Annotated in this window: 102 protein-coding genes and 3 pseudogenes (2 of these 105 running past the window's edge); 70 read left to right on the top strand and 35 right to left on the bottom strand. The window is 63.0% G+C overall.

The features are described 5' to 3' along the window. The 16 genes from mraZ to lpxC form a co-directional block, all read left to right on the top strand. A protein-coding gene (gene mraZ, locus REH59_RS24065) for a division/cell wall cluster transcriptional repressor MraZ (protein WP_004575120.1) crosses the window boundary here: on the top strand, positions 1-405 show its 3' portion. Its footprint begins 51 nt before the window's first position; 405 of the gene's 456 nt are visible here — the last part of the coding sequence; the start codon falls outside the window, past its left edge; its stop codon occupies positions 403-405. Beyond that, on the top strand, positions 402-1,349 hold the full coding sequence (rsmH, locus tag REH59_RS24060; RefSeq protein WP_003251843.1) for a 16S rRNA (cytosine(1402)-N(4))-methyltransferase RsmH: 948 nt from the start codon (positions 402-404) through the stop codon (positions 1,347-1,349). The genes mraZ and rsmH overlap by 4 nt, the downstream gene beginning before the upstream one ends. Continuing rightward, entirely contained in the window at positions 1,346-1,639 is a 294-nt protein-coding gene (gene ftsL / locus REH59_RS24055) for a cell division protein FtsL (RefSeq protein WP_003251845.1), read from the top strand. The genes rsmH and ftsL overlap by 4 nt, the downstream gene beginning before the upstream one ends. Further along, positions 1,639-3,384 carry a peptidoglycan D,D-transpeptidase FtsI family protein gene (locus REH59_RS24050; RefSeq protein ID WP_161775025.1) on the top strand — a complete coding sequence of 582 codons (1,746 nt, stop codon included), beginning with the start codon at positions 1,639-1,641 and terminating at the stop codon, positions 3,382-3,384. The genes ftsL and REH59_RS24050 overlap by 1 nt, the downstream gene beginning before the upstream one ends. Continuing rightward, a complete protein-coding gene (locus tag REH59_RS24045) occupies positions 3,384-4,871 on the top strand; it encodes a UDP-N-acetylmuramoyl-L-alanyl-D-glutamate--2,6-diaminopimelate ligase (protein ID WP_041167361.1) in 1,488 nt (495 codons plus the stop codon). Before REH59_RS24050 ends, REH59_RS24045 begins: the two co-directional genes overlap by 1 nt. Then, positions 4,864-6,231: a UDP-N-acetylmuramoyl-tripeptide--D-alanyl-D-alanine ligase gene (locus tag REH59_RS24040; protein ID WP_003251850.1), complete on the top strand. Its 1,368-nt coding sequence runs from the start codon at positions 4,864-4,866 to the stop codon at positions 6,229-6,231. Before REH59_RS24045 ends, REH59_RS24040 begins: the two co-directional genes overlap by 8 nt. Further along, entirely contained in the window at positions 6,231-7,313 is a 1,083-nt protein-coding gene (gene mraY / locus REH59_RS24035; protein WP_003251852.1) for a phospho-N-acetylmuramoyl-pentapeptide-transferase, read from the top strand. The genes REH59_RS24040 and mraY overlap by 1 nt, the downstream gene beginning before the upstream one ends. A gap of 6 nt (positions 7,314-7,319) precedes the next feature. Next, positions 7,320-8,666, top strand: a complete 1,347-nt coding sequence (murD, locus tag REH59_RS24030; protein WP_003251854.1) for a UDP-N-acetylmuramoyl-L-alanine--D-glutamate ligase — start codon at positions 7,320-7,322, stop codon at positions 8,664-8,666. After that, a complete protein-coding gene (gene ftsW / locus REH59_RS24025; RefSeq protein WP_003251856.1) occupies positions 8,663-9,877 on the top strand; it encodes a putative lipid II flippase FtsW in 1,215 nt (404 codons plus the stop codon). The genes murD and ftsW overlap by 4 nt, the downstream gene beginning before the upstream one ends. Next, on the top strand, positions 9,867-10,946 hold the full coding sequence (gene murG / locus REH59_RS24020; protein WP_014861333.1) for an undecaprenyldiphospho-muramoylpentapeptide beta-N-acetylglucosaminyltransferase: 1,080 nt from the start codon (positions 9,867-9,869) through the stop codon (positions 10,944-10,946). Before ftsW ends, murG begins: the two co-directional genes overlap by 11 nt. After that, positions 10,939-12,387, top strand: coding sequence for a UDP-N-acetylmuramate--L-alanine ligase (gene murC, locus REH59_RS24015; RefSeq protein ID WP_003251860.1), 1,449 nt, complete (start codon positions 10,939-10,941; stop codon positions 12,385-12,387). Before murG ends, murC begins: the two co-directional genes overlap by 8 nt. Then, on the top strand, positions 12,384-13,340 hold the full coding sequence (locus tag REH59_RS24010; RefSeq protein WP_003251863.1) for a D-alanine--D-alanine ligase: 957 nt from the start codon (positions 12,384-12,386) through the stop codon (positions 13,338-13,340). Before murC ends, REH59_RS24010 begins: the two co-directional genes overlap by 4 nt. A 5-nt stretch (positions 13,341-13,345) precedes the next feature. Then, positions 13,346-14,215 carry a cell division protein FtsQ/DivIB gene (locus REH59_RS24005; RefSeq protein ID WP_003251865.1) on the top strand — a complete coding sequence of 290 codons (870 nt, stop codon included), beginning with the start codon at positions 13,346-13,348 and terminating at the stop codon, positions 14,213-14,215. A 14-nt stretch (positions 14,216-14,229) separates the two neighbouring features. Then, entirely contained in the window at positions 14,230-15,492 is a 1,263-nt protein-coding gene (ftsA, locus tag REH59_RS24000; RefSeq protein ID WP_003251867.1) for a cell division protein FtsA, read from the top strand. A gap of 55 nt (positions 15,493-15,547) precedes the next feature. Next, positions 15,548-16,744: a cell division protein FtsZ gene (ftsZ, locus tag REH59_RS23995; RefSeq protein ID WP_003251871.1), complete on the top strand. Its 1,197-nt coding sequence runs from the start codon at positions 15,548-15,550 to the stop codon at positions 16,742-16,744. 112 nt (positions 16,745-16,856) lie between these two features. Further along, positions 16,857-17,768, top strand: a complete 912-nt coding sequence (gene lpxC / locus REH59_RS23990) for a UDP-3-O-acyl-N-acetylglucosamine deacetylase (RefSeq protein ID WP_003251873.1) — start codon at positions 16,857-16,859, stop codon at positions 17,766-17,768. A 47-nt stretch (positions 17,769-17,815) separates the two neighbouring features. On the opposite strand, the gene REH59_RS23985 is transcribed toward lpxC, so the two are convergent. Further along, entirely contained in the window at positions 17,816-18,271 is a 456-nt protein-coding gene (locus tag REH59_RS23985; RefSeq protein WP_003251875.1) for a DUF721 domain-containing protein, read from the bottom strand. Between the two features lie 372 nt (positions 18,272-18,643). Between REH59_RS23985 and secA the strand changes: the two genes are divergently transcribed. From secA to REH59_RS23965, 4 genes are all read left to right on the top strand, one after another. Continuing rightward, positions 18,644-21,379, top strand: coding sequence for a preprotein translocase subunit SecA (secA, locus tag REH59_RS23980; RefSeq protein ID WP_003251877.1), 2,736 nt, complete (start codon positions 18,644-18,646; stop codon positions 21,377-21,379). Positions 21,380-21,561: 182 nt separating this feature from the next. Next, positions 21,562-22,779, top strand: a complete 1,218-nt coding sequence (gene argJ / locus REH59_RS23975; RefSeq protein ID WP_003251879.1) for a bifunctional glutamate N-acetyltransferase/amino-acid acetyltransferase ArgJ — start codon at positions 21,562-21,564, stop codon at positions 22,777-22,779. 155 nt (positions 22,780-22,934) lie between these two features. Further along, complete coding sequence (locus tag REH59_RS23970) at positions 22,935-23,567, top strand: glutathione S-transferase family protein (RefSeq protein WP_003251882.1); 633 nt, start codon at positions 22,935-22,937, stop codon at positions 23,565-23,567. Next, complete coding sequence (locus REH59_RS23965) at positions 23,564-24,508, top strand: Nudix family hydrolase (protein WP_003251883.1); 945 nt, start codon at positions 23,564-23,566, stop codon at positions 24,506-24,508. Before REH59_RS23970 ends, REH59_RS23965 begins: the two co-directional genes overlap by 4 nt. Before the next feature lie 139 nt (positions 24,509-24,647). Here REH59_RS23965 and REH59_RS23960 read toward each other — a convergent pair whose 3' ends face one another. From REH59_RS23960 to REH59_RS23950, 3 genes are read right to left on the bottom strand one after another with little or no spacing between them, the layout of a single operon-like run. After that, entirely contained in the window at positions 24,648-25,214 is a 567-nt protein-coding gene (locus tag REH59_RS23960) for a cob(I)yrinic acid a,c-diamide adenosyltransferase (RefSeq protein ID WP_004575125.1), read from the bottom strand. Position 25,215: 1 nt separating this feature from the next. Beyond that, on the bottom strand, positions 25,216-27,246 hold the full coding sequence (locus tag REH59_RS23955) for a sensor histidine kinase (RefSeq protein ID WP_012053647.1): 2,031 nt from the start codon (positions 27,244-27,246) through the stop codon (positions 25,216-25,218). Positions 27,247-27,283: 37 nt separating this feature from the next. Continuing rightward, a complete protein-coding gene (locus REH59_RS23950; protein ID WP_003251888.1) occupies positions 27,284-28,201 on the bottom strand; it encodes a putative 2-dehydropantoate 2-reductase in 918 nt (305 codons plus the stop codon). A 100-nt stretch (positions 28,202-28,301) separates the two neighbouring features. Between REH59_RS23950 and REH59_RS23945 the strand changes: the two genes are divergently transcribed. The 3 genes from REH59_RS23945 to REH59_RS23935 all read left to right on the top strand — a co-directional run bounded on the left by REH59_RS23945 (position 28,302) and on the right by REH59_RS23935 (position 31,198). Continuing rightward, positions 28,302-28,787, top strand: a complete 486-nt coding sequence (locus REH59_RS23945; protein ID WP_003251890.1) for a YajQ family cyclic di-GMP-binding protein — start codon at positions 28,302-28,304, stop codon at positions 28,785-28,787. A gap of 116 nt (positions 28,788-28,903) precedes the next feature. Then, positions 28,904-29,746: a mechanosensitive ion channel family protein gene (locus REH59_RS23940; RefSeq protein ID WP_003251892.1), complete on the top strand. Its 843-nt coding sequence runs from the start codon at positions 28,904-28,906 to the stop codon at positions 29,744-29,746. A 210-nt stretch (positions 29,747-29,956) separates the two neighbouring features. Beyond that, positions 29,957-31,198, top strand: a complete 1,242-nt coding sequence (locus tag REH59_RS23935; RefSeq protein WP_014861335.1) for an MFS transporter — start codon at positions 29,957-29,959, stop codon at positions 31,196-31,198. A 160-nt stretch (positions 31,199-31,358) separates the two neighbouring features. Here the strand turns inward: REH59_RS23935 and REH59_RS23930 are convergent, their stop codons facing one another. Together REH59_RS23930 and REH59_RS23925 are read right to left on the bottom strand one after the other, a co-directional pair. Further along, positions 31,359-32,906 (bottom strand): AmpG family muropeptide MFS transporter, encoded by a 1,548-nt coding sequence (locus REH59_RS23930; RefSeq protein WP_012053644.1) that lies wholly within the window; start codon positions 32,904-32,906, stop codon positions 31,359-31,361. 43 nt (positions 32,907-32,949) lie between these two features. After that, the gene (locus REH59_RS23925) at positions 32,950-33,303 is read right to left on the bottom strand and encodes an MGMT family protein (RefSeq protein WP_014861336.1); all 354 of its coding nucleotides are present in this window, start codon (positions 33,301-33,303) and stop codon (positions 32,950-32,952) included. Positions 33,304-33,467: 164 nt separating this feature from the next. Between REH59_RS23925 and REH59_RS23920 the strand changes: the two genes are divergently transcribed. From REH59_RS23920 to groL, 5 genes are all read left to right on the top strand, one after another. Beyond that, entirely contained in the window at positions 33,468-34,478 is a 1,011-nt protein-coding gene (locus REH59_RS23920; protein WP_012053643.1) for a DUF481 domain-containing protein, read from the top strand. Positions 34,479-34,560: 82 nt separating this feature from the next. After that, positions 34,561-35,292, top strand: coding sequence for a HugZ family protein (locus tag REH59_RS23915; RefSeq protein ID WP_014861337.1), 732 nt, complete (start codon positions 34,561-34,563; stop codon positions 35,290-35,292). 65 nt (positions 35,293-35,357) lie between these two features. Then, a complete protein-coding gene (locus REH59_RS23910; protein ID WP_003251903.1) occupies positions 35,358-35,819 on the top strand; it encodes an FxsA family protein in 462 nt (153 codons plus the stop codon). A 242-nt stretch (positions 35,820-36,061) separates the two neighbouring features. After that, the gene (locus REH59_RS23905; RefSeq protein ID WP_003251905.1) at positions 36,062-36,355 is read left to right on the top strand and encodes a co-chaperone GroES; all 294 of its coding nucleotides are present in this window, start codon (positions 36,062-36,064) and stop codon (positions 36,353-36,355) included. A 50-nt stretch (positions 36,356-36,405) separates the two neighbouring features. Continuing rightward, the gene (gene groL / locus REH59_RS23900) at positions 36,406-38,046 is read left to right on the top strand and encodes a chaperonin GroEL (protein WP_003251907.1); all 1,641 of its coding nucleotides are present in this window, start codon (positions 36,406-36,408) and stop codon (positions 38,044-38,046) included. A gap of 126 nt (positions 38,047-38,172) precedes the next feature. Here groL and pyk read toward each other — a convergent pair whose 3' ends face one another. After that, positions 38,173-39,627 (bottom strand): pyruvate kinase, encoded by a 1,455-nt coding sequence (gene pyk / locus REH59_RS23895; protein WP_003251912.1) that lies wholly within the window; start codon positions 39,625-39,627, stop codon positions 38,173-38,175. A gap of 180 nt (positions 39,628-39,807) precedes the next feature. Here pyk and REH59_RS23890 point away from each other — a divergent pair, with 180 nt between their 5' ends. The 3 genes from REH59_RS23890 to sbcB all read left to right on the top strand — a co-directional run bounded on the left by REH59_RS23890 (position 39,808) and on the right by sbcB (position 42,168). Beyond that, positions 39,808-40,194, top strand: coding sequence for a hypothetical protein (locus tag REH59_RS23890; protein ID WP_014859130.1), 387 nt, complete (start codon positions 39,808-39,810; stop codon positions 40,192-40,194). Positions 40,195-40,317: 123 nt separating this feature from the next. Next, the gene (locus tag REH59_RS23885; RefSeq protein WP_014859131.1) at positions 40,318-40,677 is read left to right on the top strand and encodes a PilZ domain-containing protein; all 360 of its coding nucleotides are present in this window, start codon (positions 40,318-40,320) and stop codon (positions 40,675-40,677) included. A 57-nt stretch (positions 40,678-40,734) separates the two neighbouring features. Next, positions 40,735-42,168 carry an exodeoxyribonuclease I gene (sbcB, locus tag REH59_RS23880; protein ID WP_014859132.1) on the top strand — a complete coding sequence of 478 codons (1,434 nt, stop codon included), beginning with the start codon at positions 40,735-40,737 and terminating at the stop codon, positions 42,166-42,168. A 72-nt stretch (positions 42,169-42,240) separates the two neighbouring features. Here sbcB and mvaT read toward each other — a convergent pair whose 3' ends face one another. Next, entirely contained in the window at positions 42,241-42,618 is a 378-nt protein-coding gene (mvaT, locus tag REH59_RS23875; protein WP_003251920.1) for a histone-like nucleoid-structuring protein MvaT, read from the bottom strand. 284 nt (positions 42,619-42,902) lie between these two features. On the opposite strand from mvaT, the gene purU reads away from it, so the two are divergent. After that, positions 42,903-43,754, top strand: a complete 852-nt coding sequence (gene purU, locus REH59_RS23870; protein ID WP_003251921.1) for a formyltetrahydrofolate deformylase — start codon at positions 42,903-42,905, stop codon at positions 43,752-43,754. A gap of 231 nt (positions 43,755-43,985) precedes the next feature. Here the strand turns inward: purU and REH59_RS23860 are convergent, their stop codons facing one another. The 5 genes and pseudogenes from REH59_RS23860 to REH59_RS28895 form a co-directional block, all read right to left on the bottom strand. After that, a complete protein-coding gene (locus tag REH59_RS23860) occupies positions 43,986-44,978 on the bottom strand; it encodes a lysylphosphatidylglycerol synthase transmembrane domain-containing protein (protein WP_014859133.1) in 993 nt (330 codons plus the stop codon). Then, a complete protein-coding gene (locus REH59_RS23855; protein ID WP_014754370.1) occupies positions 44,975-45,739 on the bottom strand; it encodes a DUF2334 domain-containing protein in 765 nt (254 codons plus the stop codon). The genes REH59_RS23860 and REH59_RS23855 overlap by 4 nt, the downstream gene beginning before the upstream one ends. Beyond that, complete coding sequence (locus tag REH59_RS23850) at positions 45,732-46,853, bottom strand: glycosyltransferase family 4 protein (RefSeq protein WP_003251928.1); 1,122 nt, start codon at positions 46,851-46,853, stop codon at positions 45,732-45,734. The genes REH59_RS23855 and REH59_RS23850 overlap by 8 nt, the downstream gene beginning before the upstream one ends. 165 nt (positions 46,854-47,018) lie before the next feature. Next, positions 47,019-47,615, bottom strand: a pseudogene (locus tag REH59_RS28900) (methyl-accepting chemotaxis protein); the annotation flags it as partial. A 309-nt stretch (positions 47,616-47,924) separates the two neighbouring features. Beyond that, positions 47,925-48,749: pseudogene (locus tag REH59_RS28895) on the bottom strand (cache domain-containing protein); the annotation flags it as partial. Between the two features lie 313 nt (positions 48,750-49,062). On the opposite strand from REH59_RS28895, the gene REH59_RS23840 reads away from it, so the two are divergent. Beyond that, positions 49,063-50,538 carry a helicase HerA-like domain-containing protein gene (locus tag REH59_RS23840; RefSeq protein WP_014859134.1) on the top strand — a complete coding sequence of 492 codons (1,476 nt, stop codon included), beginning with the start codon at positions 49,063-49,065 and terminating at the stop codon, positions 50,536-50,538. A gap of 105 nt (positions 50,539-50,643) precedes the next feature. Here the strand turns inward: REH59_RS23840 and REH59_RS23835 are convergent, their stop codons facing one another. Both REH59_RS23835 and REH59_RS23830 read right to left on the bottom strand, forming a co-directional pair. After that, the gene (locus tag REH59_RS23835) at positions 50,644-52,116 is read right to left on the bottom strand and encodes an inorganic phosphate transporter (RefSeq protein ID WP_003251935.1); all 1,473 of its coding nucleotides are present in this window, start codon (positions 52,114-52,116) and stop codon (positions 50,644-50,646) included. Between the two features lie 315 nt (positions 52,117-52,431). After that, positions 52,432-52,632 (bottom strand): hypothetical protein, encoded by a 201-nt coding sequence (locus REH59_RS23830; RefSeq protein WP_003251937.1) that lies wholly within the window; start codon positions 52,630-52,632, stop codon positions 52,432-52,434. Between the two features lie 478 nt (positions 52,633-53,110). Between REH59_RS23830 and pcaR the strand changes: the two genes are divergently transcribed. The 7 genes from pcaR (at position 53,111) to pcaC (ending at position 61,225) form a co-directional block, all read left to right on the top strand. Then, the gene (gene pcaR, locus REH59_RS23825) at positions 53,111-53,986 is read left to right on the top strand and encodes a pca regulon transcriptional regulator PcaR (protein WP_003251938.1); all 876 of its coding nucleotides are present in this window, start codon (positions 53,111-53,113) and stop codon (positions 53,984-53,986) included. Positions 53,987-54,306: 320 nt separating this feature from the next. After that, a complete protein-coding gene (locus REH59_RS23820; protein ID WP_003251942.1) occupies positions 54,307-55,653 on the top strand; it encodes an MFS transporter in 1,347 nt (448 codons plus the stop codon). Positions 55,654-55,974: 321 nt separating this feature from the next. Next, entirely contained in the window at positions 55,975-57,180 is a 1,206-nt protein-coding gene (gene pcaF, locus REH59_RS23810; protein ID WP_172830960.1) for a 3-oxoadipyl-CoA thiolase, read from the top strand. Between the two features lie 187 nt (positions 57,181-57,367). Then, positions 57,368-58,657 carry an MFS family transporter gene (locus REH59_RS23805; RefSeq protein WP_003251946.1) on the top strand — a complete coding sequence of 430 codons (1,290 nt, stop codon included), beginning with the start codon at positions 57,368-57,370 and terminating at the stop codon, positions 58,655-58,657. 9 nt (positions 58,658-58,666) lie between these two features. Next, a complete protein-coding gene (locus REH59_RS23800) occupies positions 58,667-60,019 on the top strand; it encodes a 3-carboxy-cis,cis-muconate cycloisomerase (protein WP_003251947.1) in 1,353 nt (450 codons plus the stop codon). An 11-nt stretch (positions 60,020-60,030) separates the two neighbouring features. Further along, a complete protein-coding gene (pcaD, locus tag REH59_RS23795) occupies positions 60,031-60,822 on the top strand; it encodes a 3-oxoadipate enol-lactonase (RefSeq protein ID WP_014754363.1) in 792 nt (263 codons plus the stop codon). Between the two features lie 10 nt (positions 60,823-60,832). Next, positions 60,833-61,225 carry a 4-carboxymuconolactone decarboxylase gene (gene pcaC / locus REH59_RS23790; RefSeq protein ID WP_003251949.1) on the top strand — a complete coding sequence of 131 codons (393 nt, stop codon included), beginning with the start codon at positions 60,833-60,835 and terminating at the stop codon, positions 61,223-61,225. A 53-nt stretch (positions 61,226-61,278) separates the two neighbouring features. Here the strand turns inward: pcaC and REH59_RS23785 are convergent, their stop codons facing one another. From REH59_RS23785 to ttgA, 5 genes are all read right to left on the bottom strand, one after another. Further along, positions 61,279-61,803 (bottom strand): DUF962 domain-containing protein, encoded by a 525-nt coding sequence (locus REH59_RS23785; protein WP_003251951.1) that lies wholly within the window; start codon positions 61,801-61,803, stop codon positions 61,279-61,281. A gap of 243 nt (positions 61,804-62,046) precedes the next feature. Next, complete coding sequence (locus REH59_RS23780) at positions 62,047-63,303, bottom strand: OprD family porin (RefSeq protein ID WP_014754361.1); 1,257 nt, start codon at positions 63,301-63,303, stop codon at positions 62,047-62,049. A 442-nt stretch (positions 63,304-63,745) separates the two neighbouring features. Beyond that, positions 63,746-65,200, bottom strand: coding sequence for an AdeC/AdeK/OprM family multidrug efflux complex outer membrane factor (locus tag REH59_RS23775; RefSeq protein WP_003251955.1), 1,455 nt, complete (start codon positions 65,198-65,200; stop codon positions 63,746-63,748). Then, on the bottom strand, positions 65,197-68,349 hold the full coding sequence (gene ttgB, locus REH59_RS23770; RefSeq protein ID WP_014754360.1) for a multidrug efflux RND transporter permease subunit TtgB: 3,153 nt from the start codon (positions 68,347-68,349) through the stop codon (positions 65,197-65,199). The genes REH59_RS23775 and ttgB overlap by 4 nt, the downstream gene beginning before the upstream one ends. 3 nt (positions 68,350-68,352) lie before the next feature. Then, complete coding sequence (gene ttgA / locus REH59_RS23765; protein ID WP_014592249.1) at positions 68,353-69,507, bottom strand: toluene efflux RND transporter periplasmic adaptor subunit TtgA; 1,155 nt, start codon at positions 69,505-69,507, stop codon at positions 68,353-68,355. Positions 69,508-69,764: 257 nt separating this feature from the next. Between ttgA and ttgR the strand changes: the two genes are divergently transcribed. Beyond that, the gene (gene ttgR, locus REH59_RS23760; protein ID WP_014859138.1) at positions 69,765-70,397 is read left to right on the top strand and encodes an efflux transport transcriptional regulator TtgR; all 633 of its coding nucleotides are present in this window, start codon (positions 69,765-69,767) and stop codon (positions 70,395-70,397) included. A 111-nt stretch (positions 70,398-70,508) separates the two neighbouring features. Here the strand turns inward: ttgR and REH59_RS23755 are convergent, their stop codons facing one another. Continuing rightward, positions 70,509-71,960, bottom strand: coding sequence for an MDR family MFS transporter (locus tag REH59_RS23755; protein ID WP_014859139.1), 1,452 nt, complete (start codon positions 71,958-71,960; stop codon positions 70,509-70,511). 381 nt (positions 71,961-72,341) lie between these two features. Here REH59_RS23755 and REH59_RS23750 point away from each other — a divergent pair, with 381 nt between their 5' ends. Continuing rightward, positions 72,342-73,211 carry an isocitrate lyase/PEP mutase family protein gene (locus tag REH59_RS23750; protein ID WP_003251963.1) on the top strand — a complete coding sequence of 290 codons (870 nt, stop codon included), beginning with the start codon at positions 72,342-72,344 and terminating at the stop codon, positions 73,209-73,211. Positions 73,212-73,443: 232 nt separating this feature from the next. Here the strand turns inward: REH59_RS23750 and REH59_RS23745 are convergent, their stop codons facing one another. Next, a complete protein-coding gene (locus tag REH59_RS23745) occupies positions 73,444-74,352 on the bottom strand; it encodes a LysR family transcriptional regulator (RefSeq protein ID WP_014859141.1) in 909 nt (302 codons plus the stop codon). Positions 74,353-74,535: 183 nt separating this feature from the next. Here REH59_RS23745 and REH59_RS23740 point away from each other — a divergent pair, with 183 nt between their 5' ends. After that, a complete protein-coding gene (locus REH59_RS23740) occupies positions 74,536-75,150 on the top strand; it encodes an NAD(P)-dependent oxidoreductase (RefSeq protein ID WP_003251968.1) in 615 nt (204 codons plus the stop codon). A gap of 97 nt (positions 75,151-75,247) precedes the next feature. Here REH59_RS23740 and REH59_RS23735 read toward each other — a convergent pair whose 3' ends face one another. Further along, positions 75,248-76,123: a LysR substrate-binding domain-containing protein gene (locus REH59_RS23735; protein WP_012053627.1), complete on the bottom strand. Its 876-nt coding sequence runs from the start codon at positions 76,121-76,123 to the stop codon at positions 75,248-75,250. Positions 76,124-76,237: 114 nt separating this feature from the next. Between REH59_RS23735 and REH59_RS23730 the strand changes: the two genes are divergently transcribed. Continuing rightward, positions 76,238-77,875, top strand: a complete 1,638-nt coding sequence (locus REH59_RS23730; RefSeq protein ID WP_014859142.1) for a 5-guanidino-2-oxopentanoate decarboxylase — start codon at positions 76,238-76,240, stop codon at positions 77,873-77,875. A 123-nt stretch (positions 77,876-77,998) separates the two neighbouring features. Here REH59_RS23730 and REH59_RS23725 read toward each other — a convergent pair whose 3' ends face one another. Next, positions 77,999-78,919: an AraC family transcriptional regulator gene (locus REH59_RS23725; protein WP_003251974.1), complete on the bottom strand. Its 921-nt coding sequence runs from the start codon at positions 78,917-78,919 to the stop codon at positions 77,999-78,001. A gap of 202 nt (positions 78,920-79,121) precedes the next feature. On the opposite strand from REH59_RS23725, the gene REH59_RS23720 reads away from it, so the two are divergent. Then, positions 79,122-79,415 carry a putative quinol monooxygenase gene (locus REH59_RS23720; RefSeq protein ID WP_003251976.1) on the top strand — a complete coding sequence of 98 codons (294 nt, stop codon included), beginning with the start codon at positions 79,122-79,124 and terminating at the stop codon, positions 79,413-79,415. Between the two features lie 16 nt (positions 79,416-79,431). Continuing rightward, a complete protein-coding gene (locus REH59_RS23715; RefSeq protein ID WP_014859143.1) occupies positions 79,432-79,698 on the top strand; it encodes a hypothetical protein in 267 nt (88 codons plus the stop codon). Here the strand turns inward: REH59_RS23715 and REH59_RS23710 are convergent, their stop codons facing one another. The 6 genes from REH59_RS23710 to bglX form a co-directional block, all read right to left on the bottom strand. Next, complete coding sequence (locus tag REH59_RS23710) at positions 79,699-80,304, bottom strand: flavin reductase family protein (RefSeq protein WP_004575149.1); 606 nt, start codon at positions 80,302-80,304, stop codon at positions 79,699-79,701. A 119-nt stretch (positions 80,305-80,423) separates the two neighbouring features. Beyond that, positions 80,424-80,711 (bottom strand): hypothetical protein, encoded by a 288-nt coding sequence (locus REH59_RS23705; protein ID WP_014859144.1) that lies wholly within the window; start codon positions 80,709-80,711, stop codon positions 80,424-80,426. 300 nt (positions 80,712-81,011) lie between these two features. Next, positions 81,012-82,331, bottom strand: coding sequence for an MFS transporter (locus REH59_RS23700; RefSeq protein WP_003251986.1), 1,320 nt, complete (start codon positions 82,329-82,331; stop codon positions 81,012-81,014). A 254-nt stretch (positions 82,332-82,585) separates the two neighbouring features. Next, positions 82,586-83,920 carry a sigma-54-dependent transcriptional regulator gene (locus REH59_RS23695; protein ID WP_003251989.1) on the bottom strand — a complete coding sequence of 445 codons (1,335 nt, stop codon included), beginning with the start codon at positions 83,918-83,920 and terminating at the stop codon, positions 82,586-82,588. Next, positions 83,914-85,671, bottom strand: a complete 1,758-nt coding sequence (locus tag REH59_RS23690) for an ATP-binding protein (RefSeq protein ID WP_014859146.1) — start codon at positions 85,669-85,671, stop codon at positions 83,914-83,916. The genes REH59_RS23695 and REH59_RS23690 overlap by 7 nt, the downstream gene beginning before the upstream one ends. A 131-nt stretch (positions 85,672-85,802) precedes the next feature. After that, positions 85,803-88,094, bottom strand: a complete 2,292-nt coding sequence (bglX, locus tag REH59_RS23685) for a beta-glucosidase BglX (RefSeq protein ID WP_014859147.1) — start codon at positions 88,092-88,094, stop codon at positions 85,803-85,805. Positions 88,095-88,280: 186 nt separating this feature from the next. Here bglX and REH59_RS23680 point away from each other — a divergent pair, with 186 nt between their 5' ends. Beyond that, positions 88,281-88,898, top strand: a complete 618-nt coding sequence (locus REH59_RS23680) for a TPM domain-containing protein (RefSeq protein WP_003251995.1) — start codon at positions 88,281-88,283, stop codon at positions 88,896-88,898. 165 nt (positions 88,899-89,063) lie between these two features. Beyond that, the gene (locus tag REH59_RS23675; protein WP_014859148.1) at positions 89,064-90,278 is read left to right on the top strand and encodes a class I SAM-dependent methyltransferase; all 1,215 of its coding nucleotides are present in this window, start codon (positions 89,064-89,066) and stop codon (positions 90,276-90,278) included. 33 nt (positions 90,279-90,311) lie between these two features. Here the strand turns inward: REH59_RS23675 and REH59_RS23670 are convergent, their stop codons facing one another. The 4 genes from REH59_RS23670 to REH59_RS23655 all read right to left on the bottom strand — a co-directional run bounded on the left by REH59_RS23670 (position 90,312) and on the right by REH59_RS23655 (position 95,093). Further along, positions 90,312-91,322 carry a DUF4917 family protein gene (locus REH59_RS23670; RefSeq protein ID WP_014859149.1) on the bottom strand — a complete coding sequence of 337 codons (1,011 nt, stop codon included), beginning with the start codon at positions 91,320-91,322 and terminating at the stop codon, positions 90,312-90,314. 204 nt (positions 91,323-91,526) lie between these two features. Beyond that, positions 91,527-93,233: a SulP family inorganic anion transporter gene (locus tag REH59_RS23665; RefSeq protein ID WP_014859150.1), complete on the bottom strand. Its 1,707-nt coding sequence runs from the start codon at positions 93,231-93,233 to the stop codon at positions 91,527-91,529. 472 nt (positions 93,234-93,705) lie between these two features. Further along, positions 93,706-94,602 (bottom strand): LysR family transcriptional regulator, encoded by an 897-nt coding sequence (locus tag REH59_RS23660; RefSeq protein WP_009401141.1) that lies wholly within the window; start codon positions 94,600-94,602, stop codon positions 93,706-93,708. 269 nt (positions 94,603-94,871) lie between these two features. Next, entirely contained in the window at positions 94,872-95,093 is a 222-nt protein-coding gene (locus REH59_RS23655; RefSeq protein ID WP_009401140.1) for an ExbD/TolR family protein, read from the bottom strand. A 217-nt stretch (positions 95,094-95,310) separates the two neighbouring features. Here REH59_RS23655 and REH59_RS23650 point away from each other — a divergent pair, with 217 nt between their 5' ends. The 8 genes and pseudogenes from REH59_RS23650 to REH59_RS23615 all read left to right on the top strand — a co-directional run bounded on the left by REH59_RS23650 (position 95,311) and on the right by REH59_RS23615 (position 102,429). Next, entirely contained in the window at positions 95,311-96,222 is a 912-nt protein-coding gene (locus REH59_RS23650; RefSeq protein ID WP_009401139.1) for a LysR family transcriptional regulator, read from the top strand. Between the two features lie 513 nt (positions 96,223-96,735). Beyond that, positions 96,736-97,497: a hypothetical protein gene (locus REH59_RS23645; protein ID WP_009401138.1), complete on the top strand. Its 762-nt coding sequence runs from the start codon at positions 96,736-96,738 to the stop codon at positions 97,495-97,497. A 116-nt stretch (positions 97,498-97,613) separates the two neighbouring features. Continuing rightward, positions 97,614-97,835, top strand: a complete 222-nt coding sequence (locus REH59_RS23640; RefSeq protein WP_064481747.1) for an AlpA family transcriptional regulator — start codon at positions 97,614-97,616, stop codon at positions 97,833-97,835. A gap of 40 nt (positions 97,836-97,875) precedes the next feature. After that, positions 97,876-98,742, top strand: a complete 867-nt coding sequence (locus REH59_RS23635) for a ParA family protein (RefSeq protein WP_064481748.1) — start codon at positions 97,876-97,878, stop codon at positions 98,740-98,742. Next, positions 98,726-98,983 (top strand): type II toxin-antitoxin system HicA family toxin, encoded by a 258-nt coding sequence (locus REH59_RS23630; RefSeq protein WP_064481749.1) that lies wholly within the window; start codon positions 98,726-98,728, stop codon positions 98,981-98,983. Before REH59_RS23635 ends, REH59_RS23630 begins: the two co-directional genes overlap by 17 nt. Then, positions 98,976-100,646, top strand: a complete 1,671-nt coding sequence (locus REH59_RS23625; protein ID WP_064481750.1) for a ParB family protein — start codon at positions 98,976-98,978, stop codon at positions 100,644-100,646. Before REH59_RS23630 ends, REH59_RS23625 begins: the two co-directional genes overlap by 8 nt. Before the next feature lie 17 nt (positions 100,647-100,663). Further along, on the top strand, positions 100,664-101,224 hold the full coding sequence (locus tag REH59_RS23620; RefSeq protein ID WP_043223311.1) for a DUF2857 domain-containing protein: 561 nt from the start codon (positions 100,664-100,666) through the stop codon (positions 101,222-101,224). A 2-nt stretch (positions 101,225-101,226) separates the two neighbouring features. Continuing rightward, positions 101,227-102,429 (top strand): annotated as a pseudogene (locus REH59_RS23615) (STY4528 family pathogenicity island replication protein). A 51-nt stretch (positions 102,430-102,480) separates the two neighbouring features. On the opposite strand, the gene REH59_RS23610 reads toward REH59_RS23615, so the two are convergent. Then, positions 102,481-103,698 (bottom strand): phospholipase D family protein, encoded by a 1,218-nt coding sequence (locus tag REH59_RS23610; protein ID WP_064481751.1) that lies wholly within the window; start codon positions 103,696-103,698, stop codon positions 102,481-102,483. A gap of 237 nt (positions 103,699-103,935) precedes the next feature. Here REH59_RS23610 and REH59_RS23605 point away from each other — a divergent pair, with 237 nt between their 5' ends. The 14 genes from REH59_RS23605 to REH59_RS23540 all read left to right on the top strand — a co-directional run. Then, positions 103,936-104,724, top strand: a complete 789-nt coding sequence (locus REH59_RS23605) for a PFL_4669 family integrating conjugative element protein (protein ID WP_064481752.1) — start codon at positions 103,936-103,938, stop codon at positions 104,722-104,724. Beyond that, positions 104,721-105,269: a DUF3158 family protein gene (locus tag REH59_RS23600; protein ID WP_064481753.1), complete on the top strand. Its 549-nt coding sequence runs from the start codon at positions 104,721-104,723 to the stop codon at positions 105,267-105,269. Before REH59_RS23605 ends, REH59_RS23600 begins: the two co-directional genes overlap by 4 nt. Then, on the top strand, positions 105,266-105,646 hold the full coding sequence (locus REH59_RS23595; RefSeq protein WP_064481754.1) for a single-stranded DNA-binding protein: 381 nt from the start codon (positions 105,266-105,268) through the stop codon (positions 105,644-105,646). Before REH59_RS23600 ends, REH59_RS23595 begins: the two co-directional genes overlap by 4 nt. A gap of 294 nt (positions 105,647-105,940) precedes the next feature. Beyond that, complete coding sequence (locus tag REH59_RS23590) at positions 105,941-107,962, top strand: DNA topoisomerase III (protein ID WP_064481755.1); 2,022 nt, start codon at positions 105,941-105,943, stop codon at positions 107,960-107,962. Positions 107,963-108,742: 780 nt separating this feature from the next. Next, the gene (locus REH59_RS23585) at positions 108,743-108,979 is read left to right on the top strand and encodes a hypothetical protein (protein ID WP_013982118.1); all 237 of its coding nucleotides are present in this window, start codon (positions 108,743-108,745) and stop codon (positions 108,977-108,979) included. Positions 108,980-109,004: 25 nt separating this feature from the next. Further along, on the top strand, positions 109,005-109,397 hold the full coding sequence (locus REH59_RS23580; protein WP_103455377.1) for a hypothetical protein: 393 nt from the start codon (positions 109,005-109,007) through the stop codon (positions 109,395-109,397). A gap of 250 nt (positions 109,398-109,647) precedes the next feature. Next, positions 109,648-110,361 (top strand): ABC transporter substrate-binding protein, encoded by a 714-nt coding sequence (locus REH59_RS23575; RefSeq protein WP_103455379.1) that lies wholly within the window; start codon positions 109,648-109,650, stop codon positions 110,359-110,361. Positions 110,362-110,650: 289 nt separating this feature from the next. Further along, positions 110,651-111,448, top strand: coding sequence for a hypothetical protein (locus REH59_RS23570; RefSeq protein ID WP_009401123.1), 798 nt, complete (start codon positions 110,651-110,653; stop codon positions 111,446-111,448). A gap of 65 nt (positions 111,449-111,513) precedes the next feature. After that, positions 111,514-111,879 carry a DUF3085 domain-containing protein gene (locus REH59_RS23565; protein ID WP_009401122.1) on the top strand — a complete coding sequence of 122 codons (366 nt, stop codon included), beginning with the start codon at positions 111,514-111,516 and terminating at the stop codon, positions 111,877-111,879. Positions 111,880-112,222: 343 nt separating this feature from the next. Beyond that, positions 112,223-112,774, top strand: a complete 552-nt coding sequence (locus tag REH59_RS23560) for an STY4534 family ICE replication protein (RefSeq protein ID WP_320450362.1) — start codon at positions 112,223-112,225, stop codon at positions 112,772-112,774. Between the two features lie 55 nt (positions 112,775-112,829). Continuing rightward, positions 112,830-113,441 carry a DUF3275 family protein gene (locus REH59_RS23555; protein ID WP_023083176.1) on the top strand — a complete coding sequence of 204 codons (612 nt, stop codon included), beginning with the start codon at positions 112,830-112,832 and terminating at the stop codon, positions 113,439-113,441. 89 nt (positions 113,442-113,530) lie between these two features. After that, complete coding sequence (locus REH59_RS23550) at positions 113,531-113,896, top strand: hypothetical protein (protein WP_320450361.1); 366 nt, start codon at positions 113,531-113,533, stop codon at positions 113,894-113,896. An 84-nt stretch (positions 113,897-113,980) separates the two neighbouring features. Beyond that, entirely contained in the window at positions 113,981-114,631 is a 651-nt protein-coding gene (locus tag REH59_RS23545) for a hypothetical protein (protein WP_003141029.1), read from the top strand. 65 nt (positions 114,632-114,696) lie between these two features. Beyond that, on the top strand, positions 114,697-114,835 hold the 5' portion of the coding sequence (locus REH59_RS23540; RefSeq protein ID WP_320450360.1) for a DUF6094 domain-containing protein. Its footprint extends 971 nt past the window's final position; only the first 139 of its 1,110 coding nucleotides appear in the window; the start codon lies at positions 114,697-114,699; the stop codon falls past the right edge of the window.

The raw sequence follows: 114,835 nt of genomic DNA, 5'->3' as shown, positions 1-114,835 counted from the left end.
ATGCCGAGCCGGTACCGTGACGAGCTCGACTCACGTTGCAATGGCCAACTGATCGTGACCATTGACGCCGTAGACCCCTGCTTGTGTGTTTATCCCCTCGATGAGTGGGAACAGATAGAAGCCAAGTTGCGTGCCTTGCCATCGTTGCGTGAGGAAAACCGCCGCCTGCAGCGTTTGCTGATCGGTAATGCGGTTGACCTGGAGCTCGATGGCAGCGGGCGTTTCCTGGTGCCGCCCCGCCTGCGTGAGTACGCCAAGCTCGACAAGAAGGCGATGCTGGTGGGGCAACTGAACAAATTCCAGCTGTGGGATGAAGATGCCTGGAACGCGGTTTCGGCAGCTGACCTTGCAGCTATTCAACAACCGGGCGCCATGCCCGACGAATTGCGTGACCTGATCCTGTGACCATAGATAGCGGCTTCAACCACATTACCGTCCTGCTCGACGAAGCTGTCGAGGCATTGGCCCTGCGCGCCGACGGTTGCTATCTGGACGGCACTTTCGGCCGTGGCGGACACAGCCGTCTGATTCTCAGCAAGCTTGGGCCGCAAGGGCGGCTTTTGGGCTTCGACAAAGATCCACAGGCGATTGCCACGGGGCAAGCGCTGGCGGCCGAAGACGGCCGCTTTGTCATTGTGCAGCGCAGTTTTGCCGAGCTGGGTGCGGAAGTCGCAGCGCGCGGCCTGCACGGCAAGGTCAGTGGTGTGTTGCTGGACCTGGGCGTGTCCTCGCCGCAGCTGGATGACCCAGAGCGTGGCTTCAGCTTCCTCAATGATGGCCCGCTGGACATGCGCATGAACCCGGACCAGGGCATCAGTGCCGCCGAGTTCATCGCCACTGCGCCCGTGGAAGAAATCGCCCGCGTCTTCAAGGAGTACGGCGAAGAACGCTTTGCCGGGCGCATGGCGCGTGCCGTGGTCGAGCGCCGTGAAAAACAGCCCTTCACCCGTACCGCCGACCTGGCGGAGGTGCTCAAAGTGGCCAACCCGGCATGGGAAAAGGGCAAGAACCCGGCTACCCGTGCCTTCCAGGGCCTTCGCATTCACGTCAACAACGAGCTGGGCGACCTGGAGGCTGGCCTTGAGGCTGCGCTCGATGCGCTCGAAGTCGGTGGTCGCCTGGCGGTCATCAGTTTCCACTCGCTGGAAGATCGTATCGTCAAACTGTTCATGCGCAAGCTGGTGAAGGGTGAGGCCGACAACCTGCCGCGCAACCTGCCGGTTCAGCACAAGGTCTTCGAGCCGAAAATCAAGCTCATCGGCAAGGCTCAGTTCGCCTCCGAGGCCGAGCTCAAGGCCAACCCGCGGTCGCGTAGCGCCGTGATGCGCGTGGCGGAGAAGCTGCGGTGAGCAGGCTACTTGCCAAACCCTTGCCAGGCGGAAGCTTCCTGATGCTTCTGCTGTTTGTCGGCGTGCTGGTTTCGGCCATTGCCGTGTCCTACAGTGCGCACTGGAACCGTCAACTGCTCAACACCCTGTACGGTGAATTGAACGAGCGCGACAAGGCTCAGGCCGAGTGGGGCCGGCTGATTCTTGAGCAGAGTACCTGGACTGCTGCCAGCCGCATCGAGAGCCTGGCCTCCGAGCAGTTGAAGATGCGCGTGCCATCAGCTGACGAAGTCCGGATGGTGGCGCCATGATGAAGCTCGAAGGCGCACTCTACCCGTGGCGCTTCCGCGTAGTGATCGGCTTGCTGGCGATCATGGTCGGCGCCATTTGCTGGCGCATCATCGACCTCCAGGTGGTTGACCGTGACTTCCTCAAGGGCCAGGGCGATGCACGCAGCCTGCGTCACATCCCCATCCCGGCGCACCGCGGCTTGATTACCGACCGCAACGGTGAGCCGTTGGCCGTGAGTACCCCGGTCACCACGTTGTGGGCCAACCCCAAAGAGATGCAGGCCTCTAAGGAGCGCTGGCCGCAATTGGCCGCTGCGCTGGGGCAAAACCCGCAGCAGTTGATCGAGCGCCTGACCCAGCAGGCCAACAAAGAGTTCATCTACCTGGTCCGGGGGCTGACCCCCGAGCAGGGCCAGCACGTGCTCGACCTCAAAGTGCCTGGTGTGTACGGCCTGGAAGAATTCCGCCGCTTCTATCCGGCCGGTGATGTGACTGCACACATGGTCGGCTTTACCGACCTCGACGACCACGGTCGTGAAGGGGTGGAGCTGGCCTATGACGAGTGGCTGGCCGGTGTGCCCGGCAAGCGCCAGGTGATCAAGGACCGGCGCGGCCGGCTGATCAAGGACATTCAGGTAACCAAGAACGCCAAGGCCGGGAAGACCTTGGCGTTGTCGATAGACCTGCGCCTGCAGTACCTGGCTACCCGCGAGCTGCGCAATGCCATTGCCGAACAGGACGCCAAGGCCGGCAGCCTGGTGATCATGGACGTCAAGACCGGTGAGGTCCTGGCCATGGTCAACCAGCCGACCTACAACCCCAACAACCGCCGTAGCATGTTCCCGGCGGCCATGCGTAACCGGGCGATCATCGACGTGTTCGAGCCAGGCTCCACGGTCAAGCCGATCTCCATGAGTGCGGCGTTGCAGAGCGGCCGCTGGAAGCCTACCGACAAGGTCGAGGTGTACCCTGGCAGCCTGCAGATCGGGCGCTACACCATCAAGGACGTGTCGCGCAGCGAGGGCCCGATTCTTGATTTGACCGGCATCCTGATCAACTCCAGTAACGTTGGCATGAGCAAGATCGCCTTCGACATCGGCGGCGAGGCCATCTACCGGGTCATGTCCCAGGTCGGCCTGGGCCAGTACACCGGTCTCGGCTTCCCGGGTGAGCGTGTCGGCAACCTACCCAACCACCGTGAGTGGCGCAAGGCCGAGACCGCAACCCTGTCCTATGGCTACGGCGTATCGGTGACTGCCCTGCAGCTGGTGCATGCCTACGCGGCGCTGGCCAACGACGGCAAGATGGTGCCGCTGTCGATCATCAAGGTCGACAAGGCGCCGGAAGCCGTGCAGGCCATTCCGAAGGATGTCGCCGAAACCGTTCAAGGCATGCTGCAGCAGGTGATCGAAGCGCCGCGCGGCGTCTTCCGTGCCCAGGTGCCGTTCTATCACGTGGCCGGCAAGTCCGGCACCGCGCGTAAGGCCACCGTGGGTGCCAAGGGGTACACCGAAAACGCCTACCGCTCGCTGTTCGCCGGCTTCGGGCCAATGAGCGACCCGCGCTACGCCATCGTTGTGGTCATCGACGAGCCGGGCAAGGGCGGCTACTTCGGTGGTCTGGTATCGGCGCCTGTATTCAGCAAGGTCATGTCCGGCACCCTGCGCCTGATGAACGTGCCGCCAGACAACCTGCCGCCACCTGCACCTGCACCCGCCGTGCAATCGCAAGTCAATGCAGCAGCCGCCAAGGGAGGGCGTGGATGATGACAATGCCACTAAGCAAACTTTTCGCCCACGCCAGCCGTGATCCATTGATTCGTGAGCTGACCCTGGACAGCCGTAATGTGCGCCCGGGTGACTTGTTCCTGGCGGTGCCGGGTGCCAAGGTCGATGGCCGCGAGCATATCGCCGATGCCCTGGCCCGTGGCGCTGCCGCCGTGGCCTACGAAGAGCAGGGTGCCAGCGTGCTGCCGCTGACCGATGCGCCGCTGATTCCGGTCAAAGGCCTGATCGCTCAGCTGTCAGACATCGCCGGGCGCTTCTACGGTGAACCGAGCCGCCAGTTGAATCTGGTCGGCGTGACCGGCACCAACGGCAAGACAAGCGTGACCCAACTGGTAGCCCAGGCACTCGACCTGCTTGGCCAGCGCTGCGGCCTGATTGGCACCCTGGGGACCGGTTTCTACGGCGAGTTGCAGAGCGGCCGTCTGACCACGCCCGACCCGATTGCCGTGCAATCGACCCTCAACGACCTCAAGAAAGGCGGCGCCAAGGCCGTGGCCATGGAAGTGTCTTCCCATGCCCTGGAGCAAGGCCGGGTTGCCGCACTGGAATTCGACATCGCGGTGATGACCAACCTGTCCCGCGACCACCTCGACTATCACGGCAGCATGGAAGCCTATGAGGCCGCCAAGGCCAAGCTGTTCGCCTGGCCGAGCCTGCGTTGCCAGGTGGTCAACCTGGATGACGACTTTGGTCGTCGTCTGGCGGCCGACTTTGCGCGTCGCCCGAGTGTCGACCATATCGAAACCCGGCTGCTGAGCTACAGCCTGGAAAACCCTGAAGCCTCGCTGTTCTGCCGCGAAGCCGTATTCAGTGACGATGGCGTGCGCGCCACCCTCGTCACCGCCCAAGGTGAGCGTATCTTGCGCAGCCAACTGCTGGGTCGCTTCAACCTGAGCAACATGCTGGCCGCTGTCGCGACCCTGCTGGCGCTGGACTATGCGCTGGACGAGATCCTCAAGGTCACGCCGCAACTGCAGGGGCCGGTAGGCCGCATGCAGCGCCTGGGTGGCGGCGACAAGCCGCTGGTGGTGGTCGACTATGCGCACACGCCGGATGCACTTGAAAAAGTACTCGAGGCCCTGCGCCCGCACGCTCATGGCAAACTGTTGTGCCTGTTCGGCTGCGGCGGTGACCGTGATCGCGGCAAGCGCCCGCTGATGGCCGAAGTGGCCGAGCGCCTGGCCGACCGCGTACTGGTCACCGACGACAACCCGCGCACTGAAGATCCGTCGCGCATCTTCGATGACATTCGCCCCGGTTTCACCAGGCCTGACGACGTCGAGTTCGTCGCCGGGCGTGGCGAAGCCATTGCGCACCTGATTGCCACCGCCGCTGCCAACGATGTGATCGTGCTGGCCGGCAAGGGGCACGAGGATTACCAGGAGATCAATGGCGAGCGCCATGATTTCTCCGATTTGACCGAAGCCGAAAAGGCACTTGCAGCCTGGGAGGCTCCACATGCTTAAGCCGTTGTCACTCAGCCAGCTGACCACAGCACTGAAGGGTCAACACATCGGTGGCGACGCCACGTTCACCGGCGTCAGCATCGATAGCCGCAGTGTCAGCGCCGGGCAGCTGTTCGTCGCCCTGGCCGGCCCGCGTTTCGATGGCCATGACTACCTGGCGGATGTGAAAGCCAAAGGCGCAGTGGCTGCCCTGGTCGAGCGTGAAGTGGCCGGTGTCGACCTGCCGCAGTTGCTGGTCAAGGATTGCCGGGTAGCACTGGGTCAGCTCGGCGCCCTGAACCGCGCGGCTTTCGACAAGCCTGTAGTGGCCATTACCGGTTCCAGCGGCAAGACCACGGTCAAGGAAATGCTCGCCAGCATCCTGCGTACCCGTGGCCTGGTGCACGCTACCCGCGGCAACTTGAACAATGACCTCGGTGCACCGCTGACACTGCTGGAGATCGCACCGGAGCACAGCGCAGCAGTGATCGAACTGGGCGCCTCGCGCATTGGCGAAATCCGCTACACCGTGGGCCTGACGCAACCGCAGGTGGTCATCATCAACAATGCCGGTACTGCCCACGTTGGCGAATTCGGCGGCCCGGACAAGATCGTCGAAGCCAAGGGCGAGATTCTCGAAGGCCTGGGCGAAGGCGGTATTGCCATTCTCAACCTGGACGACAAAGCCTTTGATATCTGGAAGGCGCGTGCCGGTGCGCACAAGGTTGTCAGTTTCGCACGCAGCAACCCGAAGGCCGATTTCCACGCGTCAGACATTGGTCGCGATGCCCGTGGCTGCCCGTCCTTCACCCTGCATGGCGCCGGTGAAACGGTAGCCGTGCAACTCAATGTGCTGGGTGAACACAACGTCAGCAATGCCTTGGCCGCCGCCGCCGCTGCACATGCCGTTGGTCTGAGCCTGAGCGGCATCGCCGCCGGCCTGGCGGCGGTGCAACCGGTCAAGGGGCGTACCGTGGCGCAGATCGCGCCGAACGGGGTACGGGTAATCGACGACAGTTACAACGCAAATCCCACCTCTATGTGCGCAGCCATTGATATACTCGCCGGCTTTTCCGGACGCACCGTTCTGGTGCTTGGGGATATCGGCGAATTGGGGCAATGGGCGGAAGAAGGCCACCGTCAGGTGGGTGACTACGCGCGTGGCAAGGTCGACGCCCTGTACGCAGTGGGTTCCAACATGACACATGCGGTCAAGGCGTTCGGCGCCAATGGCCGCCATTTCGCTACTCAAGCTGAGCTGATCGATGCGGTTAGCGCCGAGAATGCCAGTGACACCACTATCTTGATCAAGGGCTCGCGCAGCGCTGCGATGGAAAACGTCGTAGCGGCATTGTGCGGTGCCAGCGGGGAGAAACATTAATGCTGCTGCTGTTGGCCGAGTATCTGCAACAGTTCCACAAAGGCTTTGCGGTCTTTCAGTACCTGTCCCTGCGCGGGATTCTTGGCGTACTGACCGCATTGTCCCTGGCGCTGTGGCTGGGCCCCTGGATGATCCGTACCCTGCAAATTCGCCAGATCGGCCAGGCCGTGCGTAACGACGGCCCGCAATCGCACCTGTCCAAGTCCGGCACCCCGACCATGGGTGGTGCGCTGATCCTGTCGGCCATCGCCGTCAGCACCTTGCTGTGGGCCGACCTGAGCAACCGCTATGTTTGGGTTGTGCTGATCGTCACCCTGGCGTTCGGTGCCATTGGCTGGGTCGATGACTACCGCAAGGTGATCGAAAAGAACTCCCGTGGCCTTCCAAGCCGCTGGAAGTACTTCTGGCAGTCGGTGTTCGGCCTGGCTGCGGCGGTGTTCCTGTACAAGACGGCGCCAACCAGCGTCGAGACCACGCTGATCCTGCCGTTCATCAAGGATGTCACCATTCCGCTGGGCGTCGGCTTCGTCGTACTGACCTACTTCGTCATTGTCGGCTCAAGCAACGCGGTCAACCTCACCGATGGCCTTGACGGCCTGGCAATCATGCCGACGGTGATGGTCGGCGGCGCGCTGGGCATCTTCTGCTACCTGTCGGGTAACGTGAAGTTTGCCGAGTACCTGCTGATCCCCTACGTGCCGGGCTCGGGCGAGCTGATCGTGTTCTGCGGCGCGCTGATCGGTGCCGGCCTGGGCTTCCTGTGGTTCAACACATACCCGGCGCAAGTGTTCATGGGTGATGTCGGCGCGCTGGCGCTGGGCGCCGCGCTGGGCACCATCGCCGTCATCGTGCGCCAGGAAATCGTGCTGTTCATCATGGGCGGCATCTTCGTGGTGGAAACCCTGTCGGTGGTCATCCAGGTCGCTTCCTTCAAGCTGACCGGCAAGCGCGTGTTCCGCATGGCGCCGATCCACCACCACTTTGAACTCAAGGGCTGGCCAGAGCCCCGGGTGATCGTCCGATTCTGGATCATCACCGTGATCCTGGTGCTGATTGGCCTTGCAACCCTGAAACTGAGGTAGATGAGCGTGTCTTTGATCGCTTCCGACCAATTCCGCATCGTTGTCGGCCTCGGCAAGAGCGGCATGTCCCTGGTTCGCTTCCTGGCGAGCCGGGGCATTGCCTTTGCGGTCGCCGATACCCGCGAGCAACCGCCGGAACTGGAAACCCTGCGCCGTGATTACCCGCAGGTGGAAGTGCGCTGTGGTGAACTGGACGTGGACTTCCTGTGCCGCGCCAACGAGTTGTACGTGAGCCCCGGTCTGGCCTTGGCCACGCCGGCCTTGCAGCAGGCGGCCGCGCGTGGCGTGAAGCTGTCTGGCGACATAGAGCTGTTTGCTCGCCATGCCAAGGCGCCGATCATTGCCATCAGCGGTTCCAACGCCAAGAGCACCGTCACGACGCTGGTCGGTGAAATGGCCGCCAAGGCCGGCAAGCGAGTGGCCGTGGGCGGTAACCTCGGTACCCCGGCGCTCGACCTGCTGGCCGATGACATCGAGTTGTACGTGCTGGAGCTTTCCAGCTTCCAGCTGGAAACCACTGACCAGCTCAACGCCGAAGTGGCGACTGTTCTGAACATCAGCGAAGACCACATGGACCGCTATAGCGGCCTTCCGGCCTACCACCTGGCCAAGCACCGGATTTTCCGCGGTGCCCGCCAGGTGGTGGTCAACCGCCAGGACGCCCTGAGTCGGCCGCTGCCGGTGGAAGGCCGACCATGCTGGACCTTCGGCCTCAACTCGCCCGACTTCAAAGCGTTTGGCCTGCGTGAAGTGGACGGTGAAAAATACCTGGCGTTCGAGTTCCAGACGCTGATGCCGGCGCGTGAACTGAAGGTTCGCGGTGCTCACAACCAGAGCAACGCCCTGGCGGCGCTGGCCCTGGGGCATGCTGCCGGCCTGCCGTTCGAGCCCATGCTCGCGGCCCTGCGCGAGTTCGGTGGCCTGGCCCACCGGTGCCAGTGGGTACGCGAGCGTAATGGCGTGAACTGGTACGACGATTCCAAGGCCACCAACGTCGGTGCTGCCCTGGCCGCCATCGAAGGCCTGGGCGCCGATATCGAAGGCAAGTTGGTGCTGATCGCCGGTGGTGACGGCAAAGGTGCTGAATTCACTGCGCTGCGCGAGCCGGTCAAGCGTTTCTGCCGCGCCGTGGTATTGCTCGGCCGTGATGCCGAGCGCCTGGCCGAGGCCTTGGGCGATGCCGTGCCACTGGTTCGGGTCAAGACGCTTGACGATGCCGTACAGCAGTGTGCCGAACTGGCCCAGGCCGGCGATGCCGTGCTGCTGTCGCCAGCATGCGCCAGCCTCGACATGTTCAAGAACTTCGAGGAACGGGGGCGTCTGTTCGCCCAGGCAGCGGGAGGTCTTGCATGATCTTCGGCATCTTCAAACCCTACCCGTCGCCGCTGATCAGCGGCCGTGGCGTCGACCTGGACTTCCCGATGCTCGCCGGTTGCCTGGCCTTGCTGGGCCTGGGCCTGGTGATGATCACTTCGGCCTCCTCGGAAGTGGCTGCTGTACAGTCCGGCAACCCGCTGTATCACATGTTCCGCCACCTGGTGTACGTGTTCCTCGGCCTGGTGGCCTGTGGTGCAACCATGCTGGTGCCAATCGCCACCTGGCAGCGCATGGGCTTCATGATGCTGCTTGGCGCCTTCGGCCTGCTGGTCCTGGTCCTGGTGCCGGGTATCGGCCGTGAGGTTAACGGCTCCATGCGCTGGATCGGTTTCAGCTTCTTCAACGTGCAGCCTTCGGAAATCGCCAAGGTGTTCGTGGTCATCTACCTGGCCGGCTACCTGGTACGCCGACAGACCGAGGTACGCGAAACCTGGATGGGCTTCTTCAAGCCGTTCATCGTACTGCTGCCCATGGCCGCCTTGCTGCTGATGGAACCGGACTTTGGCGCCACCGTGGTGATGATGGGCGCGGCGGCGGCCATGTTGTTTCTGGGTGGGGTGGGGCTGTTCCGCTTCAGCCTGATGGTGGTGCTGGCGGTGCTGGCGGTATTTGTCCTGGTCCAGGCGCAGCCCTACCGGATGGCGCGCCTTATTACGTTCACCGACCCCTGGGCCGATCAGTTCGGCTCCGGCTACCAGCTGACCCAGGCACTGATCGCCTTCGGCCGTGGCGAGTGGCTGGGCGTTGGCCTGGGCAACAGCGTGCAGAAGCAGTTCTACCTGCCTGAAGCGCACACCGACTTCGTGTTCTCGGTCCTGGCGGAAGAACTGGGCGTGGTCGGCTCGCTGCTGACCGTCGCGCTGTTCGTGTTCGTCACCGTGCGCGCCCTGTACATCGGCCTGTGGGCCGAGAAGGCCAAACAGTTCTTTGCCGCCTACATGGCGTTCGGCCTGGCTTTCCTGTGGATTGGCCAGTTCCTGATCAACATCGGTGTGAACGTCGGCCTGCTGCCGACCAAGGGCCTGACCCTGCCGTTTCTCAGTTACGGGGGGAGCTCGCTGGTGATCTGCTGCGCCTGCGTAGGCCTGTTGCTGCGCATCGAGTGGGAGAGCCGCACGCATCTGGGCAGTGAGGAGCACGAATTCAGCGAAAGCGATTTTGCCGAGGAGACCAGTCATGGCCGCTGAAGGCAAAAATGTATTGATCATGGCCGGCGGCACCGGGGGGCACGTATTCCCGGCGCTGGCCTGCGCCCGTGAGTTCCAGACGCGCGGTTACAGCGTGCACTGGTTGGGCACCCCGCGTGGCATCGAGAACGAGTTGGTGCCACAGGCAGGCTTGCCATTGCACCTGATTCAGGTCAGCGGCTTGCGCGGCAAGGGCAAGCTGTCGTTGCTCAAGGCGCCTTTCACGTTGGTCAAGGCCGTGCTGCAGGCACGGCGCATCATTCGCCAGCTCAAGCCCGTATGTGTCTTGGGCTTTGGCGGCTATGTGACCGGCCCCGGCGGCGTGGCCGCGCGGCTGTGCGGCGTGCCACTGGTGATCCATGAGCAGAACGCCAGGGCCGGTACCGCCAATCGGTTGCTGGTGCCACTCTCGGCGCGGGTCTGCGAAGCTTTCCCGAACACCTTCGAGGCCAGCGACAAGCGTCGCACCACCGGCAACCCGGTGCGCCCGGAACTCTTCATGGACGCGCAACGCGTGCCCTTGGGCGAGCGCCGCGCACGCCTGTTGGTGCTCGGTGGCAGCCTGGGTGCGGAACCATTGAACAAATTGTTGCCTAAGGCCCTGTCTGAAGTGCCCGCGGCGCTGCGGCCAGAGGTGTTCCACCAGGCCGGCAAGCAGCACGCACCGATCACCGCCGAGCGTTATCACGAGGTGGGCGTCGAGGCTCAGGTAGAGCCCTTCATCAACGACATGGCTCAAGCCTATGGCTGGGCCGACCTGGTGGTGTGCCGAGCCGGTGCTCTGACTGTCAGCGAGCTGGCGGCAGCAGGCCTGCCTTCGATGCTGGTGCCTTTGCCCCACGCGATCGACGATCACCAGACCCACAACGCCCAATATCTGGCCCGCGAAGGCGCTGCCTTCCTGATGCCACAAGCGACAACTGGCGCAGCGCAACTCGCTGAACGCCTGAACGAGGTGCTGATGCAACCCGAGAAACTCAACGTCATGGCTGGCACCGCACGGCGCCTGGCCAAACCTGCTGCAACCAGCACCGTGGTCGATATCTGCCTGGAGGTGGCCCATGGTTGAGAGCCAGAAAGCCATGCCCCAGCCGAAGATGGGCCGTATTCGCCGCATTCACTTCGTCGGCATCGGCGGCGTGGGCATGTGCGGTATTGCCGAAGTGTTGCTGAACCTGGGCTATGAAGTGTCCGGTTCGGACCTTAAAGCCTCGCCGGTGACCGAGCGCCTGGAGTCCTTTGGCGCTGAGATCTTCGTCGGCCACCGCGCCGAGAACGCTGCCACCGCCGATGTGTTGGTGGTGTCCAGCGCCATCAACCCGGCCAACCCGGAAGTTGCCACCGCACTGGAGCGGCGCATTCCGGTGGTGCCGCGTGCCGAGATGCTCGCCGAGCTGATGCGTTACCGCCATGGCGTGGCCGTTGCCGGTACTCACGGCAAGACCACCACGACCAGCCTTCTGGCTTCAGTGTTCGCCGCCGGTGGCCTGGACCCAACCTTCGTTATCGGTGGCCGTCTTACCGCTGCCGGTACCAATGCGCAGCTGGGCACCAGCCGCTACCTGATCGCTGAAGCAGACGAAAGCGATGCCAGCTTCCTGCACCTGCAGCCGATGGTCGCGGTTGTCACCAACATCGACGCCGACCACATGGCGACCTACGAAGGTGACTTCAACAAGCTGAAGAAAACCTTCGTCGAGTTCCTGCACAACCTGCCGTTCTATGGGCTGGCGGTGATGTGCCTGGACGACCCGGTGGTTCGCGAGATCCTGCCGCAGGTCAAGCGTCCTACCGTGACCTACGGCTTCAGCGAAGAGGCCGACATCCGCGCCATCAATGTGCGTCAGCAGGGCATGCAGACCCACTTCACCGTGCTGCGCCGTGATCGCGAGCCGTTGGAGGTTTCGGTGAACATGCCCGGCAACCACAACGTGCTCAACGCCCTGGCGACCATCGCCATCGCCACTGACGAAGGCATTACTGACGAGGCCATCGTCCAGGGCCTGTCCGGCTTCCAGGGTGTCGGTCGTCGCTTCCAGGTATACGGCGAGCTGCCGGTCGAAGGCGGCAGTGTGATGCTGGTCGACGACTACGGTCATCACCCCACCGAAGTGGCGGCGGTGATCAAGGCTGTGCGCGGTGGCTGGCCAAGCCGCCGCCTGGTGATCGTCTACCAGCCGCACCGCTACAGCCGCACCCGCGACCTGTACGACGATTTCGTCCAGGTGCTGGGCGATGCCAACGTGCTGCTGCTGATGGAGGTCTACCCGGCCGGCGAAGAGCCGATCCCCGGTGCCGACAGCCGTCAGCTGTGCCACAGCATCCGCCAGCGCGGCAAGCTGGACCCGATCTACATCGAGCGCGGCGTCGAGCTGGCACCGCTGGTCAAGCCACTGCTGCGCGCTGGCGACATTTTGATCTGTCAGGGTGCCGGTGATGTCGGCGGCCTGGCCCCGCAGTTGATGAAAAGCCCGCTGTTCGCAGGCGCCAAGCAGGAGAAGTCGAAATGACCAGCGCCTACGACAAGCTGCAGTCGACCCTGGACGTCAAGGCGTTCGGCCGCGTCGCCGTGCTGTACGGTGGCAAGAGCGCCGAGCGTGAGGTGTCGCTGAAATCTGGCGCCGCAGTGATCGATGCGCTGAGCACTGCCGGCGTCGACGTGGTTGGCATCGACGTCGGTGACGACCTGCTCGCACGCCTGCAGAGCGAGAAGATTGACCGCGCCTTCATCATCCTCCACGGCCGTGGCGGTGAAGACGGGAGCATGCAAGGTTTGCTGGAGTGCCTGGGCATCCCCTACACCGGCAGCGGCATCCTGGCTTCTGCGCTGGCGATGGACAAGCTGCGCACCAAGCAGGTGTGGCAGAGCCTGGGCATTCCCACGCCACGCCACGCGGTGCTGGCGAGCGAAAGCGATTGTTTGCAGGCCAGTACGGAACTGGGCTTCCCGCTTATCGTCAAACCCGCCCATGAAGGCTCTAGCATCGGCATGGCCAAGGTGAACAGCGCCCAGGAACTGGTCGCCGCCTGGCAGGACGCCGCCAAATACGATTCCCAGGTACTGGTGGAGCAGTGGATCCACGGTCCGGAGTTCACCATCGCGGTACTGCGCGGCCAGGTGCTGCCGCCGATCGCCCTGGGTACGCCGCACGTGTTCTACGACTACGACGCCAAGTACATCGCCAACGATACCCAGTACCGCATCCCGTGCGGGCTGGATAGCGTCAAGGAACAGGAACTGATCGACCTGACCGCGCGCGCCTGCGATGCCATTGGCATCGAAGGCTGGGGGCGGTTGGACGTGATGCAGGACGAGCAGGGCCAGTTCTGGCTGCTCGAAGTCAACACCGCACCAGGCATGACAGATCATAGCCTGGTGCCCATGGCGGCCCGCGCGGCTGGCCTGGACTTCCAGCAACTGGTGCTGGCAATCCTGGCCGAAAGCGTGGCGACGCGAGGTTAATAACCATGCAAGGCGCGATGATACGTCAGCAGCAACCCGTTACCGGCCGTAGCAAGCCGGTGCCGCGTGGTGCCAGCCGGCTGGTGGCCGACGAGCCCGTATCGGCGCGCCTGCCCCGGCCAAGCCTGGGCGGCCTCAAGCGCTTGCTGTGGCCGGTGTTGCTGGTGGCGGCCGGCTTTGGTGCCTACGAGGGCGCCATTCGCCTGATGCCGTACGCCGACCGCCCGATCACCAAGATCGATGTGCAGGGCGACCTCAGCTACATCAGTCAGCAGTCGGTGCAGCAGCGTATCGCGCCCTACGTGGCGGCGAGCTTCTTCAGCGTCGACCTGCCGGCGATGCGGGCCGAGCTCGAGCAGATGCCGTGGATCGCCCACGCCGAAGTGCGCCGGGTGTGGCCCGACGAGGTGGTGATCCGCCTTGAAGAGCAGCTGCCGGTGGCACGCTGGGGGGACGCAGCCCTGCTCAACAACCAGGGTCAGGCTTTCACCCCGCGCGAGCTGGCCAACTATGAGCACCTGCCGCAGCTGGCCGGGCCGCAGCGTGCTCAGCAACAAGTCATGCAGCAGTATCAGGTATTGAGCCAGATGCTGCGCCCCTTGGGCTTTTCCATCGCTCGCCTGGAGCTGCGCGAGCGAGGCAGCTGGTTCCTGACCACCGGTGCGAGCAGTGCCGGGCCAGGCATCGAGTTGCTGCTGGGGCGCGATCATCTGGTGGAGAAGATGCGCCGTTTCATTGCCATTTACGACAAGACACTCAAAGACCAGATCACCACTATCGCCCGCATTGATCTGCGTTATTCCAACGGACTTGCCGTTGGTTGGCGGGAACCGATTGCACCGACGACGGCCCAACCCGCCGTTGCGAAGAATTAGAGAGAGGCAGGACCATGGCAAACGCGCATAGCGGCAAAATGATCGTCGGGCTGGACATTGGCACCTCCAAGGTGGTGGCGCTGGTGGGCGAAGTGGGCGAAGACGGCACCCTGGAAATCGTCGGGATCGGCACCCATCCGTCCCGTGGCCTGAAAAAAGGCGTGGTGGTGAACATCGAGTCCACCGTGCAGTCGATCCAGCGCGCCGTGGAAGAGGCGCAGCTGATGGCCGGCTGCCGTATCCACTCGGCGTTCGTCGGTGTGGCCGGTAATCACATCCGCAGCCTGAACTCCCACGGCATCGTTGCCATCCGTGACCGCGAGGTCAGCCTGGCCGACCTGGAGCGCGTACTCGACGCCGCCCAGGCCGTGGCGATTCCGGCCGACCAGCGCGTGCTGCACACCTTGCCGCAGGACTATGTGATCGACAACCAGGAAGGCGTGCGCGAGCCGCTGGGCATGTCTGGCGTGCGTCTGGAAGCCAAGGTTCACGTGGTCACTTGCGCCGTCAACGCCGCCCAGAACATCGAGAAGTGTGTGCGCCGCTGCGGCCTGGAAATCGACGACATCATCCTCGAACAGCTGGCTTCGGCCTACTCGGTGCTGACCGATGATGAAAAAGAACTGGGCGTGTGCCTGGTGGACATCGGTGGCGGCACCACCGACATCGCCATCTTCACCGAGGGCGCCATCCGCCACACGGCGGTCATCCCGATTGCCGGCGACCAGGTGACCAACGACATCGCCATGGCCCTGCGGACCCCGACCCAGTACGCCGAAGAAATCAAGATCCGCTACGCCTGTGCCTTGGCCAAACTGGCTGGCGCTGGCGAGACCATCAAGGTACCAAGCGTGGGCGATCGCCCACCGCGCGAGCTGTCGCGCCAGGCCCTGGCCGAGGTGGTGGAGCCACGTTACGACGAGCTCTTTACCCTGATCCAGGCCGAACTGCGCCGCAGCGGCTACGAAGACCTGGTGCCCGCCGGCATCGTCCTCACTGGCGGCACCGCGAAGATGGAAGGCGCCGTGGAACTGGCCGAGGAAATCTTCCACATGCCGGTACGCCTGGGCGTGCCGCACAGCGTTCGGGGGCTGAGCGACGTGGTGCGCAACCCGATCTATTCCACCGGTGTGGGCTTGCTCACCTACGGCCTGCTGAAGCAGTCCGAGGATTTGGCCCTGACCGGTAACAGCAACAGCAGCAGCAACAGCTATGGCGATGAACCGAAGGCCCCAGTGCTTGAACGCTTCAAGAAGTGGGTCCAGGGCAACTTCTAAGTTTCAAAGCAGTAGTGGTAGGCGCAACAACTAGAGAACTGTAAGGAGAGGGAAAATGTTCGAGCTCGTAGACAACGTCCCGCAAAGTCCGGTCATCAAAGTGATCGGCGTTGGTGGTGGTGGCGGCAACGCCGTCAATCACATGGTCAAGAGCAGCATCGAAGGCGTGGAATTCATCTGCGCCAACACCGATGCCCAGGCGCTGAAAAACATTGGCGCGCGCACCATCCTGCAATTGGGCACGGGTGTGACCAAGGGCCTGGGTGCCGGTGCCAATCCGGAAGTCGGCCGTCAGGCCGCGCTGGAAGACCGTGAGCGCATCGCTGAAGTGCTGCAGGGCACCAACATGGTGTTCATCACTACCGGCATGGGTGGCGGTACCGGTACCGGTGCAGCGCCAATCATTGCCGAAGTGGCCAAGGAAATGGGTATCCTCACCGTTGCAGTGGTGACCCGTCCGTTCCCGTTCGAAGGCCGCAAGCGCATGCAGATCGCCGATGAAGGCATCCGCATGCTGGCTGAAAGCGTCGACTCGTTGATCACCATCCCCAACGAGAAGCTGCTGACCATCCTGGGCAAGGATGCCAGCCTGCTGTCTGCCTTCGCCAAGGCTGACGATGTACTGGCCGGTGCCGTACGCGGTATCTCCGACATCATCAAGCGCCCAGGCATGATCAACGTCGACTTCGCCGACGTGCGCACCGTGATGGGTGAAATGGGCATGGCCATGATGGGTACTGGCTGCGCCAGCGGCCCGAACCGTGCACGTGAAGCCACCGAGGCAGCTATCCGTAACCCGCTGCTGGAAGACGTCAACCTGCAGGGCGCCCGCGGTATCCTGGTGAACATCACCGCAGGCCCGGACCTGTCGCTGGGTGAGTACTCCGACGTGGGTAGCATCATCGAAGCCTTCGCCTCCGACCACGCGATGGTCAAGGTCGGCACCGTGATTGACCCGGACATGCGTGACGAACTGCACGTGACCGTGGTGGCCACTGGTCTGGGCGCACGCATCGAGAAGCCTGTGAAGGTGGTCGACAATACCCTGCAGACTGCCCAGCAGGCGTACGAAGCGTCCAATCCTGCGCCGGTGCGCCAGGAGCAGCCAGCGGTCAACTACCGTGACCTGGAGCGCCCGACCGTCATGCGCAACCAGGCGCATGCAGGTGCTGCCGCAGCCGCTAAACTGAACCCTCAGGATGACCTGGACTACCTCGATATCCCGGCATTCCTGCGTCGTCAGGCTGATTAATGGAATTTATCAGGGGTATAAAGGTGATTGGTATTCATCAAAGGTTGGGTCTGTTATCATCCCCAGCCTTTGTTGATACCTGTTCGCAATTTGCGCTGAAGCGGCCAATGCCATGATTAAACAACGCACCCTGAAGAATACCATCCGTGCCACAGGTGTCGGTCTGCACTCCGGGGAGAAGGTTTACCTGACCCTCAAGCCTGCACCTGTTGACACCGGCATCGTCTTCCGCCGCGCCGACCTCGACCCTGTGGTCGAGATCCCTGCGCGTGCGGCCAACGTCGGCGAGACAACCATGTCGACGACGTTGGTCAACGGTGACGTCAAGGTCGATACGGTCGAGCACCTGCTTTCCGCCATGGCGGGCCTGGGCATCGATAACGCCTACGTCGAGCTCTCCGCCTCGGAAGTGCCGATCATGGATGGCAGCGCCGGTCCTTTTGTATTCCTGATTCAGTCTGCCGGCCTGGAAGAACAGGACGCAGCCAAGAAGTTCATCCGCATCCTGCGTGAGGTAACCGTGGAAGAGGGCGACAAGCGCGCCACGTTCCTGCCTTTCGAAGGTTTCAAGGTGAGCTTCGAGATCGATTTCGATCACCCGGTGCTTCGCAACCGGACCCAGAGCGCCAGCGTCGACTTTTCCAGCACGTCGTTCGTGAAGGAAGTCAGCCGCGCGCGTACTTTTGGCTTCATGCGTGACATCGAGTACCTGCGCAAGCACAACCTTGCGTTGGGTGGCAGTGTCGAGAACGCCATCGTGGTCGATGAGGACGGCGTGCTCAACGAAGACGGCCTTCGTTACGAAGACGAATTCGTCAAGCACAAGATCCTCGACGCCATCGGCGATCTGTACCTGCTGGGCAACAGCCTGATCGGCGAGTTCAAGGGCTTCAAGTCCGGCCACGCGCTGAACAACCAGCTGTTGCGCAAGCTGATTGCTGAAACCGATGCCTGGGAAGTGGTCACTTTCGAAGATGCCAGCACGGCACCGATCTCGTACATGCGCCCTGTTGCGGCCGTGTAAGTTCGAACACTCTCTAGTTCATTAAGGCCACCTTCGGGTGGCCTTTTTTATGGCTTGCCCTGGGCGTGGGCGGCCAACCGTTCCAGTGCGGCACGCAGTTTGGGGTCGGTAATGCCCTCGGCGGTGTCGCGCAGGCTCTCGGCCGCGCTGTTCGAAAGCTCGGCCGCATGCCCGCCACGCTTGGCCGGTACCAGCGGCGGCTGTACCTTGTACAGGATGCGCCTGAGGTTGCCGAATGCTTCCATGGCCTGCAGGGCCGCCAACAAGCGCTTCTGCTGGTAGCGCAGGCGGGTTGCCCAATGGCCGTCGGTAACCACCAGCAACAAAGTACCATCGCGCCAGGACGCCACATGGCAGTGCTCGCGGGCAGCCGGTTGCAACTGGCTTTCCAGCAGGCGCTGCAAGTGCTCCAGGCGCTCGGCCTGGTTCAGCAGCAGGCGCAGCGGGCGCACCTGGCGCAGCAGGGCGGAAGGTGGCTGGGCGGGGGAGGGTTTGTAGGCCATGGGGGTACGCGTGAGGTGACGTGGGCACAGTCTAACATCTCCGTTGCCTGTGCCGGCCTCTTCGCGGGTGAACCCGCTCCTGCCTGGGGTATCGGTATCTTGTAGGAGCGGGTTCACCCGCGAAGAGGCCGGCACAGGCAGCCAAAGACAAGACTGGTTCTCGATAGCTTTCATGTTGCCAAGCCTTGAACTCAGTGAAAATGCCCCTATCTAAAACAGGCCCCTGCCAAAACGCTGTATCAGCATCGTGGAAATCCACCACTTTCCTCACCATCGTTTCCGGGTAGAATGCTCGTTCGCATGCGGCCTATGGGCTGCACGGGCGACTCATGGGGCCGCCCTCCATCCCTACGTGTGGAAGATCCTGCCGATATGTTTGCGCCTTTGTTAAAAAAACTTTTTGGAAGCAAGAACGAGCGTGAAGTCAAACGCATGCTCAAGACGGTGAGTATCGTCAATGCCTTCGAAGAGAAGATGGTGGCCCTCTCCGACGAGCAACTGCGGGGCAAGACTGCAGAGTTCAAGGAACGCCTGGCCAAAGGCGAGACACTGGACCAATTGCTGCCCGAAGCCTTCGCCGTGGCCCGTGAGGCCGGCAAGCGTGTAATGGGCATGCGCCATTTCGATGTGCAGTTGATCGGCGGCATGACCCTGCACGAGGGTATGATCGCAGAAATGCGCACCGGTGAAGGCAAGACCTTGGTCGGTACCCTGGCCGTCTACCTCAACGCATTGTCCGGCAAGGGCGTGCATGTGGTCACCGTCAACGACTACCTGGCGCGCCGTGACGCCAACTGGATGCGCCCGCTGTACGAGTTCCTCGGTCTGTCGGTCGGTATCGTCTCGGCCTTCCAGCCGCCGGAAGAAAAGCGCGCCGCCTATGCAGCCGACATCACCTACGGCACCAACAACGAATTCGGGTTCGACTACCTGCGCGACAACATGGCGTTCAGCCAGGACGAGAAGTTCCAGCGTGAACTGAACTTCGCCGTGATCGACGAAGTCGACTCCATCCTCATCGACGAAGCGCGTACCCCGCTGATCATTTCCGGTCAGGCCGAGGACAGCTCCAAGCTGTACATCGAGATCAACCGCCTGATCCCGCGCCTCACCCAGCACATCGAAGAGGTCGAAGGCCAGGTCACCCAGGAAGGCCACTTCACCATCGACGAGAAGAGTCGCCAGGTGGAGCTGAATGAAGCCGGTCACCAGTTCATCGAAGAGATGCTGGCCCAGGCGGGCCTGCTGGCTGAGGGCGAGAGCCTGTACTCCGCGCACAACCTGGGCTTGCTGACACACGTCTACGCCGGTCTTCGTGCACACAAGCTGTTCCACCGCAACGTCGAGTACATCGTCCAGGACGGTCAGGTTCTGCTGATCGACGAACACACCGGCCGTACCATGCCGGGCCGTCGCCTGTCCGAGGGCCTGCACCAGGCCATCGAAGCCAAAGAGAACCTGAACATCCAGGCCGAGAGCCAGACCCTGGCTTCGACCACCTTCCAGAACTACTTCCGCCTGTACACCAAGCTGTCCGGCATGACCGGTACCGCCGACACCGAAGCATTCGAGTTCCAGTCGATCTACGGCCTGAACGTGATGGTCATTCCGCCGAACAAGCCACTGGCGCGTAAGGATTACAACGACCTGGTGTACCTGACCGCTGACGAGAAATACGCCGCGATCATCGCCGACATCAAGGAAAGCATGAAGCTGGGCCGGCCGGTGCTGGTAGGTACCGCGACCATTGAAACTTCCGAGCACATGTCCAACCTCCTGAAAAAGGAAGGGATCGACCACAAGGTGCTCAACGCCAAGTATCACGAGAAGGAAGCCGAGATCATCGCGCAAGCAGGCGCGCCAGGTGCACTGACCATCGCCACCAACATGGCTGGCCGTGGTACCGACATCCTGCTGGGCGGTAACTGGGAAGCCGAAGTGGCTGCCCTGGAAAACCCGACAGCCGAGCAGATTGCCCAGATCAAGGCCGACTGGCAGAAGCGTCACCAGCAAGTGATCGAGACGGGTGGCCTGCATGTAATCGCTTCCGAGCGTCACGAATCGCGCCGTATCGACAACCAGCTGCGTGGCCGCTCCGGTCGTCAGGGCGACCCGGGTTCCAGCCGCTTCTACCTGTCGCTGGAAGACAGCCTGATGCGCATCTTCGCCTCTGACCGGGTGAAGAACTTCATGAAGGCACTGGGCATGCAGTCGGGCGAGGCCATCGAGCACCGCATGGTCACCAACGCTATCGAGAAAGCCCAGCGCAAGGTCGAAGGCCGCAACTTCGACATTCGTAAGCAATTGCTCGAATATGACGACGTCGCCAACGAGCAGCGCAAGGTGATCTACCACATGCGCAACAGCCTGCTGGCCGCCGAGAACATTGGCGACACCATCGTCGAATTCCGCAAGGAAGTACTGGACGCTACCATCAGCCAGCACATTCCGCCGCAGTCGCTGCCAGAGCAGTGGGACGTAGCCGGCCTGGAGGCTTCGCTGGCCAGCGATTTCGCCATCAAGTTGCCGATTCAGCAATGGCTCGACGAGGATGATCACCTCTACGAAGAGACCTTGCGCGAGAAGCTGCTGAACGAGATCACCACTGCCTACACCGAGAAGGAAGACCAGGCCGGTCTCGACGCCCTGCGAACCTTCGAGAAGCAGATTCTGCTGCGCGTACTGGACGACCTGTGGAAAGACCACCTGTCGACCATGGACCACCTGCGTCACGGTATTCACCTGCGTGGTTATGCGCAGAAGAACCCGAAGCAGGAGTACAAGCGCGAGTCGTTCAGCCTGTTCCAGGAGCTGTTGGAGTCGATCAAGCGCGACACCATCCGCGTGCTGTCGCACGTACAGGTTCGCCGCGAAGACCCGGCCGAAGAAGAAGCCCGCCTGCGCCGCGAAGCCGAAGAGCTGGCGAGTCGCATGCAATTCCAGCACGCCGCTGCACCGGGCCTGGAAAGTGAGCAACTGAGCGAGGAGGGTGCCGAAGTAGCGGTAGCCTCGGCGCCAGTACGCAATGACCAGAAGCTGGGCCGCAACGAGCCGTGCTGGTGTGGTTCGGGCAAGAAGTTCAAGCATTGCCATGGTCAGATCGAGTGATCTGAACCTTACGTTGTACAAGCCTGGGGCCGCTTTGCGGCCCTTTCGCGACACAAGGCCGCTCCCACAGGTACCGCGCTCGTCCATGAACGGGCGCGATCCTTGTGGGGGCGGCCTTGTGTCGCGATGGGGCGCGAAGCGGCCCCTTTTTCGACATCATCGTTTTTTCTAGGAGCGCTCTAATGGCTGTTGGTCTTGGTCCTTTGCCCACCCTGCACCCGGTTCCGGGTTTTGAACTCGGTATCGCTTCTGCCGGTATCAAGCGCCCGGGGCGCAAGGATGTGGTGGTCATGCGCTGTGCCGAAGGCTCCAGCGTGGCTGGCGTGTTCACCCTCAACGCCTTCTGCGCAGCGCCGGTGATCCTGTCCAAGCAGCGTGTACAGGGCACCGTGCGCTACCTGCTGACCAACACGGGTAACGCCAATGCTGGCACCGGCGCGCCAGGCCTGGCCGCCGCCGAGCGCACCTGCGCCAAGCTGGCCGAACTGGCTGGCGTACCGGCAGAGTCGGTACTGCCGTTCTCCACCGGCGTGATTGGCGAGCCGCTGCCGGTCGAAAAGATCGAAGGCGCGCTGCAGGCCGCCCTCGACAACCTGTCGGAGAACAACTGGGCTGAGGCCGCTACCGGCATCATGACCACCGACACCCTGCCCAAAGGGGCCAGCCGCCAGTTCCAGCACGATGGCGTGACCGTTACCGTCACCGGTATCAGCAAGGGTGCAGGCATGATCCGCCCGAACATGGCGACCATGCTGGGCTACATCGCCACCGACGCCAAGGTGGCGCCAAGCGTCCTCAAGGACCTGATGCTGGACGGCGCCAACAAGTCGTTCAACCGCATCACGATCGATGGTGATACTTCGACCAACGATTGCTGCATGTTGATCGCTACCGGCAAGGCTGACCTGCCGGAAGTGACTGAAGCCAGCGGCGCGCTCTTCGAAGCGCTGAAAAAGGCCGTGTTCGAAGTGTGCATGGAAGTGGCCCAGGCCATCGTCCGTGACGGCGAAGGCGCGACCAAGTTCGTGACCGTGCAAGTCAACGGTGGTGGTAACCACCAGGAGTGTCTGGACGTCGGCTACGCCGTGGCCCACTCGCCGCTGATCAAGACCGCGCTGTTCGCTTCCGACCCGAACTGGGGCCGTATCCTCGCTGCCGTAGGCCGTGCCGGTGTACCGGAGCTGGATGTGAGCCTGATCGATGTTTACCTGGACAGCGTTTGCATTGCGAGCAAAGGCGGCCGCAGCCCGAGCTATACCGAAGCGCAGGGTTCGGCAGTGATGGCCCAGGAAGAGATCACCATCCGAATCGAACTGGGCCGTGGCCAGTGCAGCGAAACCATCTGGACGACCGACCTGTCCCACGAGTACGTGAAGATCAACGCCGAGTACCGTACCTGATCTACTGATCCGAAGGCCTCTTCGCGGGCACGCCCGCTCCCACAGGTGTTGCAATGCCTGCAGGAGCGGTGCGGTCCCTGTGGGAGCGGGCTTGCCCGCGAAAGGCCGCGCAGCGGCCTGCGGGTTTTGCAAGACAAACCTGATGGAGCCGAACCATGAGCTATCACCTGATCATCGGCGACAAGCTGTACTCCTCCTGGTCGCTGCGTGGCGCCCTGGCCCTCGAGCTGGCTGGCGTGCCCTACGAAGAAACCCTGATCAAGCTGAACCAGCCTGATACCCGCCAGCGCATCCTCGCTTTCTCCTCCACCGGCAAGGTGCCGCTGCTCAAGAGCGAGCACGGTGTGATCGCTGACTCGCTGGCCATTGCCGAATACCTCAACGAACGCCACCCCGAAGCCCAGCTGTGGCCTGCCGATGTGGCGGCGCGTGCCCAGGCCCGTTCGGCCTGTGCGCAGATGCATAGCGGCTTCTTTGCCCTGCGCGGCGCCATGCCGTTCGACTTGTCGCGCGACCAGGCGCTGGACAGCGTGCCGCTGGACGTGCAAATCGACATCGACCGTATCGTTGCGCTGTGGTCCGAATGCCGTCTGGTGGCCAAGGACAGCGGCCCGTTCCTGTTCGGCAAGGCAAGCCTGGCCGATGCCTTCTTTGCCCCGGTGGCCGTGCGCCTGCGCACCTACCGCGTAGAAGTCCCCGCCGAGGCGGCAGCCTACATCGAGACCATTTATCAATGGCCAGCCTTCCAGGCATGGCAACAGGCAGGCCTGGAGGAGCGTGAAGCGTGAAACGGATTCATGTAGTAGCTGCCGTGATTCGCGGCGCTGATGGCCGTATTCTGATCGCACGTCGTGCCGATACCCAGCACCAGGGCGGCTTGTGGGAGTTCCCCGGTGGCAAGGTGGAAGAAGGCGAAAGCGTCGAAGCGGCGCTTGCCCGCGAGTTGCGCGAGGAGCTGGGCATCGAGGTAAGCCATTCGCGTGCGCTGATCAAGGTCAGCCATGACTACCCGGACAAGCAGGTGCTGCTGGACGTGCGCGAGGTCGAAGCGTTCACTGGCGAACCCCATGGTGCCGAAGGCCAGCCGCTGGAGTGGGTTGCCCCGCGCGATTTGCCGCAGTACGAATTCCCCGAGGCCAACAAGCCGATCGTCGCCGCTGCGCGCCTGCCGGACCAGTACCTGATCACCCCGGACGGCCTGGAAGTGCCGCAAATGCTCAAGGGCATCCAGAAGGCGGTGGCCAATGGTATTCGCCTGATCCAGTTGCGTGCCCCGGACATGTACGACCCCAAGTACCGCGACGTGGCGGTGGATGCGGTCGGGCTGTGTGCGGGCAAGGCGCAGCTGATGCTTAAAGGGCCACTGGAGTGGCTGGGTGATTTCCCGGCGGCCGGTTGGCACCTGACGGCCGCGCAGCTGCGCAAGTACGCCGCCAGGGGCCGGCCGTTCCCCAAGGAGCGCTGGTTGGCGGCATCCTGCCACAGTGCCGAAGAGCTGGCGCTGGCTGAGCAGATGGGCGTGGACTTTGTCACCCTGTCGCCAGTGCAGGCGACCCAGACTCACCCAGAGGCGGTGCCGTTGGGATGGGATGAGGCGCAGCGGTTGATTGCCGGGTTCAACAAGCCGGTTTACCTGCTGGGTGGGGTAGGGCCGGGTGAGCGCGAGCAGGCCTGGGAAGCCGGGGCACAGGGTGTAGCCGGGATCCGGGCGTTCTGGCCCGAGGTTTGAGTCCCTTGTAACAGGGGCCGCTGCGGGGCCCATTCGCGGGCTTGCCCGCTCCCACAGGAAACTCACACGCTTCAAGCCTGCTCGAAACCTGTGGGAGCGGGCAAGCCCGCGAATGGGCTGCAAAGCAGCCCCAGAAGTATCAGCCTTTGGGTTTCTCGGCGGGCTGCCACAAAACCTCAGCCACCCCCTGGCGCCGCCCGATGATCCGCGCCGCCACGAACAATAGATCGGAAAGCCGGTTGATATACGCCAAACCAACGCCTTCCAGCGGCTCCATGGCATTCAACTGCTGGCACCGGCGCTCTGCACTGCGCGCGAGGCTGCGGCACACATGCGCCTGCGCCACCAGCGCCGAACCACTGGGCAGAATGAAGTTTTTCAGCGGCCCCAGCTCTTCGTTCCACACATCGATGGCCGCCTCCAGGCGTTCCACTTCCGCCAGGGTCAATGCCTGGTAACTGGGCATCGCCAGCTCGCCACCCAGGTCGAACAAGCGGTGCTGACACGGCGCCAGCACTGTGGTCACTTCATTCAGCCCGTGCTCGGCGAGCCCCGCCAGCAGCAACCCCAACTGGCTGTTCAGGCTGTCCACCTCGCCAATCGCTTCGATCCGCGGGTGGTCCTTGGGCACCCGACGGCCGTCGCCCAGGCCGGTTTCGCCTTTGTCGCCGGTGCGGGTATAGATCTTCGAAAGGCGGTAGCCCATGTCATTGCTCCGTTCTGGCCGGCACCGCCGCTGCCGGCTGGGTGAGGGGCAGGCGTAGGGTAAAGCAGGTGCCTTGGCCTGGCGTGGATTGCACTTCCATCTGCCCCTTGTGGTTGTTGGTGATGATGAAGTACGAGACCGACAGGCCCAGCCCGGTACCCTGGCCGATTTCCTTGGTGGTGAAAAACGGCTCGAAGGTGCGCTTGCGCACTGCCTCGGGCATGCCGACGCCGTTGTCCTCGACCTGGATTTCTGCCCATGGCGGGTTTAGCCGGGTGCGCAGTGTGATGCGTCCGGGCTCGCTGGGTTGCGGGCGTTGGTGGATGGCCTGGGCTGCATTCTTCAGCAAGTTGAGCAGTACTTGTTCCAGCTCGTTGGCGGTGCATGGGACCGGCCCCAGGTCGGGGTCGAACTGGCGCACGATGGCTTGCCCCTTGAAGTCGAAGCCAATGGCCAGATCGAAGTCATTGCCGGCAATTTCAAGCGCCTGATCGATCAGTGCCGGCAGCTCGCATGGCACCAGCTGGCGGTTGCTGCGGCGGCTGAAGCTGAGCATGTGGGTGACGATCTTCGCCGCCCGGGCACCGGCCTGCTGAATGCCGTCGAGCAGTTGCGGCACCTCGCGGCTGTCCAGGTAGCGGTTGATCGTGGCCAGATCGATGCCCAGCTCTTCGGCCTGTTCCTGGTTGCGCGGCAGGTCGGACGACAGGCGCCGGCGAATGTTCTGCACGTTGTGCAGGATAGCGCCCAGCGGGTTGTTGATTTCGTGCGCCATGCCGGCAGCCAGCCCCCCGACCGAGAGCATCTTTTCTGACTGCACCATCATCTCTTCCAATGACAGACGCTGGGTGATGTCGTCGATACGAATGACCACGCCGCGCCCGCCGCCGCCCGTCAGTGGGTAGAAGGTCAGGGCGTAGTGGCGCAGGTCGTCGCCCTTGGGCCAGGTTACCCGCTCGATCTTCGCCACTCGATGTTTTTCCACGGTTTCCTTCAGTTGCGGGAGGAACGGCTTCAGCGGCTCGAACGCAATGAACACCGGCTGGTTGAGCGCCTCGTCCAGTGGCGTGCCGGAAAGCACCGTGGCTTCGTGGTTCCATTGGGTCACGTAGAGCTGTTCGTCGAGGGCGATCAGTGCCGAGGGCATCGAGTCGATGATGCTGTTGAGGTAGTTCTGAAAACCGGTGAGCTTTTTCTCGATCTTGCTGCGTACCTGTACTTCCAGTTCCAGCTTGCGGTTGGTGTGGCGGGTTTCTTCGGCAAGGCCCTGAGCCTGGTCGTAGGCACTCTGGAACTCGTCGCGGGCGCTCTTGAGCTGCTGCTCGCGGGCCTCGATGCGCGACAGCATGGTGTTGAAGGCCTCGGCCAGGCTGCCGATTTCATCGTCATTGCCGCGCTGGGCACGCAAGGCGTAGCTCTCTTCGCGGGTAACCTGGCGGCTGAGCTCCTCAAGCTGGTTGATCGGCTGGGTGATCAGGCGTTTGATCTGCCGGGCGATGACGATCCATAGCAGGACACTGAACACCAGGATGCCCAGGCTGGCGCTGAGTGTGCCGGTGTAGAAGGCCGTGGGCAGTTCGCTGCTGGCTACCAGCAGCAAATGTGCCGGTGGGTTGGCATCGCGGGGGATGCGGATCAACTGAGTGCTGCGAAACTCCATCAGGCGCCAGCCGTCGATGTTGCGAAAACGCTTGGGCAGGGCCAGCGGCTCGCCATGTTGCAACTGCGCCAGCATTCGGCCATCGCCACCGTAGATGGCGGCGGCGCGAAGCGGTGTGTAACTGTCCAGTTCCTTGAGCAGGGCACGGGCCGTGTCCGGGGTGTCGCCGGCGCGGGCTGCAAGCTGTGGATTGGCCACCAGCCGGCCGATGGTGTGCATAGCCTGCGGCGCCATGCTTTCCTGGGTGATCCAGTAGGCGGCGCTGATGAAGGTGAGGTTGGCCATCAGCAAGATGGTCACCAGCAGTACCAGCAGGGCCGCCAGCAGCTTCTGCCCGACCGGGAGGTTTTCCAGGCGTTGGCGCAAGGTCATGGGCAAGGCAATGTCCGTATCCGGTGGAAGGGCCGCGTCAGTCGCAAGGCAAGCCACGCACGCGCAGGTTTTCGACCAAGCGCTGCAGCAGGTGTTCCAGCTGCGGCAGTTGCAGGCCATGACGGCCCGCAGCGCGGCAAGCATGGCCGAGCAGGTAGTGCAACTCGGTGCGCCGTCCTGCATGCACGTCCTGGTACATGGAAGAGTAGTTGGCTGCGGTGGCGAGGATTACCCGCTGAACTTCTTCGTCCAGCCCCTCGGCTGCTTGCGGCTGGCCGCAACGGCGCAGCAGTCGGGCCAGTTCGACGCACAGGGCCTGCACTTCACCCAGGTGCCCCAGCAGCCCGCCATTCTGGCAATCGTGAAGCACGGTCAGCGGGTTGATGGCGCAATTGAGCGCCAGCTTGCGCCACAGGCGGGTCAGTATGTCTACTGTCCACTCAGCGGGGATACCGGCCTCGTGCAGGTCATCGAACCAGGCGGGGAGCAGGGGGCTTCGTGGGTCGCCTAGCCAGTTGAAGCCATGGCCGGCAAAACGCACTTGCCAGTCCCCCTCGCGGAAGGCGCCTTCGGTGCTGGAGGCGAAGATGCAGCGAGCGTGCGGCACCAGGTCGGCGACTTCATCCTGGCTGCCCAGGCCATTCTGCAACAGCAGCACTTCGGCGCTCTCGGCCAGCCGAGGTGCTAGACCGGCAATCGCCGGGGCAGCGTCATAGGCCTTGCAGGCCACCAGCAGCCGGTGGATCGGGCCTTGCGCTTGCGCCGTTTCGGCCGGTATGGCGTAGCGCCGGGTTTGGTCCTGCTCGACCAGGGTCAGGCCACCGGCCTGCTGATAGGCCTGCAGCCGTTGCCCGTCACGCAGGATCAGGCGCACAGCCTTGCCGGCGCGTGCCAGCCGGCAGGCCCACAGACTGCCAAGGCTACCGGCGCCGAGAATATGCCAGGTGCTGCTCATATGCGTTTCGCAACCCGTTATAATGAGCCCGCATTTTAACCTTCAAACCCAGCGCGCTCCATCTTCAGCCTGAGCGCGCTTTTATTTTGGGAGAACAACCATGCCTTCGTTCGACGTGGTATCGGAACTGGACAAGCACGAAGTGCAGAACGCGGTCGACAACGCCATCAAGGAACTGGACCGCCGCTACGACCTCAAGGGCAAAGGCACCTTCGAGTTCAAGGACAAAGAGCAGACCGTGATGCTCACTGCTGAGGAAGAGTTCCAGCTCGAGGCGATGCTGGAGATCCTGCGCCTTGCACTGGTCAAGCGCAAGATCGACGTGAAGTGCCTGGAAACCAAGGACCCCTACGCCTCCGGCAAGGAAAAGAAACAGGAAGCCAAGTTCCGCGAAGGCATCGACAAGGACCTGGCAAAAAAGATCGTTGCCACCATCAAGGATGGCAAGCTGAAAGTACAGGCCGCCATCCAGGGTGAGCAGGTACGGGTAACCGGCAAGAAACGTGACGATCTGCAGGAAGCCATTGCCCTGCTGCGCACCAAGGAATTCGACATGCCGCTGCAGTTCAACAACTTCCGCGACTGATGTGGGGGTGGCCCGGAACCCCGATGGCCAAATGATGTCCATGGGGGCCGGGGTTGCGTAATAACACGCGCGGCCTGTTCTACCGTGTACTTGCCGCTCGGCATCAGGAGATGAATATGGATTTGAACGCTGAGGTCGACCAGCTCGTCCGCCAATCCCAGACGTGGATCCCTTTGATCATGGAATACGGCAGCCGTGTGCTGCTGGCACTGCTGACCTTGGCGGTTGGCTGGTGGATCATCAACAAGGTCAGCGCCCGCCTCGGCAAGCTGGTTGGCCTGCGCAACGCCGACCTGGCGCTGCAGGGCTTCATCAGCACCCTGGCGAACATCGTGCTGAAGGTGCTGCTGTTGGTCAGCGTAGCCTCGATGATCGGCATCGAGACCACCTCGTTCGTCGCCGCCATCGGTGCCGCAGGCCTGGCCATCGGCCTTGCCTTGCAGGGCAGCCTGGCGAACTTCGCCGGTGGTGTGCTGATTCTGATGTTCCGCCCGTTCCGTATCGGTGACTGGATCGAGGCGCAGGGCGTTGCCGGCACCGTCGACAGTATCCAGATCTTCCACACCGTGCTGCGCACCGGTGACAACAAGACGGTCATCATGCCCAATGGCAGCCTGTCCAACGGCATCATTACCAACACCAACCGCCAGCCGACGCGCAAGGTGGTGTTCGATGTGGGCGTTGACTACGAGGCCGACCTGCAGAAGGCCCGCAATGTGTTGCTGGAGCTGGCAAAGGACCCGCGTGTTCTGCAAGACCCGGCACCGCAGGCGGTCGTGTCGACGCTGGGCGACAGCTCGATCACCGTATCGCTGCGCTTGTGGACCAAGACCTCCGATTACTGGGACGTGATGTTCATGCTCAACGAGTATGCGCGTGACCGGTTGAAGGCCGAAGGGATCGATATTCCGTTTCCGCAGCGGGTTATTCGCGTGGTGCAGGAGACTGCAACGCAGTAATTCCGCGTTGAAGCCGGGGCCGCTTTGCGCCCCTTCGCGGGCAAGCCCGCTCCTACACAGGACACGCATGTCCTCGTAGGGGCGGGCTTGCCCGCGAAGGGGCGCAAAGCGGCCCCAGCTTTTTCCTACCCTGATTACACTTGCTCACAGCAATTTCCAACAATTTCTGGCATATAGCGTGATCCCGCCTGCCACACCCGATACGCCATCATGAAACCACTGCTGTATGTCACCCCTCTGCGTGCCTTGCTGTTCGGCCTGACCTTGGCCCTGTTCGAACTGCTGACCTACCTGGCCAGCGACGCGGTCATGCCGGCCATGCCGGTCGTGGTCAGTGACCTCGATGCCAGCCCCGAATACATACCCCATGCCCTCAACCTGTACCTGCTGGGCGGCGTAGTACTGCAATGGCTGATCGGCCCGTTGGCCGACCGTTATGGACGGCGCCCGCTGCTGCTGGTCGGTTGCGCATTCTTTGGCCTGGCCTGCCTGGCCACCTTCTGGGTCCAGGACATCGGCCTGTTCAACCTGTTGCGCCTGTTGCAGGGCATTGGCCTGGGCTTTGTGGTCACGGTCAGCTACCCGGCCCTGAACGAGGCTTTCTGCGAAGCTGATGCGGTACGCATGATGGCCCTGCTGGCCAACATCGCCTTGCTGTCGCCCCTGCTCGGGCCGCTGGTGGGCACCTTGCTGCTGCAATGGCTGGATTGGCGCTGGCTGTTCGTGGCGTTCGCCATCGGCGCGGTGCTGGCCTGGCTGCTGTTGTACCGGCTGATGCCGGAAACCCTGGGCGTGGAGCGCCGTGACGGCTCGCGGCTGGCGTTCACGCCGATTCACCTGCTGCCACTGTTGGCAGGTTATGGCCAACTGCTGGGCAACCGCCGCTTCGTTGCAGGCAGCGCCGCCCTTGGGTTGGTCGGATTGCCGCTGATTGGCTGGATTGGCCTGTCGCCGGTGCTGCTGATTCACGATGAGGGATTGAGTACCCTGGAGTATGCCTTGTGGCAGTTGCCGGTCTTTGGCGGGCTGATCCTCGGTAACCTGATCATCAACCGCATTGCCGATCGCTACCCGCTGCCAGCCCTGGTGCGTGGTGCGCTCTGGCCATACCTGGCGGGCCTGTGCCTGATGGTGCTGGCGACCTGGTACTGGCCGAGTGTGACCAGTGTGGTGGCTGGCATGTCGCTGTATGCGCTGGGGTTGGGCGTGGCCAATGCGGTGCTGTACCGCATGACGCTGTTCTCCAGTGAGCAGAGCAAGGGGCTGGTTTCGGCCATGCTGGGGATGATCACCATTGCCTTGCTGGGGCTTGGCGGTGCGCTGCTGGCGATGATTGGCGCCGGTGCCAGCTTGCTGCATTTTGCCCTGGCGGCGGGGGTGGCGGGGGCGTTGGCGCTGTGGCCGCTGTGGTTTGTGGTGGGGGGGCGGCCTGGGGAAGGGGCTGTTGCTTGATAAGCGGTATTGCCTGTGCCGGCCTCTTCGCGGGTAAACCCGCTCCTACAAGGCAGCGCGGCCCGGCCTCTTCGCGGGTAAACCCGCTCCTACCAGGCAACGCGGCCCGGTGTAGGAGCGGGTTTACCCGCGAAGAGGCCAGTACAGGCAATACAAAGTTTCAGGGCCGCTCAGCCACCGAGTGGTCGTCCGCCACCGGCGTTCCCCGCCCGGCTTCCTGATGCCACTGCAGGGCGATCAGGATCAGCGTAGGCACCCCCAGCAGCGCCGTGATCAGGAAGAAGTCGTGGTAGCCGAACTTCTCCACAATAACGCCCGAATACCCGCCGATCAGCCGCGGCAACAGCAACATGATCGAACTGAGCAGCGCGTACTGGGTCGCCGAGAACTTCAGGTTGGTCAGGCTGGACAGGTAGGCGACAAAGGCCGAGGTAGCCATGCCGGAGCTGAAGTTGTCCAGCGAGATGGTCACCACCAGCATTTCCAGGTTCGGCCCCATGTCAGCCAACATCAGGAACAGGATGTTGGTGCCGGCAGAGGCTACGCCGCCAATGAACAGGATGGGCATGATGCCGAAGCGTACGATCAGCAGGCCGCCAACCCCGGCGCCGACCAGGGTCATGATCAGGCCGAAGATCTTGCTGACGCTGGCAATCTGGTCCTTGGTGAAGCCCATGTCGATATAGAACACGTTGGCCATCACCCCCATCACCGTGTCCGACATGCGATAGGTGGCGATCAGGCCGAGCAGCAGCAGAGCCTGCCAGCGGTAGCGGGTGATGAAGTCGTTGATCGGGGTCAGCACGGGGGCCAGGCCGCGACGGCCGAGGCTCGACAGGCAGGCCCAGGTCAGCAGCACGTAGAGGATCAGGCGCAGGAAGGCGCGGTCTTCCAGCAGCAGGTCGAGCGGCGTGGCATCACCGGAGACCACGCTGGACCAGCCGGTATTGAACATCTGGGTGAAGCTGGCCGGTACCGAGACCAGCAGGATGATCAGCACGAACACCGAGGCCATCTGGTGCACCAGCCCGTAGCGCGCTGCCGACAGCTGGGTGCGCATGGGCACTGGTGGTTCGCGCATGACCAACGTGGTGAACAGGGCGGGCAGCATCATCACCCCGAACATCACGTACGTGCCGGCCCAGGCCTTGTGCAGGTAGCTGAAGCCGGTAGAGCCGAACCACTCGGCGAAGAACAGGGCACCGGCCGTGGCGAGCAAGGCAGCCACCCGGTAGCCGGCCATGTAACTGGCAGCGAGCGCGGCCTGGCGCTGGTCGTCAGCGATTTCCAGGCGGTAGGCGTCGACTGCAATGTCCTGGGTAGCCGAGGCGAAAGCAACCAGTACGGCCATGGCAATCAGCCAGGAGAGATGCTGTTGCGGGTCGCACAGGCTCATGCCGACCAGCCCGATCACCACCAGCGCTTGCGACAACAGCAGCCACGAGCGCCGGCGCCCGAGGCCGCCAAGCAGCGGCAAGCGCCATTGGTCGAGCAGCGGTGACCAGACCCACTTGAAGGCGTAGGCCAAGCCAATCAGGCTTGCATAACCGATGGTTTCACGGGCAACGCCGGCTTCGCGCAACCATACCGACAAGGTCGAAAACACCAGCATGTAGGGTAGGCCGGCGGCGAAACCGAGTAGCAAAAGTACCAATGTTGACGGGCTGGCATAGGCAGCAAGCGCAGCGCGCCAGGTTTTACGGGGCATGGGCCAACATCTGCCTCAAGTTTTCGAAAACAAAGCGCGCACTCTAACCGCTGTGCTCCATTGGGCGCCAGCCATGGCGCGTCATATCCACACGATTGTTGCTTACATTCACACCTTCTGCGCGTAACCGCGCCCGTTGTTCATCGCCCGACGGGGTGCCCAGCGCCAGGCTCAGCCGGCCACCCGCAGCGAGCACCCGGTGCCAAGGCAGGCGTGAGTCTGCAGGCAACTGCCCCAGGGTGCGCCCAACCCAGCGCGCCGCACGGCCAAGCCCAGCCAGTTCGGCCAGTTGGCCATAGCTCACGACCTTGCCGGGTGGCACTTGGCCCAGTACTGAATACAGCGCCGTTCGTCGGCCCTCGGCCAAATCGAGGGCGTGCTCATATCCATCAGACATCTCGCCCGCCTTGGGCTGCAGATGAAACCGGACCGGTGGTCTGGTAAATGAGAGTTGAACTCAACGGCATACTCCCGGTCTGTCCTTGCTCTGGTCTTGGGTATCTGGATAATGCCCGGCTTTTTCGTCAAATCGAACCCATAGTCCGCAAACAAAGCCCGTTTATGAATTCTAGATCCTTGTTGTGCCTTCTTGCTGTTTCCCTGTGTGCCTCTCCGGTGTTCGCCGACACTGTGTGGATGAAGAACGGTGACCGGCTAAGTGGCAAGATCAAGGTATTCGATGGCGGCAAGCTGCTGCTGGAAACCCCTTATGGTGGGTCCATCGCCCTGGACTGGAAACAGGTCCAGACGCTGGAAAGCGACCAGGAGATGCTGGTCAAGCAGGACGCCTACAGCGGAGAGAAAGCCAAGTCGCTCAAGGCGGCAGAGCCAGGCAAGGTGACCTTGGCCAATGGCGAGGCACCGAAGACGGTGGAGCTGGCCAGTATCGAGCAGATCATGAAGCCCAAGCCGCTGGTCGAGGATTTCGTGTGGAAAGGCAATGTCGACGTAGCGCTGGACTACAAGCGCGCCGAGAACGACACCGACGATTACGACGTGGGCTTCAAGACCACCGCCCGTCATGGCCGTTGGCGGCACAACGCCGAGGGTGAGTACAACCGCGAGACCAAGGACGACGTCACCACCACCGACAACTGGAGCGCCGAGTACGCGCTGGACCGCTTCATTACCGAGAAGTGGTTCTGGCAGGGGCGTGCGGAATACAAACGTGATCGCATCGAAGACCTGGCCCGCCAGCGCACCGTGGGTACCGGCCCGGGTTACCAGTTCTGGGACGATGAGCTGGGCGCGTTCTCGCTGGGCTCACTGATCAACCGTACTGACTTCGAGTATCAGGATGGTGGCAAGGATAATTTCTATTCTGCGGCCGTGAAGTGGGATTACACCCGATACCTGATCGGCAAGAACGTGCAGCTGTTCACCAACGGCGAGTTCGCCAAGCCGCTGGGTGGCGTGGCCGACTACTCGCTGGATGCCGAGGTTGGCCTGCGCTACAAGGTCACCGAGTGGGCCTCGCTGAACCTCAAGGCGGAGAAGGACATCATCACCGGCACGCGTGAAAGTGACCTGGACAAGACACGCTATACCGCGGGCTTCGGCGTTACCTGGTAAGGCGTCTGGATGCAGGTCAGTGGCACAGGCAGCTGATAATGCTTATCTTGTCCCCAACCCGTCCGCCAGGAGCCGCCCTCAAGTGAGTACCAACGCCATCCGCCCCGCCCGGGAACTGCTGCTCAAGGAATACCGCGGCGTGCTTTCGACACATTCCAGGTCGATGCCTGGCTACCCCTTCGGTTCGGTCGTGCCGTACTGCCTGGACGCCCAGGGCAACCCGCTGATCCTGATCAGCCGCATTGCCCAGCACACCCATAACCTGCAGAAGGACCCCAAGTGTTCGCTGTTGGTGGGTGAGCGCGAGGCTGAGGATGTGCAGGCGGTAGGGCGCCTGACGGTGATGGCCGAAGCGCACAAGCTGGTCGACGAGGCCGTCATCGAGGCCGCCGCCGAACGCTATTACCGCTATTTCCCGGATGCGGCCAACTACCACAAGGCCCACGACTTCGATTTCTGGGTGCTGCAACCGGTGCGCCACCGCTACATCGGCGGCTTCGGTGCGATCCACTGGCTTGACCATGTGACCTTGGCCAACCCGTTCGCGGGCAAGGCCGAGGGGAGCATGATCGAACACATGAACAGCGATCACGCCAGTGCCATTGCCCACTACGTCGAATTGACCGGGTTGCCACGGCACGTACCGGCGCAGATGGTTGGGGTAGACAGTGAAGGCATGCACCTGCGCATCGGCCAGGCCGTGTACTGGTTGCCTTTCCCCACTACTTGCAACACGCCGACACAAGTCCGCGAGGCCTTGGTTTTGCTGGCTCGCGCCGACAATTGGCCGCTTGTGATGCAAGCCGAGGGTTGAAATCTGGAGCGCAGGCATCCATTTGAGGTCTTATTGGAAGGTTATCTTCCGTCGAGGAACCCTTGATGCGTGCTTTTCTACTGCTGTTTCTGATTTTTCCTGTGCTGGAGCTGTTCGTCTTCGTGAAGGTCAGCGCGGCAATCGGTTTCTTTCCGGCGTTGCTGCTGATCATCGCCGGCTCCGCCTTGGGTGTACTGGTCATGCGGGTGGCCGGCCTGGCGACTGCATTGCGCGCCCGTGAAAGCCTGCAGCGCGGTGAGTTGCCCGCCGAGGACATGTTCCAGGGCATGATGCTGGCCGTGGGTGGTGGCCTGTTGTTGCTGCCCGGCTTCATCAGCGACGTGCTGGGTGTGCTGTGCCTGCTGCCATTCACCCGCCGCCTGGCGGCGCGCAAGATGCGCGAGCGTGCCGAGGCCCAGGCCATGCGCCAGCGTGCATTCCAGGATGACCCCTTCCAGGCGCAGCCGCGTGATGGCGGCCACCGCCCGAACGTGATCGAAGGCGAGTACGAGCGCCGCGACAAGTAAAAGGACCGGGGCCGCGCAAGCGGCCCCGGTTTTTTTTGGCCTGATGAAAATTTTTCTATCTCGAGCCTTGTAATTGGATGTGGCGGCCTCATGTATGTGGTCACCGCAAGGTTTCTGGTGGCAACACCAGACATTACACAGGTGGTTCGCTCACAGCGGGCCACCCCCGGCAACGCCGGACAGCATCAAAACCGCCGGTGTCGAACCGGCCGATGAAAACCACAATTTGGGAGAGATCGACAATGAAACTTCGTCCTCTGCATGACCGCGTAGTCATCCGTCGCAGCGAAGAAGAATCGAAAACCGCTGGCGGTATCGTCCTGCCGGGTTCGGCCGCTGAAAAACCAAACCGCGGCGAAGTTGTAGCCGTCGGCACCGGTCGCGTCCTGGACAACGGCGAAGTTCGCGCGCTGGCCGTGAAAGTGGGTGACAAAGTGGTTTTCGGCCCGTACTCGGGCAGCAACACCGTGAAAGTCGATGGCGAAGACCTGCTGGTCATGGCCGAGAACGAAATCCTCGCCGTTGTTGAAGGCTGATTTCCCCCCGACTTCCCGTTACTCCAAAGTTTTTCAAGGATTAAACGATCATGGCTGCTAAAGACGTAAAATTTGGTGATTCCGCCCGTAAGAAAATGCTGGTTGGTGTCAACGTTCTGGCTGACGCGGTAAAAGCGACCCTGGGCCCGAAAGGCCGTAACGTGGTACTGGCCAAGAGCTTCGGCGCGCCGACCATCACCAAGGACGGCGTTTCCGTCGCCAAAGAAATCGAGCTGAAAGACGCTTTCGAAAACATGGGCGCCCAGCTGGTCAAGGAAGTTGCTTCCAAGGCCAACGACGCTGCCGGTGACGGTACCACCACCGCTACCGTTCTGGCTCAGGCCATCGTCAACGAAGGCCTGAAAGCCGTCGCTGCCGGCATGAACCCGATGGACCTGAAGCGCGGTATCGACAAGGCCACTGCTGCCGTTGTTGCCGAGCTGAAGAACCTGTCCAAGCCATGCGCCGACTCCAAGGCCATCGCCCAGGTAGGTACCATCTCTGCCAACTCCGACAACTCCATCGGTGAAATCATCGCCGAAGCCATGGAAAAAGTCGGTAAAGAAGGCGTGATCACCGTTGAAGAAGGCTCGGGCCTGGAAAACGAACTGTCCGTCGTAGAAGGCATGCAGTTCGACCGCGGCTACCTGTCGCCGTACTTCGTCAACAAGCCAGACACCATGGTTGCCGAGCTGGAAGGCCCGCTGCTGCTGCTGGTCGACAAGAAAATCTCCAACATCCGTGAGCTGCTGCCAGTTCTGGAAGCCGTTGCCAAGGCCGGCCGCCCACTGCTGATCGTTGCCGAAGACGTTGAAGGTGAAGCGCTGGCTACCCTGGTAGTCAACAACATGCGCGGCATCGTCAAGGTTGCTGCAGTCAAGGCTCCAGGCTTCGGCGATCGCCGCAAGGCCATGCTGCAGGACATCGCCGTCCTGACTGGCGGCCAGGTCATCTCCGAAGAAATCGGCCTGTCCCTGGAAACCGCTACCCTGGAGCACCTGGGTAACGCCAAGCGCGTCATCCTGTCCAAGGAAAACACCACCATCATCGACGGTGCTGGCGCTGACACCGAGATCGAAGCACGCGTCAAGCAGATCCGTGCCCAGATCGAAGAAACTTCCTCGGACTACGACCGTGAGAAGCTGCAAGAGCGTCTGGCCAAGCTGGCTGGCGGTGTTGCCGTGATCAAGGTAGGTGCCGGCACTGAAGTTGAAATGAAAGAGAAGAAAGCCCGCGTTGAAGACGCCCTGCACGCTACCCGTGCAGCCGTTGAAGAAGGCGTGGTGCCTGGCGGTGGTGTTGCCCTGGTTCGCGCCCTGGCGGCCATCGTCGACCTGAAAGGCGACAACGAAGACCAGAACGTCGGTATCGCGCTGCTGCGTCGCGCTGTTGAATCCCCGCTGCGCCAGATCACTGCCAACGCCGGTGATGAGCCAAGCGTGGTTGCTGACAAGGTCAAGCAAGGTTCGGGCAACTTCGGCTACAACGCCGCTACCGGTGAATACGGCGACATGATCGAGATGGGCATCCTGGACCCAGCCAAGGTTACTCGCTCGGCGCTGCAAGCTGCTGCTTCGATCGGCGGTCTGATGATCACCACCGAAGCCATGGTTGCCGACCTGCCGGAAGACAAGCCAGCTGCTGGCATGCCTGATATGGGCGGCATGGGTGGCATGGGCGGCATGATGTAAGCCAGCCTTACCCCCTGCACCATCAAAAAGCCCCGGTTCGCGAGAACCGGGGCTTTTTGTTATTCCTGTCGGGGCCTCTTCGCAGCACAAGGCTGCGCTTGAGCCTTGTGCTGTGAAAAGCGTGGATCAACCGACCAGCGGATCCCCCACGTGCAGGATCTTCATGCCGTTGGTGCCACCGATAGTGTGGTAGCTGTCACCCTTGGTCAGGATCACCCAGTCACCTTGCTCCACCAGGCCACGTTTGAGCAGTTCGTCGACCGCTGCCTGGCTCACCTTGTCGGCCGGCAGCGCGGCCGGGTCGAAGGCAATCGGGTACACGCCACGGAACATCGAGGCGCGTGCCTGGGTGGCGCGGTGCGGCGACAGGGCGAAGATCGGTACATGCGAACGCAGGCGCGACATGATCAGCGGGGTGTAGCCGCTTTCGGTCAGGGCGATGATCGCCTTTACGCCCGGGAAGTGGTTGGCAGTGTACATGGCCGCCAAGGCGATGCTTTCGTCGCAGCGCTGGAAGGTGGTGTGCAGGCGATGGCTGGACTTCTGGCTGGTCGGGTGCTTTTCGGCACCCAGGCAGATGCGTGCCATGGCCTGGACAGCTTCGATCGGGTAGGAACCGGCGGCGCTTTCGGCCGACAGCATCACCGCATCGGTGTTGTCCAGCACGGCGTTGGCCACGTCGGACACTTCCGCGCGGGTCGGCATCGGGTTCTGGATCATCGACTCCATCATCTGAGTCGCCACGATCACGGCCTTGTTGTTGCGGCGGGCGTGCTGGATGATCTTCTTCTGGATAGCGATCAGCTCGGCGTCGCCGATTTCCACGCCCAGGTCACCACGGGCAACCATCACAGCGTCGGAGGCGGCGATCAGCTTGTCGAGGGTCTCGTCATCGGCAACTGCTTCGGCGCGTTCGATCTTGGCCACCAGCCAGGCGCTGCCGCCGGCTTCGTCACGCAGCTTGCGCGCGTATTCCATGTCGCTGGCGTCACGCGGGAAGGAAACGGCCAGGTAATCCAGGTCCATTTCCGCAGCCAGTTTGATGTCGGCCTTGTCTTTTTCGGTCAGGGCCGGTGCGGTCAGGCCACCACCTTTACGGTTGATGCCTTTGTGGTCCGACAGCGGGCCACCGATGATCACCACGCAGTGCAGGGCGTCTGCAGTGGCGGTTTCGACGCGCATGACCACACGGCCATCGTCGAGCAGCAGTTCGTCACCAACGCCGCAGTCCTTGACCAGATCGGGGTAGTCGATACCGACGATGTCCTGGTTGCCTTCGGTCAGCGGGTGGGCGGTGGAGAAGGTGAACTTGTCACCGATCTTCAGTTCGATGCGCTTGTTGGCGAACTTGGCGATGCGGATCTTCGGACCCTGCAGGTCGCCCAGCAGTGCAACATGGCGGCCGTTCTTGGCGGCGATGTCACGGATCAGGCGCGCGCGGGCCTTGTGCTCGTCCGGCGTGCCGTGGGAGAAGTTCAGACGTGCCACGTCCAGGCCGGCGAGGATCAGTTGTTCGATCACTTCCGGCGAGTTGCTGGCGGGGCCAAGGGTGGCGACGATTTTGGTGCGGCGGATGCTCATGCACAGACTCCTATAGTGAAGCGCAGCGAAAGGCTACTCCTGAATCTCGCTGTAGTCATTGTTCCGTTGCACTACCTGCGACCAAGGCAGGGTGGCATTTGAACGGGGCAGGGTATCCTTGCAAAAGGGTGTGAAGATTTGCAGGCAAACGCCGATACACTGGCATCAAAGGAGATCCCCATGCGAGCCCTGATCGTTTTAGCCTTGGCCGCCAGCGCCGTCGGCTGTACCCGCTGGTCCATGGACCACCACCTGAACAATGCCTACCGCGCCTACGACCGCGGCGATTGCGCACGGGTCATGCTCGAACTGTCGCAGGTTGATCGCACCAGCCGTGCCCGGCCGTTCATCCACCCCGAAGTATCACTGCTGCGCGGCCAGTGCCTGGAGCGCCAGGCGTTGTACGTGGACGCGGCGCAAACCTATCAGTACCTGATCCAGCAGTACCCGGGCAACGAATATGCCTATCGCGCCCGAGCGCGCCTGCAGACGCTGGAAAAACTCGGCCATTTTCGCGGCGCAGAAACGGCCGTGGCCAACCCGGTGACGACCGTACCTTGGCGCTAACACAAAGGTGTGGTTTATTTCACGGGATTTGCTGCGCGTGCTGCGCTAATCTGTAACTCAGCTGTTACAACAACCGCCAGTACCTAGTATTCCTGGCATCAGGTACGGAATACACTCGCGATCATGTTTAACAAGCGCCACATCGAACGTCATCAGCTACCTTGTGTCCTCAAGGTGTTCAACCGCTTTACCGGTCAGGAGATCGGTCAGCTAGGCAATGCCTCTGAAAATGGGTTGATGGTCATCAGCCAGCTGCCCGTGTTGGTCGGGCCTGATTACGAGCTGCAGCTGCGTATGCCCCTGCCTGGCGGCGGGCACCAGTTCGTCAACCTCACGGCCAGTTGCCTGTGGTGCCGCGAGGACGAGACGCCTGGGCACTACGATTCGGGCTTCATGCTGCTGCAGTCTCCACGCGAGTACGATGATTTCGTACGTTCGTTGCGCGACTATTTCAGTTTCCGCCCCGCGAACGCTCCCGTCTGAACGTTCATTTTTCAGAATCGCGCTAGAATCGGGTCGACCTCGATACAGGACGACCCCGTGACCTCCAGCATTTTCTGGCACGACTATGAAACCACCGGCATCAACCCGCGCTGCGATCGGCCGCTGCAGGTGGCCGGCGTGCGCACTGACTTCGACCTCAACGAAATCGACGAGCCAATCAGCCTTTATTGCCGACCGTCGGACGACATCCTGCCGCACCCGGCGGCCTGCCTGGTGACAGGCATCACGTCACAACTGTTGGCGGAGCAGGGCCTGTGCGAAGCCGAGTTCATGACTCGCGTGCACGCCCAGCTGGCGCAACCGGGTACCTGTGGTGCCGGCTACAACACCCTGCGCTTTGACGATGAAGTGACCCGCTACAGCCTTTACCGCAACTTTTTCGACCCCTATGCCCGTGAATGGCAGGGAGGCAATAGCCGCTGGGACCTGATCGACATTGTGCGCACCGCCTATGCCCTGCGCCCGGAAGGCATTGAATGGCCGCAGCAGGACGGGCGCACCAGCCTGCGTCTGGAGCTGCTGAGCAAGGCCAATGGCATTGACCACGGTCATGCCCACGAAGCGCTTTCCGACGTGCGGGCAACCATTGCCTTGGCTCGCCTGATTCGGCAGAAACAACCCAAGTTGTATGACTGGCTGTTTCAACTGCGCAGCAAGCATAAAGTGATGGAGCAGATCCGTCTGTTGCAGCCACTGGTGCATATATCCGGGCGTTTTTCGGCGGCGCGCAATTACCTGGGGGTCGTATTGCCACTGGCCTGGCACCCGCGTAATCGCAATGCACTGATTGTCTGCGACCTGCATCAGGAAACCCTACCGTTACTGCGGGAAAGTGCTGAAGTTTTGCGTCAGCGCTTGTACACCCGGCATGATGAATTGGCTGAAGGTGAATTACCGGTACCGCTCAAATTGGTGCAGATCAATCGTTGCCCGGTAGTGGCGCCGCTGTCGGTATTGCGCCCGGTCGATCAACAACGATTGGGCCTGGACTTGACGTTGTTACAATCGCGCGGCGAACAATTGGCCAATCAACAGGCGCAATGGCAAGAAAAGCTGGAGCACATCTATGGCAAGGACGAGTTCGCCCCGAGCGAGGACCCGGAACAGCAGTTGTATGAGGGTTTTATAGGTGACCGCGACCGGCGCTTATGCGAGCAAGTTCGTGCGCTGGAACCGGCGCAGTTGAGCCATGGCCACTGGATGTTCGATGATCCGCGTTTGCCGGAGCTGTTGTTCCGCTACCGGGCACGTAACTTCCCTGAAACCTTGACCCCCGAAGAGCGGCAACGTTGGTATGGCTTCTGCCAGCAACGCCTGAGCGACCCGCAGTGGGGCGCGCCGAATACCTTGGGCGACTTCGAACAGGCACGCCAGCAAGCCTGGGAGGGCGCCGACGAGGCGGGCAGGCGAGTGTTGGAGGCCTGGCAATTGCATGCTCGACAATTGCAGGAGCACTATTCAATCGGCTGATGGCCGGTAAACAAAAACGCCGGCAGTGTGCCGGCGTTTTTGTTGTGCGAAGCAAGAGGCGTATGCGGATAATCAGTCCAGCAGGGTTGCCCAGCTTTCAACCACATCGCCGCCCCAAGTGGCTTTCCACTCTTTCAGGGTCTTGTGGTTGCCGCCTTTGGTTTCGATCACTTCACCGTTGTGCGGGTTCTTGTATTGCTTGACCTTGCGTGCGCGCTTGGTGGCGGTAGTCTTGACCGAACCACGAGGTGCCTTGCTCAGTTTCGATTCTGGATCGAGCAGGGCAATCACGTCGCGCAGCGACTTGGAGTACTCGCCCATCAGTGTGCGCAGTTTGCCTTCGAACTCCAGTTCTTTCTTCAGCTTGTCATCCTGCGACAGATTGGCCAGGCGGGCCTGAAGTTCCTTGATGGCTTCTTCGGTAGCGCGGTACTCGTTGATCAGGGACATGGAGTGTTCCTTAATGCGTGTTCAGAAATGTGTGGGGCAATAATAGACAGCCCCTACTCGCAAGTAAACATAAGATTGGGCAATTAACTGTTAATTAAGCTGTGACAGCATTTCTCTACGTGAACAAATTTTTACATATGCCCCGTGCGTTTCCTCTTGTCTGTCAGGCAGCGCCCGTGTGGCGTTTTCGGGCCTGCATATGCAATCGCGGCAGCGATCAATACTGCGTTTTTTCTGGCGGGCCGCTAGAATAGGCGCCTTTGCGAAGTTCTGGAGTCTCATTCATGCGCACCTATCGTCTGGTGATCGCCTGCCCCGACCGTGTAGGCATCGTGGCGAAAGTCAGTAATTTCCTGGCCTTGTACAATGGCTGGATCAACGAAGCCAGCCACCACTCCGATGAGCAGAGCGGTTGGTTCTTCATGCGTCATGAAATCCGCGCTGAATCGCTGCCGTTCGGTATCGAAGCCTTCCGTGAGGCGTTTGCGCCGATCGCCGAAGAGTTCTCCATGACCTGGCGCATTACCGACTCGGCTCAGAAAAAACGCGTGGTATTGATGGCCAGCCGTGAGTCGCACTGCCTGGCAGACTTGCTGCACCGCTGGCACACCGATGAGCTGGACTGCGAGATCCCTTGCGTCATTTCCAACCACAACGACCTGCGCAGCATGGTCGAGTGGCACGGTATTCCGTTCTTCCATGTTCCGGTCGACCCCAAAGACAAGGCCCCGGCCTTTGCCGAAGTGTCGCGCCTGGTGCAGGAGCATGCTGCCGACGTCGTGGTGCTGGCCCGCTACATGCAAATCCTGCCACCACAACTGTGCCGGGACTATGCCGAGAAGGTGATCAACATCCATCACAGCTTCCTGCCGTCGTTCGTCGGCGCCAAGCCTTACCACCAGGCTGCCCTGCGTGGGGTGAAGCTGATTGGCGCGACGTGCCACTACGTCACTGAAGAGTTGGATGCCGGCCCGATCATCGAGCAGGATGTGGTGCGTGTCAGCCATGCCGACAGCATCGAGGACATGGTCCGCTTTGGCCGTGATGTGGAGAAGATGGTGCTGGCCCGTGGCCTGCGTTATCACCTGGAAGACCGTGTGCTGGTGCATGGTAACAAGACTGTGGTGTTCGACTGACACCGTCCGGCTTGCTGTGAGAGGCTGGGCTGCTGCGCAGCCCTGTCGCGACAGGGGCGCAGAGCGCCCCGGCAATCTTGGGTGAAACGGCAATGACCAAGCAACGCAACAACCCCGTCGCCTCACCTCCACCGATCCTTGGCGAAGGCTGCCTGGCCCGCTACGACCCTGAAGCCCTGGATGACACGGATGGCACCGACTTCCCCGGCGCCGCCGAACTCTGGCAACAGCTCAACCCGCCTGACGCCGCCAGCGCTCCAGCAACGGACGTCCCAGCAGGCACACAAACACCGGCCCCCCAGCCAGCAGATAAAAGTAGTAAGTAACCGCCCGCCATATCAGGATTGCCGCAGCTGCGGTCGAACTGCCCACCAAGGGTGTCAACAGGCTGGCCGACGTCAGCTCGGCGGCCCCGGCCCCGCCAGGCAGCAGACTGAATTGGCCGGCGCTGAGCGACAGCATCTGCACCAGGAAGCTGGGAATCCACTGCAGGTCTACCCCCAAGCCCCGCAACACCAGGTACAGCACGCTGTAGCGCAGCCCCCAGTGGATGCACGTCAGGGTGAACACCAGGCTCAGCCTGCGCTTGGGCAGGCGCCAGGTCTGCGCCAGTGCTGCAACGAAGTGCAGCAGTTTGCGCGCCCAGCGACGTTTGCGCGGCTGGCCCATCCCCATGCGCTGCAACAGCCTGCCGTTCATGCGCATTATCGGGCGCCGGTAGCGCAACAGCCCGATCACCCCGGCCAACGCTGTGCACAGCATTAACGCACTGCCAAGCAACATGCTTTCCTGGCTGCGGCCCAGGCTGTGGAACAGCGCGTAGCCGGCAATCGCCAGCATTGCGCAGAAGAAGAACACCAGGTCGTTCAGCTGGTCCATGGCAAAAACGGCGCCGCTGCGCGCCGGGCGGATGCGGTCTCGCGCCAGCAGCGCCATCAGGGTCAGCGGCCCACCACTGCCGCCAGGGGTGGTGCAGATGGCAAACTCGGTGGCCATGACCACGCCGAGGCTGCGGGCATGGCTCAACTGTTTTGCCTGCTCACCCAGCAACAGGCGCAGGCGCAGCGCATTGATGACCCAGCACAACAGAATCATGCCTAGCAGCATGAGCAGCAGGTGCGGGTCGAACCGGCTCAGCCTCGGCAGCAGCTCGCTACCACCCAGCAACGCTGGCACCAGCGCTGCCCCCAGCAGTGCCAGCGCCAGCCAGGCCCAACGCTTCATGCTGCCCCCTGGCGCTCCAGCCAGGCAGATTTGGTCAGCGGTTCGCGGCCATCCTTCACCAGTGTTTCCAGCGTTCGCAACCAATAGTCTCGGGATGAGCGATGACGCATGTCTACAGGGTGCAGCCCCAAGCGCAATGTGCTCGCGCCTCGCCAGCGCCGGCATTGCCAGTCGCACAGCGTGCGGGACAATGTGCGACGCCATGCGCTCCGTGCGCTCCAGACCAGGCCTGGCGCATCAATGGCTGTAAAGTCTGGCAGCCGGTACAGATGCTGCGGTGTACTGGTGTATTTGAGTGGCAGGCGGCACAGGGCTTGCCGCGTGCCCTGGCTCATGAGCCAGGCCGGTGCGACAAAGCCTGCCACAGGCCAACCTTGGCTCTCGAACAGCGCCAGGCCCTCCTGTAGCCGGGTAAGCGCTTCGTTCTCATCAAGGCCGTAGAACTCGCCTTCATGGGTATAAATGCGCCGCATGAAGTAGTCGATGGGGCTGCGCGGTGCGGGGCCTTCGTCAGCATGGGCATAGCCGTGAAGCGCCAGTTCGTCGCCTTTGGCAAGGCGTTCGTCCAGGAGGCGGCAGAACGAAGGTGCCTGGTGAAGCGGATTGCGTCGATGGAAGTCCGGGACCACCAGCCATGTCATTGGCACGTGGCCCAGCGCGTCCACAGCCCTTACGAACGGTTCATAGTCCGGCCAGGTTTCCGGGGCAATATCGTGCAACACCAGCATGAGGCTGCGCTGGCTGGCGGAGGGCTCAAGCATGGGCGCGCACCTGCGGCTGGTGGCCGAGCACGGCCTGGTAGTGCTGGAGCAGGCCAGCTACCACGTTATCCCATGAATAATGTTGCTCTACATGGTGGCGGGCCTGCAGGCCGAGCTCGCGGGTACCCGCCTCGAACGCCTCGCGCACGGCGCACGCCATGGCCCGACCGTCGTTGGGCGTGCACAGGCGGCCACTCTGTTCGTTGATGATTTCAGGGAACGCACCGGCGCGCACGGCTACCACGGGGGTGGCGCTGGCCATCGCTTCGAGAATGACCAGGCCAAATGTTTCCTGGTCGCCAGCATGCACCAGCAAGTCGGCGCTTGCGATCAGCCGGGCCACCTCCGCAGACGGGCAGAAGTGATCGATGACGCTGACGTTGGACGGCACGCTGGCCGGCATGTTCGAGCCTACCAGTAACAGGTGGTAGGGGGCGCCGAGTTGCTGCATGCAGTCAAGCAGCACCGGCAGGTTCTTTTCCCGCGAGCCGCGGCCGGCAAAGATCAACAGGCGGCTGGTGTCGGGAATGCCCAGTTCGGCACGCACATGTGGGTCGCGCCGGGAGGGGTGGAATGTGGCAAGGTCAACGCCCAGCGGCTGCACATGGACATCACGCACGCCCAAGCGGCGTAATTTGTCGGCCATCACCTGGCTGGGGGCCAGTACCCGATCAAAATTGCCGTATAGCTTGCTGACGTAGGCCTCGACATTGGGTGCGAACCAGTTGCCCATGCGGTTGCTGACCAGTAACGGCAGGTCGGAATGGTAGAAACCGATCACGGGCACGTCGAGCTGGCGCCGCGCTTCCAGCGCCGCCCAGGCGGTCAGGTAGGGGTCGCCAACTTCAATCAGGTCGGGTTTGAGCGTGCGCAGTGTATTGCACCAGGGGGCCAGGCGTACCGGAAAGCGGTAGCCCTTGCCAAACGGCAAGGGCGGCGCAGGTACCTGATAGATGCCATCGCCGTGTTGGGCGCTTGCACCGGGAATCAACAGGCTGTGGCGTACGCCGTGAATGGCGTCGAGACGGTGATGTTTGGCATCAAGATAGGTACGTACGCCACCGCTGGCCGGGGCGTAGAACATGGTGATGTCGGCGATATGCACGATCAGCATCCCTCCGGGATCGTCTTCGGGTCTGTCATCCGGCGTTGAATGGCCGGCGATGAAACGCCTAAAGGTGGACCTATCAGAAGGATAGTTTGTTCGATCAGTTTGAGAGGGGGAGTGCGCAATGCCTGGAGCAGCACAAGGCTGCTCCAGGTGAAGGTGTAGCCTTTATCAGATACGGAAGCTGCCCACCAGGTGCTTCAGGCGGCCAGCCTGCTGCTCGAGGTCGGAGCAGGCGCGCAGGGTCGCTTGCAGGTTCTCCACGCCTTCCTGGTTGAGCATGTTGATCTCGTTGATGTCCATGTTGATCGCCTCGACCACAGCGGTCTGCTCTTCGGTGGCAGTGGCCACCGACTGGTTCATGCCGTCGATCTCGCCAATGCGCACGGTAACGCTGTCCAGTCGCTCACCCGCCTGGTTGGCGATCTGCATGCTGTCCTGGCTGTGGCGCTGGCTCTGGTCCATGGTGTCGACCGACTCGCGGGCACCGACCTGCAGCTCTTCGATCATGGTCTGCACTTGCTGCGCCGACTCCTGGGTGCGGTGCGCCAGATTGCGCACCTCATCGGCGACCACGGCAAAGCCACGCCCGGCCTCACCGGCGCGGGCCGCTTCGATGGCGGCGTTCAGCGCCAGCAGGTTGGTCTGCTGGGAAATGCTGGTGATCACTTCCAGGATCTGGCCGATATTCACGGTCTTGCTGTTCAGTGTCTCGATGTGCGCGCTGGAGGTGACGATCAGGTCGGACAGGCGGTTCATCGCGGCAATGTTGCGCTCGACCACTTGCTGGCCTTCTTCGGCCAACAGGCGCGCGGAGCTTGCGTGCTGCGAAGCCTGGGCGGCGTTGCCGGCGATTTCCTGAGCCGCAGCGCCCAATTCATTGATGGCGGCGGCGACACTGTTGGTGCGGTTGGACTGCTCGTCGGAGTTGGTCATCGACGAGTTCGAAGCGCTGATCACCCGCAGGGCTACTTCGTTGACCTGCTCGGTGGCCGAGGACACTTCGCGAATGCTGCTGTGAATGCGCTCGACGAAGCGGTTGAAGGCGTTGCCGAGGACACCGAATTCGTCGTGGTTGTGGATGTGCAGGCGCTTGGTCAGGTCGCCTTCACCTTCGGCAATGTCTTCCATGGCGCGGGTCATGGTGTGCAGCGGCTGCATCAACACGCGGATCAGCAAGCCGAGCAGGCCGATGATGATCACCACTGCCACCACCGTGGCGATCACCGCCGAGGTGCGGAAGGTGCTGAGCATCGAGAAGGCCTTGTCCTTGTCCACCGACAGGCCGATGTACCAGTTTGCCGACGGCAGTCCGGTAATCGGGCTGAAGGTCAGCAGGCGGGTCTGGCCCTCGCTTTGCACTTCGGTCAGCTCACCGGTCAGTTTCGGCGTGCGCTGCGGGAACAGGTCCGACAGCGATTTCATGACCAGATCCTTATCCGGGTGTACCAGGATCTTGCCCTGGTCGTTGACCAGGAAGGCGTATCCCATGCCGCCGAAGTTCAGCGAGTTGATGATCTGCACCAGGCCGTCCAGGGCCAGGTCGCCGCCGACCACGCCCACGCTGCTGGAGACCTTGCTGAGGATACCAATGACCATCTTGTTGGTGGTCATGTCGATGTAGGGTTCGGTCAGCGTCGCGCCGCTGGCGTTCATGCCGTCCTTGTACCAAGGGCGGGTGCGCGGGTCGTAGCCGTCGGGCATCTTCGCGTCCGGGCGTACGCTGAAACCGCCGTCGACTTTGCCCAGGTAGACCGTGAGGAAGCTGGATATCAGCGCATTCTGACCCATCAGGGTTTCGGCGTTGGCTGGGTCTTGGGCAATGTTCTGCGCCAGGTTCTCCACCAGCTTTATCCGGCCCTCGAACAGGTTGCGAATGTTGGTCGACGTGGAGGTGCCCATTTCAGCCAGATAGTTTTCCAGGTCCTCGCGGATCGCATTACGCTGGAGGTAATCGTTGTAGAGGGTGAAAAGGCTGAAGGCGAGTATCACGATCAGTGATGCCGCCAAAAGAATCTTGTGGCTGAAACGAAGGCTTTTGTTCATGGCGTAATCGGTTCCGCTAAGGTTTTATATCAGGCGTTCGCACGAGTGGAGCCGTAGGTTGTGCAACATCCCGAAAAGTCCCTTTTCGGCTGTTCCTCTCTAATTAAGGCGAATAACACCCACAGGTATCGGCCGAATTAAGCTAAAGCTTGAGCAGAGGATTAAAGAGATGTCGGAATTTTCGACCATCGTTGTAGGCGCGGGCCCGGATGGCCAGCCAGTCGGGCAAGCAATGCGCCTGGCCAACCGCCACGGTCTGGTGGCTGGCGCAACCGGTACTGGCAAGACCGTCACCCTGCAGCACCTGGCGGAGGTGTTCAGCGACGCGGGGGTAGCGGTGTTCGCCGCCGATGTCAAAGGCGACCTCTGTGGCTTGGGGGCTGCTGGTGCGCCACAAGGCAAGGTGGCTGAGCGCATCGCCGGCATGCCGTGGCTGGGGCATACGCCCAAGGCCTACCCGGTGAGCTTGTGGGATATCGCCGGGCTGTCGGGCCACCCGCTGCGCACCACCCTCAGTGAAATGGGGCCGCTGCTGCTGGGCAACTTGCTGGAACTGACCGACAGCCAGCAGGCGGCGCTGTATGCAGCATTTAAGGTGGCCGACCGCGAAGGCCTGCTGCTGCTGGACCTCAAAGACCTCAAGGCCCTGCTGGCGCATCTGAAGGACAACCCGCATCTGCTTGGCGAAGACAGCGCGCTGATGACCACGGCCTCCACCCAGGCTTTGTTGCGCCGGCTCGCTACCTTGGAGCAGCAGGGCGCCGAGGCACTGTTCGGCGAGCCGGCATTGCAACTGGAGGACCTGCTGCGCCCTGATCCGGATGGCCGTGGACGTATCCACCTGCTAGATGCCAGCCGATTGGTGCACGAGGCACCCAAGGTGTACGCGACGTTCCTGTTGTGGTTGCTGGCCGAACTGTTCGAGCAGTTGCCCGAGCGCGGTGATGCCGACAAGCCGGTGCTGGCGCTGTTCTTCGATGAAGCACACTTGCTGTTCAACGGCACGCCCAAGGCGCTGCAGGACCGTCTTGAGCAAGTGGTCCGGCTGATCCGCTCCAAGGGGGTGGGCGTCTATTTCGTTACCCAGTCGCCGGGTGACTTGCCTGACGCGGTACTGGCCCAGTTGGGCTTGCGCATTCAGCACGGCTTGCGGGCGTTCACGGCCAAGGAGCAGAAGTCGCTGCGGGCGGTAGCCGATGGTTTCCGTCCCAACCCAACATTCGACACCCTGGCGGTGCTTACCGAACTGGGTATTGGCGAAGCGCTGGTGGGAACGTTGGAAGAAAGGGGCACACCGGCCATCGTGCAGAGGGTGCTGGTTGCACCGCCGCAGTCGCGTATCGGGCCACTGAGTGCGGCTGAGCGCAGTGCGCTGATTGCGGCGTCGCCATTGGCGGGGCGCTATGACAAACCGGTGGACCGTGAGTCAGCCTATGAAATGCTGAGCCAGCGTAAGGGCGAGCCGGTGGAACCGGCGCCGCAAGCGAAGGCGGATGAAGAGAGTTTTGCCGACAAGGCGGGTGAGTTCTTGCAGAGTGCAGCGGGGCAGGCGATCAAGTCAGCAGTGCGCCAGGCCGCTAACCAGTTGGGGCGGCAGTTGGTGCGCGGGTTGATGGGGTCGTTGTTAGGGGGCAAGAAAAGGTAGTCTTCCGGCGCCGCGCCCATACCCTTGGTAGCACAAGGCTGCTTCGGCAGGCATAACGGCTATGAAAAAGGCGCCCGAGGGCGCCTTTATTCATTGCGGTGTCACTCAGCCAATGGCTTTGGACGCCAGCCAGAACAGGCCGGCCGCCAGGCCCATCGAGGCAGGCAGGGTCAGGACCCATGCCAGCAGGATGGTTTTCACAGTGCCGCCTTGCAGGCCACTTTTGTTGGCGACCATGGTGCCGGCCACGCCGGACGACAGCACGTGGGTGGTCGACACCGGCAGGGCGAATACGTTGGCCATACCGATGGCGCAGGCTGCGGTGATCTGTGCCGACATGCCTTGGGCGTAGGTCATGCCTTGTTTGCCGATCTTCTCGCCCACCGTCAACACCACGCGCTTCCAGCCAACCATGGTGCCCAGGCCAAGGGCCAGGGCGACGGCCACGATCACCCAGAACGGGGCGTACTCGGTGGTGGCGGTGAGGTCTTTGCGCAGTTTTTCAAGGTCGGACTTTTCACGGGCGTCCAGGCCTGGCAGCTTGCCAACCTTCTTTGCCGTGTCATCCAGGCACAACAAATAACGGCGCACTTCAACGCGCTTCTCGGCATCGAGGCTGTGGTAGTCCGTCACGCCTTTCAGCGAGGTCTGCAGCGCAGCAATGGTCGGCTCGGTCTGCTGCGGGTTGCAACTGAACTGCTCCGGCAGATCGCTGGCCTTGGCCTTGCCCAGTGCCAGGAACTCGCCCAGGGTGGCGGCGTTACGCTGGTAGAACTGGCTCATGTGCAGGGTAGCGTCGCGAGTACGTTCGATCTGGTAGGTGGTGCTGTTCAGGTCGAGTACGAACTTGGCCGGCACAATACCGATCAGCACCAGCATGATCAGGCCGATGCCTTTCTGGCCGTCGTTGGAGCCGTGCACGAAGCTCACGCCCATGGCGGAAACAACCAGGACCAGACGGTTCCAGAAGGGTGGGTGCTTCTTGTCATCGAGCTTGCGGCGCTGTTCCGGGGTTTTGTGCATCTTCGACAGCGGGCGCCACCATTTCAGGCCGATCAGCACCAGGGCAGCAACGGCGAAACCGGCCATTGGCGAGACCACCAGCGACATGGCGATATCGATCGCTTTCTGCCAGTTGACGCCGTCGCCTAGCGGAATGTCGTTGATCAGGGCGTTGGCCAGGCCGACACCGAGAATGGAGCCGATCAGCGTGTGCGAACTGGAGGCAGGGATGCCAAAGTACCAAGTGCCCAGGTTCCAGGTAATGGCCGCGGCCAGCAACGAGAAGACCATGGCCAGGCCGTGTCCGGTGTTCACATTGATCAGCAGCTCTACCGGCAACAGGTGCACGATGGCATAGGCCACCCCTACACCGCCGAGCAGAACGCCAAGGAAGTTGAACACGCCGGAGAAGAACACGGCGAGGTGTGGCGGCATGGCTTTGGTATAGATGACGGTAGCTACCGCGTTGGCGGTGTCATGAAAGCCATTGATGAACTCGAAGGCGAGTACGAAGGTCAAGGCGAGCAGCAGGCTCACCAACACCCAGGCATCCAGTCCGCTGAATAAATCGATCATGAAGGTTGTCTGGCGGGTCATAGGGGGGCGGGATTATGCCAGAAAACCTTGGCAATCGATGCACCTGCAACAGACAGATGACCGCCTTCATGGTGCAGCCGTGTCGTGCGGAGGGGGGCGATCAAGGCGGTAAATGGCGGTAAAAAATCACAAAATATGGCGAAATAAGGCCGAAATGTGGAGAAATGGCCATTTCTCTAGAATTCAAACGGCCGTATGAAATTTGTGTGATTCCATTTCATCATCGGCCAGACCGTAAAGATCGACCTCGCCCGGGTACACCGGGCGACGACACGCAGAGGGCGCCCTCGAGGCTCAGGGGTTGTCGCTGCGCAATTCTTTTTCGATGCGTTCCAGTTCCTGGCTGAAGGCCTGGTCACGAACGCTGGCACGCTTGCGCCAGGGTTTGCGTTCCGGATCCGGTTGTGCGGCGTAAGTGGTGACTTCGCCACCATAAACATCCTTGTAACGTTCAGCCTGGCGCTCGAGTTCCGCGCGCAGTTCATCTTTCGTCACGTGCAGTACCTGAAATAAGTGTAATGACTGTTGTTATGCATTGTGCAACATGCATTTTGCCTTGCTGGCCGCAACGGCTTGATAAAGCGGAAGGTTCCATGACCACGATAAGCGGAGGGCCTGCGCAATCGATTATAGCAACCGATAATTCGCCGATCATCGTTAATTTACTCAGCCCTGACATCATCTGGCGTAAATAGCAGGATGTGCCCGCCAACAGTTTGGACCTTTCGTACAAGTTAGAAAGGAATGACGGATAGAAGTTCGTTGCAATGTCAGGGCGGGCCGTAATGAAAAACGGCCTCGCCGAAAGGCGAGGCCGTTGCCTGGGGACTTCTACGGTGGGTACCTGACCAGTCTCTCCAAAGAAGCCACAAGTGGCATGAGAAAGGTATAAGCAAAAGTGTCGGCGGTCAATTGCGATTATCGGCCGTTTGTTCGATAATCGCACGAACCGGTGTTTTTTTTGAGGTGTGCGATGAGTGACGAAACCCTGGGCAACGATTCCGGCAATGCAGAGGTGGCGCGACCTGCTTCGGCTGCCATGGCGCCGCCGATCGTGGCTTCCCCGGCCAAGCGCATCCAGGCCTTTACCGGTGACCCGGACTTCATGACCTCGCTGGCACGTGGCCTGGCCGTGATCCAGGCATTCCAGGAGCGCAAGCGCCACCTGACCATCGCCCAGATCAGCCACCGTACTGAAATCCCTCGCGCAGCGGTGCGCCGTTGCCTGCACACGTTGATCAAGCTGGGTTACGCCACCACCGACGGGCGTACCTATTCGCTGCTGCCCAAAGTGCTGACCCTGGGGCATGCTTACCTGTCGTCGACGCCACTGGCAATTTCTGCCCAGCCGTACCTGGATCGCATCAGCGACCAGTTGCATGAGGCGGCCAACATGGCCACCCTCGAAGGCGACGACATCCTTTATATAGCCCGTTCGGCCACGGTCGAGCGGCTGATTTCGGTCGATCTCTCGGTGGGCGGACGCCTGCCGGCCTACTGCACGTCGATGGGGCGTATTCTGCTGGCGGCCATGGACGACACCAGCCTGCGTGAGTATCTGGAACGTGCTGATCTCAAAGCGCGCACCAGCCGCACCCTGAATGATCCCGAATCGTTGTTCGCCTGCATCCAGCAGGTGCGCGCCCAGGGCTGGTGCGTGGTGGACCAGGAACTGGAACAGGGGCTGCGATCGATTGCAGTGCCGGTGTATGACGCTTCGGGGCAGGTGTTGGCTGCCTTGAACGTAAGTACCCATGTTGGGCGGGTGACCCGCAGTGAATTGGAGCAGCGGTTCTTGCCGATTTTACTGGCAGCCAGTCGAGACCTTTGCCATCAGTTGTTTGGTTGAGACCGCAGGGAGCACGTTGCGGCCCCGGATCAGAACAGGCAAAACCGTTTCTTGTGCGATAAACGCACAGTGTCGTGCCGGGTGAATTGCTTCACCCCGGCCCGCTGATTAATGTCTCTCGCAACGGTCGGCTAGCCGACCGAACAAGAAAAACATAAGAGGCACTTACGCATGAATACTGTCACCTCGCTGCTGCGGCCGCACCCGCATGCAGTACCGTTGTATCCAGGCTGACCCAGGCCATATACCCCAATCATCGCCTTTGTACCGGTTATCCGCGTGCAATGGCCTGACTGTGCCCCACATTCTGGATAACAATAATGAATCAAGCGCAAACCAACGTCGGCAAAAGCCTCGACGTTCAGTCGTTCATCAATCAGCAGCCGCTGTCCCGCTATCAGTGGCGAGTCGTGCTGCTGTGCTTTCTGATCGTCTTCCTCGATGGCCTGGACACTGCTGCCATGGGTTTCATCGCCCCGGCACTGTCGCAAGAGTGGGGAATCGACCGCGCCAGCCTTGGGCCGGTCATGAGTGCCGCGTTGATCGGCATGGTGTTCGGCGCCCTGGGCTCCGGGCCGCTGGCTGACCGTTTCGGCCGCAAAGGCGTGCTGGTGGGGGCGGTGCTGGTATTTGGTGGTTTCAGCCTGGCCTCGGCCTATGCCACCAACGTCGACCAGTTGCTGGTACTGCGCTTCCTGACTGGCCTGGGCCTGGGTGCAGGCATGCCCAACGCTACCACGCTGTTGTCCGAATACACCCCGGAGCGCCTCAAGTCGCTGCTGGTGACCAGCATGTTCTGTGGCTTCAACCTGGGCATGGCGGGTGGTGGCTTCATTTCCGCCAAGATGATCCCGGCCTACGGCTGGCACAGCCTGCTGGTCATCGGTGGCGTGCTGCCGTTGCTGCTGGCGCTGGTGCTGATGGTCTGGCTGCCGGAGTCGGCGCGGTTCCTGGTGGTGCGCAACCGCGGCACCGACAAGGTGCGCAAGACCTTGTCGCCAATCGCCCCGCAAGTGGTGGCCGAGGCAGGCAGTTTCAGTGTGCCTGAGCAAAAGGCGGTGGCTGCGCGCAACGTGTTCGCGGTGATCTTCTCTGGCACCTATGGCTTGGGCACCGTGTTGCTGTGGCTGACCTATTTCATGGGCCTGGTGATCGTCTACCTTCTGACCAGCTGGCTGCCAACCCTGATGCGTGACAGCGGCGCGAGCATGGAGCAGGCGGCGTTCATCGGCGCGCTGTTCCAGTTTGGCGGAGTGCTGAGTGCAGTCGGCGTGGGTTGGGCCATGGACCGTTTCAACCCGCACAAGGTGATTGGCATTTTCTATCTGCTGGCCGGGGTGTTCGCCTACGCAGTGGGGCAGAGCCTGGGCAACATCACCGTGCTAGCTACGCTGGTACTCGTTGCCGGTATGTGTGTGAACGGTGCGCAGTCGGCAATGCCATCGCTGGCGGCGCGCTTCTATCCCACTCAGGGCCGTGCCACAGGTGTATCGTGGATGCTGGGTATTGGCCGCTTTGGTGCGATTCTTGGGGCCTGGAGTGGTGCAACGCTGCTGGGCCTGGGCTGGACTTTCGAGCAGGTGCTGACGGCGTTGCTGGTGCCGGCAGCGCTGGCGACTGTGGGTGTGGTCGTCAAAGGGCTGGTCAGCCACGCCGACGCAACCTGAGGGCGAGGGCCGCGTTACGGCCCATTCGCAGCACAACGCCGCGTCGACTGGTGCGGCATTGTGCTGCGATCAGGGCGCACAGCTGCCCTGGTGGGCGTGGGCAGTTGCGCAACAAATGGTTCGTTAATCGCACAAATAGTCGATTATCGGATTGTAAGGTGCCCACCAGTCTCCTTAATCTGGGTTCATCGAAGCACCCTGACCAGGAGCCTCCAAATGCCACGCGCAGACCATTTCCACACCCACCCCAATCGAGCCGTCCGCCATGCGTGACCTCGACGCCCGTACCGCCGCTGAGCATGGCCAGCTGGCAGGAGAAGCCTGATGCACGACGTATTCATCTGTGACGCCATCCGTACCCCGATCGGCCGCTTTGGCGGCGCCCTGGCCAGCGTGCGGGCCGACGACCTGGCAGCCGTGCCGCTGAAGGCGCTGATCGAGCGCAACCCTGGCGTGCAGTGGGACCAGGTAGACGAAGTGTTCTTCGGCTGCGCCAACCAGGCCGGTGAAGACAACCGCAACGTGGCCCGTATGGCACTGCTGCTGGCCGGCCTGCCGGAAAGCATCCCGGGCGTCACCTTGAACCGCCTGTGCGCGTCGGGTATGGATGCCATCGGCACCGCGTTCCGCGCCATCGCCAGCGGCGAGATGGAACTGGTGATTGCCGGTGGCGTCGAGTCGATGTCGCGCGCCCCGTTCGTCATGGGCAAGGCTGAAAGCGCCTATTCGCGCAACATGAAGCTGGAAGACACCACCATTGGCTGGCGTTTCATCAACCCGCTGATGAAGAGCCAGTACGGTGTGGATTCCATGCCGGAAACCGCCGACAACGTGGCTGACGACTATCAGGTTTCGCGTGCCGACCAGGACGCTTTCGCCCTGCGCAGCCAGCAGAAGGCTGCCGCTGCACAGGCTGCCGGCTTCTTTGCCGAAGAAATTGTGCCGGTGCGTATCGCTCACAAGAAGGGCGAAATCATCGTCGAACGTGACGAACACCTGCGCCCGGAAACCACGCTGGAGGCGCTGACCAAGCTCAAACCGGTCAACGGCCCGGACAAGACGGTCACCGCCGGCAACGCCTCGGGCGTTAACGACGGTGCTGCAGCGATGATCCTGGCCTCGGCCGCAGCGGTGAAGAAACACGGCCTGACCCCGCGTGCCCGCGTTCTGGGCATGGCCAGCGGCGGCGTTGCTCCACGTGTCATGGGCATTGGCCCGGTGCCGGCGGTGCGCAAGCTGACCGAGCGTCTGGGGGTTGCGGTAAGCGATTTCGACGTGATCGAGCTTAACGAAGCGTTTGCCAGTCAAGGCCTGGCGGTGCTGCGTGAGCTGGGTGTCGCTGACGATGCACCACAAGTAAACCCTAATGGTGGCGCCATTGCCCTGGGCCATCCGCTGGGCATGAGCGGTGCACGCCTGGTGCTGACTGCGCTGCACCAACTGGAGAAGAGTGGTGGGCGTAAAGGCCTGGCGACCATGTGTGTGGGCGTTGGCCAAGGTCTGGCACTGGCCATCGAGCGGGTTTGACCTGTACCGGCCGCTTCGCGGGCAAGCCCGCTCTTACAGGGATCCACGCAATCACCTGTGGGGGCGGGCTTGCCCGCGAAGAGGTCTGTCCTGTGAGACACAAGGCCAATTGCCAGGCAGATAGCGGAACGAGTGTGTTACTAGGTATGTCTAGACTTACCTAGGACCCTCCAGGAGTGAAACCCTCATGACCTCAACCTATTACACCGGCGAAGAACGCAGCAAGCGCATCTTCGCTATTGTCGGTGCCTCGTCAGGCAACCTGGTGGAATGGTTCGACTTCTACGTCTACGCCTTCTGCGCGATCTACTTTGCCCCGGCCTTCTTCCCCTCCGACGACCCCACCGTGCAGTTGCTGAACACGGCAGGTGTATTCGCCGCAGGCTTCCTGATGCGCCCCATTGGTGGCTGGATCTTCGGCCGCCTCGCCGACCGCCACGGTCGCAAGAACTCCCTGATGATCTCGGTGCTGATGATGTGCTTCGGCTCCCTGATGATCGCCTGCCTGCCCACCTATGCCAGCATCGGCACCTGGGCCCCGGCGCTGCTATTGCTGGCCCGCCTGATCCAGGGGCTGTCGGTAGGGGGCGAATACGGCACCACGGCCACCTACATGAGTGAAGTGGCACTGCGTGGGCAGCGCGGCTTCTTTGCTTCGTTCCAGTACGTCACCCTGATCGGCGGCCAGTTGCTGGCGGTATTGGTCGTGGTGATCCTGCAACAGCTGCTGACTGAAGATGAACTGCGGGCCTGGGGCTGGCGCATTCCCTTCGTGGTGGGGGCCATCGCCGCCCTGATCTCGCTGATGTTGCGCCGTTCGCTGCACGAGACCAGTAGCGCCGAAGCCCGCAATGACAAGGATGCAGGTTCTATCGCAGGCCTGTTCCGCAATCACGCAGCGGCGTTCATCACGGTACTGGGCTACACCGCGGGTGGCTCGCTGATTTTCTATACTTTCACCACCTACATGCAGAAGTACCTGGTCAACACCGCGGGCATGACAGCCAAGAACGCCAGCTACGTGATGACCGGGGCGTTGTTCCTGTTCATGGTGTTGCAGCCGTTCTTCGGCATGCTGTCCGACCGTATCGGTCGGCGCAATTCGATGCTGCTGTTCGGCGGCCTCGGTACCCTGTGCACCGTGCCGCTGCTGATGGCACTGAAAACCGTGACCAGCCCGTTCATGGCCTTCGTGCTGATCAGCCTGGCCCTGTGTATCGTCAGTTTCTACACCTCGATCAGCGGTCTGGTGAAGGCTGAGATGTTCCCGCCGCAGGTGCGTGCACTGGGTGTTGGCCTGGCCTATGCGGTGGCGAACGCAGCATTCGGCGGTTCGGCCGAGTATGTGGCCCTGGGCCTGAAGACCCTGGGGATGGAAAACACTTTCTATTGGTACGTCACGGCGATGATGGCGATTGCCTTCCTGTTCAGCCTGCGCCTGCCGAAGCAGGCGGCGTACCTGCACCATGATGACTAAGGACGCTGCATGAGCAACCAACTGTTCGACGCCTATTTCACCGCGCCGGCCATGCGCGAGATTTTCTCCGACCGTGGCCGCCTGCAGGGCATGCTGGATTTCGAAGCAGCGCTTGCCCGTGCCGAAGCCTCTGCCGGTTTGGTCCCGCACAGCGCGGTAGCAGCCATCGAGGCGGCATGCCAGGCCGAGCGCTATGACGTTGGTGCGTTGGCCAATGCCATTGCCACCGCCGGCAACTCGGCCATTCCGTTGGTGAAAGCGTTGGGCAAGGTGATCGCCACTGGCGTACCTGAGGCTGAGCGCTATGTGCACCTTGGGGCCACCAGTCAGGATGCGATGGACACGGGTCTGGTTCTGCAGCTGCGCGATGCCCTCGATTTGATCGAGGCCGACCTCGGCAAGCTGGCCGATACCCTGTCGCAGCAGGCCTTGAAGCACGCCGATACGCCATTGGTGGGTCGTACCTGGTTGCAACACGCCACTCCGGTGACCCTGGGCATGAAACTGGCCGGTGTACTGGGGGCTTTGACCCGCCACCGTCAGCGCCTGCAGGAACTGCGCCCGCGCCTGCTGGTCCTGCAGTTCGGCGGTGCCTCGGGCAGCCTGGCGGCCCTGGGCAGCAAGGCAATGCCGGTGGCCGAAGCGCTGGCCGAACAGCTCAAGCTGTCCCTGCCCGAGCAGCCCTGGCACACCCAACGCGACCGCCTGGTGGAGTTTGCCTCGGTGCTGGGCCTGGTTGCCGGCAGCCTGGGCAAGTTTGGCCGTGATATCAGCTTGCTGATGCAAACCGAGGCGGGGGAGGTATTTGAGCCTTCTGCGCCGGGCAAGGGTGGTTCTTCGACCATGCCACACAAGCGCAACCCGGTGGGTGCCGCCGTGTTGATCGGTGCCGCAACCCGCGTGCCGGGCCTGCTGTCGACGCTGTTTGCAGCCATGCCTCAGGAGCACGAACGCAGCCTGGGCCTATGGCATGCCGAGTGGGAAACCCTGCCGGACATCTGCTGCCTGGTCTCGGGTGCCCTGCGCCAGGCTCAAGTGATTGCCGAGGGCATGGAGGTGGATGCCGCACGCATGCGCCGTAACCTCGACCTGACACAAGGCCTGGTGCTGGCTGAGGCGGTTAGCATCGTCCTCGCCCAGCGTCTGGGTCGCGACCGTGCCCACCACCTGCTGGAACAATGCTGCCAGCGCGCGGTGGCCGAACAGCGGCACCTGCGTGCCGTGCTGGGTGACGAGCCGCAGGTCAGCGCCGAGCTGTCTGGCGAAGAACTCGATCGCCTGCTCGACCCTGCCCATTACCTGGGCCAGGCCCGCGTCTGGGTGGCGCGCGCCGTGTCCGAACATCAACGTTTTACTGCCTGAAGGAGACCGCTGTGGCGCACTTGCAACTGGCCGATGGCGTTTTGAATTACCAGATCGATGGCCCGGATGACGCCCCGGTGCTGGTCCTGTCCAACTCGCTGGGTACCGACCTGGGCATGTGGGACACCCAGATTCCGCTCTGGAGCCAGCACTTCCGGGTGCTGCGCTATGACACCCGTGGTCACGGCGCATCGCTGGTCACTGAGGGCCCTTACAGCATCGAACAGCTGGGCCGCGACGTGCTGGCCCTGCTCGATGGCCTGGACATTCAAAAGGCTCACTTCGTCGGCCTGTCGATGGGAGGCCTGATCGGCCAGTGGCTGGGTATCCATGCAGGTGAGCGCCTGCACAGCCTGACCCTGTGCAACACGGCCGCCAAGATCGCCAACGACGAGGTGTGGAACACCCGTATCGACACGGTACTCAAAGGCGGCCAGCAGGCCATGGTCGACCTGCGCGATGCCTCTATCGCCCGCTGGTTCACCCCGGGCTTTGCCCAGGCGCAGGCGGAGCAGGCCCAGCGTATCTGCCAGATGCTGGCGCAAACCAGCCCGCAAGGCTACGCAGGCAACTGTGCAGCAGTACGTGACGCTGATTATCGTGAGCAACTGGGCCGTATCCAGGTGCCCGCGCTGATCGTTGCCGGTACGGAAGACGTGGTTACCACCCCTGAGCATGGCCGCTTCATGCAGGCCGGTATCCAAGGTGCCGAGTACGTCGACTTCCCGGCGGCGCACCTGTCCAATGTCGAGATTGGCGAGGCCTTCAGCCGCCGCGTGCTCGATTTCCTGCTGGCTCACTGAGGACAACGCCATGGACGAGAAACAACGTTACGACGCTGGCATGCAAGTGCGCCGCGCAGTGCTGGGTGATGCCCACGTGGACCGCAGCCTGGAGAAGCTTAACGACTTCAATGGCGAGTTCCAGGAAATGATCACCCGCCACGCCTGGGGTGACATCTGGACCCGCCCGGGGTTGCCGCGCCATACCCGCAGCCTGATCACCATCGCCATGCTGATTGGCATGAACCGCAACGACGAGCTGAAGCTGCACCTGCGTGCGGCGGCCAACAATGGTGTGACCCGTGACGAGATCAAGGAAGTGCTGATGCAGAGCGCGATCTACTGCGGCATTCCGGCGGCCAATGCCACGTTCCACATGGCTGAGTCGGTGTGGGATGAACTTGGCGTAGAGTCGCGCCAGTAAACCGTGTTCGCGGGCAAGCCCCCTGCAACAGGGCGCTTGCCCGCGAATGGCCTTTACACCGATGCCTTTTTTTGCCGCATGGCAATCGGGCCGGCGTTGGTTTCCACGGCGCGCTTCAGGGTCGGGCACAGGCCCAGCATGAACGCAGCTTCCGCCACCACGAACAGCGGCCCGATGATCAGGCCACTCACGTCGTCAACAAATGCCGGTTTGCGGCCTTCGTAGTAATGGCCGATGAACTGGATGATCCAGCCCACCACGAACGCTCCCAGCCCGGCGCCGAGCCATAGCGTTGTCGACTGTACTGCCAGCGCCTCACCGACCCACAGGCACAGGCCCAGCAACAGCCCCATCACCAGCCCGAAGCGCAGGTCCAGGCGCAAGTAGAACCACACAGACGCCGCCGCTGCCACCAGGGCAGGGGACAGCCACATGCCAGCTATCTCCCAGCCTGGGCGTGAAAGCAGGATGGTGACTGCCAGCACGATCATGGGGATGCCGACGAAGTGGGTGGCGATATTGCGCGGATCGCGGTGGTAGTTGGCGTATTGGCTCAGGTGGTCGACGAGGGTTTTCATTGTTGTGCCTCCCTGTTCTGCTTTGTTTCACCTGTACCTGATAGTGATCAGGATAGCCTGCAGTCACCACCATCATCAGCTCAGCGAATGGCGGCAGCGTGCACTGGCAAATTCATGGCAGGGATTTCATCAAGCTGTTGCAAATCATGCCTTCAAAAAAGGGGCATGGATTTTTATGGCTTCAGGTCATTTGAGGAGGCGTCTGGCCTCCTCGCGGGTTTATCCGCGAAGAGGCCATTTGATTCACAGAAGATTCAGCGGATAACTCACGATCAAGCGGTTCTCATCGAACGCGTTGGTGCTGAAGTCGCGACGCATGGTCGAGTTGCGCCATTTCACCGACAGGTCCTTGAAGCTGCCCGACTGCACGACATAGGCCAGCTCTGTTTCCCGTGCCCATTCCTTGCCATCGTCCACGCTGCCCACGGTGACGTTGTCACCCTTGATATAGCGGTTCATCAGGGTCAGGCCGGGTACGCCGACGGTGGCGAAGTTGAAGTCATGGCGAACCTGCCAGGAACGCTCCTTGGCATTGTCGAAGCTTGAATTGTAGCTGTCGTTGGCCAGGGTACCGCCACTGGTGCCATTGACCCGCATCCAGGCATCGTCGCCGCTGACCTTCTGCAGGCCAACGTAAAAGGTGTGGCCTTGGTAGCGCGCCGAAAGCAAGGCGGAGGCGGTGCGGTTGTCCAGCTTGCCGGCCCGTTCGGCGCCATCTTCCTTGCCAATGAAATAGCCCAGGTTGGCGCCCAGCGTCCAGTCGCCCAGCGGCTGGCTGTGCGTCAGGTTGAGGTATTGCTGGCGGTAGATGTCCTTGAGCTGGGCATCCCACAGGCCGATCATGGTGCGCTTGTCGTTGAAGGTGTACTCACCGCCGCCGAAGTTGAAACGGTCGGAGGTGAAGGCGGCTTTGCCGTTGAGCGACATGTCTTCCATGCTGGCATCGTTGCGCGGGCTGTTGCCGCGGAACTGGCCGGCGTACAGGGTCAGGCCGGCGATTTCCTTGGAGGTCAGCTGGCCACCGCGGAAGGTTTGCGGCAGTGAGCGGCCATCGTCCGAACGCAGGATTGGCAGTACCGGCATCCATTCACCGACTTTCAGCTCGGTTTCGGACAGCTTGGCCTTCAGTGCCACACCCAGCCGACCAAAATCATCGGCCGGGCGGCCGTCGCCATGCACGGGCAGCAGGTGAGTGTTGGTGGTGCCTTTGCCACCGTCGAGCTTGACCGAGTACAGGCCCAGTACGTCCACGCCGAAACCGACCGTGCCCTGGGTGAAACCGGAACGGGCATCGAGGATGAAGCTTTGTGTCCATTCCTCGGCCTTGCCCTGTGGGTGGGCCGGGTCGACGAAGTTGCGGTTGATGTAGAAGTTGCGCAGGTTGAGGGTGGCCTTGGCGTCCTCGATGAAACCACCTTCGTTGGCGGCGAATGCGGGGAGGGCGCAGGACATGGCCAACAGGCCAGGCAGCAGCTGACGTGCGGGTAGCGAAATGCTCATCTGTCGTGGATCTCTTGTTTTTATGGTCGAGCCGGTGCACTGCAGGATCGGGCCTGCAGGTGCGGGTGTTTTTGATGAACTTGGGTAACGTTGCGTGGGGGGATGGTGCGGGGTAGTGCGGGGGTGAGGCAATTCGCCGCAAACGGAACGGGGCGATAATCGAACGGAATGTTCCGGTTGGTTAATAACTCTCCTGGGGCGGCCTCTTCGCGGGTAAACCCGCTCCTACAACGGCTTTCGCCCAACCACCGTATGTGTCCGCCACACGATCCGTGTAGGAGCGGGTTCACCCGCGAATACGGTGGTGGCTGTGACGGTGAATCGCCAGGGATACTGGCCAGCAGGCCCGGCCCTTGCGCGGGCTTGTCCGCAAAAAGGCCGGCACAGGCAGTAAAAAAGCAAAGCCCACCGCTAAGGGTGGGCTTTGCTGTAACAAGGCCGATCAGCCTTTCGGTGTTTCCACCGATGCCTGCTGGTTGGCCTGCCCGGTCTGCTCGTACCAGCCACCGCCAAGCGCCTTGTACAGGTTGACCTCGCTGGTCAGCTGCGACAGGCGGTCGCCGATCAGCGCTTGCTGGGCACTGAACAGGTTGCGTTGGGCATCGAGGAAGGTCAGGTTGCTGTCAATCCCGATGCGGTAACGGCGTTCGGCCAAGCGGTAGTAGTCCTGGTTCGCCTGCACCAGGTCGCGCTGGGCCTGCAACTGCTCTTCGAAGGTCTTGCGTGCCGCCAGGCCATCGGAGACTTCCTGGAAGGCCGTCTGGATGGTTTTTTCGTACTTGGCGACGTTGATGTCCTTCTGGATTTTCGAGTAGTCCAGGCTGGCTTTCAGGCTACCGGCGTTGAAGATCGGCAGGTTGATCTGCGGCTGGAACAGCCAGGTGCCCTGGCCGCCCGCGAACAGGTGGCCCATGTCGGGGCTCAGGCTGCCGGCGTTCGCGGTCAGGCTGATGCTCGGGAAGAACGCTGCGCGGGCTGCACCAATGTTGGCGTTGGCAGCCTTGAGCAGGTGCTCGGCTTCCTGAATGTCCGGGCGACGCTGAAGGATATCCGATGGCAGGCCGGCCGGTACTTCGGCCAGTTGGTCGGCATCAAGCTCCAGCGGCTTGGCCAGGTCGGCAGGAATGCCGGTGCCCAGCAGCACGGTCAGGCTGTTGACGTCCTGGGCGACCAGGCGCTGGTACTGCGAGTACTTGACCCTGGCGCCTTCCACGGCGGTACGCGCCTGGCTGACGTCCAAGGCCGACGCCACGCCGACCTCGTTGCTGCGACGGGTGAGGTTGTAGCTTTCCTCGTAGGTCTTCAGCGTTTCTTCGGTCAGCTTGAACAGGGCCTGGTCGGCCTGCCAGGTGTAGTAGGCGTTGGCCACGCTGGCGACCAGGGCGATTTGCGTGGAACGACGCGCCTGCTCGCTGGAGAGGTAGGTTTCCAGGGCCTGCTCGGTCAGGCTGCGCACGCGGCCGAACAGGTCCAGCTCGTAGGCGCTGACGCCCAAGGTGGCCGAGTACTGGCTGGTGATGCCAGATTCGCCTGTTTGCGACATGTTCGCCGGGACACGCTGGCGGCTGCCGCTGCCGGTGGCCGAAACCGCCGGGAACAGGTCGGCGCGCTGAATGCGGTATTGCGCACGGTAGGCGTCGAGGTTCAACGCCGCGACGCGCAGGTCGCGGTTATTGACCAGCGAGGTCTGGATCAGCTGTTGCAGCGCCGGGTCGTGGAAGAACTGGCGCCAGCCCTGTTCAGCAGCGGCAACATCCGCCGATTGCGTCGGCGAGTATGCAGGGCCTTGCGGCCACTGTGCAGCCACCGGCGCCTCTGGGGTCTGGTAGTCAGGGATCAGCGAGCAGCCGCCAAGAATGAAAGCGGTTACCGCCAGGGACAACAAAGACTTGGTCATTGCCCAGCCTCATAACGTGGATTTTCAGGGGTGACGTCTTTTTCCGGCTCTTTGCTGCCGAACAGCGACGACACTGCGACGAAGAACAGTGGTACCCAGAAGATAGCCAGCACGGTCGCACTGATCATACCGCCGATCACGCCAGTACCGATGGCGTGCTGGCTGCCGGCGCCGGCGCCGCTGGCGATGGTCAACGGCACCACGCCCAGGATGAACGCCAGCGAGGTCATGATGATCGGGCGCAGACGCATGCGGCACGCTTCGATCGCTGCGTCGTACAGGCTACGGCCTTGTTCGTGCAGCTCCTTGGCGAATTCCACGATCAAAATGGCGTTTTTCGCCGCAAGACCGATGGTGGTCAACAGGCCAACCAGGAAGTACACGTCGTTGGACAGGCCGCGCAGGCTGGTGGCGATCAGCGCACCGATGATACCCAGCGGTACCACCAGCACCACAGCGATCGGAATCGACCAGCTTTCGTACAGGGCCGCCAGGCACAGGAACACGAACAGCACCGAGAGGGCGAACAGCGCCGGCATCTGCGAGCCGGAGAGTTTTTCCTCGTAGGACATGCCGGTCCAGGAGAAGCCGATACCGCTCGGCAGCTCGCCTGCAATGCGCTCGACCTCGGCCATGGCTTCACCGGTACTGTAACCAGGCGCCGGTGCACCGAGGATTTCCATCGCTTCGACACCGTTGTAACGCGACAGCTTCGGCGAACCGTAGGTCCATTCGCCTTTGGCGAAGGAGGAGAACGGCACCATCTCGCCTGCGCCGTTGCGCACGTACCATTTTTGCAGGTCTTCCGGGCTCATCCGCGCGCTGGGTTCGCCCTGGATGTACACCTTCTTGACCCGGCCACGGTCGATGAAGTCGTTGACGTAGCTGGCACCCAAGGCAATCGACAGGGTGTTGTTGATGTCGGCAATGGTCACGCCCAAGGCGCTGGCACGTTCGTCATCAATGGTCAGTTGGTACTGCGGTTCATCGTTCAGGCCGTTCGGGCGCACGGCGCTGAGGATCTTGCTCTGCGCAGCTTTGGCCAGGAACTGGTTGCGTGCCTCCATCAACTTCGCGTGGCCGACACCGCCGCGGTCCTGAAGGAACACGTCGAAGCCGGTGGCGTTACCCAGTTCAAGCACCGCTGGCGGGGCGAAGGCGAACACCATCGCATCACGGAAGGTGAAGAAGTGCTGCTGGGCGCGCTGGGCCAGGGCGAACACGCTGTTCTCCTTCGAGCGTTCATCCCAGGGTTTGAGCATGATGAAGGCCATGCCTGAGCTCTGGCCGCGGCCTGCGAAGTTGAAACCGTTGACCGTGAACACCGACGATACGGTATCGGCTTCGTCCTTGAGCAGGTATTCACGCATCTGGTCGACCACGACCTGCGTGCGCTCGGCACTGGAACCGGCCGGGGTCTGCACCTGAGCGAACAGTACGCCCTGGTCTTCTTCTGGCAGGAACGCGGTAGGGATGCGGGCGAACAGCCAGATCATGCCGACCACGATCAGCGCATAGGCCAGCAGGAATGGCACCTTGTTGCGCAGGATGGTGCCTACGCTACGCTCGTAGCCGTTGACGCTGCGGTCGAAGTTGCGGTTGAACCAGCCGAAGAAGCCGCCTTTGGCGGTGTGGTGCTCGCCCTTCTTCAGCGGTTTGAGCATGGTCGCGCAGAGCGCCGGGGTGAAGATAAGCGCAACCAGCACCGACAGGCCCATGGCCGAGACGATGGTGATGGAGAACTGCCGGTAGATCACACCCGTGGAGCCGCCAAAGAACGCCATGGGCAGCAGTACGGCCGAGAGCACCAGGGCGATACCCACCAGGGCGCCCTGGATCTGTTCCATCGAGCGCTTGGTCGCTTCCTTGGGCGGCAAGCCTTCTTCGGACATGACCCGCTCGACGTTCTCCACCACGACGATGGCGTCGTCCACCAGCAAGCCGATGGCCAGGACCATGGCGAACATGGTCAGGGTGTTGATGCTGAAGCCCGCGGCGGCAAGGATACCGAAGGTACCCAGCAATACGACCGGCACGGTCATGGTGGTGATGATGGTGGCGCGGAAGTTCTGCAGGAACAGGTACATCACCAGGAACACCAGCACCACGGCTTCGATCAGGGTGTGGATCACGCCGCTGATCGATTCGGTGACCACGGGGGTGGTGTCATACGGGAATACCGCCTTGACCCCCGGCGGGAAGAACGGTTCCAGGCCTTTGATGGTCTCGCGCAGTGCCTTGGCGGTGTCCAGGGCGTTGGCGCCGGTTGCCAGTTTTACCGCCAGGCCGGAAGCCGGCTTGCCGTTGAACTGGGCGCTGACGGCGTAGTTTTCACCCCCCAGGCCTACTTGGGCGACGTCACCCAGGCGCACCTGTGAACCGTCTTTGTTGACCTTGAGCAGAATGCTCTCGAACTGCTCGGCGGTTTGCAGGCGGGTCTTGCCGATGATGGTGGCGTTCAGCTGGGTGCCCGGCAGGGCTGGCAGGCCGCCGAGCTGGCCGGAAGACACCTGCACGTTCTGTGCGGCCACAGCGGTCTTGACGTCGACCGGGGTCAGCTGGAACTTGTTCAGCTTGGCCGGATCGAGCCAGATACGCATGGCGTACTGCGCACCGAACACCTGGAAGTCACCCACACCGGCGGTACGCGAGATCGGGTCCTGCATGTTCGAGACGATGTAGTTGGCCAGGTCGTCCTTGGTCATGCTGCCGTCTTCGGAGACCAGACCAATCACCAGCAGGAAGTTCTTCACTGCTTTGGTGACGCGGATACCTTGCTGCTGCACTTCCTGCGGCAGCAGCGGGGTGGCCAGGTTCAGCTTGTTCTGTACCTGTACCTGCGCGGTGTCGGGGTTGGTGCCCTGTTCGAAGGTGGCGGTAATGGTCATGCTGCCGTCGGAGTTACTTTCCGACGACACATAACGCAGGTTGTCGATACCGTTGAGCTGCTGCTCGATCACCTGCACCACGGTGTCCTGCACGGTTTGCGCCGAGGCGCCCGGGTAGGTCACGGCGATGGCGATGGCCGGCGGCGCGATACTGGGGTACTGGTTGATCGGCAGCTTCAGGATAGACAAGGCCCCGACCAGCATGATCACCAAGGCGATCACCCAGGCGAAGATCGGGCGATCGATAAAGAACTTCGACATGGTTTACTCCGCTTTGGCGTCTGCTTTCGCCGCGTTGGCCTGATCAGGGCCGGCCGGCTTCTTGACGTTGGTGGCATCGCTGACCTTCACCTCGACGCCTGGGCGCACGTACTGCAGCCCTTCGGTGATCAGGCGGTCACCCGGGTTGAGGCCTTCCTCGATCAGCCAGTCGCTACCCAAGGTGCGGCTGGCCTTGAGCTGGCGCAGTTCAACCTTGTTCTCCTGGTTGACCACCAGGGCGGTGGGTGCGCCCTTGAGGTCGCGGGTCACGCCTTGTTGCGGTGCCAGGATGGCGTTGGCGTTGACCCCGGCCTTGAGCCGCGCATGCACGAACATGCCTGGCAGCAGGGTGTGATCGGGGTTGGGGAACAGCGCGCGCAGGGTCACCGAGCCGGTGGTCTCGTCAACCGCGACTTCGGAGAACTCCAGGCGACCTTCCTGCTTGAACAGGCTGCCGTCTTCCAGCACCAGCTGAACCGAGGCGGCGTTGTTGCCAGCCTTCTGCAACTGGCCGCTTTCCAGGTCACGGCGCAGCTTGAGCAGCTCGGCGGTGGACTGGGTAACGTCGACATAAATAGGATCGAGCTGCTGGATGGTGGCCATGGCGTCGGTCTGACCGTTGCTCACCAGTGCACCTTCGGTGAACGAAGAGCGACCGATACGGCCGCTGATCGGCGCCAGAACCTTGGTGTAGCGCAGGTCGATCTGTGCGCTCTTGAGCGAAGCCTCAGCCTGCAATCGTTTGGCATTGGCGTCGTCGTATTCCTGTTTGGAGACGGCCTGTTCGTCAATCAGTTGCTTGTAGCGTTCGGCCAGTGAGCGTGTAGCCAGCAGGTTGGCCTTGGCATTGGCCAGGGTGGCTTCGTACACGGCAGGGTCGATCTGATACAACTGCTGGCCTTCCTTGACCTCACTGCCTTCCTTGAACAGGCGCTTGAGGATGATGCCGTTGACCTGCGGGCGCACTTCGGCAACGCGGTAGGCACTGGTTCGCCCCGGCAATTCCGAGGTGAGGGTGAAGGCTTGCGGCTGGATGGTCACGACGCCGACCTGAGGAGCCTGCGCCGCTGGCGCTGCTTCTTCTTTCTTACAGCCACTGAGCAGGGTTGCCAGGGCGACGGCGGAAACCAGAGCGGTAACGGCTGGCTTGAATTGCATGAGGATCCTCGGGTCGCTGGAGCAGGGAGACGCTCAAGAGTAATGGAAGAGATCTTGATCTGGAAAAAATGCTATCCGGTGGATAAATAGCTTGCTAAGGAATATACTTACATTCATGGTTGTTTGTAAATACTGCTGGGTGGTACTCAGGTACAGCCTCAGCGCTTGATTAGCTTATCCGAGAGGCCCCGGCAGAGGTGCCCCCGGAGCGTTCCCCGCACGCGCTGCGCGTTCGGGCCAGATGAGGTTGTACTGCCATGGTCCGTCGAACCAAAGAAGAAGCCCAGGAAACCCGTGCCCAGATCATCGAGGCGGCGGAAAGGGCCTTCTACAAGCGCGGGGTTGCGCGAACCACCCTGGCCGACATCGCCGAACTGGCGGGTGTGACGCGGGGGGCGATCTACTGGCACTTCAACAACAAGGCCGAGCTGGTGCAGGCGTTGCTCGACAGCCTGCACGAGACCCATGACCATTTGGCGCGGGCGAGCGAAAGCGAGGATGAAGTCGACCCGCTTGGCTGCATGCGCAAGCTGCTGTTGCAAGTGTTCAACGAGCTGGTGCTCGATGCCCGAACCCGTCGTATCAATGAAATCCTGCATCACAAGTGCGAGTTCACCGATGACATGTGTGAAATTCGCCAGCAGCGCCAGAGTGCGGTGCTGGATTGCCACAAGGGCATCACCCTGGCGCTGGCCAATGCCGTACGCCGGGGCCAGTTGCCTGGCGAGCTGGATGCCGAGCGCGCGGCGGTGGCCATGTTTGCCTATGTCGATGGCCTGATCAGGCGCTGGCTATTGCTGCCTGACAGTGTCGATCTGTTGGGTGATGTCGAAAAATGGGTCGACACCGGGCTGGATATGCTGCGCTTGAGCCCGGCTCTGCGCAAATGACACTTTGTTAAGGATTGTGAGGGAGTGTTTCCCCTTTGTGTTAAGGGGAGATTAAGGTCGCCGCCGCCTTGCAGCTGTTCGCACCACAAGGCGGCAGCGCGTGTGCAACCTTCAGCGGCCGCGCAATTGCCGGTCAGGCAAAGCAAATGCCGCGAACAGTCCCAGCACCGCGACGACCGCACTCCCCATCAGCAGCTGCCGGAACGTCTCCAGCAACCGCCCCTGAGTCACCGGGTCCACCTCTGCGGCCTTCAAGCTCCCCAGCAACGGATTACCCGACAGTTCGAAACCACCCTGATGCAGCAGTGCCAGCAACAAGCTGGACATGCACGCCACGCCCATGGCTCCGCCCAGCGAACGGAACAGGTTGGTGGTGCTGGTGGCCACGCCGATGTCCTTGCTGGCCACCGCGCTTTGTGTGCCCACCAGTGAGGTCGGGAATTGCAGCCCGCAGGCTATACCGGTCAGCAGCATGCACAGCGCACTGAGCAACGCTGATTGCGGCGGAGTCAGTGCCATCGCGAAAATGGCCACTGGCATCAGCAGTGCACCGGCCAGGATCTGTGGCTTGTAGCGCCCGGTCCGGCTGGTCATGCGACCACCTGTGAAGGCGCCCATGGGCAGCCCCATGGCCAGCGGCAGCAGATGCAGGGCGGCGCTGTCGGCACCGGCGCCGGTAATGCCCTGGTAACGCAAGGGCATGAGCATGGTCAGGGAAATGGACTGGAAGCTGGCGAAGAAGATCACCGCCCAGCACAGCACTGCCACACGGTTGCCAAACAGGCTGAGCGGCAGCAGCGGCTCTGGGCAGCGGCGTTCGTGTGCGATGAAAAGCGCCAGGCCCAGTAGGGCGCAGCCGAACAGCGCCAGCACGGCCGGGTCGGCCCAGGCGTGGCCCTGGCCCACCAAGGTGATGCCCAGCAGCAGGCTGCCAAGGCCGAGAATCAACAGCATGGCGCCAAGGTAGTCCACCTGTGCCTCGCGACGCTGCACCGGCATATCAGCGAGCGCACGGCGAATGGCCCACAAGGCGACCAGCCCCAGCGGCAGGTTGATCCAGAACACCCAGCGCCACGACAGGTACTCGGTCAACCAGCCGCCCAGCACTGGCCCGGCCACGCTGGCCGCAGCGTACATGCTGCTGAAGTAGCCCTGGTAGCGGCCGCGTTCGCGTGGGGGCACGAAGTCGCCAATGATTGCCTGGCTCACCGAGACCATCCCGCCTGCGCCGACACCCTGCAGTACCCGGGCCAGCACCAGTTGCGGCATGTCCTGGGCCATGGCGCAGGCAATGGAGGCCAGGGTGAACAAGCTGATGCCGGTGAGGATCATCCGGCGCCGGCCGTAAAGGTCGCCCAGTTTGCCGTAGATCGGCACGGCCACGGTCATGGCCACCATATAACCGGAGATGACCCAGGCCAGCAGGCCGACATCGCTGAACTGCGCCGAGATGGCGGGCAGCGAGACGGCGACGATGGTCTGATCCAGTGCGCCGAGGAAGATGGCCAGCATCAGGGCGGTGAGCACGTTGCGCAGGGCGGTGGGGGGCAGGGCGGCGGTCACGGGAATACCTTGTTTGTCTATGGCGGCCCCTTCGCGGGCAAGCCTGCTCTCACAGAAGCCCTCGGATTGTAACCTGAGTTAGGTAGCTTCCTATGTACTATCTGCATCCCCTATGCAAGATCGGCATTGGCGCATTCATCCAGTGCTGCATGGCTGCGTGATATCGTTGGTATGCCACAGAGGCTGAAATCCGGGGCTTGCACCAGGTTGGTGCAGCATATTGACTCAGGTTTTTCAGTCCGCTGTCTCCCACACCTTTTATTCCTCTGCCTGCATGTCGAGCATGACCGCCCAGATGGCGACGGTTGGAACAGGTCAGGTAGACCCGATTACAGGGGTCGGTAGTTACCGTTCAAATTTCAACTTTTTTGCGGAGTGATCATGCCCAAGGCTTCCCACCAAGATCTGCGTTTTGCCTTCCGCGAGCTGCTCGCTTCAGGTTCCTGTTTCCACACTGCCTCGGTGTTCGACCCTATGTCGGCACGCATTGCCGCAGACCTGGGCTTCGAAGTCGGTATCCTCGGCGGTTCGGTCGCTTCGTTGCAGGTACTGGCTGCTCCAGACTTCGCTCTGATCACCCTCAGCGAGTTCGTCGAGCAGGCCACCCGCATTGGTCGGGTCGCGCAACTGCCGGTACTGGCCGACGCCGACCACGGTTATGGCAACGCATTGAACGTGATGCGCACGGTGATCGAACTGGAGCGCGCCGGTGTGGCCGCACTGACCATCGAGGACACCCTGCTGCCTGCCCAGTTCGGGCGCAAGTCCACTGACCTGATCCCGGTCGAGGAGGGCGTTGGCAAGATCCGCGCGGCGCTGGAGGCACGAGTCGATTCGTCCCTGTCGATCATTGCCCGTACCAACGCGGGCGTACTCAGCACCGAAGAAATCATCGTGCGTACCCAGAGCTACCAGAAGGCGGGCGCTGATGGCATCTGCATGGTCGGGGTCAAAGACTTCGAGCAGCTCGAACAGATTGCCGAGCACCTGACTGTGCCGCTGATGCTAGTTACATATGGCAACCCGAACCTGCGCGATGACGAGCGCCTGGCGCGTCTGGGCGTGCGCATCGTGGTCGATGGCCATGCGGCTTACTTTGCCGCGATCAAGGCCACTTACGACTGCCTGCGGCTGCAGCGTGGTCGGCAGAACAAGTCGGAAAACCTCAGTGCCACCGAACTCTCGCACACCTACACCCAGCCTGAAGACTACATTCGCTGGGCCAAGGAATACATGAGCGTCGAAGAGTGATCAGCAGGACGCCGTCCATTCAACGGACGGCGCTCAAGGTTGCACTGTGAGGCACGCAATGTGCCTGCTCGCAACTATTGGCGACGCTGGGCTGGCTGCGTAGCAGTTCGGCGCGCCAGCAGGCTGAGCCATACAGCCCTGCGGCAGCGGTAAGGGCCATGACAAGGGCGACTCTTCTGGATTTGATGCCCATGGTGCTCACCTCCCGTGACAGCGATAGGGGTGTACGCCACTAGTATAGATCCCGATCCCACGCCGGTTCGTCCTTGAAATGCTGCACCAGGAAATCCAGCATGCTGCGCAAGGTCGCCGGCATGTGTTTGCGCGACGTATACACCGCATTCAGGTTCAGTTCACGCGGTTTGGCCTCGGGCAGCAGACGCACCAGTTCACCCCGGCGTATGGCGTCTGCGGCCTGGTAGGTTGGCAGCATGGTGATACCGACGCCAGCCAGCGCAGCCCTTTGCAGGGTCATCACCTCGTTGGCACTGATGTTTCCGGATACGGGCACGGCGACCTGCTGGCCGGCTACCGCGAAATGCCACAAGCTGTGTCCGAAGTAGGCATGGGTCAGGCAGTTGTGCAGGCTCAGTTCCTCAACCCGTTGCGGCGTGCCTCGCTCATTCAGGTAGGCCGGTGCCGCGCACACGACCGAGCGGCACACGCTCAGGCGCCGGGCGATGAGGCTGGGGTCCACGTCATTGCTGGTGCGAATGGCCAGGTCGATGCGCTCGTCCACCAGGTTGACGGTGCGGTCGAGCATCTGCAGTTCTACCTTCACGTCAGGAAAGCGCCGCACATAGGCGGCCACTGCATCCACCAGCTGTGCCTGGCCGAATGAGGTACTGACGCTGATACGCAGTGCCCCCCTTGGTGCGTCTTCCGGCTGCTGCACGGCGGCCTGCAGGTCGCCGGCCAGTTCCAGCAGTTGCCGGCAGCGAGGCAGGGTTTCCTGGCCGGCTGCCGTGAGGCTGAGCTTGCGCGTGGTTCGCTGCATCAGCCGCGTGCCAACCCAGTCTTCCAACTCTGCCAGGTAGCGCGACACGACCGGCCGCGATAATTTCAGATAATCCGCCGCCGCCGACTGGCTGCCCAGGTCGATGACTGTGACGAATACACGCATGGCGTTGAGACGGTCCATGATTTGCCCGATTTCAGAAACAAACTATGTCTGAGCATCGCATTTTTTGTGACGAATCGGGTAACTAAGCTATGCGCATTGTTTGGTAGAAGGCGTTACCCGAAGCCGGCAGACGAGAGCCTTGGCGCTGGCGGCGAAGGTCACCAAGGGCGGTCATTCCGTTCAACTGATGGAGAGTATTTCATGAGCAAGATCGCAATCATCGGTGCCACCGGCCGTGCTGGCAGCCAGTTACTGGAAGAGGCCCTGCGCCGTGGTCACCGTGTACTGGCCATAGCCCGCGACCCTTCCACGCTTGAAGGGCGTGAGGGTGTGACCGTCAAGTCGCTGGATGCCACGGACAGCGCGGCCCTGCAGGCAGCGGTCGCAGGTATGGACGCTGTGTTGAGTGCCGCGCATTTCTCGACAATGGAGCCGCACGCCATCATCGAGCCGGTGAAGCGCGCCGGGGTCAAGCGCCTGCTGGTGGTGGGTGGCGCCGGTAGCTTGTTGCTGCCGTCAGGGCACCGGGTGATCGACAGCCCGGATTTCCCGGAGGCGTATAAAGCCGAGGCCAGTGCCGGCGTGCGTTTTCTGGAGGCGCTGCGGCGCGAGCCGAACCTGGACTGGACCTTCCTTTCGCCTTCGGCTGAGTTCGTTGAGGGTGAGCGCAGAGGTCACTATACGCTGGGCAAGGATCATCTGTTGATCGGTGCGGACGGCAAGAGCTGGATCACGTTTGCCGACTATGCGATTGCCATGCTGGATGAGCTGGAGAAGCCGCAGCACTCGCGGCAACGGTTCACAGTCGGCTATTGAGTCGCCCGCGTTGCGGGCATGCCCGCTCCCATGGGTACCGTACAGCTACCAAGGCCTGTGCAAACCTGTGGGAGCGGGCGAGCCTGCGAAAGGGCCGTCACAGGCTGGCCTGGCCCTCCAGCCAGTCCAGCAATTCCAGCAGCCCCGGCGGCAAGCTCCTGGCCTGGCTCACCAGGTAATACCCCTTGCCTGTCAGCACCTTCAGCGCAAACGGCATGCACAACCGCCCACCGCGCAGGTCATCGCCAATCAGCGACCAGTCACCGATTGCCACCCCTGTCCCCTGCGAGGCCATGGCCATCGCCATGTCCAGTGTCTCGAAATGTTGTTTAGGCCCATGCGTGGCGAGCGTCACTCCAGCCGCCTGCAACCACAACCGCCAGTCGTGTTCATCCCGCGAGGGATGCAGCAACATATGTCGGGCCAGGTCTTCCACCTGCTGCAACGGCACTGGCCCTTCACGCAGTGACGGTGCGCACACCGGTGTCAGCTGCTCATCGAACAGCTTGCGCACCTGCAGCCCGTGGTTCGGCGCATCGCCGTAGACCACTGCCGCATCGAAGCCCTCGCGACGGAAATCCACCCCGTGCTGCACGGTCGTTGTCAGCTCAACCGGCACATCCGGGCGCAGTGCCTGCCATTCCATCAGGCGCGGCAGCAGCCAGCGCATTACGCAGGTTGGTGCCTTCAGCTGCAAGGTCGTGCTGTGCTCACCCACCTCGCGCACCCCTTGTTCGATCAGGGCGAACACCTGCTGCACCCGTGGCAGCCAGTCCAGGCCTTCACGGGTCAGGCTCAACCCACGCGCCTCGCGCTTGAACAGGGCATAACCGAGGTGTTCTTCGAGGGCTGCAATCTGGCGGCTGACAGCGCCCTGGGTGATGTGCAACTGCTGCCCGGCGCGGGTGAAGTTGCAGTGCTGGGCGGTGACCAGAAACGTGTGCAGGGCAGGCAGGGGCGGGAGGCGTTTCATTGCAGTAAGCCATGATCACAGGACATGGCTAGTATGTGTTTTTTTACATTGTGGCGATAGCCGTGGCTTGGGTCCAATAAGGGCATACCCCAACACGATTCATGGTGACCCCTGATGGCAACCTGCGGCGAAGTACTGGTCAAACTCCTTGAAGGCTATGGCGTCGATCATGTCTTCGGCATCCCCGGTGTACATACCGTGGAGCTCTATCGTGGCCTGGCGGGCTCTTCCATTCGCCACATCACCCCGCGTCATGAGCAAGGTGCCGGGTTCATGGCTGACGGCTATGCGCGTACCCGCGGCAAACCCGGGGTGTGCTTCATTATCACCGGCCCGGGCATGACCAATATCACCACTGCCATGGGCCAGGCCTATGCCGACTCGATCCCGATGCTGGTGATTTCCAGCGTGCAGTCCCGTGATCAGCTGGGCGGTGGCCGTGGCAAGCTGCACGAACTGCCCAACCAAGCCGCGCTGGTATCGGGTGTGGCGGCGTTTTCCCACACCTTGATGAGTGCAGCCGACTTGCCGCAGGTGCTGGCCAGGGCATTTGCCGTGTTCGACAGTGCCCGGCCACGCCCGGTGCATATCGAAATCCCGCTCGATGTGCTGGTTGAACCGGCCGACTTCCTGCTGCCGGGCCGCCCTGTACGGGGCAGTCGGGCAGGGGCTGCACCGCAGGCCGCGGCGCAGATGGCTGAGCGACTGGCCAGTGCACGTCGGCCGCTGATTCTGGCCGGTGGCGGGGCGTTGGCTGCGGGCGCTGCGCTGGCACGCCTGGCCGAACACCTTCAGGCCCCGGTAGCGCTGACCATCAATGCCAAAGGCTTGCTGCCTGCCAGCCACCCATTGCAGATCGGCTCGACCCAGTCGTTACCCGCCACACGGGCGCTGGTGGCCGAGGCCGACGTGGTGCTGGCGATCGGTACCGAACTGGCTGAAACCGATTATGACGTGACCTTCAAGGGAGGCTTCGAGATCCCGGGCAGGCTGCTGCGCATTGACATCGACCCGGACCAGACCGTGCGTAATTATCTGCCGGAGCTGGCGCTGGTAGCCGATGCCGAGCTGGCAGCCGAAGCGCTGCTCGGTGCCTTGCAAGCCCGGCCGCAGCCAGCGCACGAAAGCACTTGGGGCATGGCTCGCGTGGCCAACCTGCGCAAGGTCCTGGCGGCAGACTGGGACCAGCCAACCCTGAGCCAGACACGTTTGCTGAGCGCCATACTGGAGCGCCTGCCTAATGCGATTCTGGTGGGCGACTCGACCCAACCTGTGTACACCGGCAACCTGACACTCGACATGGAGCAGCCACGCCGCTGGTTCAACGCCTCGACCGGTTACGGCACCTTGGGTTACGCGTTGCCAGCAGCCATGGGCGCCTGGTTGGGCAGTGCCGAGCAGGCCGTCGAACGCGCTCCGGCGGTGTGCCTGATTGGTGATGGTGGTTTGCAGTTCACCCTGCCGGAACTGGCCAGTGCAGTGGAGGCACAGGTACCGCTGATCGTGCTGCTGTGGAATAACCAGGGGTACGAGGAAATCAAGAAATACATGGTCAATCGGGCGATCGAGCCGGTCGGGGTGGATATCCATACCCCGGATTTCATCGGCGTGGCGCGAGCGTTGGGCGCGGCAGCAGAGAACGTGGCCGATATTGCCCAATTGCAGGCGGCGCTCGGACAAGCGGTGGAGCGCAAGGGGCCGACCTTGATTCAGGTGGACCAGAATCAGTGGCAGGCCGCGGTGTTGGGTTGAAGCATTGCGATTGCCTGTATCGGCCTCTCGTGCCTGCAGGCAGCGCGCAATTTTCGCATCTGTGCAAAAACCTGCAGGTGCGGGTTTACCCGCGAAAGCGCCGGGGCAGGCGAGTGTCGAGCTTCAGACCGCAGTAGCCCGCAACCGAGCCACATCGCGAATTGGCGGCGCGCCGTAAAGCCGGCTGTATTCACGGCTGAATTGCGACGGGCTTTCATAACCCACCCGATAAGCCGCCACCGCCGCCTCCAGCCCGTCGTTCAACATCAGCCGCCGCGCCTCTTGCAGGCGCAGTTGCTTCTGGTACTGAAGCGGGCTCATCGAGGTCACGGCCTTGAAGCGGTGGTGCAAGGTCGAGGTGCTGAGGTTGACCTCACGCGCCAGGTCCTCGATACGCAGCGGCTGTTGGAAGTTGTTGTTGAGCCAAGTGATGGCCTGGCAAACCCGGTGGGTCTGGCTGTTGGCCAAGGCAATTTCATACAGCCGGTAACCCTGCGGCCCACGCAGCAGGCGGTAGAGAATCTCGCGGCGGAACAGCGGCGCCAGCATTGCGATGTCGCGCGGGGTGTCCAGCAGCCGCAGCAACCGCAGCAGGGCATCGAGTAACGCGGCATCAGTCCTTTCCACATACAAACCACGGCCGGAAGGTCGATTGGGTACCAGCATCGGTCCGCTCTCGGCGATCAGCTGGCTGATCTCGGCCGGGTCCAGGTCCATGCGCAGGCCCAGGCTTGGGTTCTCGGGGCTGGCATCCAGCCTCACGGCACTGAGTGGCAAGGTTACCGAAACGACCATGTAATGCAGTGGGTCGTAGGCGTATTGCTCGTCACCCAGGAACAGGCTTTTGCTGCCCTGGGCAAGGATGCACAGGGCAGGCTGCGCCAGGGTGGGTACAGAACGCACATTTTCGGTGTAACGCACCAGGTACAGGTCATCGATGGCCGATGCTGGGCCATAGGGCTCGCCCGCGTGGCGGTTGATCAGCTCGGCCAGCTCCAGGCGCTGCAGTTCCAGGGTCGGTTCGGTGGACGTGGCGGTGGTCATGATGGCTTTCCTCTGCTGACCGACGCAGCATAGGTTTGGGCAAAGACGGGCGCTAGTCGAAAGCTGCATGTCGATTGCCTGATCCTGCCGCGCTGCAGGATCAGGCAATCGACATGCAGTAATGGCCTAACGCGCCGCGCGGGTGAGCGCCTAACCTTGGCAGCCTGGCTTTTCCGTCCGCCTGCTTCAAGGAGATTGTGCAATGACCCTTAAACAACCGGTCACCCACCTTGCTTTCATCCGTGCCAGCAGCGGGCGCTCGGCAGAGCTGGGCGCGCGCCTGCGTGACCTGCTCGAGCCCTCGCTGCGAGCACCGGGATGCCTGAGTTTCACCGTGCAGCGTTCTCAGGCTGATGCTGACCTGTGGTTGCTCAGCGGAAGCTGGCAGGACCAGCAGGCGATGAGTGGCTACTTTGCTTCACCGACACTGGAGGTGTTCGGTGAGCTGGTGCAGGCTCAGGTGGTCAGCAGCCTGGACTTGCATACCTTCGATTGAGCGTGGATGAGGTAAAGTGACACCCTTGTTCAATCACGCGGACAGCAACATGGCACGTAGGGAATTCACTCATTTCGAAGCGGTATCGGCGATGGTGCCAGTGGAAGGTGGCGGCTACAACGCAGCCATCGCGGTCAAAGCCTTGGGCATGGGCGGCGCGCCGCGCTTTCACAAGGTTCTCGACGGGCAGGTGTTCAAGGGCGCTGTGGCCGCCGACGAAGCGGCCACCGCCGAGCTGCAACGCCTGCAGGGCGTCAGCGAAGAGGGTGAGCTGGTCTGGTGATCAGGCCGGCGGCCGGGCCATCTTGAACAGGTTGCCCAGCTCGAAATAATCCGCCGGGCCACCCCCACGCAGGATCGGCTCGGCGGCAGCGGTATCGTAGATGCCGTTGTTCAACAGGTGCTCGGCAATGTGCACCGCCACCACTTCCCCAAGGATCAGCCAGCTGGGCACCTCTTGCTGGTCGGCGCGCTTGAGCTGGACGATCTGGCTGACCTTGCACTCGAAGGCTACCGGCGTTTCACCCACGCGCGGCACCTTGACGATGCTAGACGGTGCGGCAGTGAGGCCGCTCAATTCGAATTCGTTCACTTCGGCAGCAACCGGTGCGCAGCTCAGGTTCATTTGCTCGGCCAGTGGGCGGGTGGCCAGGTTCCAGACGAACTCACCGGTCTGCTCGATGTTGTTCAGGCTGTCTTTGCGCCCGACGCTGCAGAAACCGATGATCGGCGGGATGTAGTTGAACGCATTGAAGAAGCTGTAAGGCGCCAGATTCAGGCGGCCTTCGCGGTCCTGAGAGGAGATCCAGCCGATAGGGCGGGGACCGACGATGGCATTGAACGGGTCGTGCGGCAGGCCGTGGCCTTTGGCGGGTTCGTAGTAATACATCTGTGCTGGGCTTGTTGGCCCTACCTCCTGGTGGACAAGGTGCCTAGTGTGCCAAGCCTGAGCTCGTGTGCAAATGATCAAGCCCGGCCGAAGCCGGGCTGGGTGCTCGCAATCAGGTATCAGCTGATGCGGTGCGCGTTGGTGCGGTCGAAGCCGTCTTCAGCGAAGCGTTGGCCGCCGGTGCGGTCGAAGCCGTCTTCAGCGAAGCGTTGGCCACCGGTGCGGTCGAAGCCGTCTTCGGCGAAGCGTTGGCCGCCGGTGCGGTCGAAGCCGTCTTCAGCGTAGCTGGCTGACTGGGTTTGAACCGCGGCAAAGGTGTGAGCGTCGGTCCGGTCGAAGCCATCTTCGGCGAAGGCGCCAGCTGCGAAAACCGAAAGGGCCAAGGTGAGGATCAGTTTGTTTTTCATGGTCGTTGCTCCAGGGGTTTGTGAGTTGTTTGTTTCTATGGGTTTAATCCTACGCCGAATAATTTGATTAAAAAGCGCAAAAAACAGTGCTTAATAATCTATTTATTAGATGTTTTTGTGCGCGTATGCCGTGCTTCAGGCCGCAAGCCTGGCTTGGGAGCGTTCGCGCGGGCGCCAACGTTCTGCCAGCCATTGCAGCTTGAAAAGGTGGAATTAATAGGGCGTTAAGAAGGAAAGGTCTGAATGAAAAAGGGGCGCTCCATGCAATGGAGCGCCCCTTTTAGTACTGCCAGGCCAGCGTTACTCAGTGGTAATCCGCGAGTGCTGCTTGGTGTCTTTCATGGTCGCGTAAACCAGCAGCGAGCAGGCGATACAGGCGGTGACGTACCAGTAGAAGCCGCTCTCCATACCAGCGCTCTTGAACCACAGGGCCACGTATTCGGCGGTGCCACCGAAGATCGACACCGTCAGGGCATACGGCAGGCCCACGCCGAGGGCGCGAATCTCGGTAGGGAACAGCTCGGCTTTGACCACGGCGTTGATCGAGGTATAGCCGCTTACGATGATCAGTGCGGCCATGATCAGGAAGAACGCACCCCACCAGGTCTGGATGGTGTGCAGGGTGCTGAGGATGGGAACGGTGAACAGGGTACCGAGCACACCGAAGGCGATCAGGATCGGACGGCGGCCGATCTTGTCGGACAGACCACCGATCACCGGCTGCAGGCACATGAACAGGAACAGCGTGGCGGCCGAGATGGTGGTCGAGTCACTGATGCTCATGCCCACGGTGTTGACCAGGTATTTCTGCATGTAGGTGGTGTAGGTGTAGAAGGCCAGGGTGCCGCCCATGGTCAGACCGACGACGGTCATCAGCTCCTTGGGGTGACGCAGCAGGGTGCGCATCAGGCTTTCCTTGGCCTTTTCCTTCTTGGTGAACGAGGCGGTTTCTTCCATGCCGCGACGCAGGTACAGGGCCACCACCGCGCACAGCGCACCGATCACGAACGGCACGCGCCAGCCCCAGGCGTACAACTGCTCGGTGGTCAGGGTCTGTTGCAGGACGATCAGTACCGCCAGGGCGATGAGCTGGCCGGAGATCAGGGTCACGTACTGGAAGCTGGAGAAGAAACCACGGCGCTCCTTGCTGGCCATTTCGCTGAGGTAGGTGGCCGAGGTGCCGTATTCACCACCCACCGACAGGCCCTGCAGCAGGCGCGCGATGACCAGCAGGACAGGTGCGGCGACGCCGATGGTTTCGTAACCCGGGGTCAGGGCGATGACCAACGAGCCTGCGCACATGAGCAATACCGACGCCATCAGCGCGGCCTTGCGGCCCTTGCGGTCGGCGTACAGGCCCATCAGCCAGCCACCGATCGGGCGCATGAGGAAGCCCACGGCGAAGATCGCAGCGGTATTGAGCAGTTGTGCGGTGGAGTCGCCGGCGGGGAAGAAGGCCTTGGCGAAGTACAGCGAGAATGCGGCGTAGACGTACCAGTCGTACCATTCGACCATGTTGCCGATGGACCCGCTGAAAATCGACTTCAAGCGGCTGGCGGTGGTTTTTTCTGCGGCAGGCGCGGTGGCCGCCCCGGCGGGCAGGGAGGTGGCGTTATCCATCAGGGATACCTTCTCGTTGTTTTTGTGGAGCGCGCCGTGGCGCAGCTTGCCAAGGCAATTGCAGAAGGTGTGCCAAATGGGGGCGGGCTGATTCATTTCAGGGCATCCAATACCCCAAAACCGGCACAGTAGCGGGGCTTGCGCTGCCCTTTGCGGGAGCGGGCTTGCCTGCGAAGGGCTGCAAAGCAGCCCGGAATCTCGACGTGATAAGCGGTTTTTTGCCTACCAGGTGCAGGTCATAAGCGGATTTCCGCTCATTCCTGCCCAACAAAATCCTCGCGCACCAGCCCGTGCCGTTGCATCTTCTCGTTAAGGGTGCGCCGCGGCAGTTGCAACGCCTCCATCACCGACTTGATCTCGCCCCCATGCTGACGCAAGGCCGCACGCAGGCATTGCGCCTCGAATGCTTCCATCTGCTCGCCCAGCGACTGCCCGGCAGGTGCCACCTCGATGTTTGGCGAACCCAGCCCCAGCGCATGCCGCTCCGCCGCATTGGCCAGCTCACGCACGTTGCCAGGCCAATCATGTGACAGCAGCTGCGCCAGCTGTGCAGCCGATAGCGGCGGGGCGGTGCGACCCAGCTTTTCACCTGCAGCACGGGCAAAGTGTTCGAACAGCAGCGGAATGTCCTCCCGCCGCTCGCGCAGCGGTGCCAGGCGCAATTCGGCCACGTTCAGGCGGTAGGCCAGGTCTTCGCGGAAGCGCCCGGCACGCGCCTCCTCGAGCAGGTCGGGCTTGGTCGCAGCAATGATGCGCAGGTCCACGCTGATGCTCTGGTTGGCCCCCAGGCGCTCCAGCTTCTGCTCCTGTATCACCCGCAACAGCTTGGCCTGTTGGGCCAGTGGCATGCTCTCGATTTCGTCGAGGAACACGGTGCCACCGTTGGCATATTCCAGCTTGCCGATCCGTTTACCCTGGGCGCCCGTGAAGGCGCCGCTCTCATGGCCGAACAGTTCGGCCTCGAACAACGACTCGGGGATGGCCGCGCAGTTAAGGGCTACAAAGGGCTTGGCGGCACGGGGGCCAAAGTCGTGCAGGCAGCGGGCCACCCGCTCCTTGCCACTGCCGGTTTCACCGCGAATCAGCACGTTCACCGGCAGGCCGGCCAGGTCCAGCACTTGCCGGCGCAGCTGTTGCAGGCCCTGGGACATGCCCAGTAGCGTGACTTCCAGGCGTGACTTGAGGTCGGCCTGCTCGTGGAGCCGGCGGTTCTCAAGTACCAGCTGGCGCTTTTCCAGGGCGCGGCGCAGGCTGCCCAGCAAGTCTTGCGGCGTGAAGGGTTTTTCCAGGAAGTCATAGGCCCCCATGCGCATGGCTTCTACCGCCATCGGTACATCACCGTGACCGGTCAGCAGAATCACGGGCAGGTCGGGGTCGTTCGCCTGCAGGCGTTCGAGCAATTGCAGGCCATCCATGCCCGGCATTCGCACATCGCTGATGATCACCCCAGGGAAGTGCTGCGGCAGGTGTGCCAGGCACGCTTCGGCGTGAGCGAACAACTGCACGCTGAAGCCAGACAGACTCAGCCATTGCTCGACAGCAGTGCGGATACTGGCTTCATCATCGACGACGATCACCGAATTCAACATACAGGCTCCAGGTCACGGGGCAGGGTAAGGCTCAGGCGCGCGCCGCCAGGCAGGTTCTCGGCCCGCAGCTGGCCGCCGGCCTCGTGGACGATGCCGTAAGAAATGGCCAGGCCCAGCCCTAGCCCTTCCCCCACCGGTTTGGTGGTGAAGAACGGGTCGAAGACCTTGGCCAGGTCGGCTTCGGCAATGCCACCACCCGAGTCGAGCACACTCAGGCGCCATAGTGCCCCGTCGGGTTCGATGCGGATCTCCAGGCGTTTGTAACGCTTGTCGAGCATGGCGTCGAGTGCATTGTGCAGGAGGTTTATCAGCACCTGCTCCAGGCGGATGGCATCGCCGCGTACCCAGGCCGGGCGTGCCAGGTACAGCGCCACTTCCACTTCTTCGTTGCGAAGGCGCGCTTCCAGCAGGTGCAAGGCCTGGTCGACCACGGTTGCCAGGTCAAGGCGTTCGCGCAGGCCCATCGGGCTGTTGCGGGCAAAGGTTTTCAGGTGGCTGGTAAGTGCTGCCATGCGCGTGAGCATCTGTTCCAGTGGCTCCAGCGCTTGCCGCGCTTCGTCATGGCGACCATGGTCAAGCAGCAGGCGCAGGGTTTCCAGCTGCATACGCTGGGTGGTCAGAGGCTGGTTGATTTCGTGGGCCATGGCCGCCGACATCTGCCCGAGAGCGGCGAGCTTGGCTGATTGCACCAGGCCTTCCTGGGCAGTGCGCAGCTCGCGGGTGCGTTCTTCGACCTGGCGTTCGAGTTCTTGCCGGCTGCGCTGGCGCAGGCGTGCCAGGCGCAGGCGTTGGCTGACGAAAAGGGCGGCGAACACCAGGCTCAGCCAGACGGCGGCGGCGCCAAGCGCGGCATTACGGCCGTCGGCAGCAACCTGCGGTTTGCGCAGCAGGTGCAAGGTCCAGTTTTCGCCTTCCAGCGGCAGGCTTTCCCACAGGTACTCGGTACTACCCTCGGGGCCTTGCACGCGGCTAAGGGTGCTGTAGGGGGCAAACCGCGTCAGCACCTGATGGTGTAGCGGCACCAGCGGTTGCTTGTCGTACTGGCGGGTTTCGGCCAGCTCGGCACGGTCGGCGCCACTGAGCGGCTGAAGCTCGCGGTAGCGCCAGCCATCCTGGTTTGCGATGAAAGTGATGCCGCGGGCGTCGCTGACCAACAGGATATCGTTGCCCTGTCGCCATTCGCGCTCCAGCTCGGGGAACTCCAGCTTGACCACCATGGCGCCAAGGAATCGGCCATGCTCGTCGTTCACCGCGCTGGCGAGGAAGTAGCCCGGCACGCCACTGGTCACGCCCACGGCATAGAAGCGGCCACTGCCCTGGCTGCGGGTTTGCTTGAAGTAGGGGCGGAAACCGTAGTTGGAGCCGACGTAGCTGCTGGGCAGCCGCCAGTTGCTGGCGGCAATGGCCAGCCCGGTGCGGTCGAGCAGCTCGAGGGTGGAGGAATTGGCGGCGCCATTGATGCGTTCGAGCTTGAGGTTCAGGGCGTTCTGAACCTTTTCGTCGACCGGGCCGCGCAAGGCTGCGATCAGCTCCGGGTCCAGCGCCAGCACGGCGGGGAGGGCACGGTAGCGATCGATCAGGGTGTGCAGTGCGTTGGCGTACAGGCCCAGTTGCTGGCTGGCACGCTTGGCGTCGTCTTCCATGGCCTGGCGCTTGGCCTGGTGCATGGCCCAGCCGGCGCTGAGTGCGGTACCCAGCACGATCAGCAGGGTGATCAGCCCCAGACGCAGGGCGCGAAAGGAAAAGGGCATCGGGGGGCGGATCCGGTGGTGGGGTAACGGGGCCGGTCTCTTCGCGGGTAAACCCGCGCCTACAGGTACTCTGCAGCACCTGTAGGCGCGGTTTTATCCGCGAAAAGGCCGGAACAGGCGGCCTTTTTCAGTCAAAGCAATTCAAAGCTCTGCTGCTGCACCGCCTGGGAGTCCAGCCCTACCTGGACATTGAACTCCCCTGGTTCGGCAACCCGCTGCAACTGGCCATTGTAGAACTTCAGGTCGTCCTCGCTGATGCGGAAGGTCAACGTGCGGGTTTCACCCGGTTCAAGCATCAGCTTCTGGAAGTTTTTCAGCTCTTTCACTGGGCGGCTCATCGACGCCGACACATCCTGCAGGTACAGCTGCACCACCGTCTCGCCTGCAACCTTGCCAGTGTTCTTGACCGTTACCTTGGCATCCAGCGTATCGCCGCGCTTGAGATCCTTGCTCGACAGGTTCAGGCCCGACAGCTCGAAGCTGCTGTAGCTCAAGCCATAGCCGAACGGATAAAGCGGCCCGTTGGGTTCTTCGAAGTATTGCGAGGTGTAGTTGCCCGGCTTGCCCGGCGTGAACGGCCGGCCGATGCGGGTGTGGTTGTAGTACATCGGGATCTGCCCCACCGACCGTGGGAAGGTAATGGCCAGCTTGCCGGAGGGGTTGTAGTCGCCAAACAGCACGTCGGCGATGGCATTGCCGCCTTCGGTGCCGGCGAACCAGGTTTCGAGGATGGCGTCGGCCTGCTCGCGCTCCCAACTGATCGACAGCGGCCGGCCGTTCATCAGCAACAGCACCAGCGGTTTGCCGGTGGCCTTGAGCGCCTTGATCAGCTCGCGCTGGCTGGCCGGGATCTCCAGGGTGGTACGGCTCGACGACTCGTGGGACATGCCGCGGGACTCGCCGACCACGGCGACCACGACGTCGGATTGCTTCGCCGCCTTGACTGCTTCATCGATCAGCACGGCAGGCGGGCGTGGGTCGTCGACGATTTCCGGGGCATCGAAGTTGAGGAAGTTCAGGTAGTCGAGTATCGCCTTGTCACCTGTGACGTTGGAGCCTTTGGCGTAGACCAGCTTGGCCTTGCCTTCCACGGCGCGGCGCAAGCCTTCGCGCACGGTCACCGAGTGGACGGGTTTACCGTCGGCGGCCCAGCTGCCCATCATGTCGATCGGCGCATCGGCCAGCGGGCCGACCAAGGCAATGGTGCCGGCCTTTTTCAGCGGTAGGGTCTGGTTGCGGTTTTCCAGCAGCACCAGGCTGCGGCGTGCCACGTCACGCGCAGCTTCGCGGTGCAGGCGGTCGTTGCCGTAGTAGTCCTTCAGGTCGGTTTCGGCCTTGCCGATGCGCACGTACGGGTCTTTGAACAGGCCCATGTCGTACTTGGCACCCAGCACTTCACGCACCGCCTGGTCCAGCTCGCGCTGGGTCACCTCACCGGACTTCAGCAGGCCCGGCAGCTCTTCGCCGTACAGGGTATCGTTCATGCTCATGTCGATGCCGGCCTTGATCGCCAGCTTGGCGGCTTCACGGCCATCACGGGCGACGCCGTGGCGAATCAGCTCCTGGATGGCACCGTGGTCGCTGATGGTCACGCCCTTGAAGCCCCACTCCTTGCGCAGCAGGTCGTTCATCAGCCAGGTGTTGGAGGTGGCCGGTACGCCGTTGATCGAGTTCAGCGCCACCATCACGCCACCGGCACCCGCATCGAGCGCGGCGCGATAGGGTGGCAGGTAGTCGTTGTACATTTTCGGCAGGCTCATATCGACCGTGTTGTAGTCGCGTCCGCCTTCCACGGCGCCATACAAGGCGAAATGCTTGACGATGGCCATGATGCTGTCGGGGTTGGCCGGGCTGCTGCCCTGGAACGAGCGCACCATTACCTGGCCGATTCTCGAGGTCAGGTAGGTGTCTTCGCCGAAACCTTCACTGGTGCGGCCCCAGCGCGGGTCACGGGCGATATCCACCATTGGCGCGAACGTCATGTCCAGGGCGTCGGCCGAGGCTTCGATCGCGGCGGTGCGGCCGACCTTGGCGACGGCCTCCATGTCCCAGGTAGCGGCCATGCCCAGGCCGATCGGGAAGATGGTGCGCTCGCCGTGGACGGTGTCGTAGGCGAAGAACATCGGGATCTTCAGGCGGCTGCGCATGGCCGCGTCCTGCATCGGCCGGTTTTCGGGGGCCGTGCGGGAGTTGAAGGTGCCACCGATACGGCCGGCGGCGATTTCCTCGCGGATCTTGTCGCGGGGCATTTCCGGGCCGATGCTGATCAGGCGCAACTGGCCGATTTTCTCGGCTTCGGTCATCTGGCTGATCAGATGCTCGATGAATGCCTGCTTGTCCTGCAGGGGCGGGGCGGTGGGGGCGGCGAGGGCCGCCTGACTGGCAAGGCCCATGGCCAGGCCCAGCAAAGACAGTTTCATCATCAATTCCGTTGTGGGGCCTCTGCCGTATCCACGGTGATACGTGCGCGACCGAAGTTTTCAGGCGGCTATTGTTGTACGATTTGCAGGCAATTCTTCCAGCGGCGGATTATGCCTGAATATGTCGCCTGCGGATGAAGCCCCGAATGCCGGGATAACAACTATAAGAACGCTCAAGAGACCGACGGCATGACCCCCTTCGACGAATACCATCAGCGGCAGATTGCCGAAGCCATTGCCCGTGCCGAACGGCGTACCGATGCCGAACTGGTGACGGTGCTTGCCCGTCGTGCCGACGATTATGCGTATTGGCCGTTGTTGTGGGCCGCCGTGCTGGCACTGACCGTGCCCGGTCTGTTGCACTGGCTGCTGGCTTGGCCCAGCGTGCGTGGCGTGCTGATGGGCAACGTGCTGCTGTTCGTCGTTTTGTGCCTGCTGCTGCGCAACCCGCGCCTGGCCGATTGGCTGATCCCCCGTGCCTTGCGCCGCTGGCGTGCCGCGCGCCTGGCCCGCCAGCAGTTTCGCGAGCAGAACCTGCAGCGCACAGCAGGCGCCACGGGCGTGCTGATTTTCGTCAGCGAGGCGGAGCGGCATGTGGAGATCCTGGTCGACCGGGGTATCGAACACTGCCTGGATGCCGAAGCCCGCGCGGCCATCGGTGCCCGCTTGGCCGAGCAGGTGCGCCAGGGCCGCACCTTGCAGGGCTTTGTCGAGTGCATCGAAGCGTGTGGCGAGCTGCTTAGCCAGCACGTGCCGCCAACCCATGCCCGCAACGAGTTGCCCAACCGCTTGGTGATTCTCGACTGAAGGCGCGCCCAGCCTTGCTGGATTCCCTGTAGAAGCGGGCTTGCCCGCGAATCAGGCGACACGGTGTCTGCCACCGGCTTTGCCGGTGTTCGCGGGCAAGCCTGCTCCCACAGGGTGCCTGCGGCACGTTAGAATAGGCGTTCCGCTACCCAAGGCCCCCTTTTCATGTCCGCCAGTACTTCTGCCTCTTGCGCGCCGGATGCGCGCGCTCAGTTTCTCGACCTGCTGAACGCCGCCCTGTACGGCGAAACCCTGGTCAAGCTGGTGCTGGCGCGCCATGTCGGTGCCGACCAGACCTTGCAACGGATCATTGCCAAGCCGCTGCAGGTCAAGGGCCAGCCGTGCCTGTCGCTGGTCTACCGCCACCAGACCCGCGACATCACCCGCAACCTGCCGCTGGACCAGGCCCAGGTGCTGGTTGCCGAACTGCTGCCGGACAGCTTCCGCAATGCCCACCTGTTCGATGCTGACGGCGAAGTGCAGTTGACCTTCAGCAAGAAGGGCAAACCGATGCTCCAGCGCCACGGTGCCCAGGCACCGCGCGTGGCCGATGCGGGCAGCGGGCATGACCGCGAGAAGAAGCGTTATCTGGAGCTGTCGCGGCCGTTTCTGCGTGACCTCGGTGTGACCGACGCACAAGGCGCACTGATCCCGTCCATGTCACGCAAGTGGAAGCAGATCAACAAATTCATCGAGGTCTTCGATCACGCCCTGACCAATGCACTGGTGTCGACGGAACAGGCGCTGCGGGTGGCTGACTTCGGTTCGGGCAAGGGCTACCTGACCTTTGCCATGCATGACTACCTGCGAAACAGTCTGGGCCGTGACGCACAGGTGACCGGCGTGGAGCTGCGCCAGGACATGGTCGACCTGTGCAACGCCGCGGCCGCACGCCTCGACCACCCGGGCCTGGAGTTCCAGTGTGGTGATGTACGCAGCGTGGTGCCTGAGGCCATCGAGGTGATGATCGCCTTGCATGCCTGTGACATCGCCACTGACTACGCCATCCACACCGGTATCCGCTGCAACGCCGCGATCATCATGTGCTCGCCGTGCTGCCACAAGCAGATCCGCCCGCAATTGCACAGCCCAGGGTTGCTGCAACCCATGTTGCAGTATGGCCTGCACCTGGGCCAGCAGGCCGAAATGCTGACCGACAGCCTGCGCGCGCTGTACCTGGAAGCCTGTGGCTATGAAACCAAGGTGTTCGAGTTCATCTCGCTGGAACACACCAACAAGAACAAGATGATTCTTGCGGTGAAGCGGCGGCAGGCGGGGGATAACGGGGCGTTGCTGGAGAAGATTGCCCAGCTCAAGGCGTTCTATGGGGTGCAGGAGCATTGCCTGGAAACGTTGTTGCGCGCGGATGGGTTGCTCTGACGCCACCCACCGGTACGCCTGCCGGGCACCTTGTCAGCGCTGAGCAGAGGGCACTTCGATAGCCAATGCTGCCTGCCCCAACGGATGGGTGTTGGCATCGAAGAAATGCAGCACCGTCCCCGGCAAATCCCCGAAACGATCTGCAAAATGCTGCTTCTGATTGATCACCGACGCCTCGCCCAGCGGCCGAATGGCAATGGATAGCTGTTGCGGACGGGCTTGGCGCACAGCGTCGAGCAGGTGCCGGTCACTGCTGTCCAGATGCTGCCCGAACAGGCATATCCCTTGGTTTTCCTGCGCCAGCTGCCCCAGGCACCAGCTCAGATAGTCCGAGTTGCGGATAGCGCGCAGTTTCTCGTCGCTGCGGTCTTCGTTGACGAACAGCGGTACTTCACCCGGGATATTCACGGCAAACCCATCGAGCAGTTCGGCGCTTTCAGCGCTGCGCTGGCGGGTGGTGCCGTCGGGCAGCTTGAGCAGGTGCAGGCCGCCATGCAGGTGCAGCACCCGGGTACCTTCGCTGCCGGTGCGTCGCACGTCGAAATAGCCTTGTTCGTCGAACAGTTCGGCGAAGCCATTCGGGGCGTGCTGCACGGCCCATGGCAGCAGCAGGTCGTAGTTGCTGGTGTAGACGCTTCGATAGGTGCGCAGGGCCTGATTGAGGGTTGCCAGGGTGGCCGGCGGCATCAGCGGCCAGGGCAGATGCACCGTGCGCACGGCGTGAATCAACGCTTCCTTGATCGAGTAGTAGCGGTTCAGCGGCGCGGTGGAGTTGATGGCCAGTGCGGCATTGGTACGCACGGTGGTGTTGAGGGCGCTGAGCACCGGCTCGAACAGTTCCGTGCCCAAGGACTTGAACAGTGCCTGGTCACTGACCGCCAGGCCTTTCTTGCGGCCTGCGCGTTGCGCTTGCTCGAACAGCGAGAAGTAGCCGAACGGCTTCCATACTGCGCGGCTTGCGCCATTGCCCAGCAGCAGGGCGTCGCAGGGGTGGCGGGCGGCGAGTTCTGGCCAGGAGGTAAGGGTGGCATCAAGTGCGGGCATGCTGGATCCGTTGGGTGGTGCGGGGAACGGGGCGACTTTAGCATGTCATGCGAGGTGTGCGAGGGTTGGTGTCAGGGCGATGGTTTTGTGTTGTCTGTGCTGGCCCTTTCGCGGGTAAACCCGCCCCTACAAGTCCATGTAGGAGCGGGTTTACCCGCGAAAGGGCCAGCACAGGCGCAGCACGTTGAACAGGATGAAAGCCGCTCAACCCTGTTCGGTCACTTGCACACTGTGGTTTCGGTTGCGCCACACGCGGTACGCACGAATCCCCGCGCGTACCGAGCCGAATAGCAGTTTTTCTTCCATGTCCCGCGCCATCCCCGAGCGCACCAGCATGCGCAGGAAGGTGCCACGGGCGCGGGCGATGGCGAAGAGGATGCCTTGAGCCGCCAGGGTGTCACGCACTTCGCGCAGGGCGGCGATGCCGCTGACATCAATGCTGGTTACCGCTTCGGCATCGAACAGCACGGCTTTAGGCTGCTCCTGGCTTTGCACGGCTTCAAGCAGGCGCATCTTGAAGTAGTCGGCATTGAAGAACAGGATGGCGTCGTCGAAGCGGTACACCACCAGGCCAGGCACGGTGCGGGCGTCTTTGAACTTGCGGATGTCCACCTGGCCTTCGGTGCCCGGCAGCCAGCCCAGTACGGCATCGGTGGGCTGGTAGATGCTGTAAAGCAGGCGCAGGATCGCCAGGGTCACGGCAAACACGATGCCGGGCAGCACGCCCAGGCTCAGTACGCCCGCCGTGGTCAGCAGGCACAGCCAGAACTCGAAGCGGCTTAGACGCCGGATATGCCCCAGCGATTTGATGTCGATCAGCCCCCAGCCAGCCATCAGCAGCACGGCGCCCAGCGCAGCCTGCGGGATCCAGGCCATGGGTGCGGTGAAGAACAGCAGGATCAGGGCGATCACCAGTGCCGCGATGATGCCCACCAGCTGGCTTTTGCCACCGACCATGTCGTTGACTGCAGTGCGCGAGTCGGCACCGCTGATGGCAAAGCCCTGGGAAATCCCGGCCGCCAGGTTGCTCACGCCCAGGGCGACGAATTCGTGGTTGGCGTTGATCGCGTAGCCATGCCGGGCGGCAAAGCTGCGTGCGGTAAGCATGGCGCTGCAGAAGCTGACGGTGGCGATACCCAGGGCGTCGCGCAGCAGGCTCTTCATTTCCGCCAGGTTGCTGTGTGGCCAGGCCAGTTGCGGGATGCCTGCAGGTACCGGCCCAAGGACGGCAACGCCGAAGCGGTCGAGGCCGAACAGGCCAACCAGCAGCATGAACAGCGCCACTACCGTGAGGGCTGCGGGCAGGCGCGGGTAGCGCCGTGGCAGCCAGATGAGCAGGCCCAGGGCGGCCAGGCCGATGATCAATGTGACCCAGTGAATTTCCCCCAGGCGCTGGAAGAAGTTGATCAGGCTGAGGATGAAACCGTCGCCCTCGATCTGGAAGCCCACCACCTTGGACAGCTGCCCGGCGATCAGGCTCAGGCCGATACCATTGAGGTAGCCGATCAGGATCGGCCGCGAGAAGAAGCTGGCGATGAACCCGGCGCGCGCCAGGCCTGCGGCAATCAACATCACGCCGACCAGTACGGTGACGATCACCGACAGTTCGACGATGCGCTGCGGGTCACCCATGGCCAGCGGTGCCACGGCACCGGCGATCATCGCGCAGGTGGCGGCGTCGGGGCCGACCATCAGCTGGCGCGAGCTACCGATCAGCGCATAGACCATCATCGGTAGCACACAGGCGTACAGGCCATATTGCGGCGGCAGCCCGACGATCTGCGCATAGGCAATGGCAATGGGAATCTGGATCGCGGCTACCGACAGGCCAGCTTGCAGATCGGCGTGGAACCATTCACGGCGGTAGTGCAGCAGGTTGGCAAGGCCTGGTAGCCAGCGGGAGAGAAACATGCGTTGTCCTTTCGAATGGTTTCACGAATCCATTGAGCCTATCCGCCACAAGCCGTTTCGCTTGCGCACGCAAAGGCCCGATGCGCATTGAAGCGGATCGGTGGGTAAATGGCCATGGGCCAGGTCAAGGCAGGGTGAAAAACGAAAAAAGGAGCCTTGGCTCCTTTTGACTGCGATGACGTTGCTGGAACGCCATGCGGGAATGCGATGTGGAGCGGGCGAAGGGAACAGCACCCGGTCACCAACTCGTTTATTACGAACATTTTTTCCGATCCAGACGTCACGGAATGGACTCGATTGTGGACTCAAGTCTTCGGCCTGGTCAACGCAGGCCGTTGAGGGTGATCCAAAGCGAGCCAAGCACATCCATCAACAGCCAGAGCAACGGATTTCATTCCGAAGTCTATCCGTCTACTGGCACATCACGCCACAGGCCGCAATGGACAGGCGAGCTACGGCCTCAACGGACCGGCTAGTCATCGACCGGTGAGGCCTCGTCTTTCACTCGCGCGAGGAACCGCTTCATGGGCTCCGAGGGTTCGCCCCGGCGGCGCAGCAGGTAGGTAGAGAGCATCGGTGGGGTGCCGGTCAGGGGACGAATGGAGATGTCCGGGCGCTGTAGCGTCTGCACCTGCGAGGCGATGGCGAAGCCGATGCCGTAGCCGGCGCCGACCAGGGTCAGCATCACGCCCAGGCTGGTCACTTCATCGACCAGCTTGAGCGGCGTGCCTGCGTCCTGCAGCATCGCTTGAATCTGATGGCGGCAGCCCGATCCCGATTCGGGATGGCACAGAACCAGCGGGAACTTCAAGGCTTCGGCCAGCGGCACCTGGACGTGTGCCAGCAAGGGATGGCGTGCGGGCACGATCACCGACAGCGGATCGGTCCACACCGGCTCGGCGACGAGCCCATCATGCACCGCGTTCGACAACGCAAAGCCGATGTCCAGCAGATCGTTGTGCAGCATCTTGAGCTGCTGCACGAACGGCAACTCGAAGACGCGAATCTCCAGCTCGGGTTCATCCTCGCGGCTGCGCGCCAGCAAGGTAGCGATGCGGGGCTGCGCCAGGCTGTCGCAGATGGCGATGCGCAGATGGCCTTGGTAGCCCTGCGCCGCGGCCTTGGTGCTCTTGACTGCCTGCTCCACGGTAGCCTGCACGCGCCGGCATTCGCCGAGGAACACCTGGCCGGCCCAGGTCAGCCGCGTCAGGCGTGTGCTGCGGTCGAACAACTGTACACCGAGCTGGCTTTCCAGGTCGCGCATCGCACGCGACACAGGCGATTGCTCGATGCCCAGACGCTCGGCTGCACGGGCCAGATGCAGTTCTTCCGCAACTGCGACGAAGTAACGCAGCAATCTGAAATCCAAGGCCGCCTCCTGTCTGTCTTCTTCTGGTTCAGCCTATCGGACGCCAGCATCTCCTTCCGCATCCCGTCAGCACCTCCTTCGGTGGCATCGCGTCAAAGCCTCATGCCCGCACGGTGCGCCGGGCACGGCGCGCAGGCGCTCACGTTTGCTGGAGTCCGCGATCGGTGCAGCCGATGACGTCACGCCGGCGTCAGGGCGAGCATGCCGATGCAGTTGGGTGTCTTTCGGGTCACCCCGATCGCCTCCCAGATCGGTCACGAAGTCCGGTTCTAACACGCCCGGACTTCTGCGCAGCCGCCATCACCTGGGCGACGCGCCGGTAGGCCCGCTTGGCGGTCGCCGCGCATGAAGTCCTTGGGCTGCGGATGACGCTGCGCCGAAGCATGCAGCCACTGCGCGAGCTGCTCGTCGCTCATGCGTTCGTCTTTCCAGAACACGCTGCGGTCGGCAGTGATGGACAGGGTAGCCGAGTCGGGCTTGATCGACTTCACTCCACTCAGACAACACAATAATGACAATCTGGCAATTTTCCGATAAGGCAACACCGACGGGATAACCGGACTTGCTTGGACACTCGCCCCCCGTGGCCACGACAGAAGGTCGGACGGCGGCGACTGGCAAGCCTCTGTGACCGGCATCGCCGCCGGGAAGCGCTCATGCAGTTCCCTAAAGCCAGAGGAATGGACTCCACTTTCTGAGGAGAAGTCCATGAACTTACGCCATCTTCGCTGTTTCATCGCCGTGGCCGAGGAGTTGCACTTCGGCCGGGCGGCGCGGCGGCTGCATGTGGAGCAGTCGCCCCTGTCGCGCACGATTCGCCAACTGGAGGCAGGCCTGGGCGTGATGCTGTTAGAGCGCACGCCGCGCGGCGTGCGCCTGACCCCGGCCGGCCAGGTGTTCCTGGAGGAAGCCCGGCGCGTGCTGCTGACCCTTGAGCAAGCCCAGACCAAGGCGCGGGCGGTGGCAGCGGGACACCGGGACACCCTGCGCATCGCCTTGGCCGGCGGCGTCGGGCGGACCCGGCTGTCGGCGCTGCTCGCGCTGTGCCGGGAGGAGGCGCCGGAAGTGGGCATCCGGCTGTTCGAGGCGCCGCTGTCGCAGGTGGTGGGCGGGCTGGGCAACGACCTGTACGACGCGGCCTTTGCGATGGCCGGCGAGATGGCGGCCGGGATGGTCGCCAAGCCGGTGTGGCAAGACCCGCTGGTGGTGGCCATACCCGCGCGGCACCCCTTGCTGGCGCACAAGCGGGTGCCGCTGGACGAGGTGATGAGCTACCCGCTGGTGCTGTGCCACCCGCAGGTGTGTGAGGAGTGCAGCCGGCAATGCGAGCGCCTGCTGCGCCGGGTGGAGACACCGCCGGTCGTGGCCGAGTACGTGACGACCCACTCGCTGATGCTGGCCCTGGTGGCGGCCGGCTATGGCGTGGGATTTTCCAGCGCGGCGCACGTGGCGGCACGCCGGCAGGCGGACGTGATCGTCCGACCGTTGGATGAAGACTCGGCAGCGCTGACGACCTACCTGCTACATCCCGAGGGCGCGATGTCGGAGCCGCTGCGCCACTTCATCGACCGTGCGCAGCGTGTCGGCCATACGCCGTTGGATACGCAACGGCTCGCATGAGGCTGCCTCAGGCGGGTTGACCGATTCCATTTTGGTCAAACGCCAGACCTGTTTTGTCATAGCGGGATTCCATCGCCGCGGTGCACTCAGGCCTTGCTCGCGCTTGTCGTTGGCATTCTGCGAGCAACTTCGCATGCCCAACGTGGCGCGTCACAGCGAAGACGCGAGGCGCAACAGTGCTTGCCATATGCGCATCGGCTCTGGCGTGTTGAGCTGATCGCGCTTTACTGGGCCTCTTTCCCTGCAAAGACTTTGGCCTGGTTATCCGGGTCAGGCATGGTGCCCGCGAATGACGCTGGTGACAGCGTGTTCGCGGCTTGCGAATTGTGAGTGATGGTGCCATGCGCAGCAAGGCGCGCATCTCGCAACGAAACCGGCAGCATCAACGATGCCACGGTCTTCGCCGCTTCGCCATCTGCTCGTTTCGCCCGGAGAGTCCACAGCCACACACGCCGCCTGTACGGCGGGTGCGCGTGCCTGGACTCGGTTCGATGACGAAAGGAGGCGCGCGATATGCCGAAGTCGAGCAGCCTGGCCGATGGCGCCAAGACCTACTACCGCCCGGTCGAGGCGGCAATCCGCTGGAGTGGATTGCTGCGCTTCGAGCTGCGCATCCTGGCGACCTTGGGAGGGCGGCCTCTGCCGGAGGCAACGGAGTTTCCGCGCTGGCCGATGCTGCGATTGAACACCGAAAGAATCTTCGATGCGCTGGCCCACGGCGAGATGCGGTATGGCAAGGAGGGCTTGGTGCGGGAGACGCAAAGCTTCGCGATGGACGACCCGTCGCTGACGGTGCGCCACGTCGATCTGAAAGCCTGGATGGCGCACCACTACCCCGGCGAGAGACCGGCGTTTCTGTTCGATGAGATCGAGCGAGCGCTTCACCCGGCGATCAGCCTGGACACCGTGGGCGCATTGCTGGCCGAGCGGGAAGCGATCAAGGCGCGGCTGGTGGAACACCTGGGCATGCACCAGACGCTGCGCGCCGAGCACGAGGCGCTGCTGAAAACGCACGCCGCCTGCGCGGCCGACACGGGGCGTGCGAAAACGCTGGGGCCGCGCAGCGAATCGACCTACCTGAACATCGTGGGCGGATTACTGACGCTGCTGCTGGGCAAGTCGCCCAGCGGCACGCCGTATTCCAGCTTCCTGACGCAGGAGGCCATCATCAGCGCGATGGTGGCGCACCACGGCAACGCGATGGGCATCACCGAGCGCACCCTGCAGGCCAAGTTCGCACTGGCTCGACGCAATCTGCAGAGCACAACTTCCTGAGCGACACCAGACCGTATCTGCGGTCGTGGAAACCGCATTTGCGGTGTCTTTCCTCAACGCGGCGTTCTTAATTCGAGTCATGCCAATCAGCGCCACTGAGCGTTAAGGAGACCCTCATGTCTTCGCAGACCACCACCGCCACGGCGGCACCGACCGAACACCGCATCCTGCGCCGCGCCGAGGTCGAGGCCAGGACCGGCTTCAAGCGCGCGCACATCTACAGCCTGATGAAGGAAGGCAAGTTCCCCAGGGCGCTGCGTCTGGGCGTGCGCGCGGTGGGCTGGGACTCGGTGGAGATCGAACAGTGGATCGTCGATCGCCTCAAGGAACGCGCCTGACGCTTCTTCTCGGTTCATGCCATTAGACCAGGAGAAGCTCATGCAGGTGGTGTCCATCATTTCAACCAAGGGCGGCGTCGGCAAGACCACCACGGCGGCCAATCTGGGTGGCCTCATTGCCGATGCCGGGCTGCGCGTGCTGCTGCTGGACCTGGATGTGCAGCCCACGCTGTCGAGCTACTTCACGCTGGACGTGCGCGCGCCTGGCGGCATCTACGAGATGCTGACCTGCAACGAACGGCGCATCGAGCACCTGGTGTCGCGCACCGCGATCGCGGGCCTGGACCTGGTGCTCTCCAACGACGACCGCGGCGAACTGAACACGCTGCTGCTGCACGCAGCGGATGGGCGCCTGCGACTGCGCCATTTGCTTCCCGTTTTCCGCACGCACTATGACTTGCTGTTGATCGACACCCAGGGCGCGCGCAGCGTGCTGCTGGAGATGGCGGTGCTGGCGTCCGACCTGGCGCTGTCGCCGGTGACGCCGGAGATCCTCGCGGCGCGCGAGCTGCGGCGCGGCACGCTGCAACTGATCGAGGACATCGCGCCGTATCGGCACCTGGGCATCGAGCCACCGCCGCTGCGCCTGCTCATCAACCGCGTGCATCCGGTGTCGTCGAACGCGCGGCTGGTCCAGCAGGCGCTGCGACAGGTGTTCCAGGAACAGGCCGGCGTGCAGGTGCTGGACACCAACGTGCCAGCCATCGAAGCCTATCCGCGCGCTGCGACACGAGGATTGCCGGTGCATCGGGTGGAGTACCGGCAGCCGGCTGGGCGCACGGCGCCCGCGGCGCTGGACACCATGCGCGCGCTGGGCGGCGAGCTGTTCCCCGCGTGGCGGGAGCACTTCGCGCTGGTCACCGGCCGGGCCGATGCGGGAGGGGCTGGCCATGGCGAGCGTGCATGAACTGGCGCGCGGCCGTGAACGGCTGCGCGCGTTGATCGAGTTCGCGCTGGGCGAAGGCTGGCGCGTGGTGCGCACGTCCGGCGGGCACCTGAAATTCACGAAACCAGGCTGCGCGTCGATCTACACCGGCTCGCCGTCGATCTACACCAGCTCGACGGCGAGCGACCACCGTGCCGACCGCAATGCCCGCGCGCAACTTCGCCGCGCCGACCGGCAAGCGCAGGAGAACGGCCGTGGCTGAGCTGACGCCGCAGGACATGGCTGTCAAGCTGCTGGCCACCGGCTTCGAGCGCAGCGGCCCTGCGGCCGCGACCTTGATCGACCCCATCGCCGACACGCCGATGGTGGTGACCCTGGACCAGTTGCGGCCCTACGACCACGACCCGCGCGTGACGCGCAACCCGGCCTATGCGGAGATCAAGGCATCCATCCGCGAACGCGGGCTGGACGCGCCCCCCGCAATCACGCGCAGGCCGGGCGAGGCGCACTACATCATTCGCAACGGCGGCAACACGCGGCTGGCGATCCTGCGCGAGTTGTGGAGCGAGACCAAGGAGGAACGCTTCTATCGCGTACCGTGCTTGTTTCGGCCGTGGCCGGCGCGCGGCGAAATCGTGGCGCTGACCGGGCATCTGGCCGAGAACGAGCTGCGCGCCGGGCTGACCTTCATCGAACGGGCCCTGGGCATCGAGAAGGCCCGCGAATTCTACGAGCAGGAAAGCGGCCAGCCGCTGACGCAGAGCGAACTAGCGCGGCGTCTGACGGCCGACGGCTATCCGGTGCCGCAGTCACACATCAGCCGCATGAACGATGCGGTGCGCCATCTGCTGCCGGCTATCCCGACGTTGTTGTACAGCGGATTGGGCCGGCATCAGGTGGACCGGCTCGCGGTGCTGCGCAAGGCGTGCGAGCGCACCTGGGAGCGGCGTGCGCTGGGCCGCGCCATGGCCGTGGACTTCGCGACCTTGTTTCAGGACGTGCTGACGCAGTTCGACGCGCAGCCGGACGACTTCTCGCCGCAGCGGGTGCAGGACGAGCTGGTGGGCCAGATGGCCGAACTGCTGGGGGTGGACTACGACACGCTGGCGCTGGAGATCAACGACAGCGAAAGCCGCCAGCGCGCGCTGACCAGCGAACCGGCGGCGCCAGTGCCCACTTCAGCGGCGGTTCCCGCGACTCGACGGCTACCCACCGATCCCGCGTCGCAGGACGTCGCGCCAACTGCGCCCCCGGCCGCTACCCCGCCCGCGCCGCCCATTGCACCACCCCACTCGGGCAGCGGAGAGGACGCAGACACTACCCTCGTGCCGAGCGAGCAGGACGAGCAACGCGACGAGCGCCTGCAGGGGCACATCGTGACGCCGGCACCGACCACCGAGCGCCTGCAGTCCATCCAGCGGATGGTCGCGGACCAGCTTGGCGACAAGCTGCCCGACTTCGAGACCGATGCGCTACGTGCGATCCCCGTGCAGGTCGGCGGGCTCTATCCCATTTCGGACGTCTGGTACGTCGAGCCAGGCCTGGACGTGCCGGATCGCCTGCGCGTGCACATCGCGCAGTTCGCGCGCGAGATCGCCGGGGAAGCGGCGGTAGCCGACCACATCGAGGCCAGCGACGGCGGCATCGGCTTCGTCTGCGTGGCGCCGGCCGTGGGCCAGGCGAAAGCGCTGCCGGCGTTCGCGCGGGCGGTGCTGACCCTGCTGCATGCGCTGAGTGCGGCTCCGCCCTCCGCGAACGGATTGGACCGCGCGCGGCTGGCCGACGAGCTGGCGGCGCTGCTGCATGGCCACGGCGGCTCGGCCACACGCCTGAGCGATGCTGCGCTGGTGAAGTTGTTCCGTCTGCTGCGCCTGGCGCGTCGGCTGCTGGACCTGGAAGCCGGCGACTCGGACCACGAGTCCTGAGCGCGCAGGAGGCATCCATGTCGGCACCGCACCCACTCAACCAGGCCGTGATCGCCCAGGCCCTGCATGACCTGCGCAACGGCCAGTTGCGCCGCTGCAAGGCCATGGGCTTCGGCGAGGAGGAGCTGGATGCGCTGAAGCACCCCGAACTCGTGAGCATGCTGGTGAATGCCACGGTGTCGTGGTGTTCGGTGTCGGTGAACCGGGAAGTGTTGAAGCGGCTGCTTAGCCAGGTGCACGACGTGGAGCGGGAGATCGCTACGGTGGACCGCATGCTGCGCCTGGGGGCGAGCACGGAGATGGTCAGCAAGTTCTACGGCCTCACGCATCAGGAAGTGGCGCTGCGCCGCGACATCCTCGGGCTGCCCAAGCGCAAGGGCCGGCATCCGGTGCTCGACGAGGCGCAGGACGTGGCCTTGTGGGAGCGCTGGAAGGCCGGCGTCTCCGAGCGCCATATCGCCCTGACCGACGACATGGCGATGCTGGCGCTGACCATGGATCTGGCCGAGGCCATGACTCTGCCCATGTCGGTGATCTGGTCGGCGATACGGAACTGGATCGACCAGGGGCTGGTGTAGCCATGACCACGGGCAGCGCATCACGGCGCGATGGCCCGGTTGCGCTGTCGGCGTTGTTCGACGAGGCGCTGCGGCACCTTGAGCCGAAGGAACCGGCGCAGGGCACGGCGCCGGCCGCCGACGGTTTCCTCTACAGCGGCAACCGCCATGAGAGCGTGCCGCGCAGGCTGTTCCTCGACCGACGCCTGACGCCGCTGGAGCGCAACGCCTGGCAGGTGTTCCGCCTGCAGCTCAACGACGATGGCGTGACCGCCTTTCCCACCTACGACCAATTGCGCCCCTACCTGGCCTCGATGCCCTGCGCGGCACAAGCCTCGCACGAGACCGTGGCGCGCGCCCTGACGCTGCTGCGGCTGACGCGCTGGCTGAGCCTGGTGCGACGACGGCGCGACCCGAAGACCGGCCGCATCCAAGGCAACCTCTACGTGCTGCACGACGAACCGCTGTCGCCCTTCGAGGCGATGCAGCTCGATGCCGACTACCTCGGCCTGGTCAGCCAGGCGCTGACCCATGCCGCCAAGGCGGTGCAGATCGTGGGCATGAACACGCTCAAGGAGATTGCCGAAGACCCGCTGCTCAGCGGCCGCACGCTGCCGACCCGCCTGCAGGTGCTGGCGCAGCGCATGGCGCTGCATGGCTGGACGACGCCAGGTTATCCACAGGAGGGTGCGGACCACGAATCCGAAGAAGGCCAGGAAGCCCTTCTTCGGAATGCTGCGCGCCCGTCTTCGGAATCCGAAGCAGGGCCGAAACCCGCGCCGGATAGCTCTCTTCGGATTCCGAAGGAGGACCGTACAGTACGTAATGATCGTATAAATGAAGTACGTACAGTACCGCGCGCGAGGGCCTTGCAGAACCTGCGACTGCCCGAGCGTTTCCTGCGCTTGAAGGATGAGCAGCAGGCCGGCGCGCTGGTGGCCCTGCAGCAGGTGGACGAAGCGCAGCGGCAGGCCGTTCTCGACGAGTGGGCGGCACGCTGCCACAACAGCGCGGTGCGCAACCCGGCCGGCTACCTGTTCGGCATCATCCAGAAGGCGATCCGCGGAGAGTTCAAGGCGTGGGCGGGCACCGACGCAGCAGCGCCGCTCGCGCCGCGAGCTGCGGGGCCCGCGTGATCGTCGTCGCCTTCGGCCTCCCGCCCAGCCGACCCCGAGGTGGCGCGCGCCTACCTCGCACGGCTGCGTTCAGCCTTGCGCGATCCCTGAGCTATCCCCAGGGGATAGACGGAACAGGTCGCCTTCCGTGGGGTGATCCGGTCAGGTCGCGGCTTCGTCTTCTTCCGTTTCCCGCCAATAGGCGTAGTTGAACAGTGCATCCAGCTCCGTGAAGTCGTCCAGGCCCAACGATCGTCTGACCGTATCGGCATGCCCGCAGTACCTTGCGTAGCTTTCCGCACTGACGTTCTGCTTGGTTGGATGCAGTGGGTAGTCCCGGATGCCGGCGAGCGCCAGTCCCGACACCGCGTTCTGGTTCATCACGGCGAACCGCTTGTTGTCCAGCGCGTGCAGAATCTCAGTCAGCAGGTTGATGCCTGCTCCGGTGATGGCGCCGAAATGTCCATGTAGAACGGTAAACGCTTCGGCAGGCGAGAGGTTGCGCCGGTCAAGGATGTCCGCCACTGCGGCCACGAACTGCCCTGGGTGGTTGGCGATCCGGCTCTTGCTGCGGTGCAGCCCGCCGGAATGGAACAGGCCGATCAGCGCGTCGTAGTTACTCGGAAAGTCCCGCCTGGCATTGCTGCTCAGGGCCGCCAGCTCTGCCAGCCTGCGCATTGCCTGGCGCAGGTTTCCCTTGCGGCCGTTCTTCTGCGCAGTGAATCCATGCGCTGAATCGTCGCTTTTCATCAGCTCCAGGAGGTCGGCCAGGATCGTGAAGTCCGGCCCCTCGGTTCGGCTCGCCTTCTGCGCGCGCTTCTTGGCCACCTTCCGGCAAGTGTCGTGGATGATGTATTCCCGCTCGTAGGCATCAATCCGGGGCTTGGTCGCTGGCACGAGAATCCTGTCCGCGACCAGCGCATCGAGGTGTCGCGTGACAGATGCCATCAGCGCGCCGCTCGCGTCGTCGATGAGGGCCGATGCCTCGTAGTTTCCGTAGAAGCCTCCGTGGGTGAGGTTGGCCGAGCCGACGATCACCGAGCATTGCTTGCCATTCTGGAAGGCGTAGATCTTCGGGTGGAAGGTGTCGCTGGCGTTGCTGAGGTACAGGACGAGCGCGTGCTTCTCGGCGAGCGCAAAGAGCTGTCGGAGTGCTTCGGGTTCGGTCAGGTAGAAGTCCAGACCTATCGCAAACCTGGCCTTCAATCCGCTTTCCAGCGCCTTGCGCAAGGGCTTCAACAAGTCGCCGAGGGCCGAGGTCTTCGCGAAGGCCACCAGGCATTCCAGGCGTTCCGCCCGCTTCAGCAGCTTCTCGACCACGTGGCCGTGCCCGTGCTCTTCCTCGTTCAACAGCAACTGAACGGCTTTCCCATCCTGCATGTTTTCCCCTCGTTCTTCTGCGCAGCAACCCCAGGTGCGATGCGCCCCCAGTCATTGTCATGGTTCAAGCCCCGACATCAAGCATTGGCGGCTCAAGACCTATCCCCAGGGGATAGCCGGCACACACAGCCTTCCGTGCGGAACAAACCGGGCGCGCATGGGCTACGGTTTGTTGACTGACGGCCTTCCGGCCGATGTCGATGCTGGCGACTCGCCCCTTCACCGCGAGTCGCTCCCATGGCCAACGAACGCACAGAACCCCTGCAACTGAATCTCGGATCGCTTCGCAGCGCGATGTCGCTGACGCTGCACACGCACCACGCATCGCGCATCTGGCATGGCCGCGCGCCGACCGAGGGGCGCCCAGGCATCATCGGTCTCAACGGCTTCATCGGCGCCATGAACAAAATGAAGCGCGGCGCCGAGCAGGACGACCCCTACTCGGATTGGTGGATGTTGCGGATCGAGGACAAGCTCGCCGACACCAAGAACCGCCTGCAGACCCTGCGCGAACAGGTCGACCAGGCCCTGGCCGACGTGCCCCCGGCGCTATCTCTGGGCGAGAACATGAACGTGCAGCCGGTGAAGCTGCCGCTGTTCGTGAACGCCCAGCTCGGCTTCATGGCGGTGTATCTGCTGGCCGACTACGACGACGTGGCACGCAAACTCATCCTGGCGCACCACACGGCGCTGATCGACCGCAGCACCTTGGAGCGCTGGCTCAATGATGGTGCGCACGCGCTGCGCAGCCTGTTCTCGCTCGCCCAGCAGTACCGCTACTCGGGCACGACGCGCGACGACTTCGCGGCGAGGAACGCGGCGGCGCGAGCGGCGCTGGAGAAGTTCGGCGAGTTGCCGCAGGACGTGCAGGAAGGCACGCGCCGCTCGCGCTTCGCGCCACCGATCGCGCGGCGGACGACCAAGCCCGGCACACCGCCTGCTGCGCCCGCCATCGAGCCCGATGCGCCGGCTCACACGGATGGCGCAGCCAATCCAGCGACGGGTAATGAGGGTGCTGACGCATGACGGCATCGCCCCCCATCGGTCACTCCACGCGCTTCGTGGCGCTGGAACAGGCGGACTTCCAGCGGCTGGAACACGCAGGCTACCTAAAAGGCCTTTTACAGCCTTTTAAGGGTAAGGGGAGTCTGGAGACCTGGGCCAGCCAGTGCGCAGCGCTGCGCGACGACGTGATTGGCCTGGCGCAGCGGCGCGTGCTGCCCCAGGCGCGCGCCTACCCGTTCAGCCTGCTTGACGTGCAACTGGCCCAGCAGGCCACTGGCGCGGGGACGACCTTCCTGCGCTGGCGCAACCTCGACCGTTCCTCCATGGGCGTGGCGTTGTGGGAGGCCCTGCTGGCCAACCCCGCGACGCCGGCCTCGCTGATCGACGAGCTGTACGCGATCGAACTGCAGCGCATCGTGCTGAACATGCAGATCAGTCTGACCCACAGCATCGCTCGCCAAGCACTGGGATGCGCCAACAAGGCCGCCCAGGCCGAAGCGGCTTACCTGCGGCGTGTCCACGGGCATACCGCGGCCGTTCCACCCACCACCAAGGAGTCACCATGAGCACGCACTTCGTCGGCGAGGGCAACATCGGTTCTGCGCCGGACTACCGCGAATTCCCGAACGGCAACGACGAGCCGCGCCGGCTGCTGCGCCTGAACGTCTACTTCGACAATCCAGTGCCGACGAAGGACGGCTACGAAGACCGCGGCGGCTATTGGGCGCCCGTGGAGCTGTGGCACCGCGACGCCGAACGCTGGGCGGGTCTGTACCAGAAGGGTATGCGTGTGCTGGTGGAAGGGCGCACGGTCAAGGACGAGTGGGAAGACGCCGACGACAACGAGCGCATCACGTTCAAGATCGAAGCCCGCCGCGTGGGCATCCTGCCGTACCGCATCGAGTCGGTGGCGCTCAGCGCCAAGCCGGCCGGCGGACAGTAATTCGCCCATCGCCGTTCCCCAGAGGGCGGCTGTAGCAACCGTCATACGCCCGCGATGCACCAGCGAGCTATCCCCAGGGGATAGCTCTAAGGTCGTCCACGGAGTTCCAGCCGCCCTCCCGAAACGACCCTCTTGCTGTGCCAGCTCCTACGATCTATTCACACCGCTGCGGCAACGAACCGCCTGCCAATCACAAAGCGGTGTCTGCATCAATCGATTTCCTTGCTGCCGGCATCTCCTGGCCCCGCCAAGCTGACGCCCATCCGATGAACCGCACATTTCCAAGGAGGCTTCATGCGCGTGTTCCTGTGCGAGAAGCCGTCCCAGGGCAAGGACATCGCCCGTGTGCTGGGCGCCAGCCAACGCGGCAACGGCTGCTACAGCGGCGCGGGTGTCGTCGTGACTTGGTGCATCGGTCATCTGGTGGAGGCGGTTCCGCCCGAAGGGTACGGCGAGCAGTACAAGCGCTGGGCCATCGAGCAACTGCCCATTCTTCCTGAGCGTTGGCGTGTCGAGCCCAAGGCGGCGACCGCAGCGCAATTCAAGGTCGTGCAGCAGCTCGTCGCCAAGGCGGGCGAGCTGGTGATAGCGACCGACGCCGACCGCGAGGGCGAGATGATCGCCCGCGAGATCATCGACCTGTGCGGCTACCGCGGGCCGATTCAGCGCCTGTGGCTGTCGGCGCTCAACGATGCGTCGATCCGCAAAGCGCTGGGTGCGCTCAAGCCGTCCGCCGAGACGCTGCCGCTGTATTTCTCCGCACTCGCCCGATCGCGCGCCGACTGGCTGATCGGGATGAACTTGAGCCGCTTGTTCACACTGCTGGGGCGTCAGGCCGGCTATACGGGCGTGCTGTCGGTGGGGCGCGTGCAGACGCCGACGCTGAAGTTGGTCGTGGATCGTGATCGCGAGATCGCGCGATTCGTCTCCATGCCGTATTGGGCCGTGGATGTGCTGCTATCCCATGCCGGCCAATCCTTCACCGCGAGCTGGATACCGCCCGAAGGCAGCACGGATGCAGCGGGTCGCTGCCTTCAGCAGCCGGTGGCGCAGCAGGCTGCGGATCGCATTCGCGCGGCACGCGATGCGCAGGTCGTGTCGGTGGACACCGAGCGCGTGCGCGAGGCACCGCCGCTGCCGTTCGACCTGGGCACGCTGCAGGAGGTGTGCTCCAAGCAGTTGGGCCTCGACGTGCAGGAGACGCTGGACATTGCCCAGGCGCTGTACGAGACGCACAAGGCGACAACGTATCCGCGCTCGGATTCGGGCTACCTGCCCGAGAGTATGTGGGCCGAGGTACCGACCGTACTCGACAGCCTGGTCAAGACCGACCCCAGCCTGCGGCCGCTGATCGAGCGCCTGGATCGCCAACAGCGCTCGCGCGCCTGGAACGACGGCAAGGTGTCGGCTCACCACGGCATCATCCCGACGCTGGAGCCCGCCAACCTGTCGGCCATGAACGAGAAGGAACTGGCCGTCTACCGGCTGATCCGCGCCCATTACCTCGCGCAGTTCCTCCCGCACCATGAGTTCGACCGCACGGTAGCGCAGCTCGCTTGCGGCGGCCAGTCGCTCGTGGCGGTGGGCAAGCAGATCGCCGTGATCGGCTGGCGCCTGGTACTGGCGACGCCGGAGCCGGACGCTGCCGATGACGAGGAAGCGCAGCGCAGCCAAGTGCTGCCCGCCCTGCATGCGGGCCTGTCCTGCCCGGTCGGGAAGGTGGATCTCAAGGCGTTGAAGACGCTGCCGCCCAAGCCCTACACGCAGGGCGAGCTGATCAAGGCCATGAAGACCGTCGCCAAGTTCGTGACCGACCCGCGCCTGAAACAGAAGCTGCGAGATACCACCGGCATCGGCACCGAGGCGACACGCGCCAACATCATCAACGGTCTGATCGGTCGCGGCTACCTGGTCAAGAAAGGCCGCGCCGTCCGCGCTTCCGACGCGGCATTCACGCTCATCGACGCGGTGCCCTCGGCCATCGCCGACCCTGGCACCACGGCGGTGTGGGAGCAGGCGCTCGACATGATCGAGGCCGGCCAGATGGCGCTGGACACCTTCATCGAGAAGCAGTCCGTGTGGGTCGGCCAGCTCGTGCAGCAGTACCGCGGCGCAACGCTCTCGCTCAAGCTGCCGCTGCCGCCGGCGCCGGCCTGCCCGCAGTGCGGCTCACCGATGCAGCAGCGCACGGGCAAGAGCGGCGCGTTCTGGTCCTGCTCGCGCTACCCGGACTGCAAGGGCACGTTGCCGATCGAGTCCCCGACGGGCCGGCGCAGCGCACCGCGCAAGCGGCCCGCTGCCTCCAAGGCGTCCTGATCCTCGCTTCCCCCTGCCGCGCCGGCCACTTCACTAGCGGCGAGGCAAACGTCCCGCACCGCGCGGGACCTCCAAAGCGCGCGTCTCCTTCTGCAACGGTGTGCGCGCCCCGTCTGCCCACCATCGGGCGACGGGGCGAGAAGGTCATTGCTCCACGAATCGCGCCCGCCGCCATTCCCTTGATCGGTGTGCCTTGCCTCGGTCATGAGGGGCTTCCTGACGCCTTGCCGCCGCGCGAGCCGTGAGGAGGCCCCTTGGGCCGAGGGTATTCCGTGCCGGTGCCCGCCGGCGGAACAACGGGCTCCCTTTGTGTGTGGATGCACGCCAGAGGTTTCCGGCCCCAGCCACGAAACGGGCCGGGTGCGATTGCTGACGCAGCGAACGGCTTTGACGACGGCCCGCGCTGACGCAGCCCACAGGTGGTTTTCCTTCCTCTCCAGCCGAAGGCCCGCGTGGCCTTCGGCGCCCTGGTCCTTGCCTTGTCCCGTGACGCGGGCCCGCCCTAAAGCGGGCCGTCCGCGATTCGGTTTTCCCTGCGACGGCAGCCATGCTTCGCGCCCATCCTCACGCCATGCGTTGCTGACAGTCGTCAGCGGCATGCCCTGGCAGTCTCGGTCTTCAAGACTGCAACGCGGTTCGCCGCGTCGACCGATCCAGTCCGCTTCGCATCGCCCACCGCGGACGCTCGCCGGCCTGGCGACGATGCACTTTTCTCAACCACCCGAGGGGAACTCCATCCTCTACGGGATGCGTGCTCCTCGACCCACCAAGGAGCACGGCATGTCTGAACCTTCTGCATCTTCCTCTGCAACCGCAGTGCGCAGTGGTGCGCTGGCGCTGGCCTGGACCGGCAAGCGTTTGCCGCTACAGGTGCTGCGCAGCGCGGCCGGCCACTACATCGGCACGCAAGACGACGAGGGCCCGGTATCGCGGGAGTCCGTCGAGTATTTCCCGAACCACCTCGCAGCACAGCGCGCCCTGGATACCCATGCCTGGACACAGCGCGCTCACCCCTAATTCCCACCCTTCAAGGAGTTCTCTCATGAATCTGTCTTTACCCGAAGACGTGCTCGATCAGATGGCGCTGGAACAGGCGCACTTCGACGCTGCACCGCAGGCCTTCTTCGAGGCCTGGAAGCGCGGCGCGCAGATCGCCGGCCACGAGTGGTTCGGCGACGGCACACGCGAAGGTCTGCAGCATGCCACCACCAAGTGGGACCTGCGGCCCAACATGCTGATGCTCAACGACGCCCTGGGCGTGCTGAGCAGCGGTCAACGCATGTTCCTGTCCGCGATGGTGAGCTTCTACAACTCCCGCGAGGGCGGCGCGATGCTCAAGAGTTGCGGCTTCGAGGGGCTGTCCGACTTTGGCGGCCTCGATCTGGAACGGCGTCAGGTCATCGCTGACCTCACGTTGCACTACAACGGCTGGTGAACCGCGCCTGGCAACCCACCGTCATTTCATCCCACCCCACGAGGGACATGCGTCCCCGTTCGGGGCCATGTCCCTCCTTCCGTTCGCAGGAGCGGCCATGTCCCGAATCAGCATCTTCCACTGACCTGCGCCGCCCGCCACCAAGGTGGCCCGACGCCGCGGCCGGCTGACCGGCTGCCACTTCATCCACCCGCTGGGGTTCAATCCCCGGCAGGGGATTGCCTCGGGCATCCTCTGCTGGAAAAATCCCATGTCCCATTCCAACAACCCCTTCGTCCGCGGCTACGATGGCCTGTCCGTGCAGCGGCTGCTCGCCATTTCCTACGACGACGACTGCCCGCTGAGCTATCTGCCGCTGCACGTCTCGCAGTCGCACCTGCCGGACAGCCAGGTCGAGCGCCATGCCTGCATCTTCTGCGACGACTTCGCGCTGATCACCGAGGGCCAGAACGTGCCGCCCGAGCTGGACGCGCAGTGCCCCAGCCATGGCATCGCCCGAAACCTCGTCTACGCCGTCATGGCCGAAGAAGCCGGCCAACCGCTGCACGTCGCCGATACCTACTCCGAGGAGGCCGCGCGCGAGGTGGTGCGGCGCCTGCGCTTCGAGACCGGCTTCTACAGCCGTGCCTGGGAAATCAGCTCGGCGCACATCACCGAGGAGGCCGGCCGCTATCTGGCCAACCTGGCCGACATCGCCACGCCGAGCTGTTTTCTGTTCGTCGCCTTCCGCATCCCGTACAGCCCCGCGATCGGCGTGAAGTTGATCGCCACCCCCTGGACGGATGCGAACCTGCAGCATGTCGAGGGCATCACCGCCGAAGAGCTGCGGCAGGAGCACCGGGCCAAGGGCGTGCCGGAGTCCTTCGTGGAAGTGGTGCACCTGGCTGCGCTCGCTGACGTTCGCATGTTGGTGTTCGATGCCGACGCGCCCGTGCTGGACGGGCTGACGCTCTACGACGAGTAACCCGCAACCCATTCGAGCCCCACGTCGGGGCTCTTCTTTTTCGCGGAACGCGGTGCCGGCGCATTGCCGATTCCCAACGGACGGCCGCCGCCATGTGCCGCACGCTGGCCGCATGTTCGCTGGCGTTGCCGGCAGCATGCCCAGGCAGTCGAGACCTTCAAGACTGCGGCGCGGTTCGCCGTGCTGGTTGCTTCGTTCTCCGGGCGCACCCGCGTTCATCCACTTCACCCTCAAGGGACAGACCTCCCTTGCGGGCGGGAGTCCCTTGGTTGCCACAAGGAGTCTCCCCATGGATACCCAAGCCATTCGCGCACAGATGCCGACGCTCGTTGTCGGTCATGTGCCTTCCAACGTCCGTTCGTTCAAGTTCAACATCTTCGACGGCCAGCCCAAGGTTTCGACGCTGGGCTTTCACATCGACCCGAAGCCTTTCGAGGGCAAGGTCATCGCCACCACCGACGAGGCCATCGTCGTCAAGACGGGACGGGCCGAGTTCGCGGTGCTCGATCGCACGCTCGTGACCGAGGTGCCCGACGAGGGCGCCAAGGTGCAGGTCGAACCCTATGTCAGACGCCGCTTCGACGGTCAGCGGGCGGACACGCCCGAGGAGCAGACCGAGTTCACCGCCGACGGCCAGCCCTACACGGTGAAGCGGTTGGTGCTCGGGTCCGCACCGGCGAAGCTGCCGATTCCCGAGCCCCGCTGCCCCGAGTTGCGGGAACTGATCGACCAACTGGAGCAGTTGCCCGCTCCCGACGGTTTCCGGCGTATCACCCACATGCTGGTGGATGCCGGTGCGCGGGACATCACCTGGGTCGATCCGCTGCCCACCGACATCATCCGCACGCCACCGGCCATCGGCTTCACCGTCGACACGACGAAGTTCCAGGGTCGCGTCACCGTGCTGTATGAGCGTGGCCTCGACCTCTACGCGGTTGAGCTGCGCCGCGACGGCGAGCTGGTCGAACGGGTCGATGAGGTGTTCTTCGACACCCTCGGCGAGACGCTGGAACGGCTGATCGACGACGGGAGCTGGAGGCGCATCCGCGTGCAGTACCTGTCGGGTCGCAAGGCTGTCCGGCACTGACCTCCCAGCAGCTTCCCGCCTTCGCGGCGGGAAGCCTCTCTTCCTGCCTCCCTGGAGTCACACCCATGACTGTTCGATTCAAAGGCACGGAGCTGCGGCCCGTGCTCGCCGAAGCGGTTGCGAATCAGTGCCGCGTCGTCCTGGCCAAGGATCACGGCGTGCACTTCCTGGCCGAGCGCGGCGAGCGTCGACCCGATGGTCGCCAGAAGACCATCGCCTATGCCGCCGGCTGCAACCCGGATGTCGGTGCCTTCGACGACTGGTGGGAACTGGCGCGTGCCGAGTTCGGCGGCGACGACTTCGGCGAGTTCTTCGATCCGCAGGAGGGCGTGTTTGCGCGCATCCTGCGCAGCGAGGACGACCTCGACGTGTCCGCCACCGCGACACACCTGTCGCTGCAGGCGGTTCCTCCCACGCCCAGCGGTAACTGACCGCCCATCCCTGGCCCCCGCTCCGGGGGCCTCTTTCTTCCCGGCAATGCGGACAGCCGTGAGTGCCGATTGCCGCTCGCCTGCGCGCCGTCCTGGCGCCACGCTTCCGGCCATGTTCCGCTGACGTCCGTCAGCGACATGCCCAGGCAGCCACGATCTTCAAGGCTGCGATGCGGTTCCGACCGCGTTGATCACTCCAGTTCGCACCGGCATCCATGCGCGAACGGCCATCGGTTTTCGATGGCGATGCCACCAAGCTGTCCATCAACCCACGCGGGGGTTCCACACCTTCCCCGCCTTGGGTCGGGTGTGTCTCCGCCTCATTGTTCCCAGGAGATTCACCATGACCACTTCCAACGAAAAAACCTACTTCGATCTGCACATCGCCGGCCTCGGGTACCTCAATCGCATCCGCGAAGTGAAGCCCAAGAAAGGCGATGCGTTCCTGGCCTGCGACATCGCAGCCTTGAACGGTCCCAGCGACGACGTCTCGTATGTGCGTTTCGACACGCGCGTATCGGGATCGGAAGCGCAGCACCTGGTGCGCCGCTGCATTCAGGCGGTCGACGCCGAGAAGAAGGTGATGATCGGCTTCCGCCTGGGCGACCTGTGGACCGACACCTTCACCTACTCCAAGGGCAAGCGTGCCGGCGAACAGGGGGTGAGCCTCAAGGCCCGCCTGCTGTTCGTCAGTTGGATCAAGGTCGACGGCAAGCTCGTCTACAAGGCCGAACCCAAGCCGACCGAGACCGACGAGCGGGACCCGGAAGTCCCTGTGACGTCCGACGCGCCCGCCGCGCAGCAAGCCTCGGCACCGGAGCCTTCCAAGCCCGTCGCCGATGCTGCCGACGACGCTGCCGATGCCCCCGCATTGGCCGTTGCCGAGTCGTTCTGATCCGCAAGGCCCCATCCTCGGGGCCTTGTCCTCTCTTCGTCCGCAGGAGGCCTTCATGATCACCATCCCCGGCCAACTGGCCATCAAGACCATCCACGGCAGGAACGGCGACTTCAACGTCGGCCGCCTGGCGACCTCGATCGGCGAGTTCGTCGTGAAGAACGCCGAACTCGATCAATACCGCGAGGGCAAGTACGACGGTGATTTCGTCATCGTCGAGATTCGCCCATCCACGTACAACGCCAACGGCCGCATGGTCATCGAGATCCGCGCCCATCTGGGCGGGATGACGCTGTCCAACATCGACGCCCTGAGCCGCGACGAAGCCCGCCGGCTGAGTCCGCAGGAAGTCGATCCAATCGACGAGGAAGCGCAGGCGCCCGCGCCGGCAACGCCCCCGGCCAAGCCGAAGGCGAAGCCGCGTAGTCCGCGCGACCCCCTGGTCGATACCACGCCGTTCGGCAGCGAACCGGCTCCCGTGTCCGCTGCGGCCTCGGCCGAGGCAGACGACGCGGCGCTGTTCGGTGCCTTGTGGCCCCTGGGCGAGACCGTGAAGCTCGATGCGACCGTGGATCGTCGTGTGCTGCGTCAGCAGCGCGACCGTCTCGACAAGCTGGGCTACGAGTTCGCTCCGTTGTCCCAGGACTGGCACCTCAAAGCTGCCTGATCCATCCACCGCCTTGCGCGGCATTCCGCCACCCGCCGGGGTTCTCCCCCGACGGGGAGGGCTCCGGCCTGTTCTTCAAGGAGACCCTCATGGGCTGGACCTTCGTTCGTCAGACGCGCGATCAGGTGATCCTCGAGCTGCTCGCTCCGCAGGCATCCGAACGCGCTTGCTGCGAAGTCATCGACCACACGCTGGACGGCGACGTTCTGTGGACCGTGGTTCGCGTCACCGCCAGGCAGGCGGGCGTCATGGGCCTCGCGGCCGGTGAGTCCGTCTGCTACATCGGTTGCCATCTGCTGGAAAGCTCGGGCGGCGATTGGGGCTACAAGTCCCTCGATGAGTCCGTGCATCCGTACTACTACTCGTGCCCGCTGCGCTATCTCGACATGGCGCCGGTGCAAAGCCCCGAGTGGCGCGAGCGGGTTCACCGCTTCCACGCGGGCCGCGCTGTCTAGCGGAACGCATCTTCCTTCACCCAACCGGGGCGAGCATGGCCCCGCGGGCTGTGGTTGCTCCTTCATTTCCAAGAGGACATCACCATGCCTGCACCTTCTTCCGCGAAACCGCTGTACCGCATCGACGAATGCCCCGACCTCATGGCCGACGGTTGCGTCGGTGACGAGCAGGGCAATCTCGTCTTTCTCTCGATCTGGGCGCGCGACACCGCCGTTCAGGAGTTCCTCGCCCGCCTGACCCTCGGCCGGGATGAACAGGGACTGGATCAGTTCCACGTCATCACCGAGCAGGGCGCATCCATCCCGGTCTTCGTCGGCAATGTCGAGAACCTGGAAAAGCGCATCACCCGCGCCTATCGGCGAACGCTGTTCGGTTCGCTGACGAATGTGTGGCTGTTCGATCGTCGCTGCGTGAAGCCAGACAAGGCCAACGCCAGCGCGCTGGCGCTTCTGCCCAGGGATTCCGCTCACCGGCTCGACCGGCTGTGGACGCTGGTGCAGGACACCTGCCCGCTGCCACTGCTCGACCACTGGCGCGACACCGTGCTGGAGCTGTTGCAGACACGGCGGATGCTGACCGGTCTTCCCTTGGCCCTCGGGCCGCTGGAAGGCCATCGGCTGGCCCTCGATGTCCCGGCGCTGACGAAGGCGTTGGGCGAGCTGATCCGCAACGGCACCCTCGGCGCCACGCAGTACGAACTGGCCGCGAACGCACCGCTTCGGCGTGTGGCGTGAGCCATCCCCACGGGCATGCGCGCCGCGCGTGCCCGCCTTCCCTCATCCATCACCAGGAGAAATCCATGGCACTCATGTTTCCGCGCCTGGCGCGCAATTTCATTCGTAACGGCTACTTCCCCACCGACGAGCCGACGCTGGAGCGGGCCTTGTCCGCACTGGCGCCGTCTCCCGGCTCCATGTCCATCCTCGATCCCTGCGCCG

The organism is Pseudomonas sp. BO3-4 (assembly GCF_034044115.1).
GTDB lineage: Bacteria > Pseudomonadota > Gammaproteobacteria > Pseudomonadales > Pseudomonadaceae > Aquipseudomonas > Aquipseudomonas alloputida.
This window is presented reverse-complemented; position numbering and strand designations above follow the sequence as displayed.

Bases quoted from the DNA above. Each gene is read 5' to 3' on its own strand.
- mraY (WP_003251852.1), top strand. From the start codon at position 6,231: ATGCTGCTGCTGTTGGCCGAGTATCTGCAACAGTTCCACAAAGGCTTT.
- REH59_RS23650 (WP_009401139.1), top strand. From the start codon at position 95,311: ATGAACTTACGCCATCTTCGCTGTTTCATCGCCGTGGCCGAGGAGTTG.
- ttgA (WP_014592249.1), bottom strand. From the start codon at position 69,507: ATGCAATTCAAGCCAGCCGTTACCGCTCTGGTTTCCGCCGTCGCCCTG.
- REH59_RS23820 (WP_003251942.1), top strand. From the start codon at position 54,307: ATGAATCAAGCGCAAACCAACGTCGGCAAAAGCCTCGACGTTCAGTCG.
- argJ (WP_003251879.1), top strand. From the start codon at position 21,562: ATGGCTGTTGGTCTTGGTCCTTTGCCCACCCTGCACCCGGTTCCGGGT.
- REH59_RS23555 (WP_023083176.1), top strand. From the start codon at position 112,830: ATGATCACCATCCCCGGCCAACTGGCCATCAAGACCATCCACGGCAGG.
- REH59_RS23610 (WP_064481751.1), bottom strand. From the start codon at position 103,698: ATGCAGGATGGGAAAGCCGTTCAGTTGCTGTTGAACGAGGAAGAGCAC.
- REH59_RS23940 (WP_003251892.1), top strand. From the start codon at position 28,904: ATGGATTTGAACGCTGAGGTCGACCAGCTCGTCCGCCAATCCCAGACG.
- REH59_RS23710 (WP_004575149.1), bottom strand. From the start codon at position 80,304: ATGTATTACTACGAACCCGCCAAAGGCCACGGCCTGCCGCACGACCCG.
- mvaT (WP_003251920.1), bottom strand. From the start codon at position 42,618: ATGTCCCTGATCAACGAGTACCGCGCTACCGAAGAAGCCATCAAGGAA.
- REH59_RS23580 (WP_103455377.1), top strand. From the start codon at position 109,005: ATGAATCTGTCTTTACCCGAAGACGTGCTCGATCAGATGGCGCTGGAA.
- REH59_RS24005 (WP_003251865.1), top strand. From the start codon at position 13,346: ATGCAAGGCGCGATGATACGTCAGCAGCAACCCGTTACCGGCCGTAGC.
- REH59_RS23550 (WP_320450361.1), top strand. From the start codon at position 113,531: ATGGGCTGGACCTTCGTTCGTCAGACGCGCGATCAGGTGATCCTCGAG.
- REH59_RS23630 (WP_064481749.1), top strand. From the start codon at position 98,726: ATGGCGAGCGTGCATGAACTGGCGCGCGGCCGTGAACGGCTGCGCGCG.
- ttgB (WP_014754360.1), bottom strand. From the start codon at position 68,349: ATGTCGAAGTTCTTTATCGATCGCCCGATCTTCGCCTGGGTGATCGCC.
- REH59_RS23805 (WP_003251946.1), top strand. From the start codon at position 57,368: ATGACCTCAACCTATTACACCGGCGAAGAACGCAGCAAGCGCATCTTC.
- ftsW (WP_003251856.1), top strand. From the start codon at position 8,663: ATGATCTTCGGCATCTTCAAACCCTACCCGTCGCCGCTGATCAGCGGC.
- purU (WP_003251921.1), top strand. From the start codon at position 42,903: ATGCGCACCTATCGTCTGGTGATCGCCTGCCCCGACCGTGTAGGCATC.
- REH59_RS23925 (WP_014861336.1), bottom strand. From the start codon at position 33,303: ATGTCTGATGGATATGAGCACGCCCTCGATTTGGCCGAGGGCCGACGA.
- REH59_RS23595 (WP_064481754.1), top strand. From the start codon at position 105,266: ATGAGCACGCACTTCGTCGGCGAGGGCAACATCGGTTCTGCGCCGGAC.
- REH59_RS23905 (WP_003251905.1), top strand. From the start codon at position 36,062: ATGAAACTTCGTCCTCTGCATGACCGCGTAGTCATCCGTCGCAGCGAA.
- murC (WP_003251860.1), top strand. From the start codon at position 10,939: ATGGTTGAGAGCCAGAAAGCCATGCCCCAGCCGAAGATGGGCCGTATT.
- REH59_RS23910 (WP_003251903.1), top strand. From the start codon at position 35,358: ATGCGTGCTTTTCTACTGCTGTTTCTGATTTTTCCTGTGCTGGAGCTG.
- REH59_RS24040 (WP_003251850.1), top strand. From the start codon at position 4,864: ATGCTTAAGCCGTTGTCACTCAGCCAGCTGACCACAGCACTGAAGGGT.
- REH59_RS23775 (WP_003251955.1), bottom strand. From the start codon at position 65,200: ATGACCAAGTCTTTGTTGTCCCTGGCGGTAACCGCTTTCATTCTTGGC.
- REH59_RS23890 (WP_014859130.1), top strand. From the start codon at position 39,808: ATGCGAGCCCTGATCGTTTTAGCCTTGGCCGCCAGCGCCGTCGGCTGT.
- REH59_RS23960 (WP_004575125.1), bottom strand. From the start codon at position 25,214: ATGGGCTACCGCCTTTCGAAGATCTATACCCGCACCGGCGACAAAGGC.
- pcaR (WP_003251938.1), top strand. From the start codon at position 53,111: ATGAGTGACGAAACCCTGGGCAACGATTCCGGCAATGCAGAGGTGGCG.
- REH59_RS23680 (WP_003251995.1), top strand. From the start codon at position 88,281: ATGACCCCCTTCGACGAATACCATCAGCGGCAGATTGCCGAAGCCATT.
- REH59_RS23780 (WP_014754361.1), bottom strand. From the start codon at position 63,303: ATGAGCATTTCGCTACCCGCACGTCAGCTGCTGCCTGGCCTGTTGGCC.
- REH59_RS23730 (WP_014859142.1), top strand. From the start codon at position 76,238: ATGGCAACCTGCGGCGAAGTACTGGTCAAACTCCTTGAAGGCTATGGC.
- groL (WP_003251907.1), top strand. From the start codon at position 36,406: ATGGCTGCTAAAGACGTAAAATTTGGTGATTCCGCCCGTAAGAAAATG.
- REH59_RS23970 (WP_003251882.1), top strand. From the start codon at position 22,935: ATGAGCTATCACCTGATCATCGGCGACAAGCTGTACTCCTCCTGGTCG.
- REH59_RS23665 (WP_014859150.1), bottom strand. From the start codon at position 93,233: ATGTTTCTCTCCCGCTGGCTACCAGGCCTTGCCAACCTGCTGCACTAC.
- REH59_RS23930 (WP_012053644.1), bottom strand. From the start codon at position 32,906: ATGCCCCGTAAAACCTGGCGCGCTGCGCTTGCTGCCTATGCCAGCCCG.
- REH59_RS23575 (WP_103455379.1), top strand. From the start codon at position 109,648: ATGTCCCATTCCAACAACCCCTTCGTCCGCGGCTACGATGGCCTGTCC.
- ftsA (WP_003251867.1), top strand. From the start codon at position 14,230: ATGGCAAACGCGCATAGCGGCAAAATGATCGTCGGGCTGGACATTGGC.
- REH59_RS23945 (WP_003251890.1), top strand. From the start codon at position 28,302: ATGCCTTCGTTCGACGTGGTATCGGAACTGGACAAGCACGAAGTGCAG.
- REH59_RS23785 (WP_003251951.1), bottom strand. From the start codon at position 61,803: ATGAAAACCCTCGTCGACCACCTGAGCCAATACGCCAACTACCACCGC.
- REH59_RS23720 (WP_003251976.1), top strand. From the start codon at position 79,122: ATGACCCTTAAACAACCGGTCACCCACCTTGCTTTCATCCGTGCCAGC.
- bglX (WP_014859147.1), bottom strand. From the start codon at position 88,094: ATGATGAAACTGTCTTTGCTGGGCCTGGCCATGGGCCTTGCCAGTCAG.
- REH59_RS23740 (WP_003251968.1), top strand. From the start codon at position 74,536: ATGAGCAAGATCGCAATCATCGGTGCCACCGGCCGTGCTGGCAGCCAG.
- REH59_RS23645 (WP_009401138.1), top strand. From the start codon at position 96,736: ATGCCGAAGTCGAGCAGCCTGGCCGATGGCGCCAAGACCTACTACCGC.
- REH59_RS23885 (WP_014859131.1), top strand. From the start codon at position 40,318: ATGTTTAACAAGCGCCACATCGAACGTCATCAGCTACCTTGTGTCCTC.
- REH59_RS23690 (WP_014859146.1), bottom strand. From the start codon at position 85,671: ATGCCCTTTTCCTTTCGCGCCCTGCGTCTGGGGCTGATCACCCTGCTG.
- REH59_RS23585 (WP_013982118.1), top strand. From the start codon at position 108,743: ATGTCTGAACCTTCTGCATCTTCCTCTGCAACCGCAGTGCGCAGTGGT.
- REH59_RS23620 (WP_043223311.1), top strand. From the start codon at position 100,664: ATGTCGGCACCGCACCCACTCAACCAGGCCGTGATCGCCCAGGCCCTG.
- REH59_RS24045 (WP_041167361.1), top strand. From the start codon at position 3,384: ATGACAATGCCACTAAGCAAACTTTTCGCCCACGCCAGCCGTGATCCA.
- REH59_RS23635 (WP_064481748.1), top strand. From the start codon at position 97,876: ATGCAGGTGGTGTCCATCATTTCAACCAAGGGCGGCGTCGGCAAGACC.
- ftsZ (WP_003251871.1), top strand. From the start codon at position 15,548: ATGTTCGAGCTCGTAGACAACGTCCCGCAAAGTCCGGTCATCAAAGTG.
- REH59_RS23850 (WP_003251928.1), bottom strand. From the start codon at position 46,853: ATGCTGATCGTGCATATCGCCGACATCACCATGTTCTACGCCCCGGCC.
- REH59_RS23985 (WP_003251875.1), bottom strand. From the start codon at position 18,271: ATGGCCTACAAACCCTCCCCCGCCCAGCCACCTTCCGCCCTGCTGCGC.
- lpxC (WP_003251873.1), top strand. From the start codon at position 16,857: ATGATTAAACAACGCACCCTGAAGAATACCATCCGTGCCACAGGTGTC.
- REH59_RS23955 (WP_012053647.1), bottom strand. From the start codon at position 27,246: ATGACCTTGCGCCAACGCCTGGAAAACCTCCCGGTCGGGCAGAAGCTG.
- REH59_RS23675 (WP_014859148.1), top strand. From the start codon at position 89,064: ATGTCCGCCAGTACTTCTGCCTCTTGCGCGCCGGATGCGCGCGCTCAG.
- REH59_RS23860 (WP_014859133.1), bottom strand. From the start codon at position 44,978: ATGAAGCGTTGGGCCTGGCTGGCGCTGGCACTGCTGGGGGCAGCGCTG.
- ttgR (WP_014859138.1), top strand. From the start codon at position 69,765: ATGGTCCGTCGAACCAAAGAAGAAGCCCAGGAAACCCGTGCCCAGATC.
- REH59_RS23600 (WP_064481753.1), top strand. From the start codon at position 104,721: ATGACGGCATCGCCCCCCATCGGTCACTCCACGCGCTTCGTGGCGCTG.
- REH59_RS23735 (WP_012053627.1), bottom strand. From the start codon at position 76,123: ATGAAACGCCTCCCGCCCCTGCCTGCCCTGCACACGTTTCTGGTCACC.
- REH59_RS23935 (WP_014861335.1), top strand. From the start codon at position 29,957: ATGAAACCACTGCTGTATGTCACCCCTCTGCGTGCCTTGCTGTTCGGC.
- REH59_RS23705 (WP_014859144.1), bottom strand. From the start codon at position 80,711: ATGAAAAACAAACTGATCCTCACCTTGGCCCTTTCGGTTTTCGCAGCT.
- REH59_RS23800 (WP_003251947.1), top strand. From the start codon at position 58,667: ATGAGCAACCAACTGTTCGACGCCTATTTCACCGCGCCGGCCATGCGC.
- REH59_RS23700 (WP_003251986.1), bottom strand. From the start codon at position 82,331: ATGGATAACGCCACCTCCCTGCCCGCCGGGGCGGCCACCGCGCCTGCC.
- REH59_RS23640 (WP_064481747.1), top strand. From the start codon at position 97,614: ATGTCTTCGCAGACCACCACCGCCACGGCGGCACCGACCGAACACCGC.
- REH59_RS23545 (WP_003141029.1), top strand. From the start codon at position 113,981: ATGCCTGCACCTTCTTCCGCGAAACCGCTGTACCGCATCGACGAATGC.
- REH59_RS24050 (WP_161775025.1), top strand. From the start codon at position 1,639: ATGAAGCTCGAAGGCGCACTCTACCCGTGGCGCTTCCGCGTAGTGATC.
- REH59_RS23570 (WP_009401123.1), top strand. From the start codon at position 110,651: ATGGATACCCAAGCCATTCGCGCACAGATGCCGACGCTCGTTGTCGGT.
- REH59_RS23840 (WP_014859134.1), top strand. From the start codon at position 49,063: ATGTCGGAATTTTCGACCATCGTTGTAGGCGCGGGCCCGGATGGCCAG.
- REH59_RS24010 (WP_003251863.1), top strand. From the start codon at position 12,384: ATGACCAGCGCCTACGACAAGCTGCAGTCGACCCTGGACGTCAAGGCG.
- secA (WP_003251877.1), top strand. From the start codon at position 18,644: ATGTTTGCGCCTTTGTTAAAAAAACTTTTTGGAAGCAAGAACGAGCGT.
- REH59_RS23605 (WP_064481752.1), top strand. From the start codon at position 103,936: ATGGCCAACGAACGCACAGAACCCCTGCAACTGAATCTCGGATCGCTT.
- REH59_RS23950 (WP_003251888.1), bottom strand. From the start codon at position 28,201: ATGAGCAGCACCTGGCATATTCTCGGCGCCGGTAGCCTTGGCAGTCTG.
- REH59_RS23920 (WP_012053643.1), top strand. From the start codon at position 33,468: ATGAATTCTAGATCCTTGTTGTGCCTTCTTGCTGTTTCCCTGTGTGCC.
- pyk (WP_003251912.1), bottom strand. From the start codon at position 39,627: ATGAGCATCCGCCGCACCAAAATCGTCGCCACCCTTGGCCCCGCCAGC.
- REH59_RS23590 (WP_064481755.1), top strand. From the start codon at position 105,941: ATGCGCGTGTTCCTGTGCGAGAAGCCGTCCCAGGGCAAGGACATCGCC.
- REH59_RS23560 (WP_320450362.1), top strand. From the start codon at position 112,223: ATGACCACTTCCAACGAAAAAACCTACTTCGATCTGCACATCGCCGGC.
- REH59_RS23670 (WP_014859149.1), bottom strand. From the start codon at position 91,322: ATGCCCGCACTTGATGCCACCCTTACCTCCTGGCCAGAACTCGCCGCC.
- REH59_RS23855 (WP_014754370.1), bottom strand. From the start codon at position 45,739: ATGCTTGAGCCCTCCGCCAGCCAGCGCAGCCTCATGCTGGTGTTGCAC.
- REH59_RS23750 (WP_003251963.1), top strand. From the start codon at position 72,342: ATGCCCAAGGCTTCCCACCAAGATCTGCGTTTTGCCTTCCGCGAGCTG.
- REH59_RS23745 (WP_014859141.1), bottom strand. From the start codon at position 74,352: ATGGACCGTCTCAACGCCATGCGTGTATTCGTCACAGTCATCGACCTG.
- pcaC (WP_003251949.1), top strand. From the start codon at position 60,833: ATGGACGAGAAACAACGTTACGACGCTGGCATGCAAGTGCGCCGCGCA.
- REH59_RS23725 (WP_003251974.1), bottom strand. From the start codon at position 78,919: ATGACCACCGCCACGTCCACCGAACCGACCCTGGAACTGCAGCGCCTG.
- REH59_RS23695 (WP_003251989.1), bottom strand. From the start codon at position 83,920: ATGTTGAATTCGGTGATCGTCGTCGATGATGAAGCCAGTATCCGCACT.
- murG (WP_014861333.1), top strand. From the start codon at position 9,867: ATGGCCGCTGAAGGCAAAAATGTATTGATCATGGCCGGCGGCACCGGG.
- REH59_RS23565 (WP_009401122.1), top strand. From the start codon at position 111,514: ATGACTGTTCGATTCAAAGGCACGGAGCTGCGGCCCGTGCTCGCCGAA.
- REH59_RS23835 (WP_003251935.1), bottom strand. From the start codon at position 52,116: ATGATCGATTTATTCAGCGGACTGGATGCCTGGGTGTTGGTGAGCCTG.